The sequence below is a fragment of the Bacillus sp. FSL H8-0545 genome (genome assembly GCF_038006105.1).
GTDB lineage: Bacteria > Bacillota > Bacilli > Bacillales > Bacillaceae_G > Bacillus_A > Bacillus_A cereus_U.
Genome location: NZ_JBBOUO010000001.1, coordinates 347,672 through 463,014 on the forward strand (window position 1 = coordinate 347,672; position 115,343 = coordinate 463,014).

Sequence of the window (115,343 nt, forward strand, 5' to 3'; positions counted from 1 at the left end):
AAGGCACCGATCATCATTCCGTTTCCTTCTAGAATGTATTGAAATTCTTCTAGCGAGAGTGGTTGTAAACGACCTTTATCTTCTAGCGCTTCAACTACAACGTTTTGTAATGATAAAATTTGTTCCATATGTTCTAAAGATAGTAATGTAACGTGAAATGGATCGTTGTTTTGTTTTAATTTTCCTTCGTAAAGAATCGTCATGTGTTAGTCCTCCTTTAGCGTACAACGTCTTGAAAGACGGTTAGTTCTTGTAATGTACTTTCGTTTATTTCAATGCCGAGTCCCGGCTTTTCGTTTAAGCGAATAAATGGTACGTCGTAATGTAAGTTTCCGATGTCTTTCGTGAATTTTAATGGTCCTGTCAGCTCGACGCTAGTAATGATTTTTTTTGAGAAAGCGACATGGAATCCTGCGGAAGAGGCAACAGATGATTCGACCATGGATCCAACTTGGCATTCAATGCCTGCCATTTCAGCTTGATGAGCGAGTTTTACAGCTGGATATATGCCGCCGCATTTCATTAGTTTTATATTCACTTTATCAGCTGCGTCTAATTTAATAATTTGGCGCATTTCACGAGAGCCTTTTAATCCTTCATCAATCATAAGAGGAAGATCTGTTTTAGAACGAATGTGAGCCATTGCGTCAATATCATCGGCTACAACAGGCTGTTCAATCCAGTCGATGTTTAAATGTCCTAATGAACGAAGTGCTGTTAATGTGTTTGCGCTATTTTTCCAGCCTTGGTTTACATCAACGCGAATCGCGATATCATTTCCTACACGTTCACGTACAGCTTCAATTCGTTTTACATCTTCTTGTACATTCGTGCCGACTTTCATTTTGAAAGATTGGTAACCTTTCTTAATCATAGAGGCAGCTTCTTCAGCCATATTTTCGGGACCTGCAATACTTAAGACGTGAGTGACAGGAAATTCTTCATGGTAGCGTCCGCCAATTAATTGATATACAGGTTGATTTAATTTTTTACCCAGTATATCAAAACAAGCGATATCAATCGCAGCTTTCGCAGTAGGAATACCGTAAATTGTATTGTCCATCATATCGTGTATTTTCTCGATATTCATTGGGTTTTGTCCGATAAGAGCAGGAGCTAGTGTATGTTTTAAAACATGGAAAGTACTTTCCCATGATTCACCTGTAACGTGATCATCGGCAACGCCTTCGCCGTAACCGATAATACCTTCATCTGTTTCCATTTTGACGATAATAGAAGGCATATCAGAATAAGAACCATAACTAATAACAAACGGATCGCGAAGCGGTAAACGAATTGCGTAAAGGTGAATAGCTGTAATTTTCATTGAATAAAGACCCCTTCCTGTTTACAATGGTTTTGTACATTTGATATAGTTGACGTTAAATAGTCGTTAATTAATGATAAGGAGTTAGAGAAAATGATGATAAAAATTGCAGTTGTCGGTTCAAAAGAGTTTATGGAGAATCTTTTACCTATTGCTCATAAACTAGAAGAGATAGAGATTGATCCATATATTTACCTTCACCCGGCAGAATCTTCTGAAATATTAAAGCGTTTAAAACCTTGTGATGTTATCTTTTTCTCAGGTGCTTTACCTTATTATATGGCAAAAGAAATAAGAGAACAATTACGAATTCCAAGTACGTACTTACAGCAAGACGAGACAACTGTCGCATCTTCACTCCTTTCTATAATATATCATCAAAGTATCCAACCTCATAAAATTTCAATTGATTTAGTAGATTGTTCGTTTATTACAAATGTGTTCCATGATATCGGTCTGAAAGAAACGCCGCAAGTGATGGATTATGAAAATATGTTATGGAGTAATGATGAAATTAAGAGCATCATTGATTTTCATTTAGCTAAATATCAATCTGGAGAGGTCGATTTAGCTTTAACTAGTATTCACGCTGTCTACGACGAACTTCAAAAAATAGGTATTCCTTCAGAGCGTATGATAGACCCGACGCAATCAATTATACACGGGTTAAAAGATGCAAAAATAAAAGCTGAGTTAGCAAAAAGCCATTCAGCTACTGTTGGTGCTTGTATTATATCCTTTATAGAGTTACAAGAAAGCTCGCTTGAAAAATTAAATGTAATTTCAAAAGAATTACGTGGTTCATTTAAACAAGTTGATGAAATGACTTTTATTTTGTATACAACTCGTGGTGATATCGAATCGAGTACAAAAACAAATACAATAGATCGTTTATTTACGAATATAGAAGGAGCGGTATCTATTGGATTTGGTTACGGAAAAACAGTAAATGAAGCGGAACAAAATGCAAAAATCGCTCAAGGTTTCGCAAAAAACAATCCGATAGAGCGCCGCTTTTATATACTAACAAGTGATAAAGAATTATTTGGTCCGTTCCCGAAAGAACAGAGAGTACAAAGTTTAAAAAACGATAATCCTGAATTAATGAAAATAGCGAAGGAAACGAAGCTTAGTCCTGCAAACCTGTCAAAAATTATTCAATTTAGTCAGTCGCATCCATCATTGAAATTTACAGCGGCCGATCTTTCTGAATACTTACAAGTGACTCGGCGATCGACGGAAAGGCTGTTAAAGAAATTAGTTGATTACAGGTATGCCAATATTTGCGGCGAGGAAATGCCCTATCAACAAGGGCGCCCTCGTGCAATATATGAGCTGAATTTACCATTGTATTCGTTTCAAAAATTTTAAGCTTCTAGTTGCGCTTTTTGTTTTTTCAATAGGTCTGCTTTTTCAATATCCGATAGCTTCGTAATTGTGAAGCCAGTTATACCATAAATGATTGAAATAATAGGTACGATGAAATTCAATATAGCATAAGGAGCATATTCGAATGCGCCTACTCCAAGTGTTGCGAGTATAAATACACCACATGTATTCCAAGGTACGAAAACAGAAGTTAATGTTCCACCATCTTCTAATGCTCTGGATAAGTTTTTAGAATGTAGTCCTTTTTCTGTGTACGCATTTGCATACATTCTTGAAGGAACAACAATCGAAATATATTGTTCAGAGCAAGTAAGATTCGTTGCAAAGCAAGATGCGATAGTAGAAGCGATAAGTCCTTTTGATGATGTCGCTAATTTTAAAATTTGATTTACAATTGAGCGAAGAATGCCAGTATGTTCTAGTACTCCTCCGAAAGTCATAGCGACAATTGTCATAGAGACTGTATTCATCATCGAATCTAAGCCACCGCGGTTAAATAGTTCGTCTACTAGCTTGTTTCCAGTGTCTATGACAAATCCAGTTTGGAGTGCACCGACAGATGCTGAGACAGAACCACCTTGAATAAAGACTTGTGATAAAAATCCTAAAATAATACCTACGAGAATAGCTGGTATAGCTGGTACTTTTTTAGCGACCAATACCATAACGACTACGGGTATGATTAATAGGAAAGGCGAGATAACAAAGTTTTGTTGCAATACTTGTAACGTTTGATCGATGCTTTTTGCATCAATATTGTTATCACCGAAGCTTCTTCCTAATAAAGCATAGACGATAAGAGTAATAATTAAACCTGGAATTGTAGTAAATAACATATGACGAATATGTACGAATAAATCTGTATTTGTTAATCCTGCGGCTAAGTTTGTTGTGTCTGAAAGCGGTGACATTTTATCGCCAAAATAAGAGCCTGAAATAATGGCACCAGCAACCATTGGAGCTGGGATTCCCATACTTAGGCCAATTCCCATTCCAGCAACACCAATTGTTCCCATTGTAGACCAAGAGCTACCGATTGCTAATGCAACGATAGAACAAATAATTGTAATTGAAACTAAAAATAGTGATGGAGTTAAAAGTTTTAAGCCGTAATAAATCATAGTAGCGACGATTCCGCCGCCAATCCAAGCACCGATCGTTAAACCTACAAGAATAATGATAACGATAGCGGGTAATGCGAGACGAATTCCTTTATACATCGATTCTTCAATGTCATTCCATTTGTAACCGTATCGCCAAGCGACGATCGAAGCAACGGTTGTACCGATAATAAGTGGGACGTGAGGGCTTTGTTCTAATACAACAATTGTAACCATCATAACTGCAACTGTAATGATAATAGGGATTATTGCTATGCCAAAAGGTATTTCTCTTTTCATAAACTGCCTCCTCATTATGTATGTTTGTATTTTTAGAATTGTCGCAAAATAGACGTTATTAAGTTATAATAACTAAAAATAGATGTAAGCGTCAACATAAAAACAGAAAATATCGAATGTTCTATTTGTATGGATATCTTTATAAGATGAGTTGAAATCGGGTATTAACGGTATTAAAAAATAAATAATTGACTTTTTTCTTAAAATTCAATATGTTCATAAAAACATCTGTTTTTCATAAGTATAATTAATCTGAATGGTTTGTAATTAGGGGAAGGAGAATGAAGCTTTGAAAACATTAGAACTACAAGAGCGTTTAACTGAAATTTTTCAGCATTTACATGAAAACCCTGAAGTAAGCTGGAAGGAATATGAAACGACAGCTTATATTACTAACTTTCTAAAAGAAGAAGGAATTTCATATAAAATATTTGATGATTGCCCTGGCGTGATTGCTGAAATCGGAAGAGGGAATCCAGTTATCGCGATTCGTGCTGATATGGATGCACTATGGCAAGAAGTAGACGGAGAATTTAAAGCGAATCACTCATGCGGCCACGATGCTCATATGACGATTGTGATGGGCCTTATTTTACAATTGAAAAATATGAGATGGGATAGCGGTACTGTTAGATTTATTTTTCAGCCGGCAGAGGAAAAAGGAAATGGTTCCTTAAAGATGGTAGAGAAGGGCGCCGTGGATGATGCTGATTTCTTATTTGGTGTTCATTTAAGACCGATTGAAGAACTGCCTTTGAAACAAGCTGCACCATCTATTCGTCACGGAGCAGCAGGATTTTTAGAAGGTATGATTCATGGAGATGATGCACACGGGGCACGCCCGCATCAAGGTATAAATGCAATTGATGTCATTTCGATGATCAATATTGGATTGAAAAATATATGGTTACCGCCGCAGACGTCTTATTCTGTTAAGATGACGAGATGCCAAGCTGGTGGTGATAATCTAAATATTATTCCAGGTAACGGACATTTTAGTTTAGATGTAAGAGCAGAAAATAACATATTACTAGATGAATTGAAGCGAAAAATAGAGCAAGTAATTCAGTCAGCTGAATCAATGGGATCTAAACTTTCTTATGAGTGGATTGATCTCGCACCAGGAGCTGAAGTGTCAGAAGAAGCTGAGCGTTTCATGCGAAAAGGTATTCTTGAAGTATACGGGGAAGAGGGATGTACTGGACCACTGTATACGACAGGAAGCGATGATTTCCATTACTACACAGTGAAGAGACCGCATTTAAAAGCTGTCATGCTTGGACTAGGGGCGAACTTACAACCTGGATTACACCATCCGTATATGAAGTTTGATCATAGCTGTATAATGGATGGAGTAGAAATATTGAAACAGACTGTATTGAAAGTGCTGGAAGACAGGGGCTAGAAAGCTCCTGTTTTTTGTAGGAATTTGTCGTTAAGTCGATATATTCGATTTTGCGGCGGTATAATTTCACGTACCAATTAATTTGATGAAAAATTCTCCTCTAGTACATGGTGTATAATAATAAGTACCATTTGTTAATAGGAGAAAAAAATGAACGAACAATATTACGATGCTGTATTAAATATAAAAACCGTTGGTGAGCAAAAAGGGTTTAATAAATCTATGCACTATCACCGTTATGAACCGACACCGTATAGCGGGTTGGATGAGTTATTGAATCAATATGAAATAAAAAGTAGCGATCGAATTGTAGACTTTGGGTGTGGAAAAGGGAGATTGAATTTTTACATGCACCATAAGTGCGATGCATCAGCGGTTGGAATTGAAATGAATGAAGCGTTTTATAAAGAAGCAATGGAAAACCGTGAGCGTTATGCAAGGAAGGTAAGAAACAGTAAAGATAAAATTCAATTTGAATGTTGTTTAGCACAGGAATATGAGATTGATCCACGTGATAACCGGTTTTATTTCTTCAATCCATTTTCTGTCCAAGTGTTTATGAATGTAGTAAATAACATTTTGCTTTCGGTAGAGGAAATAGAGAGGAAAGTGGATATTATTTTATACTACCCTTCTGAAGATTATATTTTCTTCTTGGAGAATCAGACTGCTTTTGAATTGAAGAGAGAAGTTAGATTACCGGGTGCTTATGATAAGAATGGGAATGAGAGATTTTTAGTTTATACATTAGGATTATAAAAAAAGCAGGTGCCTTGGCACCTGCTTTTGTAAAACTCACGTCTATATAATTAGTTACGGATTAAGTAATCAAATGCACCTAAAGCTGCATTCGCACCTGAACCCATAGAGATGATGATTTGTTTGTACGGATTATTTGTACAGTCACCTGCACCAAACACTCCTGGTACGTTTGTAGCGCCGTGCTTGTCTGTTACGATTTCACCGCGAACGCGTTCAACTGTTTCGCCTAACCAGTCTGTGTTTGGCACAAGACCGATTTGAACGAACACACCTTGTAATTCAACGTGATGAACTTCTTCAGTTTCACGATCGATGTAAGAAATACCGTTTACTTTGTCAGTACCAGTGATTTCTTTCGTTTGAACGTTTTTCAGAACAGTTACGTTAGGTAAGCTGTTAAGACGTTCTTGTAATACAGCATCAGCTTTTAATTCTGGCATGAATTCAAGAACAGTTACGTGCTTAACAATACCTGCTAAGTCGATAGCTGCTTCAATACCAGAGTTACCACCGCCGATAACCGCTACGTCTTTTCCGATGAATAATGGACCGTCACAGTGTGGGCAGTATGCTACACCTTTGTTTTTGAACTCAGCTTCACCCGGTACGCCAACATTACGCCAGCGAGCACCTGTTGAAACGATTACGCTCTTACTTTTCAGAATAGCGCCGTTTTCAAGTTCCACTTCAATAAGTTCTTTTTTCTCTAAACGTTTCGCACGTTGTAGATTCATTACATCGATGTCGTATTCTTTTACGTGCTCTTCAAGGCTTGCTACTAGCTTAGGACCTTCAGTGCGTTTTACGCTGATGAAGTTCTCAATACCCATAGTATCCATTACTTGACCACCGAAGCGCTCAGCAACGATACCAGTGCGGATGCCTTTACGTGCTGCATAAATTGCTGCACTTGCACCAGCTGGGCCGCCACCAACAACAAGAACATCGTATGGATCTTTATCAGAAAGCTCTGATGCATCTGGACCGTTACCCATTTTAGCTAAAATTTCTTCAAGTGTCATACGACCACTTCCGAAAGATTCGCCGTTTAGGTAAACAGTTGGTACTGCCATGATGTCTTTGCTTTCTACTTCCTCTTTAAATGCAGCGCCATCAATCATAGTATGTGTAATACCAGAGTTTAGAACGCTCATTACGTTAAGAGCTTGTACAACATCAGGACAGTTATGACAACTTAGGCTGATATAAGATTCAAAATGATATTCGCCTTGAATGTTTTTGATTTGATCGATTAATTTTTGTTCAACTTTTGGAGCACGTCCACTAACTTGTAGTAAAGCTAACACTAATGAAGTAAATTCGTGTCCTAATGGAATACCAGCGAATACGACACCAGTGTCTTCGTCAGGGCGATTTACGCTAAAGCTTGGTGTTCTCTCTAGTTCAACTTTTTCTACTGTAATCTTAGATGACATAGTAGCTAATTCATCTACTAGAGCTAACATATCTTTAGATACGTTGTCTTCTCCTGCGCTTACTTTAAGTAAAATATCGTTCTCCATTAACTGAAGGTATTGGGATAGTTGTGTTTTTATATCTGCATCTAGTATCATTTTGATCGAACTCCTTAGATTTTGCCTACAAGGTCAAGGCTTGGTTTAAGTGTTGCAGAACCCTCTTGCCATTTAGCTGGACAAACTTCACCTGGGTTGTTACGTACGTATTGAGCTGCTTTAATTTTGTTAACAAGAATGCTTGCGTCACGACCGATACCGTCAGCATTGATTTCCATAGATTGGATAACGCCGTCTGGATCGATGATGAATGTACCACGAGCAGCAAGACCTTCTTCTTCAATTAAAACGTTGAAGTTGCTAGTGATTGTGCGAGTTGGGTCACCAATCATAATGTATTCGATTTTGCCGATAGTTTCTGAGCTATCATGCCAAGCTTTGTGAGTGAAGTGAGTGTCTGTAGATACAGAGTATACTTCAACACCTAAGTCTTTTAGAGTTGCATATTGGTTTTGTAAGTCTTCAAGTTCAGTTGGGCAAACGAATGTGAAGTCAGCTGGGTAGAAACAAACTACACTCCATTTTCCTTTTAAACTTTCGTCAGTAACTTGAATAAATTCTCCATTATGGTAAGCATTAGCTTTAAACGGTTTTACTTCTGTGCCGATTAATAACATATTAAAATTCCTCCTAAAGGTTGGTTATGAGCATCGGAAATTAGTTTGCTCATAAAATATATTTTTTAATTAACTATAATAATTCTAATTCGATATTAATTATCATATAGAAGTGGTTATTTTGTCAAGAGAATAAACCAACTTTATACCAATTTAATTAATATTTATTCTCAATTAAGGTTGTTAGGGAATTAAAAGGTAATTTTTAAGTCATAAATTTTCAATGAGTGTTTGAAAGAGTAGTGTGTATGTTAGAGACATGGTGTAAGTATAAATTCTTAGGAAGGAAATATTTCTTAGAAGTTGTGGATTTGAAAAGGAACTGCTTACTTCTATTTTACAAAGAATTGTGCAATAAATAAAACAAAATGTATCGGAATCTTTGTGAACAATTATTGTCATCTTAAATATATATAATAAGAAGTATATTGCAATGAGAAATAGAAACATTGACGCTCATTTCTAACAAGATATAATAAAAGCGAGATATGTATTGCAATAGAGAAGATATAGTATAGATTGAAAAAATTTCAGTCTATTATTTTTTACGGCTTTTAGAAAACGTTTACATTTAGTGTGGAGGGGAAACCATGTCTAAGTTCACGAAGTATTTTTTAATGGAAGCTAAAGATGTGATTGCATATGTGCAAGAGAAATTACCTAAGTTCGAACATGCAAAGGGGCTAAAGTGTAAAGAAATAGGTGATGGTAATTTAAATTATGTGTTCCGCGTTTGGGATGAACAGAAGAACATTTCTGTCATTGTAAAGCAAGCTGGGGATACAGCGCGTATTTCAGATGAGTTTAAGTTGTCGACGAATCGAATTCGTATAGAATCAGATGTTTTGCGATTAGAAGGAGAGTTAGCACCTGGACTCGTGCCAAATGTATATTTGTTCGATAGTGTGATGAATTGTTGCGTGATGGAAGATTTATCAGATCACACAATATTGCGCACAGCACTCATAAATCATCAAATGTTTCCGAAGCTTGCTGAGGATTTAACTACTTTTATGGTAAACACTCTTCTATTAACATCAGATGTTGTAATGAATCATAAAGAAAAGAAGGAACTCGTGAAGAATTATATAAATCCTGAGTTATGTGAGATTACAGAGGACCTCGTATATTCAGAGCCATTCACAAACCATAATAAACGAAACGAATTGTTTCAATTAAATGAAGGATGGATTAGGGAGCATATTTATAGTGATAAAGAGCTTCGTATGGAAGTAGCAAAACTTAAGTTTTCGTTTATGACGAATGCACAAGCGCTACTTCATGGTGATTTACATACTGGTTCTGTTTTTGTAAAAAGTGATTCTACAAAGGTTATTGATCCTGAATTTGCTTTTTATGGACCTATGGGATATGACGTTGGAAATATAATGGCAAATTTAATGTTTGCATGGGTGAATGCAGATGCAGTGATGCAATCTGGTATTGAGAAAGATACATATATGAACTGGATAGAATCTACCATGATAGATGTAATTGATTTATTTAAGAAGAAGTTTTTAGATGCTTGGGATATTCATGTGACAGAGATTATGGCGAAGGAAGAAGGCTTTAACCGAGTTTATTTACAATCTGTATTAGAGGATACAGCTGCAGTAACGGGTCTTGAGTTAATTCGTCGTATTGTTGGTCTAGCGAAGGTAAAGGATATTATTTGTATTGAGAATGACGCGGCGCGTGCTAGAGCGGAGCGAATTTGTCTTCAAGTAGCGAAGAAGTTTATTTTACAAGCGAATCAATATAAAACAGGTAGCAGTTTTGTAGAAACGTTAAAAAAACAGTCAATGCATAGTGCGAAATAAGGGGAGAAGATGATGGCAGAGCAATTAATACCAATTCAGTGGAAAGATGATGCTTTAGTGTTATTGGATCAAACGGTATTACCGAACGAAGTAGTCTATGAATCTTTTAAAACGGCTGAGGGTGTGTGGGATGCGATTCAAGTAATGAAAGTACGAGGAGCGCCGGCAATAGGTGTTTCAGCAGCCTACGGTGTATATTTAGGGATAAAGGAAGTTGCGAAAAGTTCGGCGGAAGAATTCATAGCGGAAGCAAAAAAGGTATGTGCATACTTAGCGACATCAAGACCGACGGCAGTAAATTTATTTTGGGCGCTTGAAAGAATGGAAAGTGTAGCGAAAGAGAATGCTCACTTATCAATTGCGCAGTTGAAAGATAGATTATTAGAAGAAGCAAAAGAGATTCATAGAGAGGATGAAGAAATTAACCGTCAAATTGGAGAACATGCATTAACATTATTTCATGATGGCATGGGGGTATTAACGCATTGTAATGCAGGTGCGTTAGCAACGACTAAGTATGGTACTGCGACAGCTCCAATGTACTTAGCGAAAGAAAAAGGATGGGACTTAAAAATCTATTCGGATGAAACACGCCCTAGATTACAAGGTTCAACGTTAACAGCATTAGAACTGCAGCGAGCGGGAATTGATGTAACGGTCATTACAGATAATATGGCAGCAATGGTCATGTCACAAGGGAAAATTGATGCAGTAATCGTTGGATGTGATCGTGTAGCAGCAAACGGGGATGTAGCAAATAAAATTGGAACATTAGGTGTTTCGATTTTGGCTAAATATTATAACATTCCGTTTTATGTAGCAGCACCAACGCCGACAATTGATTTGAAAACACTGACAGGAAAAGAAATTCCAATTGAAGAAAGGGATGCTTCTGAAGTGATCAATCGCTTCGGACAATACTCTGCTCCGCAAGAAAGTAAAGTATACAATCCGGCATTTGATGTCACGCCATCTGACAATGTAACAGCGATTATTACGGAAAAAGGAATTGTGAAAGCACCGTTTACGGAGAATTTAAAAAAGCTATTTTAGTAAGTAGATATATATAGTCAGTCATCATAAGCTTCATACTTAGGGGGATGTATATGTTATTACAAAAAGAAAGAGAAGAAATTGTAGCGTATGGAAAGAAAATGATCTCTAGTGGTTTAACAAAGGGGACGGGGGGAAATATTAGTATTTTCAATCGTGAACAAGGTCTTGTTGCAATTAGCCCAAGTGGTCTAGATTATTATGAAACGACGCCTGAAGATGTAGTTATATTGAATTTAGATGGTGAAGTGATAGAGGGAGAGAGAAAACCATCAAGTGAATTAGATATGCATCTTATCTATTATAGAAATCGTGAAGATATAAATGCGCTTGTACATACACATTCTCCTTATGCGAAGACAATCGCATCATTAGGATGGGAACTTCCTGCTGTGTCATATTTAATTGCTTTTGCAGGTCCGAATGTTCGCTGTGCACCGTATGAAACATTTGGTACGAAGCAATTAGCAGAGGCTGCTTTTGAAGGAATGATTGATCGTCGTGCAGTTTTACTTGCGAATCATGGTTTAATGGCCGGTGCGAATAATATAAAAATGGCGTTTACTATTGCAGAAGAAATAGAGTTTTGTGCTCAAATTTATTATCAAACGAAAAGTATCGGAGAACCGAAATTACTGCCAGAAGACGAGATGGAGAATTTGGCGAAGAAGTTTGAAGGGTATGGGCAGCAGTAGAATGAAATGAAAACCCCCTCAAGAAAAAATCTTGAGGGGGTTTTTCTATGCCTTCTTCAATAACAAATACATAAAGTAAGGTGCACCAATTAAAGCAACGACAATCCCTGCTGGAATACCGTTAGGTTCAACGATATTTCGTCCGATTGTGTCTGCAAATAGTAATAGCCATCCACCAATTAAAACAGCGATTGGCATGAAGATTTGATGCCTTGGACCTACTAAAGATTTGGCGATGTGAGGAGCCATAAGTCCGATAAAGCTAATGCCTCCTGTTACGGAAACAGCAGCGGCAGCAAGTGCAACGGCTGCGATTAATAAGTATCTTCGCTCTTTTTCAATTTCAATTCCAACACCGATTGCTACTGGCTCGTTTAATGCTAGTATATTTAATCGATTTGCTTTATAGAAGACAAATGGGATTAATACGATTAGCCATGGAAGCATCGCTAAAACAAATGTCCAGTCATCCCCCCAAATGTTTCCGGCAATCCATTTTGCGATAAAGTCTACTTTCATACGATCTGCAGATGAAATAAGGACAATCATCATTCCAGATAGTGCAAAGGAAAAACCGATACCAGTTAATGTTAATCGTATTGGCTGAAGTCCTGTTGATTTGCTATATGAAAATACGTAAATTAGAATAGCTGTTAGAAACGCACCGATAAATCCAACGAATGGTAGTAGGTAAAGAAATGAACCTACGTCTATCGGGAAGTATAGAAAGAAAACAGAAACTGCAACACCAGCACCAGCGTTAATGCCGAGAATACCAGGTTCAGCTAAATCGTTTCGGGTAATACCTTGTAATACAGCACCTGATAAAGCGAGTGCCATACCGGCTAATAATGTAATGACGATTCTAGGTAGCCTTAAAGAATATAAAACGAATTCTTCTTTAAATGTACCTTGTCCCATAAGTGTTGGAATTAATCTGTCATAGGAGAGAGCGGCAGAACCGAGTCCCATTCCAATTACAATTGTTGTGATGGTAAGTATAAGTAATGCAAGTATGATAAGGCGTTGTTTCTTTAGAATAGATTGCATCATGAGAAAGCTTTTCCTCCTTTACGTACAATAAATAGGAAGAATGGTAATCCTACAATTGCGACAATTGCAGCAACTGGTGTTTCATACGGAGCGTTAATTGTACGTCCGATTGTATCTGCGAGCAGCATAAAGGAAGCACCAGCGATCGCTGACATCGGTATAACAAAACGGTAATCTGGTCCAACGATTGGACGAACCATATGGGGTACCATAAGTCCGATAAATGCCATGTTTCCGACAAGTGCTACAGAAGCACCAGCAAGCAAGATAATAATGATAAATAAAATCGTTTTAATAACGATAATTTTTTGACCGAGTCCAACGGCAACTTCTTCACTGAAACTAAGAACTGTTAATTTCTTTGCAAGTAAGATAGCGATAAATATACTTATTGAAATAACCGGAATAATAATTTTTAATTGGCTCCAACTCGTTCCAATTACGCCCCCAGCCGTCCACATTGATACATCTTGTGAAATTTTAAAGTAAATGCCAACACCTTCTGAGATTGCAAGTAGAAATGCTGAAACAGCAGCACCAGCTAATACAATTCGAAGAGGGGAAAGTCCGCCCTTTTTCACCATGCCAATTCCAAATACCATAATAGCGCCAATTGCAGCACCGATAAAGCAAGCTAGTGTTAAGTAAAGGTAGCTTATAGAAGGATTGAAGGCAAGTGTTAGTGCAAGTGCAGCATTTGCGCCACCAGTTAAGCCTAGTAATCCCGGATCGGCAAGTGGATTTCGTGTTAATCCTTGCATAATCGCCCCAGAAACAGCAAGTCCAGCTCCTACAAAAATAGCAGCAACTTCACGTGGCAAACGTATTTCGCGAATAATAGATATTTTGTCTCCTTTAGCGGAGGAAGTGAGTGCTAACCATACGTCTTTTATAGAAGTATCTGCAGCACCTAATACCATTGCAAACATAAAAATAAGAAAGAATGCAATGATACTCAAAATTAATTTGTATGTAAAAGCGTTGGAACGTAGGTTGTCTTGCTCTTTTTTCATCAGTTTCACATCTTTTCTTTTCATAGAATAAAGGAAGAGGAATTCTTAAATTAAGAATTCCTCTTGTTTGTATTATTGACCAAGAAAGCTCTTCTTGAAGAAGTCTAGTTGGAAATCTAATGTAAGTGGATCATTGAAATAGAATTCCATCATGTTTGCTTCATATACACGATTATTTTTCACTGCTGGAATGTTTTTATATGATTCTGTCTCTTGGAATGAGTTATCAGTATCTTTGTTTTTACTTACGATTAAGTAATCACCAGCGAACTCAGGTAATACCTCAGTAGATAATGCGTAGTATCCTTCTTTTAAAGCTTTTTCTTTTACTTTTTCAGGCATTTTTAATTTCATTTCTTGGTAAAGAATTTCTGTTCCACGGCCCCAGTTTTCGCCATATACGTAAAGCTGTTTGTTGAAGTTTTCAACAACAGAAACTGTTGCATCTTCACCGATCTTCGCTTTAATGTCTTTTCCAGCTGTTTGTGCGCGTTTCTTGAAATCATCAACCCAAGTTTTTGCTTCTTTTTCTTTATTTAATAATTTACCGATTTCTAAGTGTTGTGTTAAGTAATCAACTTTTCCGTAAGTGTATGTTACAGTAGGAGCGATTTTCTTTAACTTATCAACATTTTTAACATTTGATAAACCAATGATTAAATCTGGATTTAATTCTGCAATCTTTTCAACATTCTCATCTGATACTTCAGCGACATTTTTCAGTTTGCTATCGAAACGTGGGTTTTGTTTAGACCATGAATCTACCCCAACAAGGTTTACACCTAATGACATTACGTTACCAGCGAATGATGATAGGACAACAACACGTTGTGGATTTGCTGGAACTTCTACTTTACCATTTTCTGATTGGTATGTAATTGTTTCTGATTTTTTACCTTTTGCGTCGTTCTTCTTGTCTGTTGAACCGTTGCTACAAGCACTCATAACAAGGACGAACAGAACTGTTAGTGAAATAAATAATTTTTTCATCGTCTTTCTCCTTTAAATAGATGATATGTGTATACAATAATTTGTTTAACTGCAATCTTTTTGAAAGAGTAGTGGTAATACAGAATACAAAATATTTATTAAAAATCTTGAATATGAGATTTCACAATATAGTATTGACCATATTAATGAAAGAAGATGTAATCCCAAATTTGCTAATTATTAACAAACTGATAATGATTATCACTATTGATTCTTTAAATAATATAATTTTATATAGGTGTATTGTCAATAGTAATTTTGATTGTAAATTTTGCGGAAACAGGTTATATTTTATTGAGAATGATAATCAATGACTAATAGCTGAGGAGTGGGCACGAATGAATCGAGAAGAATTGTTTGATGTAACTGTGATAGGCGGAGGACCTGCAGGGCTTTATTCAGCTTTTTATAGTGGACTCAGAGAGATGAAAACGAAAATAATAGAATTTCAACCACAGTTAGGTGGAAAAATACATGTTTATCCAGAAAAAATGATTTGGGATATTGGCGGATTGTTACCGGTTACTGGTGAGAAATTAATTGAGCAACTTGTACAACAAGGATTAACATTTCAACCTGAAGTTGTATTGAATACAAAAATAGAATCAATTATTCGTAATGAAGAGGGTATTTTTACGTTGAAAACAAGCTCTGGGGAAGAACATTTTTCAAAAACAGTGATCGTCGCAACTGGGAGTGGTATATTGAATCCACAAAAGTTATCAATTGAAGGTGCTGAGAGATTCGAAGTCTCAAATTTAAATTATACAGTTAAATCGTTAAAACGTTTCAAAGATAAAACGGTAATTATTTCAGGCGGAGGGAACTCTGCAATTGATTGGGCAAATGAATTAGAACCGATTGCGAAAAAAGTTTATTTAACATATAGAAAAGAAGAATTATCTGGTCATGAAGCACAAGTAAAACAACTTATGAACAGTTCGGCAGAATGTTTCTTTAATACATCGATTACAAAATTAATTGCCGGTGATAACCATGAAGCGATTGAACATGTAGAATTAACAAATCATGAAACTGGAGAGGTTTCTCATTTATCTGTTGAAGAAGTTATTATTAATCATGGATATGAACGTGACATTACATTATTGGAAAATAGTGAGCTAGATGTCGCTATTGTTGATAATTATTATATTGCAGGGAATGCAAATAGTGAGTCCTCGGTAGACGGGTTATATGCCGCTGGAGATATTTTAAAGCATGATGGAAAATTACATTTAATCGCAGGAGCGTTCCAAGATGCTGGAAATGCTGTGAATAAAGCGAAACAATTTATTCAACCAGATGCAAGTGAGTACGGAATGGTTTCTTCGCATAATGAAGTATTTAAGAAGAGAAATCGAGAATTGATAAAGCAGATGATGAATTAATAAAGAAACAAGTATACCCCCATTTACTTCTCTATTCGTATGGACGAGAGAGGTAAATGGGGGTTTTCCTGTTTATTATATCTTCAATCATTATCATGACACCGGTTTCATTAGTTCATGTGGCATGAACGTTTTATTTGTAATCTCTCTAGAAAACAATGAATCTAGGATTGGTTTATGCTGTCCCTTTTTCCTGTTCATTAGGAAATGGTATATTTAGTATAGACGCAATGTATTGTTTTCCGTGTTTTCGAGCTAATGATTCTAATATTTGGCGAACGCGTTTTGTAAGATGACCTTGTTTTTTTATAGCCTCACAATATACGTCATAGAAAACGTATTTAGCCCAAAGGAAATCATCTTGTTGGAATAAGAAATGATTTTTGTACCATTCGCCAATTGTACGATAGCAATTGTTTTCATGTACTGCTGCACTTTGTGAAAGAATACGATCGGATAAAGAATTAGATAGATGAGAAATTGTGTTTTCTGTTTCAACTTGTAATGTTTTTTCTAACATTGTAATGATGTGACGAGTAGCCATATGTTAACTCTCCTTTGTGTAAATGGGTAATACCATTCTATATTTAAAAAAATACTTACTATACTATTATACAATATATGGAATGCATCTACCTGCTTTTTAATTTGTATTTACAAAATCTTTTTTATTTGTTTACAAAAATAAAGTAAGATACAGTATATATATGAAAAAATAATAAAGGAATGAACACATTGTATATAACGATAGAAGAGGCTGCGGAGTATTTGAATTTACCAAAATCTTATGTTGAAGATTTGATTCAGCAAAAGAAAGTTCGTGCGTTGTTCGATGGAGAGCAATATTTATTAAATAAAGAACAATTTAATACACATTTAGAGCAAATGGAGAAATATAAACAGTTAGTGGAAGAAATATTAAACGAACCAATTCCGGAAGATATGGATGTTAAGGACGAAGATTAAATTTATGAAAAGATCCCGTAATAAGATATGCAGGAATGTATCTTATTACGGGATCTTTTTGTATTAAGATACAAAAAATTACCGGAAACCCTAGGATTCATTTAAGCGGAGGAAGGTTTCGTAGGTATTAGTACTACATGTTAAAAGCATATTTTTTCATAGCGGGGACAAACATAGAGAACGTAACCTGTACAGATACATATACTATCAGTGCAAAAGCTTATAAATTAATGGAAGGGGTTTTCTCGTGAGTTTATTTAATTGGGATTTTTTGGAAGGTTTAATTGGATCTTATGTAAGAGTAAACAGAGGTGGACCAGAATCTCAAAAAGGAGCAATAGTATCAGTATATGCGGACTACTTCGTATTACAGAATGAAAAAGGAGAGTACCATTACTACCAGCTTCGCCATCTGAAAAGCATTACAAAAAATACGAAAGATGGTGGGATAGGTGATTCTGTATGGCCGGAAGAAGACAGTGCAGAAGACTTTGAAACGCTACTTCAAGGCTTCAAATACCGCTGGGTAAAAATTAATCGTGGTGGTCCAGAGAAAATTGAAGGTATTTTACAAGATGTTTCTAGCGATTATGTAACGTTAATTATAAAAGAAGAAGTTGTATTAATTGCACTATCTCATATTAAAAGTGTTAATTATAATGCACCAGTAAGTGGAGAGAGCGATGAGAGTAGTGATGAGAGTAGCGATGAGAAAAGTAATGAAAACAGCAATAATTCAAGTCGAGCTCGCGCACAAAGACAATCAAGTAGAGGAAGATAATACAGAAAGGAGGATACGAATTTGAAGGGTGTAGTATGCTGTGATCAAATCAAAGGTTTAGTCGGTGAGAATGTAAAAGTAAATCTTCGCGGACCGGAAAGTCGAGTAGGTGTACTGTCATTGTTAGGAAAAGATTACCTTACACTACAATTACCTCCTGGAGAAGTGGTGTATTATCAACTGAAACATGTGAAGAGTCTAGTCAAGAAAGTGAAAGAAGCACAAGAAGACTATGGTTCATGTTTCTACGCTGATGAAGATACTTTTTTAGATGTATTAAATGACTTGAAGTATAAGTGGATAAAGATTAATCGTGGTGGACCAGAGTGTGTGGAAGGTTTATTAAGTGATATACATGATAATTGTATTACACTAGTAAACTGTGATGAAGTCATTTATGTAATTAATTCTCATATTAAGAGTGTGAGTCAAGTAGTTAAAAGTAAAAAGAATGAAAAAGAATAATGTTTAATAAATAAGAGGGGCATTATGATTGAAAGTGAAGAACGATTTCATATTTCGCTGCAATAATTTCGCGGTATATGAAAAAGAATTCTTACTATTAAAAGACAGAACATTGCCCCTGATTATTTTTTAGAAATGGAAGACAGAAAAGTGCAATTCCATAGAAAGGAGGATATAGATGAATGAGTTAAACAAAAATATTGGAGAAAATATATACGTTAAATTAATCGGTGAAAAAAGATTTAAAGGTGTATTAATTGATGTAGGGAATGATATTGTTGTTCTTTACAATGGACAAGACTATGTATATATATCTTTATATCATATTCAATATTATAGATTTTTAAGAGAGTATGATGAAGAAATATTAAAACCAGATGTGGATTCTGTAATTAAGAGGGAATCACCTTCAATTTCTTTGAGAAAAGTATTAAGTACATCTAAAGGGATTTTTACAGAAATTTATGTGGCAGGAAATGCTCCAATACACGGTTATGTTACAAGTGTAATGAACGATTATATTGTTTTTTATAGCCCAGTTTATAGAACGGTATATATATCTTTAAAGCATTTGAAATGGTTAATTCCTTATAAAGAGAACCAAGTACCTTATTCCCTCAATAAAAATGAACTCCCCGTAAATCCCTTAAATATTACTTTAGCTAGAACGTTTGAAGAACAGCTTATTAAAATGGCTGGGAGAATTATGGTGTTTGATTTAGGTGAGGAATCTAATAAAATTGGAAAAATGGTGAAAATTGATGAAGGACATATTGAAATATTAAAAGCACGTGACGCAAAAATGTACGTGAATATTCAACATGTGAAATCTGTCCATTGTCCGTAGGCTAGTTTAAAGGGCTGGCTTTTTCTTTTATATATGCGGAAGAAAAGGTCGAGCCTATTTGTTTACCGCTATTTGGGTATGAGGGGGAAAGCGAATTGAATATATAAGTATGTTACTATTTTTTACTTATGAAGAGGTAATCTTGTACGAAATTATAAAAAATCTGTACGAGCTATCTTTTATTGTATTCAATTCATTTTTTGAGGAAGTACTGCTCAACTAATCTATTAAAGGGGTTTTGTTTGTGGAGCAGTTTCCAAATGCGTTTTCGATTACATTACTTGGCAGTGCTGGTGGGGCAGCAAAAGCAGTGTTAGCAATTTTGAATCAAGCGGTAGTAAATGAAAAAGATCCAATTTATGAAGTTATAAAGAATGTGAACTTCCATTTGGTGGATATAAAACAAAAAGATAAAAGTTATTATGATGAGTTGTTTCCAAATCTGAAAGGGCAATTTTTTTTATATGAAATAAACCTTCAAGATGTAGTCAAATTTAAACAACATTTAAAAGAAAAAAGAACGAAGGTTGTTATTGATGTTTCAGGGGCAGATACGATTAGGGTACTGAGTTGTTGTAATGACCTTGGCATTTGTTACATTAATTCGGCTTTGGAAAATGAGGCAGTAGATCAAGACGATAGTTTACTTGGTTTTCAGCTTACTGAAAGGTATACGAGGTTTGAGAAGGAGAAAGAAACATTTACAAATACAAGAGCGATTATAGGCTCAGGTATGAATCCGGGTGTTGTTCAATGGATGGTTGTTGAACTTATGAAAGAACGTCCAAATGAAAAGCCGCGAGCATGCTATATTGTAGAACATGATAATTCATTTTTGGGTGATAAAGGGCTAATAAAACCTCATACACTTTATGCATCATGGGCAGTAGAGCGTTTTCTTGATGAAGCGATATGGAGTTATCCTATGTATATGAGCCATCATCGTCCACTTTACTTTTATGAGGATGTATATGCTTCAGAGTATAAAGTGAATTTAGGTGAAAAAGAATTTTATGGTTGCTTAATGCCGCATGAAGAAGTTTTAATCTTGGGAAAATCTTTTAATATGGAAGTGGGTTTTCTTTATCGGATTAATGAGTATACAACAAACTTAATTAGACAGAACTTAGATAAAGTGGAAGATTTATGGAATTGGAATCGTAAAGTATTTAATCCAGCAGAAGATGATATTATAGGAGAAGATTTAGTCGGTGTGTTACTCGTTTATGAAAATAATGAGACATACATGTATAATGTAATGAATAGTAGCCAAGTTTTTCAAAAATATAAAACAAATGCGACGTACTTTCAAGTAGGGTGTGGAATTTATGCTGGTTTATGTAGTTTACTGTTAGATACTTTTGGACAAGGTGCTTATTATGTAGAAGAATTATTATTAAATACTGAAAGTAAGTATGGGGAATATTTAAATTTATATATGAAGGATTTTGTAGTAGGACATAATAATTTTACAGATGGATTGCTAAATGATAGGGTAAGATGGATATAAATTGTGACTGAAAAGGAAGGAGCTGTATCTCCTTCCTTTTATAGTATGAGAAGGTTACATGTTGCCCTGAAAGCAATTTCATAATTATAATTTAAAGAGATAATAGTTGAAATGTTTTTTGGTATTGATCAAGAGGAGTTTTTATATGAACAAATACAAGAGCTTGATTTATGAAGAAAGAGAAGCTTTAAAAGTATTTATATTATTATTCTATATTATATTCTTTTTATATGATGTTATTTATTATTTCGTTTATCCTGCTATGAATATTAATGAAGCAAGGGTAGGGTGGCCAGAAGGTGGTATGGGAATAGGTGTATATATATTAGTAATATCTTTATTTCCTATTTCAATATATCTTCAAAAACAAGGTTATGTATATTTTGTAAAATATTTATTTTTAATTGGGTACATGCTTATTGATCTTATTAATAACTTAATGATTTATTTACACAGTGATCGTGTTTTTGAACAGGGAAATATGGTTGAAATATTTTTAATTTTATTTGCACCGATTTTCGTGAATAGAAAATATTTTTATTTCGTTTCTTGTAGTGTAATTGGAAAATATGTATTTTTCACGTTGATATTACAAGATATAAAAGTTGTGATTCCGCTTGTATTATGTATATTCTTTTTCATCATTTCGCATTCTTTATTAAAGAGATTTCAATCTTATGTAAGGACAGTTGTTGAGATGATGAACAATATGAAAGAGACAGAAAATTTAGCTGTTATTGGGACTATGTCTACAACAATCGCTCATGAAATTCGAAATCCATTAACAGCTTTAAAAGGATTTACACAAATTCAAAAAGAAAGAAATCTTGAAGATACGATGAGCTATGAGATTATGCTGCAAGAAATTGAGAGAATTAATGAGTTTGTTAGTGAATTGATGTTATTAGGAAAACCGAAACCAACAAATTATGAAGGGTGTAATATACGGGAAATCCTTTTATATGTTGTACAGTTAATGGAAAGCTATGCGACTCAATATAAAGTGAAATTTCATTTGCAAGTAGATGGAAATTTACCCGTTATAAATGGTGATGATAAGCAATTAAAACAAGTGTTGTTAAACATCATCAAAAATGGAATTGAATCGATGCCAGAAGGTGGGGATATTCAGATTCATGCATATGAAAAAGTTGGAGAGAACTTGTGTATTTCTGTTGAAGATCAAGGTTTTGGGATAGAAAATGAGGAAATAGAAAAGATCGGAAAAGCTTTTTATACAACAAAAGAGAATGGTACAGGACTTGGATTAATGATTACATATAAAATTATTGAAGAACATCAAGGGAGTATCGCGATTCAAAGTAGTATGGGGGTAGGAACGAAAGTAGAAATTTATTTACCAACAGTGTAGTACATTAGACGAAATTACTTTTCAGAAAAGTGTTCTTGTTGTGTAAATATAAACATTTTATAAAATGTTTAAAGAAGGGTTTTTTTTATAAAACACTTCGTTTATAATGGAGGAAAATATCGACATAGAGCTTTTAGCTCATGTAACGGTTCGGTAGTGTTATGAAAAGAAAAGTAGGGGTGCACGCGCATCCTTTTTTCTATGCAGATATGATGAAAGGGGTGGTATGATGGAATTAACATTGAATTCAACTGTATGTTTACACACAATTCAATTTCGAAAAGAGAGATTAAATTATATTGTAAAAGATACAATTACAGGAGAAACATATGAAATGCCGCCACTTTGGATTGATGCACTAGCAATGATGCGTGACGGTTTTTCATTAGGAGAAATTGAGGAGAAATTAAAAGAAGAGTATCCGGCAGAAGAAGTAAATATGCTAGCATTCACGAGGCAACTGTTAGAGCTAGAGCTTGTCGGAATGATAGATGGAGAAGAGATAGCTTGTACAAAGAAGAAAGATAAAGATTATTTAGCTTGGGTACGTCCAAGGGTGGAACAATTCTTTCTTAACTTAAATAAAAAATATAAAAGCAAAGGTCAAAAGTGATCTTTGCTTTTTTAGTGCAATACAAAATAGGTATTCACCCAAATAAAGATTTTCGCATATTGTAGCTTATGTAAGTAGAATGCTGCGAAGGAGTGAGTGCAGTGACAGGGAATGTATTGAATTATTATGCCGGTGGAAATACAGCTAGAGGATTTCACAGCTTATACGAAGAGAATTTGAAGGGGTTAGACAGGTTGTTTATTTTAAAGGGAGGCCCAGGAACGGGAAAATCTTCTTTAATAAAGGCAATAGGGCGTGAATGGGTCGATAAAGGGTATAATATTGAATTTTTACATTGTTCTTCTGACAATAAATCAGTTGATGGTGTGATTATTCCAAAATTAAAAGTAGGGATTGTTGACGGTACATCACCGCACGTTATTGAGCCGAAAATGCCTGGAGTTGTAGAAGAGTATATAAATTTAGGCGTTGCTTGGGATTCAGATAAATTAAGAAAGCAGAAAATAGAGATTGAACGATTTGTTTCAGAAGCAAGCAAAGCCTTTCAAGCAGCTTACGGGTGTTTTAAAGAGGCGCTAGTTATACATGATGAGTGGGAGAAAATATATATTAATAACATTGATTTTAATAAAGCAAACGAATTAACAGATCAGCTTATACAGAAATTATTTGCAGATAAAGGCGGGAAGAAATCAATTGTGAAACATCGTTTCTTAGGTGCTGCTACACCGAAGGGAGCAGTTGATTTCGTTCCTAATTTGACAGAAGGGCTTCCGCATCGCTATTTTATAAAAGGCCGCCCAGGTTCTGGGAAATCAACAATGCTTAAAAAATTAGCTAAGGAAGCAGAAGAAAAAGGTTTTGAAGTAGAAGTGTATCATTGTGGATTTGATCCAAATAGTCTCGATATGATTATCGTAAGGGAATTAGGATTTGCAATTTTTGATAGCACAGCACCGCATGAATACTTTCCGAGCCGTGAGGGGGATGAGATTATCGATATGTATGATCTCATTGTTGCACCAGGGACAGATGAAAAATATGCTAAGGAAATTCGCGACGTTTCAATTCAGTATAAAACAAAAATGAATGAGGCGATGTCTTTCTTAGCAAAGGCAAAATCAGTTCGTGATAAATTAGAACGAATTTATATTGCCGCTATGGATTTTTCAAAAGTCGATGCATATAGAGAAGAAATCCAAAAAGAGATTGAACGAATTGCAGTTACTGTAATTGAAAAGAAAAAATAGATGTTTTGTTAGGCTGTCGGGAATTTTCTGACAGCTATTTTAGTATCTGGTAAAATTAGTCTTATATTTGTCGGATTTCCAGGGAAATGATCAAAAAATGGGGAGGATATGAAATGAGAGAGAAAATTGAATTAGAACTAGAACGAATTGAAAAAGAGAATGATGTGAAAATTTTATTTGCTGTAGAATCAGGGAGCCGGGCGTGGGGATTTCCATCGAAAGATAGTGATTATGATGTTAGGTTTGTTTATATACGTCCTGTAGAGTGGTATTTATCAATTCATGATAAACGTGATGTGATTGAATACCCAATTAGTGATGATTTAGACATAAGTGGCTGGGATCTTAAAAAGGCATTGCAACTATTTGCAAAATCTAATCCAGCGTTACTCGAATGGATTAGATCACCGATTTTTTATTCGAAAAACTCTAACCTTCCAGAAGAACTTCAGCAAATGAGTGAAAAGGATTTTAATCCGAAATCAACGATATATCATTACTTACATATGGCTTCAAAAAACTATCGTGAATTTTTGCAAGGTGAGAATGTAAAGTTGAAAAAGTACTTTTATGTATTACGTCCTATTTTAGCTTGTAAATGGTTAGAGGAGAAATCGACTTTGCCTCCTGTAGAATTTGATCGATTGATTACAGAATTAATATTAGAACGTAGCGTGTTAGATGAAATTGAAAAGTTATTAATAAAGAAAAAAGCAGGTACTGAATTGGACGTTGGATTGAAAATTGAGGTGCTAAATCAATTTTTAGAAGAACAAATTGATTATTATCAGCAATACGTGAAAGGTATTGAAAAGAGATTAGGGATTGATATTGAGAGTTTGAATACATTATTTCGAAATATGTTGTTTGAAGTATATGAAAAAGAGCACAAGTGAGTTTGTGCTCTTTTTTGTGTTTTAGGAGTAAAGAAAACGGCGCTAGTTACGATTAGTCTTACGAAAGGGAGTAAATGAAAATTCACGCTGAATCTGTAATTATTCGTTATCAACTCGTTTTAATGGTTGATCTGCTGGACCTTCCATAACATCCCCATCAATTGAAAAACGGGAACCGTGACAAGGGCAATCCCACGTACAATCACCGTTATTCCATTCAACTTCACAGCCGAGGTGTGTGCAAGTTGTATCGACGATATGTAATTTTCCTTCTTTATCTTTATAAGCACCTGCTCGTTTACCGTTGACATGTACAACAGATCCTTCGCCAACTTCAAGATCTTCTGGCTTACGTAATGCGGTTTCAATTTTTCCTTCAATTAAGTGTTTAGCAACATCAATGTTCTGAGAGAGGAAAGTTTTTATATCTGGATTTGCATGAAAGCGTGATGGTGCAAACAGTTCTTTATATGGACTGTGGATTTTTAGAATGGAGTCCTTCAGTAAATGAGCTGCTGTAGTTCCAGTCGTCATTCCCCATTTACGATATCCAGTTGCCACAAATATATTTGGATTCCTTTCGTTAATATGTCCGATATAAGGAAGCTTATCTAGCGTGATTAAATCTTGTGCTGACCATCTATAGGGAACTTCATCTACTCCAAAAGTTGCTTCAGCAAAAGAATAGAGTGCTTCGTAATGAAGCATCGTATTAATTCCTTGGCCTGTTTTATGGCTCTCTCCGCCAATCAATATCAGCTTTTCTCCATTGCTTGTCGTATAACGTATGGAGCGTTTTGGATCATCGATACTTAAATACATGCCCCCTGGATAATCTGTTTTTGCTTTTATTGCGAGAGCATAGGAGCGTTCTGCGTACATTCGCGTAAAGAAAAAGCTATTAGCATCATAAAAAGGAAAATGTGAACAAGAGACAATATATTTACAAGTGATGCGATGGTCACCCTTTGTAATTACTTGTGGATAATCTCCTTTTTCCACATCAATAGCTGTTGTTTGCTCATAAACCATTCCGCCCATTTCCACAAACTTTTCTAAAAGTGTTTTTAAATAAAGGAGGGGATGGAATTGCGCTTGATTTTTCATCACAAGTGCAGATTGTACGGGAATAGGAATCGACAGAGATTGAACATAGTCACAAGGTATATTTAACTTTTGATAGGCTTCATATTCTTTCGTTAAATTTCGCAGGCCATTATTGGTAGTTGTATATAAATAAGAATCTTCATTTGTGAAATTACAGTCGATTTTATATGTTTGTACAGTCTCATTTATGAATTGTAGAGCTTTACTATTTGATTCGTAGTAAAGTTGAGCTTTTTCAACACCAAAATTGTTTATTAATTCATCATAAATGAGATCATGTTGGGCTGTTACTTTTGCGGTTGTATGCCCAGTTGTTCCATTTAAAACAGAACCAGAATCAATTAAAACGACTTTCATTCCTTCTTTAGCGAGTAAATAGGCGGTGGTAATGCCTGTAATACCAGCTCCGATAACGGCAACTTCGGTCTTTATATTTTCGGATAAATGAGGAAAAGTAGGAAATTGAGTAGATTCAATCCAATAGGATGATGGTAACTGCGGAAATGTGTCATCTGTCATTTTGAAAACCTCCTAAATTAGAACAATTTTCCTTTTAATATTTCCATATTATATGGAATTCATGTATGTTGTTTTCGTAGCGTTCTATTTTTATTAAACGAAAGATAAAATTATTTTAATATAATTATTTTATTGGGGCAGTATGAAGAAGTAGGATTTATATAAAGCTAAATTCAAGTGATTCCATTTGTTGATTACATAGAGAGTTCTTGAATGAGATAGAGTCTGTGTTGTTTAAGTGGATGTGTATATATAGCGGATAAAGCCTTATGAAATCTATGCTTTTTCTTTAGTGAAATAAAGTATAATTATAAAAATATAACCAACTTTTATTACTAGGTCATAAAAGTTGTTGACAATATAGAAATTCTATTGTTATGATTCATCATGTGGAAAGGTTGATAGAGAGTAAAAAGAGAAATGTTTTTCATTGATAATAAAAGCGGAAAAATAAGTGACGATAGAGTGAGTATATTTTCCTTATGATAAATGCTTTTTGGATCACGTAGTAAAATCAATCTGGAAGCAAGAATTAATATATGCAAGTTGCGCAGGGCGCGGCATAAGAAAGGGGCAAAAGGATGAAGGAGCTTCATACGTTTGGGTGGTATGCAGCGCGTGTATCACCACATTTGCCGAAAAAAGCATTTAAACCAGTTCCTAATCGTTTATTTGGTGGACTGGCTTATTTACTTGTGGCATTGGCTGGTTTAATAACGATCGGTGTATTTGAATTGAATGTGTGGGCAAATCTAGGAATTGCAATTGTTCTTGGATTATGTTTTGCTTCACTTGGGTTTTTAGGACATGAAATTTTACATGGAACAGTTGTAAGAAAGGCATGGCTTCGTGATTTTTTAGGTGCGATAGCATTTATGCCATTATCAACTGGCCCAAAACTTTGGAGAAAGTGGCATAATGCAACGCATCATGTTCACACACAGCATGAAGAGAATGATCCAGATGCATGGCCGACATTTGAGAAACTGAAAAAGAGTAAGTTTTTGAGTTGGGTATATCGCATGCCTCTTCATGTACGTTCATTCTTTAGTTTTCTGTCACTAACAATTCAATTTACGTTACATTCGACTCGAATGTTCTTTCATTTTATAAAAGAATTTAAGTCATCCAATCAAAAATCTGTATGGCTTCAACTTCTTTTGCCCTGGACAGTTTGGATTAGTTTATTGTTTATTATGGGACCTGCAAAGTGGTTCTTTGCATACGTGATTCCGTTGTTAATTGCTAACTTTATTGTAATGGCGTATATCGCAACAAATCACCGCTTAAATCCAATTGTTCCAGTAAATGATCCATTAGCAAACTGTTTATCAGTAACAGTGCCGCGCTGGGTAGACGTTTTACATTTCAATTTCTCATACCATACAGAACATCATCTGTTTCCTGCTATGAGTTCTAAATACTATCCATTAGTAAAAGATAAAATTAAAGAAATGTGGCCGGAACGCTATCACGAAATGCCGATGACAAAAGCATTGGCAGCACTTTGGAATACACCACGTGTGTATTATCACGGAAGTGAATTAGTTGATCCGCATAGGGAGCATTTCTATGGTTCTTTAGGAAATGGATTGGATCCTCATAATATTTCATATCGTGAGGAACATATAGAGGAAAAAGAGACTATAAAAAAAGCAAATCAATAATAGATATATTTTACGATGAAAAAGCAAGCTCTTTTAGAGCTTGCTTTTTGTTATAAAGAAACTTCTTTCTTGTTCTTTGTCTTGACTTGGACAGAGTTATTTTCTTTCCGTTGTAGTCGTTTTTCTAGAAGACTAACAAAATAAGTAAATAGAAGAACTAGTGCGAGATAGTATACACCAACAATGATATATGTATCTAATTGCTGGAAGTTACCTGCGGCAATTGATAAACCGGATCCCCATAATTCGGACATTCCTACATAAGCGACAAGTGAAGAATCTTTTAATCCAATAATAAATTGGTTCCCTAGAGGGGGAAGAGATAGACGAAATGCTTGTGGTAATATAATCCGGCGCATCGCTAAAGGGTAAGGCATCCCTAAAGAGCGAGCAGCTTCTAATTGTCCACGGTCAACGGATTGAATTGATCCGCGGAAAATTTCAGTAATATATGCACCGTTATGAATTGCTAAAGCAATTGCTCCTGCCCAAAAAGGGGTAAAAACAACAACGGATGTAATCCCAAAATAGAGAATGGCAATTTGAACAATTAAAGGTGTACCACGAATAATGGCGATGTATACATGAGCAATACTATTTAAAACCTTATTGTTAGAGATTCGAAAGAAAGCGACTAGTAATCCAATTAGTGAACCGAGTAATAGGGATGTTAATGTTAATTGTAATGTGACAATAGTAGCCTTTAAGAGTGTGGGATAGGTAGAGATAAAAATTTCAAACATATGTGTCACCTCATATTGTATGGATTTTAGTAGGGAATGAAATGCCCCACATACAAGGTGGGGCATAATTTATGAAATCTCTAAATGGCTAACTTACTTTGTTTTTGCCTCGTCTCCAAGAATATTACGCCCAAACCATTTCTTACTAATCTTTTCATACGTGCCGTCTTTAATGATTTCATCTAGCGCTTTATTTACCTTTTCAACCATGTCTTTATTGTCTTTATGAATAGCAATTCCCATTTCATCAAGGTTTAACGGTTTTCCAGCTTCTTTTATATTTGATTTACCTTCTTTAATCATACGAAGACCAACCATTTGATCAGTAATAACTGCGTCTACACGTCCTGGTTCTAAGTCCATAAGTGCAGTAATATCACTATCATATTCTGTAATTTGATCTGTATGTTTTGCAACAAGGGTTTTGAAAGTACTTGCTTTTACAACACCTATTTTTTTCCCTTTCAAGTCCTCTGGAGAAGAGATAGATGTATTCTTTTTAGCTACAAAAATTTGTGCACCAGAGCGATAATATGGATTTGAGAAATTCACGGCTTTTAATCGTTCTTCTGTAATTGCCATACTTCCTAATATCACATCATATTTTTTTGATTGTAGACCTTGAATCAATGTTTCCCAAGGATTTGTAACAGGAACAGGTTTCATTCCCATCTTTTTCGCGAGAGCTTCGCCTATTTCTACATCAAAACCGACAAGTTTCCCGTCATTTTCTTTATAGTTAAAAGGTTTGTATAAACCACTCATCGCATAACGAAATTCTTTTTGACCATTAGATGAAGTGGTAGAGCTTTCCTTACTACAGGCTCCTAGTATGAAGGATGTACATAATGTAATACTCGCAACAATGGTTAATAGTTTTCTTTTCATAAAACCCCTCCTATATATTGATCATACGGATTGTTTTCAATATGCTATGGAGATATTTTATTTGGACAATTAGTTGTGTCCCGTATGAATGAATTTCTTTATGTTTGAAACAGAAGTTACATTATAAAACGTTGCGTAAAAATTGCTTTGCCCGTTCATGCGATGGAGCGGAAAAAAATTGCGCTGGCGAAGCATCCTCTACAATTTTCCCGTCATCCATAAAGATAACGCGGTCAGCTACATCTCTTGCGAAATTCATTTCATGAGTAACAATAACCATTGTCATTCCTTCTTCAGCAAGTTCTTTCATAACTTGCAACACTTCTCCAACAAGTTCAGGGTCTAAAGCTGAGGTAGGTTCATCAAATAGCATAATTTTAGGATTCATGGCAAGAGCTCGTGCAATCGCAATTCGTTGTTTTTGACCACCGGAAAGGAGGTGGGGAGTTACATCTGCTTTATCTTGTAGGCCGACTTTTTGTAGGAGTTGATTTCCAATCTCCTTTGCATTTGCTGTCTCCAATTTTTTTACGTGAATAGGTGCTTCTATGATGTTTTCTAGTGAGGTCATATGAGGAAATAGGTTAAAGTGCTGAAAAACCATACCGACATTTTCACGGACTTTGTTTAAATTTGAATGCTTTGGATCAATTCGCTCACCTTGTAAGTGAATTTCACCTTCATCGTACATTTCTAAAAAGTTAAGACAGCGAAGTAATGTACTTTTGCCGGAACCACTGGCGCCGATTAAAACAACAACTTCTTTTTCTTTTACTTCTAAATCAATTCCTTTTAAAACATCAAGTGATCCGAATGATTTTACTAGATTTCGAACTTGAATCATACAAAACCCCCAGTCAAAAATATATTTACAAATGTTGCCCCGTATTTCTGTTATTAGTCATAAATTGTCAGAATCCTTTATTTTTTTCATATAGTTTGATATTCAAAGAAATAATGATTTTTAAAATCCCTATATCTTTCTATAACGAAAATATGGATAATAATATATATGTAGTACTTACAATAAGGGGGAAAGAAGAGATGGAAAAAGAAAGGAAGACATTTTCCTTTGGCTTACGTACACAACTTATGCTATTCACTACAGTTTTAGCTTTCATTACATATTCAACAAGCTTATTTTTTATTTACGTTATATATGATTATTTTCAAATTTATGTAAGTCGAACTGTTTATAATATTATCGTTATGTTATTAGGTGTAGTATGGTCTGGAATTTTAGCGTATGGAGCAGCAATATTTTTAATTAAACCACTTCGAAAGTTGGAGGAAGCTGCAAGGAAAGCGGCTGATGGTGATATTCGTGAAGATGTCCCGTTGCCAAAAGTAGATGATGAGATTAAATCTTTAAGTGTTGCATTTAATATGATGCTAGGGAACTTAAGGGGCATGGTAAAAAATATTGATACTACATTTTCGTATACAAATAATCAAGTTCAGCAAATTAGAAAACAAACAGGGGAAGCGACGAAGCAAGCACAAGGTGTATCTGAGACCCTTGCAGAGATTTCTTTCGGCGCGGAGCAATCAGCAGCATCGATTCAGGCGATTGTTTCTACTGTTGATACAACAACTTCTATTGCGAGTGAAGTAGAAGAAAAAGCAAAACAGTCTGACGGGTTGTCTTCAGAAATGGTTCAAGCTTTAGGACAAAGTACACGTGTCTTTAATTCTTTAATTCAAGGTATTCAAACATTGGCGAAAGAAAATGAAGATTCGATGCGAAATGTACAGCAGTTAGAAGAACGAATGAAACAAGTTGAACATATTGTTTCTGTTGTGAGTGAGATTGCTAGCCAAACCAATTTATTAGCACTCAACGCCTCTATTGAGGCAGCTCGTGCAGGAGAACATGGAAGAGGCTTTGCGGTTGTAGCAGAAGAAGTACGTAAACTTGCTGATGAAAGTGATCATTCTGCAAGAAACATATCGCAGTTATTACGGAATATGCAAGATGAAGTGCAACAAGTCGCGATGAAAATGACCGAGCAAGTGAAAAAAGCTAAAGAAGAGGCGAAACGCGGGGAAGCTACTGAATTAATTTTAAAAGAAATGTCATCAAGTATTATGGAAGTAGCCGATGCAACCAAGCAAATTAGTAGTTATATGAATGAACAAGTGAGTCACATTCATCAAACAGGAGCACAAACAAAGGCTGTAGCAGCAATTGCTGAGGAAACGTCAGCTGGTTCACAAGAAGTGACACGTGTAACGAGACAACAATCTAAAAACATGGTGATAATCGATCGATTATTAAAGGATTTAGAGAAGCAAGCAGCTGATTTGAAACAAACGATTGAACGATTTTCAATGTAAAAAGGAAGAACAGAATTCTGTTCTTCCTTTTTACGTATGGGAAGGAGGAATGCTTTGTTGAAAACGAAAAACATTACAAGGGTCATATGCTGTCTTCACTTTACGCAACCTTTGAAAATTAGAGCCATAATAACTAGTTTGCCAATTTTTTATGTCGATATCCGGCCAATTGACATAGTCTCCCAGTGTGTAAGGATCTAAGCTTTCCCGTAAATCTTTAACCCAGCGTATATTTCGGTTTTCTTCATCGTTGCATTTCCAAGAAGTAATATATTCTTGAGCAATAATTGCCTTGCGGTGGAAATAAGCTGTTTCATTAGGGGAAATGTTTTCTACAGCACCTACGAGTGATTGGTGCCAAATACTCGCATCTTTATTTGGTGCATGAGAAAGAAAATGTTGTAAGATTTGAATACCTTTAAGAGGGATAGGTTTATATACGTAGGAACCAGAGCGTTTAAATTTTTCAGGAATATTACCACCGTTAAAAAATTGAACAGCTTTTATATATGGAACCTCCTCAATAAAGCGAGAGGGATTACCGGTTTTAAGAAGAGGAGATAATAGATGATAGAGTTCAGAAGGAGAGCCGACAAATTCACCTTTCACCTCAATTTTATTTCGTTGTTTAGAGAATAATTCAATTGATGAAGTGAGACGTTCATCTATATAAGGTGCCCAGTTTTGCCAAGCTTGAAATGCAGCAACAAAGTCTTTCCATTCCCATGTAAGTGAGAAAATTGATACGTTTTTTATAGGGTGGACTCGAAATGTTAAGGAAGTAACAATCCCAAAATTCCCACCGCCACCACCACAGCATGCCCAAAACAGGCTAGAGTTTTCTCGTTCATTTGCGCGAATGATTTTTGCACCAAATTTTCCGCACGCTTGTACCATTTCGACTTCTACTAATTGATCACATGTTAGTCCAAATAAGCGTGAAAGCATGCCAATGCCACCGCCGAGTGTTAACCCCACAATTCCGACACTTGCACTTGTGCCAGCTGGTATTGTAACACTATATTTCCAAAGTTCTTTATAAACAGTTCCGAGATTTGCACCAGCTTCGATTGTTGCTGTTAATTTCCTTGTACTAACCGTAATTTGCTTCATTTCACTCACATCAATAATAAGCCCGCCATTTAAAAGAGAGAAGTTTTCGTAGCTATGACGTCCACTTCTTAAGCGAAATGGTATATGACGCTCACGTGCCCATTTTAAGGCGTTACACACATCATTTTTATTTTGACAAAAAACAATAATACAAGGGGATTTTGGAATGCTTAAATTTAAATTTATTCGGGCTATGTCATACTCAGGATCCGAGGGAACGACGATACGACCAGTTAATTTTGTTTGTTTCAATTTATATCTCCTTTCTGAAATAATATGAGCTTGTATTAGTATATGAAGAGTATATTTAACACGCATGGACGAGAAGAGGAGAAGGATTAGATTTATCCCGTTATTTGCCGAGCTGTAAGACAATCCGGCTGAAGCAAGAAGATAGGACTGCTCGTAAAAGTCCGATTGGTAAGGGCTAATAATCAGTGGGGGATGGACAGCCCACACTGATTAAAGTTCCACTTTATCTTTGTGAGAAATAAATAAAGCATAAGAATCAGGAATCTACATAGAGTTCAATGAAAACAGTTGCAAACTATTCATATTTTGTTATGATAGTGTTACGAAAACGTTTGCATAAAAAAATCCGATGGGATGCAAAAGGAGAGAATTAGTATGAATAAGACATGGTGGAAAGAAGCTGTCGCTTATCAAATTTATCCACGTAGCTTTATGGATTCAAATGGTGATGGTATTGGAGATTTACAAGGTATTATTGCAAAACTGGATTATTTAAAAGATTTAGGTATAGATGTAATTTGGATTTGTCCAATGTATAAATCACCTAATGACGATAATGGTTATGATATTAGTGACTATCAAGATATTATGGATGAATTTGGTACGATGGAAGACTTTGATGCATTACTAGATGAAGTTCATAAGCGTGATATGAAGCTTATTATTGATTTAGTTATTAATCATACAAGTGATGAACATCCGTGGTTTATTGAGTCACGTTCTTCTAAAGACAATCCGAAACGTGATTGGTATATTTGGCATGATGGTAAAGACGGCGCGGAACCAAACAATTGGGAAAGTATCTTTAATGGTTCTACATGGGAATATGATGAAGTGACAGAGCAATATTATTTACATTTATTCTCGCGTAAACAACCAGATTTAAACTGGGAGAATAAAGAAGTTCGTGAAGTTTTATATGATACTGTTAATTGGTGGCTTGATAAAGGTATTGATGGTTTCCGCGTTGATGCGATTAGCCACATAAAAAAAGAAGATGGTTTACAGGATATGCCAAACCCAAAAGGGTTAAAGTATGTGCCTTCTTTTGACAAACATATGAATGTAGATGGTATTCAGCCATTACTAGAAGAATTAAAAGAAAATACATTTGCTAAATACGATATTATGACTGTTGGAGAAGCAAATGGTGTGAAAATTGAAGATGCTGATCTTTGGGTTGGAGAAGAGAACGGTAAATTCAATATGGTATTCCAGTTTGAGCATTTAAGCTTATGGGATGCAGAAAAGAAGAAAGATCTTGACGTTGTTGAGTTGAAAAAAGTATTAACAAAGTGGCAAAAAGGTTTAGAAAATAAGGGATGGAATGCTTTATACATTGAAAATCATGATAAGCCACGTATTGTGTCTACTTGGGGAAATGATAAAGAATATTGGCGTGAAAGTGCAACGGCTTTAGGTGCGATGTATTTCTTTATGCACGGCACACCGTTTATTTATCAAGGACAAGAAATTGGTATGACAAATGTTCAGTTCCCAAATATTGAAGATTATGATGATGTAGCAGTTAAAAATTTATATCGTGAGAAAATTGCAGAAGGAGTATCGCATCAAGATATGATGGAAATTATATGGGCTTCTTGCCGCGATAATTCACGTACACCTATGCAGTGGAGTGCTGAAAGTAATGCTGGCTTTACAACGGGAACACCTTGGTTTGGCATGAATCCAAATTATGAAGAAATTAATGTTGAAAAGCAGAAAAATGAAGAGGGATCTATTTTCAATTTCTATAAAAAAATGATTGCCTTGAAAAAAGAGAACGATGTATTAAATTATGGTACGTATGATTTACTTTTAGAAGATAATCCGCAAATTTACGCATATACTCGTACATTAAACGATGAAAAAATCATTGTTATTAGTAATATCTCGAAAGAGGAAGCAGTGTATAATGAGGATAAATTCGCACTAAAACGCAAACGTTTGCTTTTAAATAACTATGAAGTTGCGGAACATGAACAAATAACTACAATCACGTTAAAACCTTATGAAACAAGGGTTTATCGCACTGCATAATAAAAAAGGATGCTCTTTGAGCATCTTTTTTTATTAAAAAAAAAAAATTTCTATTGCAATGTGAAAACGCTTTTATTAAAATAGATTTATGAAAACGGTTGCGTAACAAAAAAGAAGGAATCGTTTTCATAAGAGAAACAGAAATTATAATTTAAATCATTATGTTGTTATAAATAAAGGGGAGGAAGAACAGATGAAAATTACGTCTTTTGATTTTTGGCAAAAGTTCGGGAAGGCATTATTAGTTGTTGTAGCTGTAATGCCAGCAGCGGGCTTAATGATTTCGATCGGTAAGTTAATTGGGATGTCTGCTGGGGATATTAACGCAGTTCATACAATTGCTCGAGTAATGGAAGACATCGGTTGGGCAATTATTACAAATCTACACATTTTATTCGCAGTAGCAATTGGGGGATCTTGGGCGAAGGATCGCGCAGGTGGTGCATTTGCAGCACTATTAGCATTCGTCTTAACAAACAGAATTACAGGAGCTATCTTTGGCGTAAACGCTCAAATGTTAGCGGATTCAAAAACGACAGTTTCTTCAGTAGTAGCAGGAGATTTACTTGTAAAAGATTACTTTACTTCTGTACTTGGTGCACCAGCATTAAACATGGGAGTTTTCGTAGGGATTATCACAGGTTTCCTAGGAGCTACTTTATATAACAAATACTATAACTATAATAAACTGCCACAGGCATTAGCATTCTTTAATGGAAAACGATTCGTACCGTTCGTTGTAATTGTTTGGTCTACAGTTACTGCGATTGTATTATCACTTGTATGGCCATTTATCCAAAGTGGATTAAATGAGTTTGGTCGCTGGATTGCAGCATCTAAAGATAGTGCACCAGTTGTTGCGCCATTTGTATATGGAACGTTAGAACGTTTATTATTACCATTTGGATTACATCATATGTTAACGATTCCGATGAACTACACAGAGCTAGGCGGAACATATACGATGTTAACTGGCTCAAAGGTTGGACAAATTGTAGCAGGACAAGATCCATTATGGCTTGCATGGATTACAGATTTAAATAACTTATTAGCAAATGGAGATACGAAAGCATATAACGATTTATTAAATAACGTTGTACCAGCTCGTTTCAAAGCTGGACAAGTTATCGGCTCAACGGCAGCGTTAATGGGGATTGCGTTTGCGATGTTCCGTAATGTCGATAAAGAAAAACGTGCAAAATATAAACCAATGTTCTTATCAGCTGCATTAGCAGTATTCTTAACAGGTGTAACAGAACCAATTGAATTCATGTTCATGTTTATTGCGCCAGTATTATATGTTGTATATGCAATTACAACAGGACTTGCATTCGCATTAGCAGATTTAATTGATTTACGTGTTCATGCATTCGGATTTATTGAGTTAATTACACGTACACCAATGATGGTCAATGCAGGATTAACGAGAGACTTAATTAACTTTGTCATTGTTTCATTAGTGTTCTTCGGTCTTAACTTTACGTTATTCAATTTCTTAATTAAAAAATTCAATTTACCAACACCAGGGCGTGCAGGTAACTATATTGATAATGAAGATGAGTCATCAGAAGGAACAGGAAATGTACAAGACGGTTCATTAGCAACAAAAGTTATTGATTTATTGGGCGGAAAAGATAATATTGCTGACGTAGATGCTTGTATGACACGTTTACGTATAACAGTAAAAGATTTAGATGTTGTTGCACCAGAAGCACAATGGAAACAAAATGGTGCTTTAGGACTTATCGTTAAAGATAAAGGTGTACAAGCCGTATATGGCCCGAAAGCTGACGTATTAAAGTCAGACATTCAAGATATGTTAGGTGCGTAATAATATGAAATTGCTAACTTTAAATTGTCACTCTTGGCAAGAAGAGAATCAAATTGAAAAAATAAAGTATCTTGCTAAAGCAATTCAAGAAGAAGATTATGATGTGATCGCATTGCAAGAAGTAAGTCAGTCTATACAAGCTGAAAATGTATGCGGTAACAAGAAAAAAGATAATTTTGGACTTTTACTGCTAGAAGAGTTAAGAGCATTAAATGTAAAAGGATACAATATTATTTGGGATTTCTCTCATATTGGATATGATGTGTACGAAGAAGGATTAGCAATTATAACAAAGCATAACATTGTAAAGAAAGACACGTTCTTTGTCTCAGAAAATAAGGATACAACGTATTGGAAAACACGCAAAATTGTAAGTGCAACAATTGCTTATAATGATAAGAATATAACGTTTTATTCTTGCCATCTCGGTTGGTGGAATGATGAAGAAGAATCATTCAAAGACCAAGTTGATCGTTTAATGGGGCATGTAAATAGCAATGAACTTTCCTTCTTAATGGGTGATTTTAATAACAATGCTCGTTTGAAAGGAGAGGGTTATGAGTATACGATGCAAAAAGGTTTATATGACACATATGAACTAGCGATAGAGAAGGATGAAGGAACAACTGTCCAAGGAGAGATTGCTGGTTGGGATGAAAATAAACAAAAATTACGAATCGACCTAATATTAAGCAATCAAAGTAAAACAGTTAATTCTTCAAAAGTCATTTTTAATGGAACAAATCGAAATGTAATTTCTGATCATTTCGGTGTAGAAGTACAATTAGATATATAATAGAAGAAACCCTCACAGATAATGAAAAGCTGGGAGGGTTTTTTGATAAATACAAGTATTCCCAAGAGAAAATACTTGTATTTTTTATGACATTTCCTATATATTTGTTATTATTGAATGTAAAACTAATTTGGTCATTTTGTATGCATACTTTTTTAACTTCGTTATATAATGAAGTAAGTGAAATATTTAATGGGAAAAATAGTATATTTTCGTTTAATCCACGATGTAGAAAGTGATATAATTGCAAAATGTATGTATCATTTTCTAAAGAAAGAAAAATATATAATTAGGTGATTGCTTATATGAAACAGATTTGGCGTATTTATAAGACAGATTTACGGAATGTAGCCAAACATTGGGCTGCAATTGTTATTGTTTTAGGGTTAATGATTTTACCATCGTTATATGCATGGTTTAACATTAAAGCTTCTTGGGATCCTTACGGAAATACGAAAGGAATCCAGATTGCAGTTTCTAACCAAGATGTTGGATCAAATTTAAGAGGGAAAGATATTAACATCGGGGAAGAAATTGTAGATTCACTTAAGAAGGACAAAAATTTCGGGTGGAAGTTTGTTGATGAAAAGCAAGCAATTTATGGAGTAGAGCGTGGAGATTATTCCGCAAGTATTACTATTCCAAAAGATTTTTCTGAAAAGATTGCAACAGTCTTGAATGAAAATCCACAGAAACCGGAAATTGATTATTACGTAAATGAAAAAGTGAATGCCATTGCACCGAAGATTACAGCTAAAGGTGCATCGGGTCTTACAGAAGAGGTTAGTAAAAACTTTGTTAAAACAGCAAACGGTGAGATTTTTAAAATCTTTAATGATCTTGGAATCGATTTAGAAACAAACTTACCAAGTATCGAGAAGGTAAAAGATCTTGTATTTAAGTTAGAAGCGCAATTCCCAGAGATGAATACACTTATGGATAAGGCGTTAGATGATGCAACTCGAGCAGAAGATATTGTGAAAGTAGCGCAAAAAGATTTACCTGTTGTAGAGAGTGTAATAAATGATGGGCAGGAAGCATTGGCAAATTTAGATAAGTTCTTTGCAAACAACAATCAAACATTGCAAAATGCACCTGGGACGATACGAAATCATTTAACAACGGCTAAAGATGTAATGGACAAAGCAAATACGTTTACGAACTTTTTAATGAATCCAGGGATAGACCTTTCTGGTATGAAGGGATTACCTGAGTTTCCAGCACGTCCAGATCTTTCAAAGTTAAATGATGAAGGTTATAAAAATATTGCAAGAAATATTAATCAAACGGTGAATAATGTTTTAAACTCAGCACGTGCAGGAACAGCATATGGAAAAAGTGTTGTGAATGGATTGCAAAATGGACAGTTTGATCCAGAAAAGGCAAAGCAAGATCTTAATGCGGTTTCTGGAAATCTTCAAGGTCGTACAGATAGTGTTGCATACCTTATTAATGTATTTACTGAACTTCAAAAATCGGCTACGACTGATTTTGGTCAAAGCTTTTTCCAAGGGCGAGTGGATCGCTTAACTAAGCTTAAAAGCGGTATGGAAAATGCAAACAACGGTATTAAAGATATTGTAAATGTTATTGGTACAGGACAAGAAGTAAAGAAAGATGTAACAGATGTAGCAAATCAAAAACTAGATGCAGCAAATGGATTAATTGATCAAGCTGAAAAAGATTACAATGAAACATTTGTAGCAGATTATAAAAAAGCAGTTAGCACAGTTGATCAAGCTAAAGCTGATGCAAATGAAGCATACGATACTGTGAAAAATGAATATGATAAGGCAAAAAATAATTTTGAAGGTGTTATAGCAGACGTAAATAATAGAGGTGTTAATGGATTAGATAGCACAAAAGTAGCTTTAAACGATTTAAATGGTCAATTACAAGCTACTAAGAATCTAATTGGTGATGCAATTCCGGTTCTAGAAAGCACAAATAAGGTATTAGCAGATGTAAATAGTGGAAAAAACCTTAATAATGGAATTGCAAAATTGAATAAAGCACAAAATACTGTTCAAAAAGGTATAGATGCAACGAATAAGGCAACTACACTAATTAACAATGGACAGAAGCCTACAAAAGAGGTTGTAGAAAGTATTAATGAAGCAACTAAAAATGCTTCAGCTCAATTAGGAGATTTCTTAGCAACATATGATTCAGAAATTGTTCCAAACTTTAACACAGCAATTGCTCGTACAAAAGAGATGTCGAAAAATACAACTCAAATTTTAAATGATGCAGACAAAAAGCTTCCAGATGTTAAAAAATTACTAGAAGATTCATCAAAAGGCTTAGTAGACGGTAGAAAGAAATTAGCAGACATTAAAGCTGAAATGCCGGAGACTGAGAAAAAGATTAAAGAATTAGCAGATAAAATTCGTGATTTTGAATCAGAAGAGGATATAAAAGACATCATTCGTTTATTGAAAAACGATGTTGAAAAGCAAAGTGATTACTTTGCGAATCCAGTAAATTTAAAAGAGAATAAATTATTTGCGATGCCGAACTACGGTTCAGCAATGTCACCATTCTATACAGTGCTTGCATTATGGGTAGGCGCATTATTAATGGTTTCATTATTAACGGTGGAAGTACACGAAGAAGGCGCGAATTATAAGAGCCATGAAATATACTTCGGACGTTTATTAACATTCTTAACGATAGGTCTTTCACAAGCGTTTATCGTATCGATGGGGGATATATTCCTACTCGGTACGTACGTAGTCGATAAGTTTTGGTTTGTGTTATTTAGTTTATTTATTGGGGGAGTATTTGTTTGTATCGTGTACTCACTCGTTTCTATTTTCGGAAACGTTGGGAAATCGATGGCGATTATTTTACTTGTACTACAAGTAGCAGGATCGGGTGGTACGTTCCCAATTCAAATGACACCACCGTTCTTCCAAGCACTGTATCCGTTCTTACCGTTCACATATGCTATTAGTGCAATTCGTGAAACAGTAGGTGGAATGCTTTGGGATATAGTAACTAGAGATTTACTTGTGTTAAGTGCTTTCGTAGTAATCATGGTTGTGGCTGCATTATTACTGAAAAAACCAATTAACAAATCAAGTGAAAAGTTTGTTGAGAACGCAAAAGGAAGTAAAATTATTCATTAAAAATAAAAGGTTCCTACCGATAGTGGTAGGAACCTTTTTGTTTAATCAAATTTTAATTTCTTTAATGCTTCTGCGAATGGATTGTTTAATGGTTCTTCCTCTTTGTTCTGTTGTTTCATATATTTTTGGACGTCACGTTTATCAGCTTTGCTGCCGGATTCTTTTTTACGTCTTTCTTGGAATGTAGAAAGTTTCTCACGATAGCCACATTTACATGCGAAAATTTGGCCCGCTCCTTCACCACGAAGTTCTAGTTTCTTTTTACACTGAGGACAGCGTGCGTTTGTAGTGCGGGATACATTTTTACGGTGACCACATTCGCGGTCTTGGCATACAAGCATTTTACCTTTTTTACCGTTTACTTCTAACATTGGTTTACCACAGTCTGGACAAGACTTCGTTGAAATGTTGTCGTGCTTATATTTTTTATCGCTTGATTTAATTTCAGTAACAATTTCCTTCGTATAGTTCTTCATTTCTGAAATGAATACTTCTTTCTTTAACTTTCCTTTAGCGATAGCTTCTAACTTTTGCTCCCATTCACCAGTTAGTGTAGGAGATTTCAGTTCTTCTGGCACTAAATCAAGTAACTGACGGCCTTTTGAAGTAATATGAATATCTTTACCACGTTTTTCAAGTAAGAACGAATTGAATAACTTGTCGATAATATCAGCACGTGTAGCTACAGTACCTAATCCACCAGTTGATTTTAATGTATCAGCAAGTTGTTTGTTTTGCGTATCCATGTATTTTGTTGGGTTTTCCATCGCTGAAAGTAATGTTGCTTCATTAAAACGTGCAGGTGCTTTCGTTTGACCTGATGTTTGGACAATTAGTTTTACGTTTAATGTGTCGCCTTTTTCGATGCGAGGTAAGATTTGTTCTTTTACATCATCGATTGCATCATCATCTTCAAATCGATTTTCATAAACCTTTTTCCAACCAGCATGTAAAATCGTTTTTCCACGTGCGATGAACGTTTCGTCACCAATTTGCGTGCGCAATGTTAGTTGTTCATATTCAAAGGCCGGGAATAAAACAGCTAAGAAACGTTTTACAACTAAGTCATAAATTTTACGTTCTTTATCGGTGAAAGCTGAGAAGTTTACATAGCTCTCTGTTGGAATAATTGCGTGATGATCACTTACTTTACTATCATCAACAAATGATTTATTAGATTTTACAGGTTTCTGCAATACTTTATGTGCTAAAGGACGGTATTCTCCAACTCCACAAGCCTTCAGACGCTCTGGAAGTGTTCCGACAATATCAGATGAAATATAGCGTGAATCTGTACGAGGGTACGTTAAAACTTTATGCTGTTCATATAATTTTTGCATAATGTTTAATGTTTCTTTCGCAGAGTAACCAAATATTTTATTCGCATCACGTTGTAGCTCAGTTAAATCGTAAAGACCAGGAGCGAACGATTTCTTTTGTTTTTTATCAATGTCTACAACAGTAGCGTTTTGCTTACTAATTTTGTTCACGATTGCATCAGTTTTTTCTTTATTAAAGCTACGGCTATTTCCTTTTGTATCTTGCCAAGTTAGCTTTAATCTCTCAGCTGTTTGAGCTTCGATACCATAGTAAGTTTGAGCTTTGAAATGTTTGATTTCATCTTCACGGCTTGCAATCATGGCTACAGTAGGTGTTTGAACACGACCACAATTTAGTTGGGCATTAAAGCGAGTAGTTAATGCTCGAGTCGCATTAAGCCCGATATACCAGTCAGCCTCTGAACGTGCGACAGCCGAAGCATATAGATTTTCATATGCTTTTCCTGGTTTTAAATTTGCGAAGCCATCTTTAATTGCTTTATCGGTAACAGATGAAATCCATAGACGTTTAATCGGTTTCTGCATTTTAACTTTATCGATAATCCAGCGTGCGACCAACTCTCCCTCACGACCGGCGTCAGTAGCTATAATGATTTCATTTACATCTTTTCTAATAAGCTGACTTTTCACAGCGTTAAACTGTTTCCCTGTTTGTTTAATAACTGTTAATTTCAAACGCTCCGGTAGCATCGGTAAATCTTCTAAATTCCAATTTTTATATTTCACATCATAGCTTTCTGGATCAGCTAATGTAACGAGATGACCTAAAGCCCAAGTTACAATATATTTACTACCTTCAAGATAGCCGTTTCCTTTTTTATCACATTTCAGTACACGCGCGATATCACGTGCAACAGAAGGTTTTTCAGCAATTACAATACTTTTTGCCATTTAATCGAACTCCTTTATTAACTATATATCGTCTAATATACCACAGTTTTCAAGAGGGAATGTAAAGGAGCCCCCTACCTTATAGGAGGCCACTGAAAAACGTAAGTTTTTCAGTGGCCTCATTTATTGCGCTTATTGTTTTATCAGTTGCGTCTATTTTCATTGGTGTAAAAGATGTTAGTCTGAATGATATTTTGCATATGGAAAGGTAAAGAGCTTGTTATTTTACTAGAATAAGAGTAGACTCTGAAGTAAGTGAATAAGAAGCACATGGGGGTTTGTGGATGCAAACTGAGAGTATGACTAATAGTCCGTCATTGACCATTTGAACCTGTTGGATAATGCCAGCGTAGGGAGAGTGTAAAAGCACATGTTCAGGCACTTTGCGTACGCGCAAAGTGCCTTTTTGTGTATCTCCCATCACTATAGTTAGGAGATGAAAAGGATGAATATGAAAGAAATTAGTAAAGTAGTGGATTTGGTAAGAGAGTCTAATCCGCTCGTTCATAATATTACAAATGTTGTTGTAACGAATTTTACAGCAAACGGTTTATTAGCATTAGGGGCATCGCCTGTAATGGCGTATGCAAAAGAAGAAGTAGCAGAAATGGCTAGCATTGCAGGAGCCCTTGTATTAAATATGGGTACACTTCGTCCTGAAGAGGTAGAAGCGATGTTACTTGCTGGTAAATCAGCAAATACGAATGATGTACCAGTATTGTTTGATCCAGTTGGGGCAGGAGCAACTTCTTATCGAACAGAAGTTGCGAGATATATTCCAGCTGAAATCGATTTAACGATAATTCGTGGAAATGCAGCTGAAATTGCTAATGTTATTAATGAGAAATGGGAAATTAAAGGTGTAGACGCTGGTACTGGAAATGGTAATGTTGTAAATATTGCAAAACAGGCAGCGGATGAATTAAATACAGTTTCGGTGATTACTGGAGAAGAAGATGTTGTTACAGATGGAGAGCGAACTATTCTTATTCGAAATGGCCATCCTATTTTAACGAAAGTTACTGGAACAGGTTGTTTACTAACTTCTGTAATAGGAGCATTTGTAGCGGTAGAAAAGGATTATGTAAAGGCAGCAGTAGCCGCATTAATATTCTATGGGGTAGCAGCAGAAATAGCGGCTTCGAAAACAGTAGAGAATGGACCAGGAAGTTTCCAAATTGAGTTTTTAAATCAGTTAGCGAATACAACTTCAGATGATATTGAGAAGTATGGAAAGATTGAGGTTATCCAGTAAGGAGGGGAACTAGATGTCGCGTATTACAATGGATGAAATGTCTAGGTTATTACGAGTATATTTTATTATGGGAAGTAACAATTGTACGAAGGAGCCACTACAAGTATTGAGAAATGCACTAGAAGGTGGGATAACAATTTTTCAATTTCGTGAAAAGGGAGAAGGGGCTTTAGCGGGAGAGAAACGTATTGATTTTGCGAAGGAACTACAAGCGCTTTGCAAGGAGTACGGTGTACCATTCATCGTAAATGATGATGTGGAACTAGCCCTCGAGTTAGATGCAGATGGCGTGCATGTTGGACAAGATGATGAAGGAATTACATCTGTTCGTAAAAAAATGGGAGATAAAATTATTGGAGTATCTACACATACAATTGAAGAAGCACGCTGGGCGATTGAAAATGGAGCCGATTATTTAGGAGTTGGTCCAATTTTCCCGACGAGTACGAAAAAAGATACGAAAGCGGTTCAAGGAACGAAAGGTCTAAAGTATTTTAGGGAACAAGAGATTACAATACCGATCGTTGGGATTGGTGGGATTACAATTGAAAATACTGCTTCTGTTATAGAAGCGGGTGCGGATGGTGTTTCAGTTATTTCAGCGATTAGCTTAGCAGAATCTGCGTATGAAAGTACGAAGAAATTAGCTGAGGAAGTAAATAAGAGTTTGTAGAGTCGCAAAATGGGTTGTTTCGTTTATCCTGCTATTTGTGGGAGCCCTGCTGCCCGTAAAGGTCCGATTGGTGAGGGCTAATAATCAGTGAGGGATGAACAAAATCCCCACAGATTAAAGCTTCACTTTATTTAAACAAACGTTTGATTAAAAAAGCACAAACCCTTTAGAATTGTAGGTTTGTGCTTTAATTTAAAACATAATTGAAATTAAGAGCATTCCAATTCCGATAGAAGTGAATGTTGCAATTAGGCCCGGAATCATAAAGCTATGATTTAATACATATTTACCGATGCCTGTTGTACCAGTACGGTCAAAGTTAATGGCAGCAACGATTGTCCCGTAGTTTGGAATGAAGAAGTATCCATTTACCGCAGGGAACATTGCAATAAGTAATGCCGGCGGAATACCAAGTGATAGTCCAAGTGGCACTAAAGCACGAACTGTTGCTGCTTGGCTATACAGTAAAATAGATAGAATGAATAGTGCGATAGCAAATAGCCATGGTGCACTTGTTACTAAGTGTTGAATTGATCCTTGAATTATATTTAAGTTTCCGTTGAAGAACGTATCTCCCATCCAGGCGATACCAAAAATAGCAACAACTGCTGTTGCGCCTGCTTTAAAGACGTTACCAGTTACAATGCTTTCCACATTTGGTTTACAGAAAATAATAATAAGAGCAGCAATGGTTAACATGACCATTTCAATTGTGTTTGGCATTGACAGACGAACTAATTTCCCATCAACCATCCATCCTGGACGCAGTGTTTCAAATGAACCGAGAAGTACAACAAGGAAAGTTGCGACTAGGAAAAGAATAACTGATAATTTCGCGCCTTTTGAACCTACAAATTCTTTTTTCTCTTCAAGTTTAGGAATCATTCCCTCTTTTAATCGCTTCAAGTATTCAGGGTCTTCATTTAATTCTTTTCCCATTTTACTAGCAACGAATGCAGCTACCATACAAGCGATGAAAGTAGAAGGGATACTGACTTTTAAAATATCTAACAGGGTGATTTTATAGTCGGCTAACATTGCTAAAAGTGCAACTGTTGCAGCCGATATTGGACTAGCTGTAATTGCCTGCTGGGAAGCGATAACGGCAATTGACATTGGTCGTTCAGGTCTAATTCCTGATTCACGAGATACTTCGGCGATAACGGGAAGTACAGAATAAGCGACATGACCAGTTCCTGCGCATAGCGTGAATAAATAAGTAACAATAGGAGCAAAAAATGTAATGCGCTTTGGATTTTTTCGTAATGCTTTCTCAGCAAGGTAGACGAGATAATCCATTCCTCCAGCAGCTTGCAAAGCACCGGCAGCTGTAATTACTGCTAAAATCATAAGCATTACATCAATAGGAGGAGCTGTAGGTTGTAAGTGGAAGACGAAAACAAGTATTGCCATACCAACGCCACCCATTACTCCTAGACCAACTCCGCCTAAGCGTGCGCCAATAAAAATGCAGAGTAGTAAAGTAAGAAATTGTAGCCAAAACATGATAAACTACCTCCGAAATTCGTAAGTTAAGATATATCCAAATAGTTTAATTTGAATGAAAATTAAATGAATATCTGGAATAATCCTTGTGTTATATACGTTTTTTATTATATAACACAAGAAATGTAACATTCACGTATTTTGTTAAATTATTTCGAAAAAATAATACATTAAAACTTCATATTTAGATCTCTAAATAAGTGGACATTTTAATTTTTATGTTGTAATCTTTGAAAGAGAATATTTAAATTCTCATAGAACTCCCATATCGTTCAACTCGTTCAACGAGAAAGGCAAACTGATGGAAACATGAGGACGCAAAACTACAGGGGCTAAGGTCAAACGACTATGCTAGCCAGTTACCGGACGGATAGGGTTGGTTTTGACCAATGCTTTTTCATTGGTCTTTTTTTTTGGGTTTATATTTGAGAATGGTTATCAATTAAAGGGTGTGTTTTGAAATTATTATTTTGTATTAACTGAATTAAGGAAGGTAATGTGAATGAAAAAATATTGGCATAAGCTATCGTTTCTTCAAAAGAATGTATTGTTAACTGTACTCGTTATTTTAACGCTTGTTGGTAGTATGGGGGCGTTAAGTTTTAATATGTTTCAAAATAGTATGATGTCTATATTTGAAAGACAGTCTATTGAAACGGGAGATACGGTATTACATAAATTAGAGGCAGAAGTAGTAAGAGATGTCGCGAAAAACCCGACGGCACAAAAAGAAAAAAGAGCTAAATTAACAGAGCAGTTAGATGAAGTTACAAAAGAATTGAAAAGTGTTGGACAAACGTATGTTGTTGGAGCAAAAACAAATGCAAAAGGTGAGCTTCAAGTAGTTGGTTTGGCTACAGAATTAGCGAATGCTGTTCAAGTAAAACCAGGAGACTATTATGAACAACCAGTTCGTTGGATGAAGGCATACGATAAAGTAATGGCCACGAAAAAAGCACAAATGACGGAAATATATGAAGATGAACTGGGATCATGGGTAACAATATTAGAGCCAATTACAGATGGAGAAGAAAATATTGTTGCAATTGTTGCAGCTGATTTAGATGCGTCTATTGTTCCTAGTACAAAGAAGAAATTTATTATGCAAGGTTTAATGTTTATTTGTATTTCAGTTTTAATTGCGACTTTTATTCAATTCTTGATTGTACGTAATTCACTTGCTCCATTACAAGATTTACGTGAAGGATTACGTAAAGTGGGTGAAGGAGATTTAAGTATTGAATTAGTGGAAAGACAAGATGATATCGGTATTATTAATTCGTATTTTAATAACACAATTGAGAAGTTTAAAGGAATTATAGATAAAGTGAAGCAGACGGCAGAACAGGTTTCTTCATCTTCGCAAGAATTGTCAGCAAGTACAGAGGAGAATAGTATGGCAGTTCAAGAGATTGCGGGTTCTATTGTAGGATTAAGAGCTAGTGCTCAGTCGCAAGAAACTTCTGTACAACAATGTTTATGGATTGTACATGAAATGGAACATAAGATGGAAGAAATAACAGGGGCTGCGAAACAAGTTGCCACTACTTCAGAAGGTATGGAGCAACATTCGGTTGAGGGTAATGGAGTTATTGAACAAATTATTAATCAAATGAGTTCAATTCAAAAAGCAGTACAAGATTTATCTTCTATCATTTATTCGTTGGAAACAAGATCAAAACAAATAAGTGATATTGTAACTGTAATTACAGGTATTTCAAATCAAACGAATTTATTAGCTTTAAATGCTTCCATTGAAGCTTCACGTGCTGGGGCAGCTGGAAGAGGGTTTGCCGTTGTTGCTGATGAAGTGCGTAAATTAGCAGAACAAACAGAAGCATCAGCAAAAGATATAGCTAAATTAATAGGGGAAACACAGGCTGAAGCAGAAGATGCTGTAGTTTCAATGCAGAAAGGTTCAAAAGAGGTAGAGTCTGGAATTACACTTGTTCAAAGTAGCGGTTCATTCTTCGAGAAAATTTCAAAATCAGCACAATCTGTTACAAATCAAGTTAGAGCCGTTTCTAGCAATTCAAGTGATATTCTGCAAAATAGCCAAAATATTGTACAAGTTGTAAATGAGCTATCTCATATTGCAAATACATATGCAAACAGTAGTAGTAACGTTGAAGAGAGTATGAAGGAGCAAGAAATGTCTGTGCAAGATATAGCAGAATTAGCTAATTCTTTAAGTTGGCTTTCACAGGAGTTACAAGAGTTGATTGGAGAATTTAAAAGTTAATAAAAAATATAAGGTGTAGATATAATCTGCACCTTTCTTTCTTTAATTAATAGTCTAATATATAAATTTAAGGATGTTGGGAGTGAAACTTTAATCAGTGGGGGATGAACACCCCCACTGATTAAAGTTTCACTTTATTTTATGGAGAGCGAGAGGATTCAGTATGAGTATTTTCTTAAAACGTTCATATGTGGAGAGATATGAACAATTTTCGCAACAAAATTATGAACCACTTATGATACCGAAGGATTTTCAAGTAAACGAATATAAGCAGATGAAAATTAAGGATATACAAGCGATCGAACATAGTAAGTTAGATATAATAGTCGCTACTTTTGTATGGTTGCATCATGTTAGTAATGAAAAATGTATAGTGATTCCTCATTATATGGAACAGAGTAGTTATCCGTTATGTATTACGATTTCAGAGGAACTTTCTTATGAAGAGCTAAAAGTAGAAATTAATGATCAAATTGTGCAGTTAGAAAACATGGAAGAAGTACAAAAGGTATTATTACAATATGATGAGGGAAAATGGGGGAAACCTGCAGTTACAGTCGGAAAAGAGAATAGAAATAGTCAGTTGAACTTTATTGAAGTAAAGAATAATTGCTTTGAGGTTTCTTATAATAAAATGCAATTGGAAGAAAAAACAGCGACTCGTTATATAGAGCAAATTGAGTATGTATTACAGCAAGGAATTACAAACGAGAAGCAATGTATTGTAGCTATGGATATTATTCCAGAAGAAGAGTTAGCAATATATAAAGAGATAAATCATATAGAAGTACCATATCCGAATAAGAGTATTTCCGATATGTTTTATGAAACAGTAAGGAAGTTTTCAAATTGTATAGCTTTATCTTCGTTAGAAGGAACATTAACATATGAACAACTAAATAAAAAAAGTAACCAAATCGCTCATATGTTATTACATAATGGAGTGAAACAAGGCGATTCTGTCGGTATCTTTATGAAGCGAAGTATTGATACGGTAGTAAGTTTATTAGCAATTTTAAAAACAGGCGCTTCCTATATACCAATCGATCCAGAATATCCTGCAAACCGTGTGCAGGATATTATTGAAGATAGTCAATCTAAATTAGTTTTAACGAAGGAAACGAAAATTCCGTATGAAGGTATGCAAGAGTTGTCTCTTTACGATATTGAGAAATTTCCAAATACGGATGTATGCTCATCAATTCATCTTGATGATATTGCATATATGATTTACACATCAGGTTCTACAGGAAATCCGAAAGGAACAATGTTAACGCACCGCGGAGTAGTTAATTTATGTACATGGATGCAAAGACATTATGGATTAACTGAAGAAGATGTTTTTGCACAGTTTCCATCATTTAGTTTTGATGCGTCTATTTGGGAGTTATTTGCTTCATTATTCTGTGGTGGAAATGTATATGTTTTATTAGATGAGCAAAGACTTTCAGTCGATGCTTTTGCAAATGCAATTTATAAAGAAAAGGCAACATCTATTTTAGGATTAGCTACAATTTTCTTACAACAAGTAGCAACATACCTTCCAGATGAAAGTAAATATAAGTTGGATTCATTAAAGAGAATTGCAGTTGGTGGAGAAATGCTTACTGCTGAAGTAGTGAAATTATGGCGGGAGAGAATTGGTACTCATGTTCAATTGAATAATGCATATGGTCCGACAGAATGCACAATTACAACAACTACTTATCCAATTCCAGCGGAGTTAAATGATAAATTTGCTAGTATTCCAATTGGGAAGCCAGCGGATAATTATAAAGTTTGGATATTAAATGACAATATGAAAGTTTGTCCAATTGGTATTCCGATAGAATTAGCGATGGATCAATGGGATATATATGAAAAAACAGGTGATTTTAACTACGATGTAGTGTTGGAGAATGTGTATTCTAATAGTAAACTACAGGCAGAAAACCTTGTTCGTGAAGCGATAAAAGATGGTGTACGAGGAAATATTTATCGTGTGGGTAATTTAGCATGTCATTCAGAAACAGGAATGTTCCAACAAAATATTGAAGGAAATGCATTTTATCGTCTGATTAAAGCGATGTTACTTATTGGACAAGCTCCGAAAGTAAAGTGGAAAATTGATTTTACACCAATTGATTTTGCTAGTAAATCGATTGTAACATATGTACAAGATTCACAAATAGCTGGAGAAATGTTACACATCTGTCACCCGTATCAAATTGAATTTGAACATTTTATAAAGCTAATTGAGGAATGTGGATACAATCTTGAAATGGTTCCACTCTCGCAATATATAAATATGGGGCTTATGTTATCGAAGGAAGATGAAGTAATAGCAGAGCTAATTGCTTCTCAAGTTGCAGGAGATGGAGCACAGCAATCTGAAATTGTAATGGGTACTCGTAGAACGAATGAATGGATTAAGAAAAAAGAACTGGTAGTGCCAGCGATTAATAAAGAATTTATTCAGCAATTATTAGCTCATGGTGAAGAAGTTGGATATTTTCCAAAAATAATGAAATGATATGTACGCTTTTGTTTGTTCAATAAAATAAATCATGCTACAATGAAAACGAATTAAGAACCGGGGAGCCAATTGGCTGAGAGGATGTAAGTATACATCGACCCTCAACCTGATCTGGATAATGCCAGCGTAGGGAGTTACTTTAAAGTGATGTAGCATAAGTTATTATAGAATAACTTGTATACAAGGCTTTCCTACATGGTAGGAAAGCCTTTTCTTTTTTTGAAACCATATTTTGTAAGGGGGATTTTATTATGTCACAACAAGTTACAATTTCATTTTCAGTAGTACCACAAGCGAAGAACAAAGATGTGTATTCCGTTGTTGATAAAGCAATTGAAGTTGTACAACAGTCGGGAGTTCGTTATGAAGTAGGGGCAATGGAAACAACGTTGGAAGGAGAATTAGATGTACTTCTTGACGTCATAAAACGTGCGCAACAAGCTTGCGTCGATGCTGGAGCAGAAGAAGTGATTACTTCTATTAAAATTCACTATCGTCCAAGTACGGGCGTAACGATTGACGAAAAAGTTTGGAAGTACCGTGATGAATATGCAAAACCAGAAGCGATCTAAAATAATCACAACAATTTGGCTTATCCTTCTCATTGCTATATGGGAAGGATCTGTTTCATTATTTAAAATTGAGCCGTGGATTTTACCGAAGCCGTCTGCAATTGTGCAAGAGTTAATTGGAATGAAAGATTTACTATTACCGAATACAGTGCAAACGTTACAGGAAGTAATAATTGGGTTGTTTTTTGCAATTTTACTTGGGACGAGTATTGCTATCATTATGGATGTCATCCCTTTATTTCGGATTTTAATGAATCCGTTGCTCGTTATTTCGCAAACAATTCCAATCGTTGTGCTCGCACCATTATTTATTATTTGGTTTGGATACGGAATGTTGCCAAAAGTAATGGTTGTTATTCTTGTTTGTTTCTTCCCAATTGCGCTTAGCATTTTAGAAGGTTTCCAAACGGTAGATAAAAATATGCTGAAGTTGTTACAAACGATGAAGGCGACAAAGTGGCAAATTTATCAGAAAGTAAAATTTCCAGCAGTGCTCCCGTACTTTTTCTCAGGTTTAAAAATTGCTGTTACATATAGTGTGATGGGAGCGATTATTGGGGAATGGCTTGGAGCGAGTGAAGGATTAGGGGTTATGCTCACAAGAGCGACAAAATCCTTTTTAACAGCTCGAGTATTTGGTGTTGCAGCGATTATCGTCATGGTGACATTATTCCTGTACTTTATTGTTGAATTTATGGCAAGAATAACAGCACCATGGATATACAGAAAGGGCGGCAGAAAATGAAAAAAGGTTTAAAAATTATGTTAGCTGCATTACTAGCAGTTGGTGTTGCCGGATGTAATACGGCGAAGAAAGAAGAGAATACAAGCAAAGAAAAGAAAGTGAAAGTCGTTTTAGATTGGTTCCCGAATACAAACCATACTGGTTTATACGTAGCGAAGACGAAAGATTATTATAAAAAACAAGGATTAGATGTAGAAATTATTCAACCAGGTGATAATGTTACAGCGGAACAAATGATAGCTTCAGGAAAAGCTGATTTTGCAATAAGTGCACAAGAAAATGTAACGTTAGCTCGTGTTGAAGGTATTCCTGTTGTATCTGTAGGAGCGATTATTCAGCATAATACTTCAGCTTTTGCATCACTTAAAAAAGATAATATGACGTCACCAAAAGATTTTGAAGGTAAACGTTACGGCGGCTGGGGAGGACCAGCGGAAGAGGCGACGTTAAAGACAATTATGGATAAACATCAAGCTGATTTTAATAAAGTCGAAAAAATTATTCTTGGACAAACAGACTTCTTCAAATCAATTGGCCGCGATGCAGACTTTGAATGGATTTATTACGGATGGGATGGAATTGAAGCGAAGCGTCAAGGAAAAGAGTTAAATGCAATTATGGTGAAAGACTTAGATCCAGCGCTCGATTTCTATAGTCCTGTTATTATTACAAGTGAAAAACATACGAAGCAAGATAAAGATTTTGTGAAAAAGTTCATGACTGCAACGACAGAAGGTTATGATTTTGCAATTAAAGAACCGAAAGAAGCGGCGGATATTTTAATTAAAGCTGTTCCAGATGTGAATAAAGAATTAGTACAAGAGAGCCAAAAGTGGTTAAGTACAAAGTATCAAGATGATGCAAAAGCGTGGGGAGTACAGAAGGAAGAGATTTGGACAAATTACATGAATTTCTTATATGACAACAAAGTTATTAAAAAGAAAATTGATGTAAAAGATGCCTTTACAAATGAATTCCTTCCAAGTGAAAAATGAGTGGATTACAAATAAAAGATATTGTAAAAGCTTTCGATGGAAAGAATGTATTAGAAAATATTAGTGCTTCTATACAAGAGGGAGAGTTTGTCTCTTTTGTAGGTCCGAGTGGTTGTGGGAAAAGCACATTGTTAAATATGATTGCGAGTGTTGAAGAGCCAACGAGTGGAGAAGTGTTTTATAACGAGGAGTATGTAAAAAAACAAGATGTTGTTAGTTATATGCCGCAACAAGATTTATTACTACCGTGGCGATCGGCTTTACAAAATATTGTTCTTCCATTGGAAATCGAAGGAAAGCCTAAAAAACAAAGGCTGACAGAAGGAATGGAAGCATTAAAACAGTTTGAGCTAGATGAATATGCAGACCATTATCCAGATGAGTTATCAGGTGGAATGCGTCAAAGAATTAGTTTCCTTCGCACATATTTATGTGAAAAGCCAATTATGCTGCTTGATGAGCCTTTTGGAAAATTAGATGCATTTACAAAAATGGAAGTACATAGTTGGCTTTTAAATTCTTGGCATCAAGAAAAGCAGACAATTGTTATGGTTACACATGACTTAGATGAAGCAATTTTGCTTTCTGATCGCGTATTTATTTTATCTCAAAGACCAGCATCAATTGTTGGAGAGGTACAAGTGAAATTACTTAGGCCGCGAACGATGGATATGTTAACATCTCTTGAGTTAAAGAAGGATAAGGAAGAAATTTTAAGAGTATTAGCTCCTTATATGAAAAAATAGAAAAAGTCTTTTAACAGTTTTTGGTATAATTGCTGTTAAGAGGCTTTTTTATATAGGAGGAAAAAGATGAAATCTATAGGGGAAATAGTGGATTCATTAACATCAGATAAATTGGAAGAAGGAACAAAAGAAAAAGTAGAGAATAGAATATAACAGAGTGGTTTATACTCTTAATATAACAAATGTTAAAGGAGTGAAAGGATAAAATGACTTTATCAACTGTTCTTCAAATGGTTTTAGCTTGATACGGGAGAAGTCTGCCCATTTTTAAAGATTAAGCTAAATTGAAGACAGCAGGTAAAGAACCTTAATCCTTTCTTACGATAATATGTAATGGGTAAGGTGTATTCACCTTACCCATTTTTATATGTATAACTAAATAAGGCTTTATACTGTTGTTCTCTCTATTTAGCTTATGGATCATAAGAAAAGGAGAGAAAAAAATGAGTATATTAACAGTAGAAAATGTAAGTCATTCATATGGTGAGAAAACCATTTTATATAATGCGTGCTTTCGATTATTAAAGGGCGAACATGTTGGGCTAGTAGGGAAAAATGGAATTGGAAAATCCACATTATTACGCTTATTAACAGGAGAACTTATACATGATGAGGGAAACATTGAATGGTTTCCACATGTGAAGATTGGCTTTTTACAACAGCATATAGATTTACAAGAAGGCATAACAATTGAAGAATACATGCAAAGTGCGTTTTCTAACCTGTATGAGTTGGAACGTGACATGTTAAAACTTACAGAAGAGATGGCTGGAGCAGGAGAAGTAGGAAAATTGTTAGTAAGGTATGGAGAGTTACAAACTATATTGGAGAATTCTAATTTTTATCAAATTCATACAAAAATTGAGGAAGTAGCAACCGGCTTAGGCTTGTTTGAAATAGGATTGGAAAAGGATATTTCAAAGTTAAGTGGTGGTCAGCGGACAAAGTTGTTACTTGGGAAACTCCTTTTAGAAAAAGCGGATGTTTTATTATTAGATGAGCCAACTAACTATTTAGATACGGCACATATAGAATGGTTGCAATCATATTTACGAATGTATGAAAAAGCTTATATTATCATTTCGCATGATGAAATATTTTTGAACAATATTACGAATGTTATTTATCATCTAGAGGAGCGTACAATTAATCGCTATGTAGGTGATTATAAGAGTTTTCTGCGTAATTATGAACTGCAAAAGAAACAATTACAAGCAGCATATACGAAACAGCAAAAGGAAATTGCACATTTAGAGAGTTTTATTCAAAAAAATAAAATTCGTAAAGCGAAACAAGCGAAAAGTCGTGAAAAAGTATTAGAGAAAATGCAAAAGGTTGAAAAGGTTAACGATGTATCTCGTGCTCGTTTTGATTTTAATGTTTATACTGAGCCAGTGAGTCGTATATTACAGGTAGAGAAACTAAAAATTGGTTATGGTGAACCGTTATTTCCAGAATTGGATTTTCAAGTGAAAAAAGGGGAAAAGATTGCAATTATTGGTCATAATGGGATTGGAAAAACAACAATGTTAAAAACATTACTAGGACAAATAAAACCGTTAAGCGGTTCAGTTTCTGTTGGGGAAAGAGTAAAACCCGCTTATTTTGCACAAGAGGAATTTTCCTCAGAAATAACTGCACTAGAGAGAGTATGGGCAGGAAGACCAGACATGACAAGAAAAGAAATCCGACAAGTATTAGCAAAGTGCGGATTGAAAGAAGAACATGTATTAAAACCTATTCAGTTATTAAGTGGAGGAGAACAAACAAAAGTACGATTATGCGAACTTATCGTAACTAAAAGCAATGTTTTAATTTTAGATGAACCAACTAACCATTTGGATACAGAGACTAAGACGGCTTTACAGGAATCGTTAAAACAATATAAAGGTACGGTTTTAATTGTTTCACATGAGCCATCTTTCTATGAAGCATGGATAACGAAAATATGGAATATCGAAGAATGGAACGTTTAACAGCATGAATCAAGAAAAAGCATTAGCTCTTATGAGCTAATGCTTTTTCTTTGGTTATATTTATAATAATACTAGATGCCTTTCCCTAATAGGCTACTATCTTTCTTTATATATATAGATAGTTTGAAATGGAATGGAAATGATTCCTATATGTAAAGGATAATGTGATTAGTATGGGAAGACAATAGAACTTAAAGGGAATTCATGTGAAATTCAGATGAACTTCACATAAACTTCATATTGGAAACTGAATAATATTATAATAGGTTATTATAATATTTATTTTCGATTTTTCGCAAAATTAAAAGTGTGGCGGGGGTTTTTGTGCCTTCGTCATCGATTTAGGAGAAGGGATATCGCCGTTTTTTTATGCATTAGTAATTTCATAATGATTATTTGTTTTACTACAAATTTTAACGTGCAAAATTTGTGTTCGATTATCGTTTAAATAAAGTGAAACTTGGAAAAATTGTATGAAGTCAATCTTGAATGACGTAGCAGGATGATGAAATTTTATGTAAAATAATAGTAAAAATATGTAAAGTAGTGGATAGTGTGGATGTGTTTTTGAACATTGCTGAGGAAAAAATTCGTCAAGCAATATGGAATGGTGATCTTGATAGTATTCAGGGAAAAGAAAAACCACTACAATTAGAAGATTTTTCAATGGTACCTCCAGAATTAAGAATGAGTTATAAAATCTTGAAAAATGCAGGAAGGATGCCACTAGAAATGGAAATACAAAAAGATATATTGAAAATAGAGGATTTAATCGCTTGCTGTTATGATGAGGCAGAGAGAAAAAAATTACAAGAAGAGTTAACGGTAAAAACGCTGCGCTTTCAGCAGGTAATGGAAAAGAGAAAGGTTAAAGATAGTTCAGCATTTCGTATGTATCAAGATAAGTATTTCGTAAATTACGTGAAGAGGGATAAGATGAGTAAATTTGAAACGATAGAAGAATTAGCGACATATATTGAAGAACAACAATTAGTACTCCTGTTTATTAAAACGGAAAATTGTGGTGTTTGTGATGTCATGTTAAGGAAAGTAAATTACGTATTAGAGAATTATGATCACGTAGAGAAAGTAGAGATATTACTACAAGACATGCAAGAGATTGCAGGGCGGTATTCAGTACTTACAGGGCCGACAGTTTTATTATTTTATAATGGGAAAGAAATTCTTCGTGAATCGCGCTTTATTTCACTTGAAAATATTGAGAGAGTACTTCAGTTGTTAGAAAAATAAGGGAGGTTTTTATATGGGGTTTGTTATAGCGGCATTACTATTTTGTGTTTTAATTTGGATGATTGCAGCATCAGTTAGATCAAATAAACGAAGAGTAAATCTTACTAAAAAGAGTAATACACATAGTACGTCTAACAGCTCATCACCATTATTTTTCTTTGCTGGATCTGATAGTGATAGTTCACATGATGGTGGCTCGCATGATTGCGGAGGATCTTTTGGCGGAGATAGTGGAGGTAGCTGCGGTGGTGGCGGGGATTGATGAGAATACGCCTTATATGGGCGTATTTCTTTTTAAACAAACGTTTGATTAGTTGGCTTACATGTGCTTAAAAACAGTTAAACAAACGTTTGATTAAATATCGTTGTCGGTACGCTTATGATTCAACTTGTACCAGAAAATATGATTGGCAGAGTAAATGGAACAATTTTATCACTGTTATGGGCGCCATGTTAATAGGAACTTCACTAGCTAGAGGATTGAAGGAAATGACGTCAGTAGTTATTGTATTTTGTATAGCGATGTCACTTGTTTTATTAGCAATAGGTCCGGTTTTACGTATGCAAATAAAGAAAGTAGATGTTGTTAATCGGGAGGAAATGACGAATTCATTGGTTTCGAAATAGCTATTGTAAGGGGGCAGAACTGCTCCCTTTTTCTAGGGAAATCTTTTGACAATGAAATGTACCAACTATATACTGATGTTGTAAAAATAATTTTACAGGTTAGGAGAAACGGTGTGAAAAATCAAATCTATGAATTACGCACTGAAAATAATATTTCACAAGGTGCATTAGCTGATAAGTGTAACGTATCAAGACAGACGATAAATGCAATTGAGAATAATAAGTATGATCCAAGCTTAGCGCTAGCATTCCGGTTAGCGGAAGTATTAGGAACAACTGTCGATAAACTATTTTTGTACAAGCTGTAGAGTCTTTAATCGTACAACGTTATCGTTAAAAATAAAGGGAAAGATCCTCTTCGCGTTTGAAGAGGATCTTTTTCTTATATTGTTTTAGTTTTCGGATTAGGTGGTGTAACAGACGTATCATTTTCAGGTACTCTAGTTAATAAGAATCCACCGATAATAAATAGGACAATAATACTAAGGACACCAGCGTTCGTTTTTCCTGTTAATTGTGTTGTGACACCTACTAATACTGGACCCATAATTGCCGCGAATTTACCAAAGATATTATAAAATCCGAAGAATTCATTTGCAGATTCTTTCGGCACTAGTTTTGCGAAATAAGAACGGCTAAGTGCTTGAATCCCGCCCTGAGAAGTAGCAACCAGCATTGCTAAAATCCAGAAATCTAGTGTCGTTTTTAAGAAATAAGCATATATGCAAATAATGATATAAATAATAATACCGACATATAGCATTTTTTTACCGGCAAATGTTTCTGATAGTTTTCCATATAATAAAGCGAATGGACAAGCGACAATTTGTGTTACAAATAAGATGATTAATAGATTGGTTGCACTAATACCGAGATCTGTTCCGTAAGCAGTAGACATAGTAATAATTGTATCTACCCCGTCAATGTAGAAAAAGTAAGCTATTAGGAACATAAATACAGTTTTATATTCTTTAATATTTTTAAAAGTATTAGCAAGGCGCTTGAAGCTCATTGCAATTGGTCTTGGATGACGTTCAATATAGTGTGTTTGCTCTACATTTTTTAGCATTGGTATCGTAAATAGTCCCCACCAAAGAGCTGTTATTGCAAAGGAAATTTGACTAGCAATTCCGACCGATAGGGGGATAGTTCCTTTTTGAGCAAGAATGATAAGAGCAATACAACCGATAAAAGGAATTGTGCTCCCAATATAACCTAATGCAAAGCCTCTTGTAGAAATTCGGTCCATTCTATCTTTAGATGTAACATCTATTAAAAATGCATCATAAAAAATATTTGCTCCAGCAAAGCCGACTAATGCGAGCATATAGCATCCTAGTAATAAGTACCACTGAGATGTTGGAACAACTGCTAGCATACTTGTAAATACGATACCGAGTCCAAAGAAGAATGTGAAAAATCGTTTTTTAAATCCCTTATAATCAGCAACTGTGCCGAGAATAGGAGCGAGTATAGAAATTAAAAGTGTAGCGAACGAGTTTGCATATCCCCAATAGGCTGTTGAAGTTGCACCAGATAGTCCAGCTTCTTTTGCAGCTGCTTTAAAGTAAATTGGAAATAATGCAGTTGTAATGACGAGCGAATATACCGAGTTAGCCCAATCATATAATATCCAGCTTTTTTCTTGTCTGGACATTTTTTTCATATAATGTTCCCCCTTAAATTTGTTCTACTAACAGTGTACAAAAATAAAAATTGTAAAAAGAGAAACAAGGATGATTTTTACATAACTTTTACATATATACACAGTTCTTTACAATTGAAGCAAATCCTCTACAATTGCTCCGTCTGTTTCACCTAAGTGCAAACCGAGTAATCTAGCAATAGTCGGGCCTTCATCAATAAGTCTCATATACGGGACTGTAACACCACTTTGAATGCCTTTCCCAGCAGCTATAAAAATTGTTTCATAGTTAGGTTTTGTTGGAGAATATCCGTGTGTTCCAAATGTATATTTCTTACTAGAAGTAACATCTTTTTTAGTAATTTCTTTTATGAAATCCCCTGTATAATTTTCAATGAAGTAATAACCTTCCATGGCTTCTAGCATAAATAAGCAATTACCATCAGCACCACGTTCTTTTGCATCTTCATCGTGCAGAATAAATTCAATTCCATTTTGTTTATCCTGAAGAAGCTCTTCAAGAAGAAGTTGAATCTCTTTAATCGTTTCAGTATCATTTTTATCTTTTACATGTACGTAGGCAGATCCATCACAGCTTTGGCAATAGGCTTTCCAATCTAGTAACTTTCCACTTTTATTTACGGATATAAGTCCTTTTTGACGAAATAGGACATTTAATTGGATTGCTTTATTTTCACTTAAAGCGCTATGGTCACCAAGTGCAATAATTGTACTCTCTTCGTATAGCCCGCTTTCTTTTAATGCATGAATAATTTTTCCAAGGCGTTCGTCGTGTCTATGGATTGCAGCTACTGTTTCCTCGGACTCGAAGCCATGGTAATGTCTTTGAGTGTCTAAATCAGTAAAATGTACAAACATAACATTAGGCTTTTTCGTATGGATTGTATGTACGGCAGAAGCAAGGACGAAATCATCAAGCTCAGGCTGTGATAATCCATTTCGTATATGGCCGAAACGACGATTTAAATCTAATTGATATAGCGGGCTACCGCTAAATAATGAAACTAAAATTTGATTTTGCCACGGTCTATTTGGAAAAATTTCTGGTAAATTGTAATTGATATTTGCTCTTCCAGTAACAGGCCATAGAAGGGCTGCTGTCGTTAAATTTGCTTTGCGTGCTTCATCATATAAAGTTGTTCCTTTAATGGACTTTCGATACCAATGCCAATCTGGTGACTCACGTCCTGGTTGAAGTAATGTATTGCTGACAACGCCATGCTTATTAGGATAATTACCGGTTACGATTGTTGAGTGGCTTGGATATGTTACAGAAGGATAAATTGGCTCCACTTTTTTCGCAATCGCGCCCTTTTTTATTAAAGTTTGGAAATTAGGTAGTTTTTGTAATATAGGAAAATCTAAAGCTGATAAGCAGTCGAAAGATAAAATAATGACGTGATTTGTTAATGCTTTATCCATAAAGTTTCCCTCCTGATTATATAAAACCTATTCTTATATATTACTATTAATACCTGGTAATAAAAATATATTTTTGAATAAAATTCTATTGTTTATTTTCAGAAAAATTAAACATATAATAAGTATAAGGGAATGAATGGAAGGAGGGAATACTGTGGATTGGTTAGATGGATTTGGTATCTTTTACATCATTGGTGGAGTCACGATTTTCCTTGTATTTTTTATGTCATATTTACTAAAGAAACGTTTTCCAGACAAACAGTTTGATATTATATTTGCACTTAGTTTAGTACTTCTTTGTTTAGCTTTCTTTCCTGTAACAATGATTGCTATTGGTGGATGGGAAGGAATGGGATATGGATTTATTTGTTTCTTCGTTTTAATTGGTACACTTATTGGTATGGTTGCTCATCAACTTGTAAAAATAGTTCGGAAAAGTTATGTATAAAACAGTAAGAATTGAAAAGAATGTATAAAAAAAAAGAAAATTCACTCTTGTTTTGGAGTGGAATTTATATTATGATATTCAACAAATTTATTTCGTTATAACGATGAAAAAGGAATAGTACATGTCTTACCTTTTTGCAGAGAGAGAATCCTTTTGGCTGGAAGATTCTTAAAAGACGATATGGAACCTACCTTTGAGTTCTGCATATGCAGCGGGAAATTCCCGTTATCAAAAAGAGAGCATACTCAATTTTTTTGTGTATGAATCAGGGTGGTAACGCCGACAAAGCTCGGTCCCTATTTGGGGACGCGGGCTTTTTCTATTTTCTAAAGGAGGAAGAATGACTATGGTAAAAGAACAAGTACAAGCCATTACGAAGATGGAAGAAGACTTTGCTCAGTGGTATACCGATATTGTAAAAAAAGCGGAGCTTGTTGATTATTCAAGTGTGAAAGGTTGTATGATTTTACGTCCATACGGTTATGCATTATGGGAAAATATGCAGAAAGTGATGGATGAAAAATTAAAAGAATCTGGTCATGAAAATGTGTACATGCCAATGTTTATTCCAGAGAGTTTATTACAAAAAGAGAAAGATCATGTTGAAGGATTTGCTCCTGAAGTAGCATGGGTTACTCATGGTGGGGATGAAAAGTTAGCGGAAAGGCTTTGTGTACGCCCTACATCTGAAACTTTGTTCTGTGAGCATTTTTCAAAAATTGTTCAATCATATAATGATTTACCAAAGTTATATAATCAGTGGTGTTCAGTAGTTCGTTGGGAGAAGACGACGAGACCATTCCTTCGTACAACTGAATTTTTATGGCAAGAAGGTCATACGATTCATGAAACGGCAGAAGAATCTCAAATTGAAACATTAAATATTTTAAATCTATATGCTGCTTTTTGTGAAGAGTATTTAGCGATTCCGGTTATTAAAGGGCAAAAAACAGAAAAAGAAAAGTTTGCAGGAGCGAAGGCAACTTATACGATTGAAAGTTTAATGCATGATGGAAAAGCACTTCAAACAGGAACATCTCATAACTTTGGAACGAATTTCTCTGAAGCATTTGATATTAAGTTTTTAGATCGTAACGGTAAGTGGCAATATGTACACCAAACTTCGTGGGGTGTATCAACGAGAATGATAGGTGGACTTATTATGGTCCATAGCGATAATAACGGACTTGTAATGCCGCCAAAAGTCGCTCCAGTACAAGTTGTTATTGTACCTATTGCTCAGCATAAAGAAGGTGTGTTAGAAAAAGCAACAGAGTTACAAGGACGTATTCAGAAGGTTGCGCGTGTAAAAATAGATGCTAGCAATAAAACACCGGGCTGGAAATTTAATGAGTATGAAATGAAGGGAATTCCAATTCGATTAGAAGTTGGTCCAAAGGATATTGAAAAGAATCAAGTTGTACTTGTAAGGCGAGATACGAAAGAAAAAGAATTTATAGCAATGGATCAATTAGAAGAACGTATTCCATCATTACTTGAGGAAATTCATCATTCTTTATTTAATAAAGCAAAAGTATTTCGCGATGAGAATACGTGTAGTGTGACGAATTTCGAAGAGATGAAAAAAGCAGCTGATGAAAAGCAAGGGTTTATTAAGGCGATGTGGTGTGGAGAACTAGCTTGTGAAGAGAAACTAAAAGAAGAAGTTGGAGTATCTTCACGCTGTATGCCTTTTGAACAAGAACATTTAGCTGACGAATGTATTTGCTGTAGTAAAGAAGCAAAGCACATGGTCTATTGGGGAAAAGCATATTAATACTCTTTCTGATAGATGCCAAAAGGACTTTGGGTTGCATAATAAACTGCAATCCAAAGTCCTTTTTAGTTTTATATTGGTTTCATGTATTTTTTAGATGGAAGGATGTTGGTCTTTATTTTGCATTTTTACGGCGAATAAACAATAACATACCAATTAGGAATGTTGAAAGTCCCATTAAAATAGATGCAGGATAATGCGCTGCAGTAGTAGGTAACTTATCACCTTGTTTTGTCGCATTATCTTTTACGTTACCACCTTGTGAACTGCTATCACCTTTAACTCGATTGCCCTCTTGAGAGCCTTTGCCATCTTGCGAACTGCTATCGCCCTTAACTCGATTGCCACCAGAACCACTGCCATCAGAACCGTTGCCACCAGAACCGTTGCCACCAGAACCGTTGCCACCAGAACCACTGCCATCAGAACCGTTGCCACCAGAACCGTTACCACCGGAACCGTTACCACCGGAACCGTTGCCACCAGAACCGTTACCACCGGAACCGTTGCCACCAGAACCACCGGAACCGTTGCCACCAGAACCACTGCCATCACCGTTTACCACCAGAACATTGCCACCGAACCGTTGCCACCAGAACCGTTGCCACCAGAACCGTTGCCACCAGAACCGTTTGCCACCAGAACCGTTGCCACCAGCGTTGCCACCAGAACCGTTGCCACCAGAACCACTGCCATCAGAGCCGCTACCGCCAGAATCAGAACCGTTGCCACCAGAACCACTGCCAGAGCCGCTACCGCCAGAACCGTTGCCACCAACCGTTGCCACCAGAACCGTTGCCACCAGACCAGCCACCAGAACCGTTGCCACCGTTGAACCGTTACCACCAGAACCGTTGCCATCAGAACCGTTGCCACCAGAACCACTGCCATCAGAACCGTTGCCACCAGAACCGTTGCCACCAGAACCGTTGCCACCAGAACCGTTGCCACCAGAACCACTGCCATCAGAGCCGCTACCGCCAGAACCGTTGCCACCAGAACCGTTGCCACCAGAACCACTGCCATCAGAGCCGCTACCGCCAGAACCGTTGCCACCAGAGCCGTTGCCACCAGAGCCGCTACCGCCAGAACCGTTGCCACCAGAGCCGCTACCGCCAGAACCGTTGCCACCAGAACCGTTGCCACCAGAGCCGTTGCCGTCAGAACCGTTGCCACCAGAACCACTGCCATCAGAGCCGCTACCGCCAGAACCGTTGCCACCAGAGCCATTGCCGCCAGAACCACTATCGTCCTGAGAACCGTTGCTTCCTGGAGGTTTATTATTATCTTTTGAGTTTCCTTCTGCTAAATGATCACTGTTTTGTACAATAGCGTTTGTTATTGGATTGAAATTTTCAGTTGCAGCACTACCAATATTTAAGCCGCTAAAAAAGGATAAAGAAAGTGTTGATGCTAAAATGAAGATTTTTGTCATTGTTTTCCTCCTGAAGAAAAAATTATTGTTCCATCTAAAATACACCCCTTCGTAATATTTCATAGGAAAAAGAGTTTTATGCAAAAAAAACTATATATAGAAAAAGGTGGTGTATTTCTAAAGGGAGAAAAGAGTTAATGTAAATTTTTTGCAAATAGTAGAGTGATGGAGAATTTATACTCATAACAGTAGAGGAAGTGGCAACGGATGAAAGAATATATTGCATTTGATATTGGTGGTACGCAAATTAAATATGGAATTGTTTCAGAAATAGGGGTAGTACTAATGCATAAAAAGGTCCCAACAGAAATTCACTTGGGCGGGGAACAAATTGTTCAAAAGCTTATATATTTATCAAAAAAGTTAATGACTGAACATACTATTTCCGGAATTGGTATTAGTACAGCGGGAATTGTTGATATTGATAAAGGAGTGATAACGGGAGGTGTGGATCATATTCCGCGTTATGCTAATATTTCTATTGTTGAGAGATTACAAGAAGCATTAAAAGTTCCTGTATCTATTGAAAAAGATGTTAATTGTGCAGCCTTAGGCGAGAAATGGAAAGGTACAGGGAGGGGAGAAAGCGATTTTATTATGCTTACGCTTGGAACGGGCATTGGTGGAGCAATTGTTATAAATGGGGAGTTATACCGTGGACATTCGTTTGGCGCTGGGGAATGGGGGAACATGTTAATAGAAGGGAATACTTTTGAGGAGGTTGCCTCAATTTCGGGATTAATTCATCTTGTACGAAGATATAAAGGTGAAAAGGAGTGGGATGGTAAAACAATTTTCGAATTATATGATAAGGGTGATAGCGGTGTTACTCAAGCCGTGAAGATTTTCTTTAAACATTTGACGATTGGAATTAGTAACCTTGCTTATATTTTTAATCCGAAAATAATTATTATTGGTGGGGGAATTACTGAAAGAGGAGATGATTTCTTAAATGAAGTGAAGAAAGAGATAGGAACATACTTAAATCAAGAGATTTATAGTAATTGTGAGATTAAACTTGCACAAAGCGGCAATTGTGCAGGAATGATTGGTTCTATTTACCACTTATTACATCAGTATAAATAAATATAGTATCTGTTTTCATATAATTGAGAATTTATCCTTTTTCTCATTAGATAAATAATGCTACAATATAAGAGGAGAATACAATGTTTTCCGATTTGGAAAATGCTTTGTAGAAAGGAAGAAACTTCATGCCTATTATTTTAGAAAAAGGACAAAAGATTGATTTAACGAAAGGACAACCGAGAGTAGCGAAACTGCAGGTTGGCTTAGGCTGGGATCCAATTGGGCAATCAGGTGGGTTTCTGTCTTCTTTATTTGGAAGTAAACCAAGTGTAGATTGTGATGCATCTGTTGTTATGTTAGAAGGGGATCGTTTTTTAAACAAAAATGATCTAGTTTACTTCGGCAACAAACTTTCTACTTGTGGTAGTATCATTCATTCAGGAGATAATTTAACAGGCGAAGGCGCTGGTGACGACGAAACAATTTTCGTAGAATTACATAAAGTTCCGAGCCGTATTAATCGTTTAGTATTCGTTGTAAATATTTACGACTGTGTAAATCGTCGTCAAGATTTTGGGATGATTCGCAATGCATATATTCGTATTCAAAACCCACAAACAGGTGAAGAATTAGCACGTTATAACTTGTCAGATAATTACGCTGGCAAAATGACTTTAATTGCAGGGGAAATGTATCGAGACGGAAACGAATGGAAGTTTTCAGCAGTTGGAGAAGGAACACAAGATAAAAACTTAAGTGAGATTGTATCACGTTACCAATAAAATAAACCAAGGAGGAATCGTATATGGCATCAATTTCATTGAAAAAAGGACAAAAGGTAGACTTAACAAAAACAAATCCAGGTCTTTCGAAAGTTCTTGTAGGACTTGGTTGGGATACGAATCGTTATGACGGACAAAACGATTTCGATTTAGATGTTAGTATCTTCTTAGTAGGTGCTAACGGTAAAGTTTCAGGAGCAGAGGATTTCGTCTTCTATAATAATCCAAAAGGTGCGAATGGTGCTGTAGAGCATTTAGGAGATAACCGTACAGGTGAAGGTGAAGGCGACGATGAAACAATTAAAATAGACTTAAAAAATGTTCCTGCACATATCGAACGTATTTGCTTCGCAATCACAATTTATGATGGAGAAGGCCGTAGCCAAAACTTCGGACAAGTTTCTAACTCTTTCGTACGCATTCTGGATGAAGAAAAGAATGCAGAATTAATTCGTTACGATTTAGGAGAAGATTTCTCTATTGAAACAGCTGTAGTAGTAAGCGAATTATACCGTCACGCAGGTGAATGGAAATTCAATGCAATCGGAAGTGGATTCCAAGGTGGATTAGGTTCTCTATGTAATAACTTTGGTTTAGATGTAGAGTAATAGATTTATATATCCATCAGTGAAACGCGTATTTACTGATGGATATATTTTTTGAAATTAAAATATAGAGGTGAATATATATGGTTATTCAATTGCAAAAAGGACAGAAAATTGATTTAGCTAAAACAAGCCCAGGTTTATCAAGAGCAGTAATTGGTCTTGGATGGGATATTAAATCTTATGATGGTGGATCTGATTTCGATTTAGATGCATCTGCCTTTTTATTAGATGCGAACGGGAAATGTACGAAGGAAACTGATTTTATTTTCTATAATAATTTACAGTCTCCTTGTGAATCAGTTTTACATACAGGAGATAACCGTACAGGTGCAGGTGACGGCGATGATGAGCAACTTGTTGTCGATTTGAAAAAGGTTCCAGCAGATGTTCATAAAATTGCTATTACAGTTACAATTTATGATGGTGAAGGCCGTAATCAAAACTTTGGACAGGTTGCAAATGCATTCGTTCGTTTAGCAAATGAAGAAACAAACGAAGAAGTTCTTCGTTTTGATTTAGGGGAAGATTTCTCCATTGAAACAGCAGTTGTCTTTTGTGAATTATATCGTCATAATGGACAGTGGAAGTTTAGTGCAGTAGGAAGCGGATTCCAAGGTGGATTAGGTGCGCTTGTAAAAGCGTATGGCTTGGATGCATAAGAAGGGAAACGGCATTCGTTTCCTTTTTTTGACCTTTCTATAAATCTAGCAAAGAATAGGGGATAAAGGTAAGATGAGTATTTTGCAAGGAATCCTTGATACGTATGCTCAGTTTTTCGACTTGGACATGTGGATTAAAGTGTTACAAGATCCAGTATCTTGGGGGTTAATAGGTACACTTGTTGTACTTGAAGGTTTATTATCTGCTGACAATGCACTTGTGTTAGCGGTAATGGTAAAACATCTTCCAGAAGAAAAACGAAAAAAAGCATTATTCTATGGACTGATTGGAGCTTATGTATTCCGTTTTATTGCAATTGGAATCGGAATGTTCTTAATTAAATTGGCCTGGGTAAAAGTGTTAGGTGCGCTTTACTTAGCTTGGTTGTCAATTAAATATTTCATTGATAAAAGAAAAGGCACTTCAGAAGAAGAGGAAGCCCATGGTATGAACCAAAATAGTATTCTCTTCAGAATGTTCGGTGTTTTCTGGGGAACGGTTGCGATGGTTGAATTAATGGATATCGCATTCTCTGTAGATAGTGTACTTGCTGCATTTGGTGTATCGAATGAAGTTTGGATTTTACTATTAGGTGGAATGCTCGGTATTTTAATGATGCGTGGTATCGCTGGCGTATTCTTAAAATTGTTAGAGCGTATTCCAGAACTTGAAACGACAGCATATATTTTAATCTTAATTATTGCGGCAAAAATGCTGTTATCTGTCATTCATATTGAAGTAAGTCATACAGTGTTCTTTATTGTTTTAGTTGTAGCGTTTGGAATAACATTTATAATTCACTACATGAAGAATAGTGGACAAGCACGAGAAGAAGTTGCAGCTACTAAAAATGGACATAAATAATTGAAATGGGTTTGCTCGTTATGCGAGCGCCCATTTTTTATAACTAAAAATAGTTTATAATAGAAGAGAGACTTTAGAAAAAACGTAAATGTTTTTGGAGGTGAACTGTTGTGTTTTCACGTTTTACACTTCAACCATGTGCATTAAAAGATGAATCAGATTTAAAGCAATTTGAAGCACTTTTAGAAAAACGCCCACAATATGAACTGACAGAGAATGAGATGAAATTTAGTTACATAGCAAGTCGCATTCTTGGTGTTCCGAATGATGTAGATGAATATTTCAATGGGCTATTTGATTATAGTGAAGCAAAAGGGATCGAGGTTTTGCATGAACAAAATTTAAATAAGGTGATTGATCCCGAAAAATTGCGCCATATTCAAGAAGTTTTTGCATTACATCAAGAAGCGCCGAATGGACTTACAGTAAATAGGCTTGTAGCACATTTGTCTGGAAAACAACTATTACCGCAAGTAGACAATCCTGATTTACAGCATTATATATATACGACGTTTATTGCTGTATTGAAATTGTATGAGAAACAACATAATCAATCTTTAAAAACAGAAGGATTCCGGCGTTTCTTAATCGATATGATTAAATTAAGCGAAAATTACGTAGCGAAGTGGTTCTCTACGATTAATTATAAGAAACAAATGCCGCGTATCGTTTGGTACGGTGATGCGACGGAGAGTCGTATATATTTCTTATACTTTCTTATTATGCTCGGCTGCGATGTGCTTTATTATCACCCAGAAGGAAAAGATGGATTTGAGAGTGTAGATGAGGAAGGAAAGACCTTTGTCATATCTCATTCGGGTCGTATTTCATTAGAACCATTTCCTGATCGGCGTCGTGAACGCGTCGCAACAGTAGCTTATCAAGCTTCAAAAGAAATCGAGCAAGTACTTCACCACGATAATTCATTATTATACAAACCGTGGCAATTCCGTTCGTATACACCTGTAGCCCGTACGCTCAAAACGACGTACGATGAACTCTTTTTAATTACGAAAGAAAAGGCATTTGTACGTCCAACATTCTTTGTTGAAAATAAGCATATTTATATTCCTTCTTTATTTGCAAAAATATCAGGCGTTTCAAAGAATGATAAAGAATATTTTCAGCGATTAAAGGCTGTTACATCATTTGATAACAGTTTCTTAATTAATACATTCCCGTTTACGAAAGAACAAAAAGCGAATTTCCAATATCATTATCGAGATGCATTGGACCGCGGGGGGAAGTTACATCCGGATTTAATTATGAACAGCCATTGGTGGCCACATAAGCGTTTACCAGAAGGATTACAACATGGTATTGCAGAAGCAATCATCCATACGTGTGAAAGTGAAATGTGTAAACCAATTGCGAAAGAGACGAAACAAGATGTAGCACTGTATGTTTTCGCACAACTCTCTCAAATACCACCGAATATTTTAGAGCAGCTTGAGAAATTTGATTATTCGCAAGAAGTACCGAAAATTGTTATATTTAATAATGAGAAGAGCGGAGAATTAAGTCGTTCTGATGCTGTTTTATTACTATTTTTAAATCAAATTGGAGTAGATGTATTCCACTTTAATCCGACGGGGAGAAACGATATTGAACCGTATATTGAATCAGGAGCATTTGATTCACATTGGCTTGAAGAAGTTAATTTCGATCTTGAATTTCATGGTTCATCAGCCTATAAAAATTTATCACAAACAATAAAAGGACTATTTCGTCCATTTTTATAAGGAAAGGGAGAATATCATATGAATAACCCAGTCGTACTAGATTCGAAAACAGAATTGAATGAGCAAACCGCACAAGACGTTCGCTTGCAACTTAGACAAGATGCTGAAGTACAACGTATTTATAATGCAGTAGACATTAAAGACCAACTAGAATTAATCGAGCTTGGAAAAGAGCCTTCTATGGAGATTTCACGTTTCGCTGATCAAATTTTACATACAATGTCTTTATCGAAAATAGAAGACTCTGGTGAATTATTAAAACAGCTTGGTAAAATTATGGACAGATTTGATAGTAAAGACTTTGCGGAAGAGAAAAGTGGTTTCTTCTCACGTATGTTCAAAAAAGCAGATAAAATGATTGAACAAATCTTTAGTAAGTATCAGACGATGGGTCGTGAAATGGATAAAGTATACGTAGAAATTACGAAGTATCAAGATGAAATGAAAAAATCAATTGGTACGTTAGATGGTTTATATGAGCAAAACTTAAAGTATTATTTAGACTTAGAAAAATACGTAGTAGCAGGGGAAATGTTATTAGAGCGTTTAAATACAGAGTTAGTTCCGATGTACGAAGAGCGCATACGTAATAATGATCAGTTAGCAGGTATTGAATTAGAATCGCTTAAAAACTCTGTTGAAATTTTAGAACAACGTATTGATGATTTAGAAAAAGCACGTATGGTTGCTCTATTAACAGCGCCACAAATTCGTATGATTCAACGCGGTAACAATAAATTAATCGGTAAAATCAATACAGCATTTATTACAACGATTCCTATTTTTAAAAATGGTATCATTCAAGCGGTAAATGCGAAACGTCAAAAACTTGTTGCGGACTCTATGGCTGAACTTGATCGCCGTACAAATGAATTACTTAAGAAAAATGCACAAAATATCGCAACTCAAAGTGTGGAAGTAGCGAGAATATCAGGTTCTTCTAGTATTAAGATGGAAACACTTGAGGAAACTTGGAACATTATTTCAAGAGGTATGCAAGAAACACAACAAATTGAAGAGCAAAATAAACGTGAGCGTGAAGAAAGTCGTAAGCGTATGGCTACATTAACAGAAAACATTAAAAAAGAATTACAAGGATAAACAAAAAGGCAATGAGGAATATTCCTCATTGCCTTTTATTCGCTATTTGCACTTTATTTTCTCTTAAATAATTTAATGATTTCATTCACAACAAGCGGAATGATACTTAACAAGAGAACAAATCCCCAATCTCGCATTGTTAATGCATGCACACCAAATATATTGGCAAGAGGTGGGATGGAGATGATACACACTTGCATAAGAACACCGATTAGAAGTGAGAAGACTAAATATTTATTTGTAAATATCCCAATTGAAAAAATTGATTTCGTTCTTGAACGTAAGTTAAATGAATGAACGAGTTGAGAAAAACTAAGAACGACAAATGCCATCGTTTGAGCGTGTAATAGAGCGTCTTCATCAATTTGATCTGGGAAGAGAGGAAATAAATTTGTATCTCCTGTATAGAGCTTTGCCCCGACGATAAAGGCTGTTAAAGTAAGAAGTCCAATTACAACCCCATTGAAAATAAGAAAAGGAACGCTGCCGCTAAATAAGCTTTCTTTCGCATGTCGTGGTTTGTCCTTCATCACATCTGGATCTTCAGGATCAACACCGAGTGATAATGCAGGCAGTGTATCTGTAATTAAATTTACCCACAAAATGTGAATAGGTCGTAGTGGTGTTGCCCAGCCGAGTAAAATAGCTAAAAAGAGAGCTATAATTTCGCCGAAGTTACAAGAGAGTAGGAAGAGAATAGACTTTTTAATATTACGATAAATATTTCTTCCTTCTTCAACAGCTTTCACAATAGATGAGAAGTTATCATCTGTTAAAACTACATCTGCTGCGCCTTTTGCGACATCTGTTCCTGTAATTCCCATCGCTACTCCAACATCAGCTTGTTTTAAAGAGGGAGCATCATTTACACCGTCACCAGTCATGGAAACGATATTTCCTTCATCACGTAATGCTTTTACAATCTTCACTTTATGTTCTGGAGAAACCCTAGCAAAGACATTTAAGTGATTAATTTTACTTGCTAGTTCTGTATCTGAAATGTTATCTAATTCAGTTCCAATCATAATTTCAGATTTTTCTTCAGCGATACCAAGTTCTTTGGCAATTGCAAAGGCGGTATCCTTATGATCACCAGTAATCATAACTGTGCGAATACCAGCTTTTTTACATTCTATAATTGAATCTTTTACTTCTGTGCGTGGTGGATCAATCATACCGACAAGACCGATAAAGATGAGATTTTCTTCGAGGTGATTAATATCCACATCGTTTGAATCGTATCGTTTATATGCGAATGAAAGTACTCTTAAGGCTTCTTGCGACATTGACCCGGCAGCTTCTAATATTTGATTTTTATCAGAATCTGTTAGGACCTCCAGTTTATTATTTATAAAAATATGGGTACAGTGAGGTAAAAGTTTATCAATAGCACCTTTCGTCATGCTATAGTAGCCTTCATCGTACGTATGTACAGTTGACATCATTTTACGATCAGAATCGAAAGGCAATTCGTTAACACGTTCATGTTTATTTTCTAAATAATCTTTTTGAATGTTAAAAGAGCTTCCGGCAACAAGAAGGGCAATTTCTGTAGGATCCCCCGTTTGTGAGTCGGCACCGTAAGAAGCATCGTTGCATAAAACCATATTTTCTAATAATAGACGGTGTGCAGCATTATTTACATTCAAATTTTCTAGCTGATCGTATGCACGATCACTATAAAAGTGAGTAACAGTCATTTTATTTTGAGTTAATGTACCTGTTTTATCTGAACAAATAATCGTGACAGAACCGAGAGCTTCAACAGCTGGTAGTTTACGAATGATAACGTTTTGTTTAATCATACGCTGAACACCAATTGCAAGAACGATGGAAACGATAGCTGGTAAGCCTTCTGGAATGGCTGCAACAGCTAAACTAATTGCGGTCATAAACATTTCCAAAGTATCTCTTCCTTGTAAAAAACCGATGAGAAACATAATAACGCAAATAGCTACAGCGACAAAACCTAAATATTTTCCTACTTGTGCTAAGCTTTTTTGAAGCGGTGTCATATCATCTTCAGCTTCATGCAAAAGAGTTGCGATTTTTCCGATTTGTGATTTCATTCCAGTTTCGACAGCAACACCGACGCCACGTCCGTATGTTACTAACGTCGACATAAAGGCCATGTTTTTTTGATCGCCTAATGGTACTTGCTCATCACTTTGCATGGAGGGGTGGTAGACGGCATCTTTATCGACAGGGACAGATTCACCAGTTAGAGCAGATTCTTCAATTTTTAAATTCGCAGTTTCGATAAGTCGTAAATCGCAGGGGATATACCGCCCAGCATCAAGCATAACGATATCACCTGGAACGACGTGCTCAGATGGAATCTCTTTAAGTTCACCATCTCGCTTTACGATAGCTTTAGGTGTTGCCATCTTTTTCAATGCTTCTAAAGCCTGTTCTGCTTTCGATTCTTGGATTACACCGATAACAGCATTTAAAACTACAACGAGCGCGATAATACTTGCATCGGCCCATTCACCTACAAAGGCGGAAATAAGGGCAGCGATAATAAGGACATATACGAGGACGTCATTAATTTGGGCGAAAACGCGCTGCCATAAAGTACGTTTTTGTTTTGAAGTCAATTCGTTTGGACCATACTGTTTTAAACGTTCATTTACGTTTTCATCTGTTAAACCGTGCTGTTCATTTGTTCCTAGGTCGATTAATGTTTGATTTTTCGTCTTACTGTACCAATTGCTCATAAGTAAGCACCCCCAGTAAAAACAGTTAGCAATGGTAGTGTGGCAATTTTTTTAGATTAGTATGTATGGAGAAAAAATCTAAGGTGAGGTTCTACTTTCATTGTACAGTATTTTAGAATGTGATGAGGAAAAGAGAAGAGTTGTCATGAATTTGTTGAAATTAAAAGAGCCTCGAATACGTGAGGCTCTTTGTTATTTTTTAATTAATGTACCTAATTCCTCAGTAATAGCTTGCATTTCACTAATACTGAATGTTTCACGTTTCATAACATGCTCATAAATGTCACGTAAGTCCTCGTACATTTCTGCGTTAAAACTAGCAGCTCTCATTGCTCCAGCATTAACCATGCGTAATTTTTCTTTAATAGCTTCTACCATATATTCAACGTTTGCTTCTGATTTTACGGATAAATCCACCGAAGTGTCCCCCTTTAAAATAACATAAGGTTATCTTAACATTTTTTTATCATTTTCGTTAATGAAACTTTTCAATCCTATTAAATTAGTAGGGATTTCCTTTATATTTAATAATTGGTTGTTTATACTATATAAGTATATAGTAAGAAATGCACCAAGAAGGGAAGAAACAAAAATATGGTCCGGGTATTGTTTGTTTGTCTTGGGAACATTTGTCGTTCTCCAATGGCAGAAGCAATTTTTCGAGATCTTGTCGTAAAAGAGGGACTCGAAGAGAAAATTGTCATTGATTCTGCAGGAACTGGAGATTGGCATATTGGTCATCCACCACATAAAGGAACACAAAAAATTTTAAAAGAAAATGAAGTCTCTTTTGAAGGAATTAAAGCACGGCAAGTAGAAAAAGAAGACTTAACAAAGTTTGATTATATTATTGCCATGGACAACAAGAATATAGCGGATTTAAAAAGTTTTGATAAAACTGGAGGCTATATTGGTAGACTGTCCGATTTTGTTCCAGACGGTGGCTGGACAGACGTTCCTGACCCTTACTTTACAGGGAACTTCCAAGAAGTGTATGACCTTGTAACAGAAGGGTGTGTAAAGCTATTAGCTTTCATTCGAAATGAACAAGGAATATGAGGAAGCTTAGAAAGTAATACTTTCTAATATAAGAAATGAAAGGGTGAAGGAATATGGCAAAGAAAAATAATATTGCTCGAAACATTGCGATTGGTGTAGCTGCAGGTGTAGCTGTATCTATGTTAAAGAAAGAAAACCGTGAAAAAGTAAAAAATACGGCAGAAAAAGCAAAAACAAAGATGATTGAAATTGGTGAAAATGCGAAGATAAAAGAAAAAGTGCAAACTGTTACAGATAAAGGACGCGAACTTGCTGATTTCAATGTAGTGAAAGCGAAAGTAGCAGAAATTAAAAAATTGACGCCGTCTGTTGTAGAAACGTTAAAAGAAACGAAAGAAATTTTTAGTAAGAAAAAAATTGTTCCAGTAGAAAAGCCGGAAACGATTGAAATTCAAGCTGTATCTCCAAAGGTAGATGAGCTTAAAGCAGAAGAAGAGCCAGTGGTAGCTGCAGATGGTGGTATGAAAGAAGCGCGTGAATTATTTATGAAGGACTCAAATGCAGAGGAAAAAAAAACTGAAGCATACATTGAGCTAAAGCAAAATAAAGAAGAGAAGAAAAGCGTCTAAAACATATGAAAAAATTTCTAGAAAAAGCAAAAAGAAATCGCACTTTTTCGTTTGGGAAAGATTTATATGACCGGACGATGCGCGATGATGTAGCGGGCTTAGCAGCACAGCTCGCTTATTTCTTCTTGCTTGCGATTTTCCCTGGGCTTGTTTTCTTAATTACGCTTCTTGGCTTTATTGACCTTCAAACAGAAAGTGTGCTCAATTTATTAGAACCGTACGTACCAGAAGATGCGATGAACTTAATTGAAGTAAACGTAGATAAAGTTGTAAACGAACAAAATGGTGGTTTATTATCATTCGGTTTACTATCGATGTTATGGTTTGCTTCTAATGGAGTAAATGCGATTATGAATGCTTTTAACCGTGCTTATGATGTAACAGAAACACGCTCCTTTATTAAAACAAGAGCTTTATCAATTGTGTTTACATTAGCTATTATTTTTATGATTGTGTTTGCGCTAATTGTTCCAGTATTCGGACAAGTAATTGGTGCAGCAGTGTTTAAAGCAATTGGTTTATCGGATAGTTTTGCTTATGTGTGGAGTATTGCACGTTTAGTAGCGAGTTTCTTCGTTTTGGTCGCTTTGTTTAGCTTTTTATATACGTTTGCACCTGATCGGAAATTAAAGCGAAGAGAAGTCATATCGGGGGCTTTATTTGCTACTGTAGGGTGGATTGTGGTATCGTACTCATTTGCCTATTATGTAGATAAATTTGCAAATTACGCTAATACATATGGTGGTCTCGGTGGTATCATTATTTTAATGTTATGGTTTTACTTAACTGCGTGGGTAATTTTACTTGGCGGTGAAATTAATGGTTTACTCCATCATTATAGAACGGGTGACAATAATTCCCGTAATGAAAAATGAGCTCTTGTTCCATAATAAAAGGGAACAGGGGGGATATTTCATGAGTAATAATAAAAAGAACCACAATAATAAAAGCAACAATAAACAAAAGAGCAGTTCGCATCCAAAGCATAAAACAAGCAGCAGTGCGAACGGTCATAATAGCTACCATTAAAAAAAACGGGTCCTTCATCAGGGACCCGTTATTTATTTCCTTTTAATAATCGTAAACCATTCAAAATGACAAGGATGGTACTTCCTTCATGTCCAATAACACCGAAGGGAAGAGCTAAAAACTGTAAAAAATTTGAACAAATCAGCATTGCAATGACAGCTAAAGAGAAGATAACGTTTTGCTTCACAATACGGTTCATTCGTTTTGATAAACGGATTGCTTGAGAGAGACGAGATAATTCGTTTTTCATAAGAACAACGTCTGCAGTCTCTAATGCTACGTCTGTTCCTTCACCCATTGCAACACCAATACTAGCAGTAGCGAGGGCAGGTGCATCGTTTATACCATCTCCAACCATGGCGACTATGCCATACTTTTCTTTTAACTGCTTTATCGTTTCAACTTTTGTTTCCGGTAAACATGATGCGTAATATTCTTTTATATTACTTTCATTGGCAATTGCTTTTGCTGTTTCTTCATTATCACCAGTAATCATGATTGCTTCGACACCAATGCTTTGCAAATCACGAATAGCCGCTATCGTTTCTTGGCGAAGGGTATCTTTTAAAGCGATCAGTCCAAGAATACCATCTTCATCACTAATATAAACGACAGTTTTCCCCTCTTTTTCAAGTGAAGCAGAAATGCCATTATGGAATGTTTTTATTTCTTCCCCGATAAAATCAGCTTTACCAATTTTATAAGCTTTGTTTTCTAATATTCCTTTTAATCCAAAACCAGTTACATCTTCAACGTTTTCTGGTTTTTTTATCGTAATGTCGTAAGCATGTTTTGCATATTTAACAATCGCTTCTGCTAAAGGATGTGTAGAGTGACTTTCAATCGCTGCTGTAATAGAAAGTACTTCACTTTCTGCTATGCCTTCTCGAACATATACATCTGTTACAGTAGGTTTTCCTTGTGTTAATGTTCCTGTTTTATCAAAGGCAATCGCCTTTACTGAAGCTAGACGTTCTAAATGAATACCACCTTTAAAGAGAATACCGTTTCTCGCTCCGTTTGAAATCGCTGATAAAGTTGCCGGTGTAATGGCTGCAACTAGTGCGCAAGGAGAAGCGACTACAAGTAAGATCATAGCGCGATAAAACGTTTCATTCCAACTCCAATCAAGTAAGAAATGAGGAACGAACATCATAAGCGCAACAACAAGTAGTACACCTTTTACGTATGTTCCTTCAAATTTTTCGATGAATAGTTGTGATGGTGATTTTTCGCTTTGTGCACTTTGAACGAGACGAATAATCTTTTGGAATAATGTTTGATCGCTCGGCTTCGTAATTTTAACTTCAATAGCTCCACGTAAATTTACAGTGCCAGCAAATACTTCATCACCGAATTTTTTCTCATTTGGAATAGGTTCTCCTGTAATAGCAGCTTCATCAATATTTGTTTCACCAGTATGAATTGTGCCATCAGCAGGAACACGCTCACCTGGCTTAATTAAAATAATATCGTTAATTTGTAATTGTCCAACTGGAATACGTTCCTCAATTCCGTTTGAAATACGTAATGCTTCTTCAGGTTGTAAGTCAAGAAGCGCTGAAATTTCTTTTTGGCTTTTACTTAATGTATAAGATTCCATTGCTCCGCTTAATGCAAAGATGAAGATTAAAATAGCACCTTCTGCCCAGTAACCGATAACTGCGGCGCCGATAGCTGCAAAAATCATGAGCATTTCAACATTTAGCTCTTTCTCTTCAATTGAGTCTGCAATACCTTCTTTCGCTTTTGCAAATCCTCCAATTACATAAGCAAGGATATAGAAAGTAATACCTGCACTTATTGCATCATTTTTTGTGAATAACCAGCCAGCTAAAATAAAAATACCAGATGCGATTGCAAATATAAGTTCATAATGTTTCTTTAATGTATCCCATAAAGAGGGATGAGAAATATCTTTTTGTGCTTGTAATGTTTTTACTTCTGCGTTCATGAATACTCGCTCCTTCCAAATTCTTATTGAGAAAAAGAATCAAAATCGAAACCCCTATAAAACGACGAAAGCTGCCATCCATAATGGATAGCAGCATTTCTGTTGAATCTGATTTTAATAGTTATTATATTGTAATTATTCTATAGTATAGCATATGTTTTTCTTAGATGATATGTTTTTGTTTTAGTATAAAGTGAAACTTTAATTAGTGGGGGTTTTGTTCATCCCCCACTGATTATTAGCCTTCACCAATCGGGCTTTTACGGGCAGCAGGGCTCCCACCTAACTTCTTTGCCCCAGCCGAATTTGGAGGTGGGAGTTTTACTGCCCGGTGAATAGCGGGATAAACTGAAAACTTGTGTTTTCGCATTTCCTTTGGTATATATGAATATTGTTCATAAAAAGGTCGGAAAGGAAGACATCAAGTTGAAGACAGAGAAATTTTTTACCCATCCGATTGGCGTGTTTATTGCTGCAATAGTAGCAACATTTTTATGGGGAAGCGCATTTCCCTTTATTAAATTAAGCTATGTTGAACTTGGAATTCAGCCACAAGAAGTCGGGGAACAAATATTATTTGCTGGCTATCGCTTTTTCTTATCTGGTGTAATGCTCTTATTATTTTTTAAAGCGTTAGGAAAAGATATGAAGTTCAAAAAAGGAACAGGAAAGCAGTTAGTTCAAATTGGCTTGTTTCAAACTTTTCTTCAATATATATGTTTTTATATTGGAATGAGTTACAGCTCAGGAATTGAAGGAGCGATTATTTCAGGAACATCATCATTCTTTCAAATTTTACTCGCACACTTTTTATATAAAGATGATGCTCTAAATAGGAGAAAAGTAATTGGAGTAGCTATCGGTTTTTGCGGTGTGATTTTAGTGAATGTACCGAGTGATGGAAGTTTATCATTCCATTTTGGAATAGGTAGCTTATTACTTCTTGGAGCAGCGATGATGTATTCGTATGGAAACATATTAGCGAAAGAAGGTAGTAAAACGTTAGATATTGGGTATATGACAGCATATCAGATGATTTTCGGATCAATTGGTTTGATATGTATAGGTGCATTTCAAGTTGGAATGATGCCATTCGTATTTAATCTACATGCAATACTTATGCTCATATATTTATCGTTCTTATCAGCAGCGGGATTCTGTATATGGAATACAATTATGAAGTATAACAAAGTAGGGAAAGTCTCGATGTATATGTTCTTTATACCAGTGTTTGGTGTGCTACTATCAAGTCTGATTTTAGGGGAAGCAATTCATTCCTTTGTACTATTTGGTTTAGCATGTGTTGCAGCGGGAATTATTGTAGTAAATCGTAACCCGGTTAAAAAGAAAGTTGAGCAAGAAAAACAACTAGCATAGAGAACAGAAAAACGATTAAAATGGAAGAACAGTATTGTTCTTCTTTTTTTACATAGAAAAAGGAGAACGTGCTATATGTAACGAAAAAAAGATAGAAAAAGCATTTATTGAGGAGAACATATTATGAATGTACTTTACATTGTGTTAGTCGGGCAAGTTATTCTTTTTTTAATGGGAGCAATTTATGCAATAGGACAGACGAAAAGAACGAGAAATAATATGCCGTTACCTTTAGCGGTTCGTCTTATTCTTAGTTTTTCTTTAACAGGAAGTGCAATTTGGATATGGTTACAAGATCCATCGGTTGAGTACAGTACGTGGGTTGCACTCGGTATGACATTGTCAACTGTAGGGGATTTATTTATGGCAGGATTAATTCCAATTGGTCATCGATTAATTGGAGGAATGGTTACTTTCGCTCTTGCACATTGTTTCTATGTGAAAGCATTTTTACAAACAGGTATTTCATGGAATGGTTTTTGGATTGGTTTACTCGTATACGGACTCTTTCTAATTATAGGATGGTTCTTTTTTATCCGAAATGAAAAACAGGATAAATTGTTTACGATTGGGGCTCTAATTTACGGTTTGTGGGTTGGAGGAATGGCATGTTTTGCATTCGCCTTATATTACGAGAATACAGGAATATGGTGGGCGCCAGCACTTGGTGGCTTATTGTTTGTGATTTCTGATTTTATTATCGGTGTGACAGATATCGGGGGGCGCAAACTGAAGTATGAACCACTTTGGATTTGGTTTACATATGTCGCAGCGCAGATGTGTATCGTATATGTAGGATTATAAAAAGATACTCTCAAAAATAGTTGATAGACTATTTTGAGAGTATCTTTTTTATTGCTATGCTACTATATTTGTTTTTTAACTTATGCAGTATTCTATATTTTCTAAGCATGAATGTCATAGAAAAAGTCCTGTTTAGTAGATGAAAAATATAGTATATAAGGATAGTAAATTTATGGGGGTTATTATTTTTATATTTGTAATATTCCAATGTTATAATTCAGAATTTTATGGAAATTCACCAGTCGGAGTACTTATAATAAAAATAAAAAGATGATGAGATGGTGGAATGATGCAAAAGAAAAAACGTTTGCGTGAATTCTTTGAAATAATTGCGATTGCATGCTTAGTGGTGTTTTTGGCAAAAATCTTTTTGTTTTTTCCTACGACTGTAAAAGGCGCATCGATGAGGCCGACGTTACAAGATGGAGATAAAGTAATTATTAATAAACTTGCAAAGAGATTGGAAAGTTATGAGAGAGAGGATGTTATTGTCGTGAAGACAGATAATTTCTACGTGAAGAGAGTTATTGGATTGCCAGGAGATGTAATTGAGATGAAGAATGATCAATTATATGTTAATCATCAAGTGAAAAACGAAGAGTATTTAAAGAATAATAAAAAACAGGCAGAAAAATTACTTATCAATTTAACTGAAGATTTTGGACCGATTACAATTCCTAAAAACAAAATTTTTGTGATGGGAGATAATCGTTTAGTTAGTAGGGATAGTAGGAACGGCTTAGGGCTCATTGATAGAACAGAAGTATTAGGAAAGCTCATGGCGATATATTATCCATTTGAACATGTGAAAATGGATAATTAGAAATAAGAAAAACCAAGCGAATTAGTTGCTTGGTTTTTCTTATTTAAACAGTTGGTGTTTTATTTATTGTTTCTTGTGAAGCAATGATTTCATTGTTTCGGTCGATATTTAACATGAATTTTCGTTGTAACAATTGCAATTTAAAGAGTGTTAAAGGATCATGATAAGTTTCTGGGTTCGTTCTTAGCTTTGTTAATGTTTGCTCATCTTCTTGTATTTCAAGTTGGGCCGCTTCTACGGTTTGTTTCAATATGCTAAGAGGGTCTTTAAAGAACATCATGATATCACGTTCTAGCGCACCTTCAAATACTTCAAATTGAAGGAAAAATTGTTTTGAAATCATCTGAGCAACTTCTGTATAATCTTCTGTTTCAATATATTGTTTATATTTATTTGATAGCATAGATTGATTTTTTTGCATATTACCGAATAATTTCCCTGCACTCTTTAAGAAAAATTGTGTCGGTGTAAAGCGTAATAAAATATTGATGTTAGCTACTGTAATTCTATTCGTCATTCTTGCAACATCTCTATCCCAGTCATCTAGTAATTTGAAATCACAAGGAAGTTTAATACGCTCTTCCTCATAGAGCTTATTAAAGGTATCGCCCATTTCATCTAAATAAGCCTGAGCTTGAATGAATTCATTATGAGCAGTTTCAATCCATTCTTGAATAGATTGAGTAAATTTAGGGAGAAGCACTTGCTGTACATGTTTTTGAATTCTTTCATTCATTGCTACATTTAGTTCTTCATGGACCAATTTGAAATCACTATCTTCTTGAACAAGATCAGAGCAACTCTGCAACAATTCAGGAATTTGAGAATGTATATCCTGCGTAATCTCTTCTTTCGTTAAGAGATAAGATTCTGTAATGGAACGAATTTTATCTTTTTGGATGGCAGTAAGATTATTAATAAAACCATCAAGTTTTACTAAAATATGTTTATTCCAGCGGACGGATTTCACTAACGTATTTTCTAATTCCACACGTTCATTGACAAGGTATGCGATTGTTTTTTGGATAAACCATAATAATTTTTCAATGCGTTCTTTTTCAACGTTACGCTGAGTAAGGTTAGAAAGAATAGAGTCTGTTACGTTACCTAGCTGTTCACTACTCTCTTGTGAAGGAGAGTAAGGGAAAAATTGTGCTTCTGGGAAATGTACGAGTATTTTCTTTTTAATGTTGTTCGTGATGTTTTCACTAGTATTCGTATCAATTGTTTGTAAGACGAATTGAATTTGTAAATTTGGTACTTGCCCACGAATATATAATAATGTATCGAGCTCTTCATCATGTAATGGTGAAGCTGAATTTAGTACATAGATGAGACTGTCTGCTGCCTGTAAGTATTCAAAGTGAGAGCTGTTTTTGTCAAGTTGTCCATGCACAGTAGGTGTGACAAGGAATGAAAACTTATTTTTTCGTAAAAATCTACTTGGTAATTTAACTTCAATACATTTTTTTTCTAGTTCTGACTGAGAAGGTGCCGCTAGTATGTTATGAAGTTCGTCAAAGTTTGGTATATTTCGTATATCTAGCTCTGTAAGCTCAGTTATTTCAGTTTGACTATCATCTTTAAATGTAATTGAAGTTGTTATAGCCCCATTTAATATATTTTCTCCTAGTATAGAGTTAATAAAGGCTGATTTATCATAATCGCTAGCGCCTGCTACTAGAAGTTGTGTAACAGTTAAATCGTATAACTCACGAACAAGTAGTGTGAATTGATGACCTAAATCTACATCATTCTTCTCAGCCCATACAGCAATCGTTTCAAATAATGCTGATACGTCTGCCATATCAACATTTGCATGAGCTGATGCATTTGAAAGTAAGGCACCTGCGCTTTTTACGAGTAATGATTCTAGAGTTGTCGGTGAAACTTCATTCCATGCTAATACTGCTGCGGAGACAAGTAAAGAATCCTCGGTTTTCGTTAAACTAAACCAATTTGTTAATAAATCTGGTACAAGTCCTTGTAATTCGTGCATGAAATATTGTCCAGTAATCAATTCAAAATACGTCTCTTGATAGCGAGTAGAAATTTCATTCCAATCATCATTAGCGTCTACTTCAATATGTAAGAATAAGTGATTTATTGTTTGAATCCAAGGTAGATGTAATGATTCATTTTGATAACTGTTCCAAAGTGAAATAACAAGCTCTTTAAATTGAACTTGATCAATTGTATATAAGGCTTTTAAAGATTCATAGAAATACTCAGGTTTAATTTTTTTAGTAAAGCCTCTGTTCACATAATTTATTAAAGTATCGAACCAGTGTAATGATTTTGTTCGAATTCCTTCTTGAACAGCGAGTTCAATAGCATTATTCCAATCTTCTTGTTTTTCATAGAACGATCGAGCAATCGCAGTAATATTCGGATAGTCTGGTTGAAATGCAACAGCTTCACTAATCGTCTTAAATGCCAGTCCTAGACGGTCTTGCTCGATATAAAGAGAAAGAAGTTGTAGGGAAACTTCCATCGTAAGAGTTGTATCTTCTGATTGAATAGATTTATAAAGTTCCTCTGCTTTTGGTAAGAAACCTAATTCGAAATAAGCATCTGCAATATTCTTCATGGCCCAGAGAGCAAGTTCATTATTTACTTTCTCCCATTTAAATATTGCAGCTTCAAAGTCGTTATTTTGAAAGTAAACTTCACCTTGTGCGAAGCGAATATTAGATATATTGGAGAATTCATTTTTTGATTCATTTATATATGCTTCACCGAGTACTTCCGTTACCGGAATGGAAGTTTCTTCTGTTAAAAATGTTTTATAGTAAATCTTTTGGATAAATTGTTTTTCAATGGTCATGTTCGTTCCCCCTGTATAATTTAGAAAAATGATGTTGTATGTAAAAGGGTGCATGTTACTTTATTAGGTAGAAGTTGCATTATATAGACCAAACTACGTTTTTGCTAGATATATCATTTTTCCTGAGAGTTAAACCGTTGCGAAAAGTAACTTTCCTTTATTGTAACAAAAAAACAAGCCTATGAATTTTTATTTTTTAATCCCGATTGGTGCAGGCTAATAATCAGTGGGGATGGATAAAAAACCCACTGATTAAATCTCTGTTTAAGGAATGGAATAGAAGTAGAGTTCATTATAAAAACAATGTATAGTGAATATGTATACCATGTTTGTCTTAAAGATAGAATGGGCACAATATGGAATAACGATCGTGTATAGGATGTGTCTTCCGAATGGAACAACATATTGGCGAGTTAATCGCACATTATGGTTATTTTGGAATTATTATAGCTCTAGCTGGCGGGATTGTTGGATTACCTATACCGGATGAGTTTTTATTGACTTTTATTGGATATAACATTTCAAAAGGAGTTATGTCAGGAACAGCTGCTTTTTTAAGTGGAATGGCAGGGGCAATGCTTGGCATTACATTAAGTTACATGTTAGGTTTAAAACTTGGGCTCCCTGTTTTAAAAAAATATGGTCCGAAAGTTAGAATTAAGGAACATCATATTGAAAAAACACATATTTTATTTGAAAAATACGGTCCATTTCTTTTAATGATTGGATATTTTATACCAGGAGTACGTCATTTAACAGCATATTTTGCTGGAGTTTCAAATTTAACATGGTGGCGTTTTTGTTTGTATGCTTACGGTGGTGCACTAATTTGGATAAGTGTTTTTATTGGCCTAGGTTGGAAACTGGGAGAGAAGTGGCGCTTTGTTGAATATAGTTTACATCATTATGGAATATGGATTTTATTAGTTTCGGCAATTGTAACATTGATTGTGTGGATTTACATAAGGAAAAGAAAAAACCGCTAATAATAGCGGTTTTTTAGCTGAAAGCAATAAATAATACACCAGCTGTAATAAAGGCTACACCAATACCAGTCATAAAGTTTAACTTTTCACCTAATATAATCATCGCGAGAATAATGGAAAATACTACACTTAATTTATCGATAGGTGCTACTTGTGAAACTTTTCCTGTTTTTAATGCAAGAAAATAAAATAGCCATGACGAAGCACCAGCGATTCCACTTAATGTGATAAATAGCAGTGCTTTTTTATTTAAGAGAACATCACCGATATTTTGAAATTTACCTTGTATAATAATAACCCCTACCATAAATAATGCCATAATAATAGAGCGAACCGTTGTTGCGACGTTGGCATCGATTCCATCTAAGCCAATCTTTCCAAAAATAGATACGAGGGCAGCGGCAACTGCTGATAATAGTGCGAATAATAGCCATGAACTCATAGGGAAATTCCTCCAATCTTACATTATTATACATGAAAATCATTCTCATGTATAAATAACGAAATAAACCCCCGCCCTATATTTTTAATAAGGTGGGGGTTTATTATGCTACTCTGCTATTTCTTCATATAAAAAGTACGTTACATTATAAATATGTTCTACTTCATCATCCGTCATAAATAATAATTCGTCACGTTCAATCCCTTTTTTCTTTTCAATAAACTCAATCATGTTTTTTCGTTCTTCTCTTTTCATCAATTTTTATTTCTCCCCTCAATCTGTTTTAATACAGTTTATTTAAGTTACTGCTATTATATAACAGAATCTTTGGAAAGTTCCACCTATTTTATTATTTTTTTTAGAAGAACCTTTCGACAAAACAAGCCCGCTTAAAGGGCTTGTTTTCATTTTAAAGTCGTAAAAACTCGGGCTCGGTCGTACCAGCCCCATCGATGTAATAAATTGTATCGGGATTGATTTTTATTAGTACGTAATTAGGGTCTTCCGCACCGAGTAACCAGCGTTTTAAGCTATTAGTCCAAAATTTGTTTTTTAATGTTTGATCTTCTTCGATGGAAGCTATACCTTCAACTTCAATGTAATCTTCATCTAATTTCTTTCCTTCACGTCCAAGTAGTACATGTACATTGGGATTTTTTTCGATATCTGTTATCTTTTTTGAATTTCGATCTGTTGCAACATATAGTACAAAATCTTCGTGGAAAAACATCATAAAGGCGCTATGTGGCTTATCGTTACGTACAGTAGATAATACACCAGTACGTTGACCTTGAATAATAGTTGCGATTTTTTCTTTTAAGTGCATATTTTTAGCCTCTTTTCATAATTCGTAATTTTTTCTGTCTGAACAAGATAATTTAAATATCTTTCATACTGTTTTCTTCAATCCGATTTTTTAAACGTAATTGTGATGAAATCGGACAAGTTAGGAGATGAATAATAATAATATCGAGGAGAAATACATACGATGGAAGGATGAAAAGCATGTTTAATAAAATATTTCTTACAGTAGCGCTTATAGGTGTACCACTTTCTGTAATCGGAAAAACACTTCATTGGCCACAAACCATTATGTTTGCTGTATACTGCATTACTATTATTGCATTAGCTGGTTTTATGGGGAGGGCGACAGAAAGTTTAGCAATCGTTTCTGGGCCTCGGATAGGTGGTTTATTAAATGCCACTTTCGGTAATGCCGTTGAACTTATCATTTCAATTTTTGCACTTCAGGCAGGATTAACAGAAGTTGTTTTAGCTTCCTTAACTGGTTCTGTACTTGGAAACTTATTACTGGTAGGAGGGCTATCCTTCTTTATAGGTGGCCTTAAGTATAAAAGGCAAAGTTTCAATGTTTATGATGCAAGACATAATTCAGCTTTATTAATATTTGCTGTTGTCGTAGCCTTTGTTATTCCGGAGATTTTTTCAATGAAGATGGATGCTGGAAAGACGTATCAATTAAGTATTGGTGTTTCTATTATCATGATTATTATGTACCTTGCTGCATTGCTATTTAAGTTAGTTACGCACCGTGGTGTATATCAACATAAAAGTGATGAAGTAGCACATGAGGAAGAGCCAGAGTGGTCCAAAGGTAAAGCGCTACTCGTTTTAGCGATAGCAACACTTGCAGTTGCTTATGTGTCAGAGGCACTCGTACATACTTTTGAAACGGTCGCAAAGTCGTTTGGCTGGTCAGAGTTATTTATAGGGGTTATTATCGTTGCAATTGTTGGTAATGCAGCAGAACATGCATCTGCGATTATTATGGCATATAAAAATAAAGTGAATATCGCAGTAGAAATTGCAGTAGGTTCTACATTACAAATCGCCATGTTTGTTGCTCCTGTGTTAGTACTTCTTTCGATGCTTTTTGCACAAAAGATGCCTTTAGTATTTACAATACCAGAACTTGTTTCTATGATTACAGCTGTTTTCTTAACCATTGCGATTTCAAATGATGGGGATACAAACTGGTTTGAAGGAGGCACTTTATTAGCGGCGTATGTCATTATGGGAATTGGTTTTTATTTATTATGAAAAATAGGGATAACAATGCGTATGAGAGAAAACAATAAAGTGAAACTTTAATTAGTGGGGGATTTCCATCTCCCGCTAATTATTAGCTGAACCAATCGGGCTTTTACGGGCAGTTGATTTCCAAACTAATTTCTTTGTTTAATTGGAATATTAAGGTGGAAATCTTACTGCCCGTTAATGCGGGATAAATACAGTAAATTATATACCTTTATGTAGGAAGGAGCCAGACAGGTGAAACGAGTATACAGCATATGTCTTTCAACCATGGTCTCGTTTATCTTATTATTTCCTAACAGTAGTTTTGCAAAGACAACGGTAGAAGTAAAAATGCCTTCATCTGTTTTAAATATTTCAAAAGATAATACATTTCCGAATGATGCACAAGATTTACCGCGTTTACAGCCAAGTAAGTTTGCGCAAGAACTATTGAAAACAGCAAATATCAAAATTGAAAATCCAGATTTAATTCGAATGTTTAATGAAACAACAATTTCGAATGCACCGCTTGCGGTAGGATACCGGGCGAAAATTTATTTAGGTCAATGGGCATTAAATTATGAGTCAATAGATACATCGATTAATTGGGAATATAAGCAAGTGAATCGCAACGTGTACGATAATCGCGGAGGTGATCGCTTATACCCACTTCGCTATAAGCAAGAAACCCAAAAGACAATCGAAGGTGATTTAACAGCAGATATGAAAGATGCCACAGATGTGAAAAAAATGATGCTTCTAAAAGCGCTTGAAAAAGTACAATTGCCACTTTCATTTAAAACAACCATTGGTTATGGTACCGGACATGAGCGTGTTTATAATATTAGTCCAAGTCAAATTGGATATTTATATGCGTATACACCAGCAGTAAATGAAAAAGGAAAAGTAACATTTGGAGAAGTCTACCTTGTGTTAAAAGGGAATCAAAAAAGACTTGTCGTGAAAAATATTACATCTCAAGGAATCGGAGCTGCTATTCCAATTCATGATCATTTATTTTTTAAATTTGTTTCTTCATCACATTCACAATGAAATAAAAAACGTCAGCCTATAAGCTGACGTTTTTTATTTATCCCGCTATTTGCCGGACAGTAAAACTCCCACCTCAAAATTCGGCTGGAGCAAAGAAGTTAGGTGGGAGCCCTGCTGCCCGTAAACGCCCGAATGGTGAAGGCTAATAATCGGTGGGGGATGAATAAAACCCCACTGATTAAAGTTTCACTTTATAACATAATGTTTGATGTTTTTGATAAGAAATCTTCTTTTGGATAGTAGCTATTTTTTACAAGAACATTTGGTCCAAGGCATTTCACGGCAGGACAATGGCAACTTAATGATTTTGCTGTTTTTGAGTCACACCATTTGTCGTAAGCTTCTTGTAGTGTATTTGTTTGTACATTACCTAGAAGCGGGACATCACCGAAATCGGTCACGATAATATTTCCATCGAAAATATTTACGTTCAAACGAGAACGACCATCTGGATCATTGCGGACAGTTACATTTTTACTTTCATGTAATCTCTTCAATGTGTATAAATCACGTTCATCATCACTACATGCATAGAAAGGTAATGTTCCAAATAACATCCATACATTTTCATCACGGATCTCTAATAAATGTTCAATTGCATTTCGAATTTCTTCTTTTGTTAAAATTTCAAGTGTGCTAGCGAAGTCACTCGGATACATTGGGTGCACTTCATGACGTTTACAGCCCATTTCTTCAACGATTTGACGGTGAATATGTTCAATATGTGGTAGAGTTCGTTTGTTTAACATAGTTTCGGCTGATACGAGTACACCTGCCTCTGATAGAGCTTTACTATTTGTAATCATTCTTTCAAATAATTTAGCGCGCTGTTCATAAGTAGGTTTACGCTCCATCATTGCAAATCCGCCTTCAACGAAGTCATCGATTGTTCCCCAGTTATGTGAAATGTGCAATACATCTAAGTAGGGAATAATTTGTTCGTAACGTGCTAAATCTATAGTTAAGTTTGAGTTGATTTGAGTGCGAACGCCTCGTTCATGGGCGTATTTTAAGAGTGGTGTTACATAGTTGTCGACGGATTTTTTTGAAAGCATAGGTTCTCCGCCTGTAATACTTAAAGAACGCAGATAAGGAATCTCATCTAATCGTTTTAATAAAAGCTCCATCGGAAGCGGATTTGGATCTTTCGGCTGTAATGTGTAACCAACAGCGCAATGCTCGCAACGCATATTGCATAACGTCGTCGTTGTAAACTCAACGTTTGTTAATAGTAGTTTGCCGTACTCTTCAAGGTCCATATACGCTTCCCATGGATCGTAAGAAGGAGTAATCGGCTTCATTATTTGTGATATCGTCATATGAAATACTCCTTTGACTATTGAAATAACAATTTGTCCATTCTCTATAATAGAAGAATATGTGCTTTTTATAAAGTGAAACTTTTTTGTGAAAAAAGAGAGAGGGCTTACATTATAATGAATTACTGCGACAAATTTGATGAAATTACATGCCCATATCCATCATTTTTGCGGTATAATAAAAGCAACTCGAATTAAAAGGAGAGTGCCTTCATGGGAAAAGCAATTCAAGATAAAGATTCACAACTAGTATATTTGAAAAAACGTTTAAATATGTTCATTGAAGTAATTGATACGATTGAACCAGAAGAGGTAGAATTAGAAGATGTAGATCGTCTTCTTGCAATGTTAGATGAATTAGAACTGAAATGTGAGCAATTTAAAAAAGACGAATAATATATTAAAAAGGCTGCCACTACAAAATTGGCAGCCTTTTTCTGTACGGATAATAGAAGGAATATAGAAAAAAAGGTATAATCAAGTTGTGAAAAATTTCATTTAACCTTTAATGGCGTGAAATAAAGTGAAACTTTACTCAGTGGGGGTCATTCCCCACTGAGTATTAGTTGAACCAATCGGGCGTTTACGGGCAGTTGATCTCCCACCTAACTTCTTTGCTCCACCTGAATTTTGAGGTGGGAGTCTTACTGCCCGTTAATGCGGGATAAATAAACAGCTGAAGAGTATAACAATGGAATTTTCATTTCATAACGTTTTGGTAGCGTTCACAATTGAGGGGGAAGTAACAATGGAAAAGCTTCAAGAAAGCATGTATCAACTAATTGTTGAAACGTCAACGAACTTACCGAAAGATGTTCGTCGCGCAATTCAACAAGCGAAAGAACGAGAAAATGCAGGAACTCGTTCGGCGATGGCACTTGGCACAATTACGAATAATATTAAAATGGCAGATGATAATATCTCGCCAATTTGCCAAGATACAGGGATGCCAACGTTTAAAATTTATACACCAGTTGGTGTGAATCAATTAAAACTGAAGGAAGCTATCTATAGTGCGCTTGAGCGGGCGACAAAAGATGGTAAACTTCGTCCAAACTCTGTTGATTCTCTTTTTGGAGACAATAGCGGAAATAATTTAGGACCAGGTACACCTGTTATTAAGTTTGAACAATGGGAAAAAGATTACATTGATGCACGTTTAATTTTAAAGGGCGGGGGCTGTGAGAACAAAAATATTCAATATAGCTTGCCTTGTGAAATAGAAGGACTTGGACGAGCTGGGCGTGATTTAGAAGGAATTCGTAAATGCCTTCTTCATGCAGTATATCAAGCGCAAGGGCAAGGGTGTAGCGCTGGGGTAATCGGCGTCGGTATCGGGGGAGACCGCACATCAGGTTACGAATTAGCAAAAAATCAATTATTCCGTACATTAGATGATGTAAATTCAGTTCCAGAATTACAAAAGCTTGAAGAGTACGTATTAGAGAATGCAAATAAGCTTGGCATTGGTACGATGGGATTTGGCGGAGAAACAACTTTATTAGGTTGCAAAGTTGGAGTATATAATCGTTTGCCAGCGAGCTTCTACGTATCTGTTGCATATAATTGTTGGGCATATCGTCGTCTTGGTGTAACAATTCATCCTGAAACAGGTGAAATTATGGATTGGTTGTACCAGGAAGGTGAAGATACACTTCAGCAAGATGCTGCGCAAGAACAAACAGAGCAGCGTGAAATCGTATTACAAGCTCCAATTACAGAAGAGCAAATTCGTGAACTTCGTGTTGGTGATGTTGTTACAATTAACGGCATGATGTATACAGGACGTGATGCGATTCATAAACATTTAATGGATAACGATTGTCCAGTAGATTTAAAGGGACAAATTATTTATCACTGCGGTCCAGTTGTAGTGAAAGATGAGAATGACAATTGGCAAATTAAAGCGGCAGGTCCAACGACAAGCATTCGTGAAGAGCCATATCAAGGCGATATTATGAAAAAGTTCGGTATTCGTGCTGTGATTGGTAAAGGCGGTATGGGTGCTAAAACATTAGCAGCTTTAGAGGAACACGGTGGTGTGTACTTAAATGCAATTGGTGGTGCAGCACAATATTATGCTGAATGTATTAAAGAAGTGAAAGATGTTGATTTCTTACAATTCGGTATCCCAGAGGCAATGTGGCATTTACGTATCGATGGTTTTAAAGCAGTTGTAACGATGGATTCTCATGGTAAAAGTCTACATGCTGATGTTGATAAAACATCACTTGAAAAATTGGCGAGCTTTAAAGAACCTGTATTTAAGTAAAGAGAAATGCATCTCGAATTATTCGAGGTGCATTTTTTTGGTATATATAGAAAATCATGTTCAGCATGAAAGAAAGCAGGGAAACAGAAACTACAGGTACGATTATATATGGAAAGGAGACTATTTATGAAATATAAATGGTTATATATAGGTCTCATTTTTTCAATTATGATGGCACTTGTTCCAGTTTCAACATTTGCTTATACGAATACACCACATAACTGGGGAATCCCACGTCCTAAAAATGAAACGGTGCCAGATGCAGGGAAACTATATACAGAATTAATACAAAAAAATGGTGGGTTTTATTTAGGAGATACGAAGAAAAAAGATATTTATTTAACATTTGATAATGGATACGAAAATGGATACACAGGAAAGATTTTAGATGTATTAAAGGAGAAAAAAGTACCAGCAACTTTCTTTGTGACGGGACATTATATAAAAACACAAAAAGATTTATTATTAAGAATGAAAAATGAAGGACATATTATTGGTAATCATTCTTGGAGTCATCCAGATTTTACAACAGTAAATGATGCAAAACTTCGTGAAGAATTAACGAGCGTAACGGAAGAGATTAAAAAAGTAACAGGGCAAAAAGAAGTGAAATATGTACGCCCTCCGCGAGGTGTATTTAGCGAAAGAACGTTAGCTCTTACGAAAGAAATGGGATATTATAACGTGTTTTGGTCGCTTGCATTTCTTGATTGGAAAGTAGATCAGCAAAGAGGATGGCAATACGCTCATAATAATGTAATGACTATGATTCATCCAGGATCTGTTTTGTTACTTCATGCAATATCAAAAGATAATGCAGAAGCACTTGCGAAAATCATTGATGATTTGCGCGAGAAAGGGTATCATTTTAAAAGCCTAGATGATTTAGTAAAAAGCAATCAACCGTAAGCATGTATGCTTGCGGTTTTCTCATGCTATAATGATGTGTAAAAAGGATGGGGAAACGTATGTGGAGCGAACATGTTACGTTAGAATATCCGTACCATTTTGAAGAAGTGCTAAAGCGTTTAGCTTTCGACCCGTTAAACGTCATTCAATTAGACGAGAAAGTAATTTATGTCCCGCTTTTTATAGACGAAGAACAAATTGTTGTTCGTTTGCAAGGGATTGGTACTGTTCAAAATCCACAGTTTTGGATTTCTAGTCAGGCAGGAGATCAAGAGAAAGTAATGAAACGAATGAGATCCATTTTTCACTGGAATGAACCGTTTCAAAATATACAAGATCATTTTTTAAACACATCATTACGTCCACTGTTTGAAACATATGCTTATACTCCAATTATATTAGAATTTGATTATTTCGCTTGTCTTCTTCGTTGTATTATTCATCAACAAATAAATTTGAAATTTGCTACGGTGCTAACAGATCAATTTGTAAAACGATATGGGACAGAGAAGAACGGCGTTTTCTTTTTCCCAACACCAGAAAGAGTAGCGAATATTTCAATAGAGGAATTGAGAGAGCAGAAGTTTAGTCAGCGAAAAGCCGAATATATAGTAGGATTAGCAAAACATATTGCAGACGGTAAATTAGATTTAGCAAGGATAGAAAACGAAACAGAAGAAGAAGTATCGGCACAATTGTTACCAATAAGGGGTATTGGAGCATGGACAGTGCAAAACTTTTTAATGTTTGGGCTTGGCCGGAAAAACATGTTTCCAGAAGCAGATATCGGGATTAGGCGTGCACTTCAAGGTGTATTTCAATTAGATAATAAGCCTGATGATGCATTTTTAGAAAAAGTGAAACAAGAGTGTGAACCATATTGCAGTTATGCAGCGTTATATTTATGGAAAAGTATAGAGTAGAGGTGTAATAATGATACAAGAGCAACAAGAGAGTAAGTTGGAAGTTGGTCAAACGTTTCCTGTGACAATTAAACGTCTTGGGATTAACGGAGAAGGCGTTGGTTATTTTAAGAGACAAGTTGTTTTCATTCCAGGGGCATTACCAGGAGAAGAAGTTGTTGCTGAAGCAACGAAAATTCAGCGTGGCTTCGCTGAAGCGAAAGTGAAAAAAGTTCGTAAATCATCACCACACCGTGTGAAAGCACCATGTTCAGTATATGAGGAGTGTGGTGGCTGTCAATTGCAGCACTTAGATTATAAAGAACAATTAAATCAAAAGCGTGATATCGTTGTACAGGCATTCGAGAAGTATATGAATGACAGTCTAGAAGAGAAAATTCGTCCGACGCTTGGTATGGAAAATCCATGGCATTATCGTAATAAAAGTCAATTGCAAGTGGGGCGTAAAGACGAAAAGGTTATTACAGGGTTATATAAGCAAAACTCACATCAGTTAATTGATATTTCTCATTGTATGATTCAACATAAAGCAACGAATGAAGCGACAAAAGTTGTAAGACGTATATTAGAAAAATTAAATGTTTCTATTTACAATGAGAAAAAACAAAAAGGTTTAGTACGCACAATTGTGACACGTACTGCAGTTCAAACAGGGGAAGTGCAAGTCACACTTATTACAACAAAAGAAGAATTACCAAATAAAGATCAATTTATCGCAGAAGTACAAAAACAAATGCCAAGTGTTAAATCAATTATGCAAAACGTAAACTGGCGTAAAACATCTGTTATTTTTGGTGATAAAACATTTAAATTAGCTGGAAAAGAAGTAATTCAAGAAACACTAGGTGATTTATCATTTGAATTATCAGCACGCGCATTCTTCCAATTAAATCCAGAACAAACGGTTGTTTTATACGATGAAGCGAAAAAAGCAGCTGCTTTAACAGGAAACGAGAAGATTGTGGATGCGTATTGCGGTGTCGGTACAATTGGACTTTGGCTTGCGAATGATGCAGCGGAAGTACGTGGTATGGATGTAATTCCAGAAGCGATTGAAGATGCAAAGAAAAATGCAAAACGCCACGGATTCACAAATGCAAAGTATGAAGCTGGTAAAGCGGAACAATGGTTACCAAAGTGGGTAAAAGAAGGATGGCGTCCAGATGTCATTGTTGTCGATCCACCGCGTACAGGTTGCGATGATAAATTACTGGAAACGATTTTAAAAGTAAAGCCGAAAAGAGTTGTTTACGTATCTTGTAATCCATCCTCATTAGCACGTGATGTGAACGCATTAATGAAGAGTTATGAAGTGGAATATGTACAACCAGTTGATATGTTCCCACATACAGCTCATGTGGAGAATGTAGTTAGATTAAAGTTGAAATAAGAAGGATTAAAAATGTTGATGTAGTTAACTGCATCAACATTTTTTGTTATATTAGCAGCTAGATTCAAGGTAATTACTTATCACGTTACATAATCAATATACATATTTTCTGTAGAGAGTATATGAGTTTTTCTTTCTAAATTCGAAATGAGTTTGTAAAAATATACAGTATTAAGATTGTATAGACCACTACGCTTTAATAAATTACAATATGTATGTATTATAGCGATTTTGCTATAGAAAATAAGCTAAAAGGGAGAAGATTTATGAAAAAATGGTTGGCGTTATTTGTCTTTGGAATCGTTTCTTTATTCGCAACTTCTGCATATGCGGAATCGTATGAAACAACAAAAACATTAAAAGTATATGAAAGCCGCAGTTTTAATTCACCTGTGAAAAAAGAACTGCAGCCAGGAGAAATGGTTTATGTTACAAATCGACATCCTAATGGATGGTGGAAGATTAGTGGCGGATTTATTGCGCCTGAGGGTGCTCAAGTAGAAATTAATCGGACTTTTGAAGCTTTTGATTGGATTAATATGGACAGTGCGAAGTACGTATTTGGTCCTCAAACTGTTATTGCACGTGATGGTACACTGAGAGGTGAAATTTTAATTGATACATATTTGGGGCAGAAGTGGACAAGTGTAAATGGAATGCCGCAAATAATGAAGCAGAATTTCGCTGCATACAGTAGCCCTGAAGCTAAAAATCCAGATGCTTGGTTCGCTCCACAAACGGTTAATATTTTGCAGACAAAAGAAAACGGTTGGTCTTTAATTAATACGTATTTAGGACCGAAGTGGATTGTTCGTTACCCACACGTGGAACATATTAATCGTGATTTTTATGCATACAATGAACCGAAGTACATGCATCACGGTGTGAAATTTTCAGCTCAATCTGTAAGAGTACTTCAACAAGGAGAAAATGGTTGGAAGAAAATTAAGGCTGATGTTGGAGAAAAATGGATTGCGCCACAAGGGTCTTATTACTACGTCCCAAATGCGTTTACAGCATTTGACCAACCTTTAGGTAGAGCAATCGGCAGTTTTGCACCACAAACAGTATTTGTAGTTGAAGAATCTACAACATCATTTGGTTGGTTAAAAATTAAAACATATTTAGGAGATTCTTGGATTCAAACGAATCGTAATTAGTAAATAGATTACTGTATTCCTTTTGGAATGAAGTAACAATATGTTATAGTTCCCTCATATGGCAAAGTTGTATGAGGGATTATATTTTTAGCCTATTAAAGGCAAGGAGAATACAATGAACAATTATAAATTAACAATTCAGTATGACGGTGCACGATATAAAGGGTGGCAACGTCTTGGTAACAATGACAATACGATTCAAGGAAAAATCGAAAGCATAATATCTGAAATGGTCGGAAAAGAAACTGAAATTATCGGCTGTAGTAGAACGGATGCTGGTGTACACGCTTTGAATCAAGTAGCTAACTTTCAAAGTGATGAGAAGTTAGTAGAACATAAAGTGAAAAAGTATTTAAATCAATATTTACCAAATGATATTAGTATTACGAGTGTAGAAGAAGTACCAGATCGTTTCCACGCTCGTTACAATTCTAAAGCAAAAACATATCTGTATAAAATTTGGAATGAAGAGCATACGAACCCATTTATGCGTAAATACAGCATGCACGTGAATAAACAATTAAATGTGAAAAGCATGAAAGAAGCTGCGAAACATTTAATTGGTTCACATGACTTCACTGCTTTTTCAAATGCAAAGTCTAAGAAAAAATCTATGGTTCGAGAAGTGTATACACTTGATGTTTTCGAAGAATCAGGATTTGTACAAATTAGAGTAAGTGGTAACGGATTCCTTCATAACATGGTGCGAAAAATTGTTGGAGCATTAATTGAAGTTGGATTAGGACAATTAGAGGCGGACGCAATTCCAAACATTTTAGAGGAAAAACAACGTAATCAAATTAATTGTCTTGCTGAGGCGAGCGGGTTGTACTTGGAGAATGTTAAATTTTAATAATAAGTAAAAAAATCGAGCTGATAAGGCTCGATTTTTTTGCACTTTGAAATTAAGAAGATTTTTCTTTCTTCATAAGTAGCTTCAAATTCCAAAAAGCAGCAAGCATAATAGCTGCAAAGGAGCCACTAATTATGCCTAATAGCTTTGCATAAGGAAAGCTGCTCATATCAGCATTAATGAATAACATCATACATAGAACGGCAGGGAGAAGGTATAAGTATTGTAATAACTTTAATTTTTTATCATTACTCATATATAGCCCCTTTCTAGCATGTTATATGTATATTATAACATGTTTTTCCAAATTATTACTTGTACTTGGAGAGAGTCATTTTATATGTGTAAATGCAATTTTTTAATTCGATATTGTAAGTTTTGTCTGCTCAATCCTAAAAACTTTGCGGCTTGTGAGATATTACCTTTATTTTCTTTAAGAATTTGATGGATATATTTCTTTTCCATTTCTTCGATTATACGTTTTAAATTTTGTGGCGTATCAGTATTGTGACTAGTTAGCGGAGTCTGCATATTGAGTTCCTTTTTTGCTAGTTCGCGAAAGTGCGTTGGCATATGGAACGCTGTAATGATATCTTCATCTTCTATTAAGTTCATGGAGCCTTCAATTATATGTTCTAGTTCTCTCACATTACCAGGCCAATCGTATTTATAGAAGAAGTTATTTACGTTTAAATCTACATCTTTTACGCTAAGATCAAATTGGATATTGTATTTTTCAATAAAGTGTTGAACAAGATATGCAATATCTTCTTTTCGTTCCCGTAAAGGCGGAAGACATAAAGTAACAACGCTTAATCGGTAATATAAGTCTTGTCTTAATCGATTGTGTGCTATGGCTTCAAGAGGATCTTCATTAATAGTTGCTATAATACGAACATCAATTTCTTTTTCTTGTGTGCCTCCGATTCTTCGTATTGTTTTTTCTTGTATAGCCCGCAGCAATTTAGCTTGAAGTGTTGGACTTAATGAGTTGATCTCATCTAATAACAAAGTCCCGCCGTTTGCTTCTTCAAATAAACCAGGTTTATCTATTGCTCCTGTAAAAGCACCTCGATTTGTACCAAATAGTAGACTTTCCATTAAGGTTTCTGGTATAGCGGCACAGTTTTGCGAAATAAATGGTTTTGTTGAACGCTGGCTTTCATTATGGATGCTCTGCGCAAATAGCTCTTTACCAGTCCCTGTTTCTCCGATGATAAGTATAGAGGAGGATGTACGTATTACTCTCTTTGCCTCTGCAATGACCGATTGAATAGCTCTAGAATCACCAATTATGTGATCAAAGGTAAACTTAGTATTTTGTTTGCGAGAAAGGTTCGTTTTCATTGTTTGCTTTAAATGACTAATCTCTTTTGAAATTTCAATAGCGCCTTTAATTTTTCCATTTTCTATTATAGGAAAAGTATCGTTAATCGTCGTAATCTCTTGTCCTTTATTGTTAAAATACGTTTGTTTTATATTTTTGTTTGTTTTTCCAAGTTTTAATGCTTCTATAAGAGTACTATTTTTATTTTCTTCAAATGCAAATACTTCTAAAGGATTTTTGTCTAGCACATCAGAACGATCCATTGATTCAATGTCCATCATTTTGCGGTTATAGATAATCGTTTTACTTTCCTCATTAATAATATGAATCCCAATATCTAGTTCATTTAGTAAAGTTTCATATAGCATATTCATTTCAATAATCTTTTTAAAATTGATTTCTTCTGTATGCATGTATTATCTTCTCCTCGTTATACCCTATGAAGACTGACTTTTTATAATTTTATTAAAATTCTCATAAAATCGCAAAATTTTTTTGCTATTTTCTCTTAAAACTTTTCAAATGATAGAAAAATTTTGCGGTTATGCAGATTTTTTTCGTAAGAAATCCCAATTTTACATAGGTGTTGAGGTTGGTACGTATTTTGCATGAATAGTAGTTGAGATCTCTAAATTTAAAGAGTAGGGGGATTAGGAATCTTTATAGGTTATGCAACGTTTCAGTGCCAATTAATAAGAGGGAGGAATTTATAAAGTGAAGACGGTTATAGAAGGCGTGTATAGTCCTTGTTACGGGAAAGTAGAGAAATTATTTGTTACTGAAAGTTCTTACGTATATGAGTGGGAGAAATTAGCGTTAATTGAAACAATAGATAAGCAGCAAGTGGAAATTAAAGTGGGAATCAGTGGTTATATCGAATCCTTAGAAGTGGTAGAAGGACAAGCTATCGCTGATCAAAAACTATTAATAACAGTGAGAGATGACCTTTTAATAACGGGTAGTGATTAATAGTAGTAATATGTATTTTGCACTTTTTAATAATAATTTTTACTATGAAGGGTTTTAAAAACGCTTACATTAAAAGGGTTTGCTAAGTGAAAAGGGGGGATTTATATGATGGATCAAAACCAGGGATTAAAAAGGGAATTGAAAAGTCGGCACATATTTATGATTGCACTCGGGGGAGTTATTGGTACAGGACTTTTTTTAGGATCGGGTTATACAATTCATGAAGCTGGACCTGGAGGGGCAATTGTAGCGTATCTTGTCGGTGGGTTTGTTATGTATTTAACGATGCTCTGTCTAGGAGAGTTAGCGGTTGCGATGCCTGACGCAGGATCTTATCAAACGTATGCTACAAAGCACATTTCCCCTGCAGCGGGTTATGTAGTGGGATGGATGTCGTGGCTAAACTGGTCTGCTACGATAGGTATTGAATTAATTGCAGTTAGTATTTTGATGAAACGATGGTTTCCTGATGTACCGTCATGGATTTGGTGTGTAGCGTTTGCAGTGTTGCTCTTTGCTATTAATGCATTATCTTCAAGAAGTTTTGCGGAAGTTGAATTTTGGTTTGCAAGTATTAAAGTAATTACAATCATTGCATTTATTATTTTGGGCGGGGCGGCAATGTTTGGTTTTCTAGATATGAAAGGAAATGAAGCAGCACCAATGTTTTCTAGCTTTACTGATTATGGTGGATTATTCCCAAATGGATTATCGGCTATTTTAATTACGATGATTGCAGTTAATTTTTCCTTCCAAGGAACAGAACTAGTTGGTATTGCAGCTGGTGAGAGTGAAAATCCAGAGAAAACGATCCCGAAGGCAATTAATAATACAGTTTGGCGCATACTTATTTTCTTTGTACTATCTATTTTTATTCTTGCGGGACTATTTCCTTGGCAGCAAGCAGGCGTGATAGAAAGTCCATTCGTAGTTGTATTTGATAAAATTGGTATTCCTTATGCGGCTGATATTATAAATTTCGTTATTATTACAGCTGTACTATCAGTTGCGAATTCAGGATTATATGCAACTTCCCGTATGCTATGGTCGATGTCGAATCAAGGAATGATTAGCCCGATTTTTGGTAAATTATCTAAAAACGGTGTTCCTATTTATGCATTGATTGTAAGTACGTTTGTAGGGTGTCTCTCATTACTATCAGGTATTTATGCGGAAGATACAGTTTATTTATGGCTTCTTTCAATTGCAGGGTTCGGAGCGATATTAGTTTGGGCATCTATTGCTTTATCTAACCTATTAGCTAGAAGGACATACTTAAAGCAGGGCGGAGATATTAAGGATTTGAAATTTAAAACACCACTGTATCCATTTGTTCCAATTCTTGCGTTAGTATTAAATTTAACTGTAATTGTTGGCATGGCTTTTATTCCGGAACAAAGAATGGCATTGTATTGTGGTATTCCATTTATGATTATTTGCTTACTGTTTTACCGTGCTACAAGAAATAAGGGAAGTAAAGTAGAACATATTGAAAAGACAAATACAACAGAAGTAGAAAGTTTACCCCGAATTAACGGGCAGTAAAACTCTCACCTCAAAATTCGGCTGGAGCAAAGAAGTTAGGTGGGAGATCAACTGCCCGTAAACGCCCGATTGGTGAAGGCTAATAATTAGTGGGGGATGAACACCCCCCACTAATTATAGTTTCACTTTATAATATTGATTAATTTGGAGACTGTAAGATTGTAAACAGTCTCTTTTTTTGTGAAAATAAAGCTGGAAACATACTACGTATGCAAAGGGGAATTAGCAATGAATCAAGAAGTTTCACAGCTATTAAAACAAATTGATTTACGAAAAGACGAGCTACTAGAACTTACAAAAGCTTTAATTCGCTTTGAAACACCAGCACCACCAGCAAGAAATACAAATGAGGCGCAAGAATTTGTGGCAGAGTTTCTAAAAAAACGAAATTTTAGTATTGATAAATGGGATGTATATCCGAATGATCCGAATGTTGTTGGAGTGAAAAAAGGGACAGCAAGTGAGTCACATAAAACTCTCATTATTAATGGGCATATAGATGTTGCAGAAGTATCAAAGGACGAGCCGTGGGAAACAAATCCGTTTGAGCCGTTTATAACAGATGGTTGGTTAGTTGGGAGAGGCGCGGCAGATATGAAAGGCGGACTAGCTGGAGCCTTATTTGCTATTCAGCTTTTAGAAGAAGCGGGGATTGAATTACCTGGGGATTTAATTTTTCAATCGGTAATTGGCGAAGAAGTAGGAGAAGCAGGGACACTTCAATGTTGTAAGCGTGGTTATGATGCTGATTTTGCAGTAGTAGTGGATACGAGTGATTTACATATGCAAGGACAGGGCGGCGTAATTACTGGATGGATTACTGTGAAAAGCCCGCAAACGTTTCATGATGCAACACGTAGACAAATGATCCATGCTGGAGGACGTCTATTTGGAGCGAGTGCGATTGAGAAAATGATGAAAATTGTGCAAAGCTTACAAGAATTAGAGCGTCATTGGGCAGTCATGAAAACATATGAAGGCTATCCATCTGGAACAACTACAATTAATCCAGCTGTTATTGAAGGAGGACGTCATGCGGCATTTATTGCGGATGAGTGCCGATTGTGGATAACCGTACATTTTTATCCAAATGAAACGCATGAAAAAATAATAGAAGAAATAGAAGAGTATTTAGGAAAAGTGGCAGCAGCAGATCCATGGTTAAGCGAGAACCCACCACAATTTAAGTGGGGCGGAGAATCAATGATTGTGGATCGTGGCGAAATTTTTCCTTCTTTAGAAGTAGATAGCGGACATGTTGCTGTAAAAACTCTAAGTTCAGTACATGAATCTATTTTATCTAAAAATGCAATTTTAGATATGTCAGCAACGGTAACTGATGGCGGTTGGTTTAGTGAGTTCCACATTCCAGCGATTATTTATGGACCAGGCACACTAGAAGAAGCACACTCTGTAAATGAGAAAGTTGAAGTGGAGCAGTTAATTGAATTTACAAAAGTAATTACTGCTTTTATATATGAATGGTGTCATACGAGAAAATAAGAAAATAGTTTGATTTTTGAATCGTGCGAGTGAGTATGCTTGTACGATTTTTTTGTAACTATTTCAGAGGTGGATAAATTCAATATCTGAAATAGCTTGTTATGCTGTTTATGTTCTTCGTTTGACTTCAATTAATTTCTCTTTAGCTAATTCAACGGCAATGGCATCATCTAAATAGCCAATTGGAAAAAGATAATCGGGGATAATGTCTGTTGATAAAATGAAATATAGTAAGGCACCCCCAATAATTGCACGTTCTTCGTTTGAAATGGTTTCTGTACAAAATTGTTGGTACATACTTGTTAATTGTTCAATGAAAGGGCCGGCACTATCAATTTGTTCTAGTTTACTTTTGAAACTCTCGTGAATACGTTTTTCGCCTTCAGTAGTTTGAGCATAGCGCTCGTAATTTTCAAGTTCTTGTTTCACACGAGTTGTTGTGTACTCGAAGTCGAATAGGTTAGAGGATTGTAATGTTTGCTGAATTGTATCGAGAGATGTGTACATATCTGCTTTTTCCTTATTTATGTGTGGAGAGTCAGGATACATTTCATCAAGTAATAATTGCGGTGGAACTTGTAGACATTTTGCGAATTTTTGTAAATGATTTTGCTTCGGTTGTTGTTTGCCATTAATTATTCTTGAAATTGTTGCAGGATCAATATTTGTCAGTGTTCCTAGTTGGCGCATAGATAGAGCACGCTCCTTTAACAGTTTCTTTATTAATTTACCGAGCCGCTCATTTGGATTTTCCTTGGGCATAATGTAGGCACTCCTTTTCTAGTGTTTATCGTTGAAAAAATGTTGAGCATTTATTACAAGTATATGAAACAGACAGGCACAGTTGCTCAACATTTTCATAATATGCATTGAAAAGTGAGAAAGGGGTGACTGTACGATGAGTACAGCGGGTTTATTTTCAATTTTTTTAATCGGGATTGCGTCTAATTTAGATAATGCAGGTGTTGGGATTGCATATGGCATTCGTAAAATTCGAATTTCGTGGTTCAACAATTTTATCATCGCATTTTTTGGATTTTCATTTACTTTACTAGCTGGATTTTTTGGGAATTGGATCGCATTATTTATTTCAGAGTTCACAGCAAACCTTATTGGAGCAATTGTTTTAGGAATAATTGGGTTGTTTATTTTATGTCAGCCTTTCTTGAGTCAACAAGATACCCTAGGATCTAAAGATGGTAGTGTACTTATGGGGATTTTACGTGATCCAGAAAAAGCAGATTTTGATGGTTCTAAAACAATTAGTTTTTCTGAAGCAATTGTTTTAGGGGTTGCATTATCCATAAATAATATTGCAGGTGGATTTGATGCTGGAGTAATAAATTTAAATCTTTGGCTTACGGCATGTATTTCTGGGATTTTTAGTTTTATTTGTATTAGCGGTTTTACGTATGTGGGTAAAAGATTTTTAGCTGAATACTTAGGGAAATGGGCAACTATAATTGCAGGTGTGTTATTAATTCTTATTGGAATTGATCAATTGTTGTAAGAAGGATAGAGAAAACAGTATTCGAGTATTTCCTTGGAAATACACTAAGAAATTGCATATATCGACGTGAAATCTTTTCACGGTAATGAAAATTTGTAAGTATTATCCAATGTTTGTGCAAAAGGTTTAAAAAAATAAAAGCACCTGTATAGGTGCTTTTTAGCGTATATCTTCAATTAGTTGTGCACATTCATCATCATGCATACTGTACTCACTTAAAACTTGAATACAAAGCCATTTCAGCTCTTCAATACTATGCTCAAGTTCTTCGGGAAGTACATGGTAAATGTCTTCAAGTCCCATTCCGAAATGAATAAGTTCTAGTACTTGATCATCGATGTTCCGATCCATTAATAGTTCAAGCACTTCTAAATTGAATATGTATCGGTGAGCTTCATCGAGTGAAACAACTTTTAGTTTCAAACTTTCTACAATACTCAATATGAAAAGAAGAATTGTTTTTTCGAGAACAGGTTGTTTCTCCATTTGAAATATGAGTTTCATCTTTTACACCTCCACATACAGCGCTAGGTTGTACTATATTATTCAGGAGGGGGGAGCAAATATGCATAATAAAGAGAACTTTTATTACTGTTTTTTTGAATTGTGTTGAAGCCTAGTAGAACGGGTTTTTTTGTGAAATAAAAAATCCTGCCAATATAGCAGGATAACTTCTAAATTAAAACATACTCCAACCTTCTTGGGCAGAAAGTAATTCAAGAATTTTAAAACCAGCGATACTATTTCCGTTTGCATCTAAAGCCGGTCCGAAAATACCGATTCCCATTTCGCCTTTTACGCAGCCGAAAATGCCGCCCGCGACACCACTTTTTGCAGGGATTCCAACACGAATTGCAAATTCACCAGATTCATTATACATCCCGCAAGTAACCATAAATGTTTTACAAATTTTCGTAATATGTTTAGGGATGATCTGTTTCTTTTTATATGGATCATATCCATCCATTGCAAAAATTAAGCCAATACGTGCTAAATCGATACAGTTTACTTCAACTGCACATTGACGAGTGTATAAATCCATAAGTTCTTCAATATCACAATCGATAATTCCGTTTTGTTTCATATAGTAACAAAGTGAACGGTTTAAGTAAGCAGTCTCTAATTCTGAATTAGCAACTGTAGAAGAATAATTAATAGTAGGATTATCTGTTATTTCACGTACAAAATGAAGAATATGCTCCATTTTCTCTTCGTTATCTTTTCCTGCTAACATGCTTGTAATAGCTAGTGCTCCTGCATTAATCATTGGATTAAGAGGTTTGGAAGGACTTGTCGTTTCTAACTTAATAATAGAATTGAAAGGGTCACCGGTTGGCTCCATTCCAACTTTAGAAAATACATATTCTTCACCACGATCTAAAAGGGCAAGTGCAAGTGTAATTACTTTGGAAATACTTTGAAGAGTAAATAGTGTTTGTGAGTTGCCAGCATGGACATATTCTTTCTCTTTATGGAAAATGGCAATACCTAAATCATCTGGATTTGCATTGCCTAGTTCGGGGATATAAGTAGCAAGCTTTCCTTTTTTCGTATATGGTGTTACTTGTTCTAACAACTGTTGTAAGTTGTTTGTTTTAATGCACTGCATAGTACCAACGCTCCTATTTCGAATTAACTTAGTTTACTTTTCCCGATATGCTCGGAAATAAATAATAACATGAAAAAGTGGAATGATAAAACGAAAGTTATCTGTGCTATAATTAGTTTTTTTGCCTGTATATTTTGTATTCAATAAGGAGAATTTTCCTTTTATATAACAGTTTGGAAATAGAAAACTTATCCATAAAAAGTTCGGAAATAAAAACTACACATCTATACAACTATATGTTATTATGGTTATGTAATAGAAAGCGTTTTCTAAAGCGTACTTATAATGATAACGATTTCATAAATTTGATAGGGGGAATTAAAATGTTGCAGTTTTTACAACGTATTGGTAAAGCGTTAATGCTTCCAATCGCAGTATTACCAGCAGCAGGATTATTGCTTCGTTTAGGGCAACCAGATGTATTTAATATTCCTGTTATGGCACAGGCCGGCGCAGCGGTTTTTGATAATTTAGCACTTATTTTTGCAATTGGTATTGCAATAGGTCTTTCAGTTGATGGTAGTGGTGCAGCAGGTCTTGCAGGTGCAATTGGTTATCTTGTTATGAAAAACAGTATTGATGCACTTAGTAAGGGATATTCTACTGCAGAATTACAAGATAAATTAGGTAAAGTCCAAGATTTAATAGGCAATAGCGCGAATGTAGATCCATCTAAGCTTGCAGATACAATGACACAAGTATCTAAGGCAGCCGAATTATCGACTAAAGTGGATATGAAAGTTTTAGGTGGTATTATTGTCGGTGTTATAGCAGGGTTCCTTTATAATAAATTCCATAAAATTAAACTTCCAGAATGGTTAGGTTTCTTTGCTGGAAAACGTTTCGTTCCGATTGTTACATCGGTTGTGATGCTAATATTAGGAATTCTATTCGCACAAATTTGGCCGGCAATTCAAAATGGTATTGATGCACTGGCTCATGGAATTGTTAATTTAGGTGCAGTTGGTTCAGGTCTATTTGGTTTATTAAACCGTCTATTAATCCCAATTGGTTTACACCATGTAATGAACACATACTTCTGGTTCGTATTTGGTGACTTTACAAATGCAGCAGGTAATGTTGTAAATGGTGATATCGCTCGCTTCCTTGCAGGGGATAAAACAGCAGGTATGTTTATGACTGGTTTCTTCCCAGTTATGATGTTCGGTTTACCAGCAGCTTGTTTCGCAATGATTGCAGCTGCTAAACCAGAAAAACGTAAAATGGTTACAGGGATGTTAGGTGGTCTAGCATTAACTTCATTCTTAACTGGTATTACAGAACCTATTGAATTCTCATTCATGTTCTTATCACCATTATTATATGGTATTCATGCCGTGTTAACAGGTATTTCTTTATTCGTAACAACATCACTTGGCATTCACGATGGTTTCACATTTAGTGCCGGTGCAATTGATTACTTCTTAAACTTTGGTATTGCAACAAAACCAGTGTTACTAGCTGGAATCGGTTTAATTTACGCAGCAATTTACTTTGTAGTATTCTACTTCTTAATTAAGAAGTTCGACTTAAAAACTCCTGGTCGTGAAGATGATGATGATGAGTTAGTTGAAGATGGAGACGCACCAGTTGCAGGTTCAATTGGTGAAACTTATGTAGCTGCTTTAGGTGGAAAAGACAATTTAACAGTTATTGATAACTGTGCAACGCGTCTACGCTTACAAGTGAAAGATGCAGGTTTAGTAAATGAGCCGGCATTAAAACGCGCAGGTGCAAAAGGTGTTATGAAATTAAGTAATACAAGTGTACAAGTTATCGTAGGCACAAACGTTGAATCTGTTGCCGATGATATGAAAAAACACGTGTAAATAGTTAGATAAGAGGATATCCAAAAAGATTGATAACAACAGTCTTTTACAGGATATCCTCTTTTTTTGTTAATTTTTTAAAGGGAATCTTACTTTTATAAATTTTCTTTTTCTTTTTTGAACATATAGGTTGGTAATATGTTCGGTGCGTGATACAGTAGTGATGACATAAAATGGAGTGTCCATAATCTGCGAAAATGATTTGAAATAAGTCTTGTGTAGATGAATTAAATTATCGGTAAATAAGGGGAAAAAGGTAATCATGGATCAGGAAAAAAATACTGTTAATGGGAAAGCAAATCGGTCGATTGTATACATAAAAAGAACAATCATTCTAGCCCTACTACTGTCACTTGTATATTTCATGTATACAAAAATTGTTGCGCATAATAAAAAAGAGGAAACTTTAAAAGCAGCAGCAGAAATGAAGAAGCAAGAAGAGATAAAAAAGAAAGAAGAAATGAAAAGGCAAGAAGCTGAAAAACAAAGAAAACAAAAAGAACAGGAAGAACAGGAAGAACAGATAAAACAGGCGCAAGTTATAGAGAAACCTGCTGAAGGACCGCCTCAAGAAATTAATGAAAACGCTCAATTGGATCAATATTTACAAAACGCAGGATTTAGTGGAACAGCTGTTATTGTGAAGAACGGAAAAGTTCTTTTGAATAAAGGATACGGTATGGCGAACAAAGAGAAGCAAGTACCGAATAATTCAGAAACGACCTTTTATATTGGCTCTATTTCAAAGGCATTTGTAGCGACTGCTATTATGCAATTAAAAGATCAAAATAAATTACAAGTAGAGGACACGGTTGCAAAATATATTCCAGATTTTCCTCAAGGTAATAGCATTCAGCTAAAACATTTATTAACACATACATCAGGGATTCCAGAATATGAGCAGGGAACAGAAGATATCTCTCATGAAGAGTTGATAAAACGGATAGGAAAGCAAAAGCGTGTTGGAAGTCCAGGAGAAAAATGGAAATATTCCGATTCGAACTATTCGATACTTGCCTACATCGCTGAGAAGGTAAGTGGACAACCGTTAGAAGAATACATTAAACAACATATTTTTGCGACAGCTGGTATGAAACATTCTGGTTTCGGTAAAGCGTTAGAGCAAACAAGGTTTCCGTCGACAGGTTATAAAATAGTAAATAACAATATGACAACACCTAATATTCCAAGTATGTCACAACTATATGGTTGTGGTGATATATATACGAGTGCACATGATTTATATTTATTTAATGAAGCACTCTTCTCTGGAAAGTTAATTTCAAAAGAGAGCTATGATCAAATGTTTACGGCCGTGAAAAAGGATTACGGATTTGGTTGGTATGTAGACCCAGGAAGTTATTCAAATCATGGTGTAATGCCAGGATGGAATTGCTTAAATGGATTTAGTAAAAACGGAAGTGTGTATGTCGTTTTATTATCTAACATTCAAAACAACATTAAATCGTTTGGTAAAGTGAATAACGACATTTATACAATGTTACGAAATATAGAAGTGTAAAAGACTGTCCTTTTGGATAGTCTTTTTTGCATTGAGGAAATATATGTGCGGTGCGATAATGAAATAAATGGAAAAGGGGGAGGTTTATGGGTATACATAAGCATCATGCACGCAATGCGAAACGAACTTTGTTTATAGCTATCATTGTATGGATTATCGTTGTAATTGGATTAGTTATGGAATATAAAAAAGGAACAATATTCACTTCAGATAAAAAAATCCTGAAATTAATAGGTATTTTGCTACCAGCGTTTGGATTACTAATATATAGTTTTATAGAAAAACGAAGAGCAAAAATGCTTAAACAGGACAATTGTAATATAGGGAGCTCTAGATTATTTGAACAACAAAAGTTCGTTGTTCGTAGAGAGGTAGGGGTATTTCAAGTAATAACGTACTTTGGATTAGATGGCAAGGCAGTAGGGTTTTTAAAAGAAGAGTATAATTCCGTTATTCAAAGTATATGGAAAGGTGCACTTTCTTTTCTTTTTAAGGGACTACATAAGCAACAATTTTATTTATATAATCAATCGGGAGAAAGATTGCTGCGTGTTCAAAAGAAGATGGGCGTGCGTAACTTCTATATATTTTATAGTATAAATGGAAAGAAAATTGGAGAGTTGAAACAAGTACTAAGTTTAACAAAATGGGAATGGATATTTTTAGAGATGAATGGTAAGGAAATTGGTAAAGTGACTGGGGACTTTTCAGCAACAATGCAGAAAATAGACTGGCAAGATGGAACACATATTGATGTGAAAGAAGATGGTATTCCGTTAGAAGCTGCAAAATATTTTTCGGCAAGTGGTGGATCCCTTGTTACAGCTTCTATATCCGAACAAGCAGAATTATCAAGAGCGGTATATTACGGCGTAGCTGCCATTGTGACAATTAAAAATTAAAGATTAAAGATTAGCAAAGAGATAGATGGGAAACCATCTATCTTTTTTATGCTCTGAAACAATTATTTCTTTTAGAAAATGTATGCCTTACCTATCACAAAAAAAGCCTGCTTTGTATAAATTAAGATGTATGGATGTAAAATTTTATACTTTAAAAATAATAGGAGGAGAAGCATATGTGTCTTTTCAGAAAATATTGGCATAAATTATCCCGACTGTTTAATAGACAATTAGGCTATTTTTTAGATGACAAGTTACTGCCTGCTGTGGAACGACTTTTATTTTCGCAAAACTTCGCGAGATTTATTCAAAGAAATTCTAAGCAAGCTACGGAAGAGTTTATAGAATCAAGTCAATTTCAATCTATTATTTGTAACATTTTAAAAGAATGCAATACATCACCTTTTAAAGAAATTGCAAAGCAATATTTAGGTAAAAATGTAGAAATTACTGTGACAGTTGGACAGTTAACAGGTGTTATTGTAGCAGTTGGTAACGATTTCTTAACGCTGCAAGAAGGAATAGGAACTGAAGTTTTATTACCATTTACAAGTATTATATCAATGAAAGAAGTGTAAGAAAGGAGACTTATATATGTTATTTACTGATGAATTGCGTAACCATGTTGGTGAATTAGTGCAAGTTGTGACAGCTGTTGAAATTGTTGCAGGTATTCTTTTATCTGTGACGGATGGGGCAGTAAGTGTTCGTACATCTCCTTCTTATGGACCACCTGAAGATGTACTTGTGCGTATTCCTATTATTGCTTATGTTCGCTTGGAAGGGTAAGAGTGATACAAGTATGAGAATATCAGTTGTTATTCCAGCGCATAATGAAGCAAGTACTTTATCACAAGTTTTAGTAGAAGTGGAAAAGTTGAAGCCGTATGAAATTATTGTAGTAGATAATGGATCGACAGATGGAACGAAGGAAGTCGCATTACAGCATAGTTGCCATGTAATTTATTATAAACATTCTTTTGGCAATGATGTAGGAAGGGCAATTGGAGCTAGGGAAGCAAAAGGCGAAATTGTATTGTTTTTAGATGGTGACATCGTTATTGAGAGTAAAGAGCTACAACGTTTCGTGAAAGGAATTCAGCAGGGGCATCAAATTGTTGTGAATAATTTAACATGGTCTGTTTATTTAAAGATGAGACCACACTATACGACAGTTGGGAAATTCATGTTGAATCGTTATTTGAATAAAAAAGAGCTTGTTGTTGGTTCTTTAATCGCAATTCCACATGCGATGAATCGGGATGTTATTGAGAATCTTGGGTGGTGGAATTTAGCAGATCCCGCATTATTTCAAGCGATGGTGATGTCTAGAGGAGTAGATATTGCCGATATGGCTTCGGTCGATGTAATTCACACGAATAAGGTTCGTCCTGTGCATACGGGTACATCACCTGGTTCTCCTTATCCGAAAGCGACTAGTCGTATTATGGGTGATCATTTGCGTGCTTTGCAATACGTAATCGAAACATATGGTAAACGCGGCGGTTTTTCGGAGGGAAACAGGGATAGAGAGTTTATAGGGAAGTATAAACCAGTTTTATTACAAAAGGAAAAAGCGAAATACAGTGCGATTATACCAGTATCAGAAGAAAAAATGACTATAAGATCTGTTATACAAGAAGTGAAAAAAGCAGGTATAGATGAAATTATAGTTGTTGCGAATGGAGCGGATGCGGAGACAATTAAACAAGCAAAACTAGAGAATGTTATTGTAGTTGAATTCGCGAAGGCACTTGGACATAATGTAGCTCGAGCGATAGGGGCTATGCATGCTACGGCAGATATTTGTTTATTTGTTGATGGTGATTTTGCTATTCCGGCAAAAAAGCTAATTCCATTTTTGCATGCTATTGAAGACGGAAATGATGTGGCGTTAAATGATTTGCAATGTTTGTTAGATATGTTTCACCCGGCAGATCCAATTAGTATGGGGAAATATTTCGTGAATTTGGTAGCGAAACGACCAGATTTATGGAACAACTCATTAACGGCAGTGCCACATGCTATGCATAAAAAAGTAATAGAGAAGATTGGATACGAGGCCCTCGTTATTCCACCGTTAGCTCAAATGAAAGCTATTTTAGCTGATTTTTCTATAAGCGCAATAGATTTTGTTGATGTTATAAAACCGAACCGTATACGTCCAGAACAACACGGGTTTGTAAACGGACGAATTCCTGCATTTGATCGTATTTTCGGAGATCAGCTTGAGGCGATTGCTTATTTATTACAGCATACGAATGAGCGCGGGAGTTTTACGGATGGAGAAAGGGATAGAGATATAATACTACAATTGAGAAGGGAAGAAGAGAATATAGATGAATGCTAGTAGTAAAGTAACCATTATTGGATTAGGATATGTTGGCCTTCCTTTAGCGGTCCTTTTTGCAGAAAGAGGACATGCTGTACTTGGATTAGATAAGGATACTAGGAAAATAGAATCAATTATAAAAGGAGAAAGTTATATTCCTGATGTGTCTTCTAAAGTATTACAAGGCTTAATAAACGAAAGAAAATTAATAGTGAATACACCAGATAAGGGTGTTGCGGATTTTAAGCATAGCGATTATGTCATTGTGACCGTGCCAACCCCAATTAATGAGCAGAAAGAACCAGATTTAAGTGCCCTCATTTCAGCCTCTTATTATATACAACAAAACCTTCAAAAAGGACAAACCTTCATTTTTGAAAGCTCCACATATCCAGGTACACTGGAGGAAGTTATCATTCCGATTATTTCTCAAACAGGTAAAAAGGTAGGAGAAGATTATTATATTGGCTATTCACCAGAGCGAATTGACCCAGCAAATAGTCAGTATTCAGTCGAAACAATTCCAAAAGTTATTAGTGGACAAACCGAGCAGTGTAAACAAAAAGTACAGGATTTGTATAGCACTATATTTGATGTAGTTGTTCCCGTTAGCTCCCCGAAAGTAGCAGAGATGTGTAAGCTATTTGAAAATATTCAGCGCTTAGTTAATATTTCATTAGTAAATGAGTTAAATATACTTTGTGAAAGTTTGAATATTAATTTTTATGAGGCACTTGAAGCAGCATCTACAAAACCGTTTGGATTTACTCCGTATTGGCCAGGACCAGGAATAGGGGGACATTGTATTCCGGTAGACCCTTTATATTTCCAATGGAGAATAAAAAAGAGTGGAGCAATTAGTCAATTAATTGAGGCGGCACATGTAATTAATGAAGAAATGCCAGAGAAAATAATTGGGAAAGTAAAAGGTACGGTGCAATCACCCGCAACGGTTTTAATTGTAGGGATTGCGTATAAGAAAGATGTAAATGATTTGAGAGAATCACCAGCGTTGCCAATTGTTCAATTATTAATAAAAGAAGGATACAAGATAGAATATCATGATCCGTATATTTCTACAGCGGAAATTGGAGATACACTATATCAATCTGTTCCATTAGATGAACAAAGAATTAAACAAGCAGATTGTATTTTAATTGTAACGGATCACTCTAGTATCGATTGGAATCTTTTTAAAGGGATTGAGCGATTAATAGATACACGTGGAATCGTAAAGAAGGTGAGTGTATGAGTAAAAAATGTTTAATTACAGGTGGAGCAGGATTTATTGGTTCGCATTTAGCTGAAGAGTTGGTGAAAAGAGGTTATGAAGTTACTATTGTTGATAACTTCTATAAAGGAAAAAATAAATATCATAATGAGTTAATG

101 protein-coding genes, 6 pseudogenes, 3 riboswitches and 1 other annotated feature (2 of these 111 running past the window's edge) are annotated in these 115,343 nt (G+C 35.4%); of the genes and pseudogenes, 74 read left to right on the plus strand and 33 right to left on the minus strand.

The features are described 5' to 3' along the window. Nucleotides 1-203: the start of a GNAT family N-acetyltransferase gene (locus MHI07_RS01890; protein ID WP_340821632.1), read on the minus strand. 493 nt of this gene lie to the left of the window's left edge; 203 of the gene's 696 nt are visible here — the first part of the coding sequence; the start codon lies at nt 201-203; its stop codon lies beyond the left edge, outside the window. Nucleotides 204-217: 14 nt separating this feature from the next. Then, nucleotides 218-1,327 (minus strand): mandelate racemase/muconate lactonizing enzyme family protein, encoded by a 1,110-nt coding sequence (locus MHI07_RS01895; RefSeq protein ID WP_215580445.1) that lies wholly within the window; start codon nt 1,325-1,327, stop codon nt 218-220. Nucleotides 1,328-1,420: 93 nt separating this feature from the next. Here MHI07_RS01895 and MHI07_RS01900 point away from each other — a divergent pair, with 93 nt between their 5' ends. Beyond that, entirely contained in the window at nt 1,421-2,698 is a 1,278-nt protein-coding gene (locus tag MHI07_RS01900; RefSeq protein WP_340821636.1) for a transcriptional regulator, read from the plus strand. On the opposite strand, the gene nhaC is transcribed toward MHI07_RS01900, so the two are convergent. Beyond that, the gene (nhaC, locus tag MHI07_RS01905; protein WP_002063594.1) at nt 2,695-4,116 is read right to left on the minus strand and encodes a Na+/H+ antiporter NhaC; all 1,422 of its coding nucleotides are present in this window, start codon (nt 4,114-4,116) and stop codon (nt 2,695-2,697) included. The two genes, MHI07_RS01900 and nhaC, sit on opposite strands and share 4 nt — an antisense overlap. A 289-nt stretch (nt 4,117-4,405) precedes the next feature. Here nhaC and MHI07_RS01910 point away from each other — a divergent pair, with 289 nt between their 5' ends. Then, nucleotides 4,406-5,521: a M20 peptidase aminoacylase family protein gene (locus tag MHI07_RS01910; RefSeq protein WP_002159466.1), complete on the plus strand. Its 1,116-nt coding sequence runs from the start codon at nt 4,406-4,408 to the stop codon at nt 5,519-5,521. Between the two features lie 150 nt (nt 5,522-5,671). Beyond that, nucleotides 5,672-6,280, plus strand: coding sequence for an SAM-dependent methyltransferase (locus MHI07_RS01915; protein ID WP_002159465.1), 609 nt, complete (start codon nt 5,672-5,674; stop codon nt 6,278-6,280). A 50-nt stretch (nt 6,281-6,330) separates the two neighbouring features. Here MHI07_RS01915 and ahpF read toward each other — a convergent pair whose 3' ends face one another. Further along, nucleotides 6,331-7,857 carry an alkyl hydroperoxide reductase subunit F gene (ahpF, locus tag MHI07_RS01920; protein WP_340821640.1) on the minus strand — a complete coding sequence of 509 codons (1,527 nt, stop codon included), beginning with the start codon at nt 7,855-7,857 and terminating at the stop codon, nt 6,331-6,333. 14 nt (nt 7,858-7,871) lie between these two features. After that, a complete protein-coding gene (ahpC, locus tag MHI07_RS01925) occupies nt 7,872-8,435 on the minus strand; it encodes an alkyl hydroperoxide reductase subunit C (RefSeq protein ID WP_002115711.1) in 564 nt (187 codons plus the stop codon). Between the two features lie 590 nt (nt 8,436-9,025). Here ahpC and mtnK point away from each other — a divergent pair. From mtnK to MHI07_RS01940, 3 genes are read left to right on the plus strand one after another with little or no spacing between them, the layout of a single operon-like run. Further along, entirely contained in the window at nt 9,026-10,255 is a 1,230-nt protein-coding gene (gene mtnK / locus MHI07_RS01930; RefSeq protein ID WP_002159463.1) for an S-methyl-5-thioribose kinase, read from the plus strand. Nucleotides 10,256-10,267: 12 nt separating this feature from the next. Next, nucleotides 10,268-11,308 carry an S-methyl-5-thioribose-1-phosphate isomerase gene (gene mtnA, locus MHI07_RS01935; protein ID WP_002159462.1) on the plus strand — a complete coding sequence of 347 codons (1,041 nt, stop codon included), beginning with the start codon at nt 10,268-10,270 and terminating at the stop codon, nt 11,306-11,308. A gap of 53 nt (nt 11,309-11,361) precedes the next feature. After that, nucleotides 11,362-12,003: an L-fuculose-phosphate aldolase gene (locus MHI07_RS01940; protein WP_002159461.1), complete on the plus strand. Its 642-nt coding sequence runs from the start codon at nt 11,362-11,364 to the stop codon at nt 12,001-12,003. 45 nt (nt 12,004-12,048) lie between these two features. Here MHI07_RS01940 and MHI07_RS01945 read toward each other — a convergent pair whose 3' ends face one another. Genes MHI07_RS01945 through MHI07_RS01955 form a run of 3 tightly spaced genes read right to left on the minus strand, consistent with a single transcriptional unit; the run spans nt 12,049 to nt 15,059 of the window. Continuing rightward, a complete protein-coding gene (locus tag MHI07_RS01945; protein ID WP_340821648.1) occupies nt 12,049-13,056 on the minus strand; it encodes a FecCD family ABC transporter permease in 1,008 nt (335 codons plus the stop codon). Next, nucleotides 13,053-14,093, minus strand: a complete 1,041-nt coding sequence (locus tag MHI07_RS01950) for a FecCD family ABC transporter permease (protein ID WP_340821650.1) — start codon at nt 14,091-14,093, stop codon at nt 13,053-13,055. The genes MHI07_RS01945 and MHI07_RS01950 overlap by 4 nt, the downstream gene beginning before the upstream one ends. Before the next feature lie 48 nt (nt 14,094-14,141). Continuing rightward, the gene (locus MHI07_RS01955; protein WP_002159458.1) at nt 14,142-15,059 is read right to left on the minus strand and encodes an iron-hydroxamate ABC transporter substrate-binding protein; all 918 of its coding nucleotides are present in this window, start codon (nt 15,057-15,059) and stop codon (nt 14,142-14,144) included. Nucleotides 15,060-15,397: 338 nt separating this feature from the next. Between MHI07_RS01955 and MHI07_RS01960 the strand changes: the two genes are divergently transcribed. Further along, entirely contained in the window at nt 15,398-16,447 is a 1,050-nt protein-coding gene (locus MHI07_RS01960) for an NAD(P)/FAD-dependent oxidoreductase (RefSeq protein WP_340821654.1), read from the plus strand. Between the two features lie 175 nt (nt 16,448-16,622). Here MHI07_RS01960 and MHI07_RS01965 read toward each other — a convergent pair whose 3' ends face one another. Further along, nucleotides 16,623-16,991, minus strand: a complete 369-nt coding sequence (locus MHI07_RS01965) for a hypothetical protein (protein WP_340821655.1) — start codon at nt 16,989-16,991, stop codon at nt 16,623-16,625. 182 nt (nt 16,992-17,173) lie between these two features. On the opposite strand from MHI07_RS01965, the gene MHI07_RS01970 reads away from it, so the two are divergent. The 9 genes from MHI07_RS01970 (at nt 17,174) to MHI07_RS02010 (ending at nt 25,108) form a co-directional block, all read left to right on the plus strand. Further along, nucleotides 17,174-17,413 (plus strand): helix-turn-helix domain-containing protein, encoded by a 240-nt coding sequence (locus MHI07_RS01970; RefSeq protein ID WP_080018159.1) that lies wholly within the window; start codon nt 17,174-17,176, stop codon nt 17,411-17,413. 247 nt (nt 17,414-17,660) lie between these two features. Continuing rightward, nucleotides 17,661-18,194 (plus strand): spore coat protein, encoded by a 534-nt coding sequence (locus tag MHI07_RS01975; protein ID WP_340821657.1) that lies wholly within the window; start codon nt 17,661-17,663, stop codon nt 18,192-18,194. Between the two features lie 21 nt (nt 18,195-18,215). After that, nucleotides 18,216-18,659, plus strand: coding sequence for a spore coat protein (locus tag MHI07_RS01980; RefSeq protein WP_340821659.1), 444 nt, complete (start codon nt 18,216-18,218; stop codon nt 18,657-18,659). 178 nt (nt 18,660-18,837) lie between these two features. Further along, nucleotides 18,838-19,506 (plus strand): DUF2642 domain-containing protein, encoded by a 669-nt coding sequence (locus MHI07_RS01985; protein WP_340821661.1) that lies wholly within the window; start codon nt 18,838-18,840, stop codon nt 19,504-19,506. Nucleotides 19,507-19,750: 244 nt separating this feature from the next. After that, the gene (locus MHI07_RS01990; RefSeq protein ID WP_016103415.1) at nt 19,751-21,016 is read left to right on the plus strand and encodes a hypothetical protein; all 1,266 of its coding nucleotides are present in this window, start codon (nt 19,751-19,753) and stop codon (nt 21,014-21,016) included. 145 nt (nt 21,017-21,161) lie between these two features. After that, the gene (locus MHI07_RS01995) at nt 21,162-22,388 is read left to right on the plus strand and encodes an ATP-binding protein (RefSeq protein ID WP_340821665.1); all 1,227 of its coding nucleotides are present in this window, start codon (nt 21,162-21,164) and stop codon (nt 22,386-22,388) included. A gap of 229 nt (nt 22,389-22,617) precedes the next feature. Continuing rightward, nucleotides 22,618-23,001: a hypothetical protein gene (locus MHI07_RS02000; RefSeq protein WP_033710503.1), complete on the plus strand. Its 384-nt coding sequence runs from the start codon at nt 22,618-22,620 to the stop codon at nt 22,999-23,001. A gap of 92 nt (nt 23,002-23,093) precedes the next feature. Continuing rightward, a complete protein-coding gene (locus MHI07_RS02005) occupies nt 23,094-24,212 on the plus strand; it encodes a PRK06851 family protein (RefSeq protein ID WP_078173530.1) in 1,119 nt (372 codons plus the stop codon). Between the two features lie 113 nt (nt 24,213-24,325). Next, nucleotides 24,326-25,108 carry a nucleotidyltransferase domain-containing protein gene (locus MHI07_RS02010; RefSeq protein ID WP_002159448.1) on the plus strand — a complete coding sequence of 261 codons (783 nt, stop codon included), beginning with the start codon at nt 24,326-24,328 and terminating at the stop codon, nt 25,106-25,108. 99 nt (nt 25,109-25,207) lie between these two features. Here the strand turns inward: MHI07_RS02010 and MHI07_RS02015 are convergent, their stop codons facing one another. Further along, on the minus strand, nt 25,208-26,734 hold the full coding sequence (locus tag MHI07_RS02015) for an FAD-dependent oxidoreductase (protein ID WP_340821670.1): 1,527 nt from the start codon (nt 26,732-26,734) through the stop codon (nt 25,208-25,210). Nucleotides 26,735-27,315: 581 nt separating this feature from the next. Here MHI07_RS02015 and MHI07_RS02020 point away from each other — a divergent pair. Then, complete coding sequence (locus tag MHI07_RS02020; protein ID WP_002159446.1) at nt 27,316-28,401, plus strand: fatty acid desaturase family protein; 1,086 nt, start codon at nt 27,316-27,318, stop codon at nt 28,399-28,401. A 50-nt stretch (nt 28,402-28,451) separates the two neighbouring features. Here the strand turns inward: MHI07_RS02020 and MHI07_RS02025 are convergent, their stop codons facing one another. From MHI07_RS02025 to MHI07_RS02035, 3 genes are all read right to left on the minus strand, one after another. Further along, the gene (locus MHI07_RS02025; protein ID WP_002159445.1) at nt 28,452-29,144 is read right to left on the minus strand and encodes an amino acid ABC transporter permease; all 693 of its coding nucleotides are present in this window, start codon (nt 29,142-29,144) and stop codon (nt 28,452-28,454) included. Between the two features lie 93 nt (nt 29,145-29,237). After that, complete coding sequence (locus tag MHI07_RS02030; RefSeq protein WP_002159444.1) at nt 29,238-30,032, minus strand: ABC transporter substrate-binding protein; 795 nt, start codon at nt 30,030-30,032, stop codon at nt 29,238-29,240. A gap of 121 nt (nt 30,033-30,153) precedes the next feature. Continuing rightward, a complete protein-coding gene (locus tag MHI07_RS02035; RefSeq protein ID WP_002113623.1) occupies nt 30,154-30,876 on the minus strand; it encodes an amino acid ABC transporter ATP-binding protein in 723 nt (240 codons plus the stop codon). Nucleotides 30,877-31,241: 365 nt separating this feature from the next. On the opposite strand from MHI07_RS02035, the pseudogene MHI07_RS29330 reads away from it, so the two are divergent. Further along, nucleotides 31,242-31,427 (plus strand): annotated as a pseudogene (locus tag MHI07_RS29330) (HAMP domain-containing protein); the annotation flags it as partial. A gap of 360 nt (nt 31,428-31,787) precedes the next feature. Then, a pseudogene (locus MHI07_RS29335) lies at nt 31,788-32,369 on the plus strand (methyl-accepting chemotaxis protein); the annotation flags it as partial. Nucleotides 32,370-32,399: 30 nt separating this feature from the next. Here MHI07_RS29335 and MHI07_RS02045 read toward each other — a convergent pair. Further along, on the minus strand, nt 32,400-33,734 hold the full coding sequence (locus MHI07_RS02045) for an FAD-dependent oxidoreductase (RefSeq protein ID WP_340821678.1): 1,335 nt from the start codon (nt 33,732-33,734) through the stop codon (nt 32,400-32,402). A 375-nt stretch (nt 33,735-34,109) separates the two neighbouring features. Between MHI07_RS02045 and MHI07_RS02050 the strand changes: the two genes are divergently transcribed. The 4 genes from MHI07_RS02050 (at nt 34,110) to MHI07_RS02065 (ending at nt 41,532) form a co-directional block, all read left to right on the plus strand. Next, a complete protein-coding gene (locus MHI07_RS02050) occupies nt 34,110-35,774 on the plus strand; it encodes a glycoside hydrolase family 13 protein (protein ID WP_340821680.1) in 1,665 nt (554 codons plus the stop codon). A gap of 193 nt (nt 35,775-35,967) precedes the next feature. Continuing rightward, nucleotides 35,968-37,605, plus strand: coding sequence for a PTS transporter subunit IIBC (locus MHI07_RS02055; RefSeq protein WP_340821682.1), 1,638 nt, complete (start codon nt 35,968-35,970; stop codon nt 37,603-37,605). Between the two features lie 4 nt (nt 37,606-37,609). Further along, a complete protein-coding gene (locus MHI07_RS02060; RefSeq protein WP_340821684.1) occupies nt 37,610-38,401 on the plus strand; it encodes an endonuclease/exonuclease/phosphatase family protein in 792 nt (263 codons plus the stop codon). A gap of 305 nt (nt 38,402-38,706) precedes the next feature. After that, nucleotides 38,707-41,532, plus strand: a complete 2,826-nt coding sequence (locus MHI07_RS02065; protein ID WP_340821686.1) for a YhgE/Pip domain-containing protein — start codon at nt 38,707-38,709, stop codon at nt 41,530-41,532. A gap of 41 nt (nt 41,533-41,573) precedes the next feature. Here the strand turns inward: MHI07_RS02065 and topB are convergent, their stop codons facing one another. Then, on the minus strand, nt 41,574-43,763 hold the full coding sequence (gene topB / locus MHI07_RS02070; RefSeq protein WP_340821688.1) for a DNA topoisomerase III: 2,190 nt from the start codon (nt 43,761-43,763) through the stop codon (nt 41,574-41,576). Nucleotides 43,764-44,023: 260 nt separating this feature from the next. Beyond that, nucleotides 44,024-44,136, plus strand: a riboswitch (TPP riboswitch). Nucleotides 44,137-44,208: 72 nt separating this feature from the next. Between topB and thiM the strand changes: the two genes are divergently transcribed. Beyond that, on the plus strand, nt 44,209-45,018 hold the full coding sequence (gene thiM, locus MHI07_RS02075; RefSeq protein WP_070138684.1) for a hydroxyethylthiazole kinase: 810 nt from the start codon (nt 44,209-44,211) through the stop codon (nt 45,016-45,018). A gap of 13 nt (nt 45,019-45,031) precedes the next feature. Continuing rightward, nucleotides 45,032-45,691: a thiamine phosphate synthase gene (thiE, locus tag MHI07_RS02080; protein WP_078173521.1), complete on the plus strand. Its 660-nt coding sequence runs from the start codon at nt 45,032-45,034 to the stop codon at nt 45,689-45,691. Between the two features lie 192 nt (nt 45,692-45,883). On the opposite strand, the gene MHI07_RS02085 is transcribed toward thiE, so the two are convergent. Continuing rightward, nucleotides 45,884-47,197, minus strand: coding sequence for an anaerobic C4-dicarboxylate transporter family protein (locus tag MHI07_RS02085; protein WP_016103429.1), 1,314 nt, complete (start codon nt 47,195-47,197; stop codon nt 45,884-45,886). Between the two features lie 282 nt (nt 47,198-47,479). Next, nucleotides 47,480-47,564: riboswitch (cyclic di-GMP riboswitch) on the plus strand. A 135-nt stretch (nt 47,565-47,699) separates the two neighbouring features. Between MHI07_RS02085 and MHI07_RS02090 the strand changes: the two genes are divergently transcribed. The 12 genes and pseudogenes from MHI07_RS02090 to MHI07_RS02145 all read left to right on the plus strand — a co-directional run bounded on the left by MHI07_RS02090 (nt 47,700) and on the right by MHI07_RS02145 (nt 59,174). Further along, nucleotides 47,700-49,439 carry a methyl-accepting chemotaxis protein gene (locus tag MHI07_RS02090; RefSeq protein WP_340821694.1) on the plus strand — a complete coding sequence of 580 codons (1,740 nt, stop codon included), beginning with the start codon at nt 47,700-47,702 and terminating at the stop codon, nt 49,437-49,439. Between the two features lie 163 nt (nt 49,440-49,602). After that, nucleotides 49,603-51,951: an AMP-binding protein gene (locus tag MHI07_RS02095; RefSeq protein ID WP_340821696.1), complete on the plus strand. Its 2,349-nt coding sequence runs from the start codon at nt 49,603-49,605 to the stop codon at nt 51,949-51,951. A gap of 51 nt (nt 51,952-52,002) precedes the next feature. Then, nucleotides 52,003-52,104, plus strand: a riboswitch (TPP riboswitch). A 101-nt stretch (nt 52,105-52,205) separates the two neighbouring features. After that, nucleotides 52,206-52,526 (plus strand): MTH1187 family thiamine-binding protein, encoded by a 321-nt coding sequence (locus MHI07_RS02100; protein WP_000082898.1) that lies wholly within the window; start codon nt 52,206-52,208, stop codon nt 52,524-52,526. Continuing rightward, nucleotides 52,498-53,271, plus strand: a complete 774-nt coding sequence (locus tag MHI07_RS02105; protein WP_002113653.1) for an ABC transporter permease — start codon at nt 52,498-52,500, stop codon at nt 53,269-53,271. The genes MHI07_RS02100 and MHI07_RS02105 overlap by 29 nt, the downstream gene beginning before the upstream one ends. Next, the gene (locus tag MHI07_RS02110; protein WP_002159432.1) at nt 53,268-54,266 is read left to right on the plus strand and encodes an ABC transporter substrate-binding protein; all 999 of its coding nucleotides are present in this window, start codon (nt 53,268-53,270) and stop codon (nt 54,264-54,266) included. The genes MHI07_RS02105 and MHI07_RS02110 overlap by 4 nt, the downstream gene beginning before the upstream one ends. Beyond that, nucleotides 54,263-55,012 carry an ABC transporter ATP-binding protein gene (locus MHI07_RS02115; protein ID WP_002159430.1) on the plus strand — a complete coding sequence of 250 codons (750 nt, stop codon included), beginning with the start codon at nt 54,263-54,265 and terminating at the stop codon, nt 55,010-55,012. Before MHI07_RS02110 ends, MHI07_RS02115 begins: the two co-directional genes overlap by 4 nt. 443 nt (nt 55,013-55,455) lie before the next feature. Then, nucleotides 55,456-56,988, plus strand: a complete 1,533-nt coding sequence (locus tag MHI07_RS02120; protein ID WP_002159429.1) for an ABC-F family ATP-binding cassette domain-containing protein — start codon at nt 55,456-55,458, stop codon at nt 56,986-56,988. 555 nt (nt 56,989-57,543) lie between these two features. Then, nucleotides 57,544-57,923 (plus strand): annotated as a pseudogene (locus tag MHI07_RS02125) (DnaJ family domain-containing protein). A gap of 1 nt (nt 57,924) precedes the next feature. Next, nucleotides 57,925-58,239 (plus strand): thioredoxin family protein, encoded by a 315-nt coding sequence (locus MHI07_RS02130; protein ID WP_002113668.1) that lies wholly within the window; start codon nt 57,925-57,927, stop codon nt 58,237-58,239. A gap of 13 nt (nt 58,240-58,252) precedes the next feature. Further along, the gene (locus MHI07_RS02135; protein ID WP_002113671.1) at nt 58,253-58,501 is read left to right on the plus strand and encodes a hypothetical protein; all 249 of its coding nucleotides are present in this window, start codon (nt 58,253-58,255) and stop codon (nt 58,499-58,501) included. A gap of 93 nt (nt 58,502-58,594) precedes the next feature. After that, nucleotides 58,595-58,866, plus strand: a pseudogene (locus MHI07_RS02140) (MFS transporter); the annotation flags it as partial. A 56-nt stretch (nt 58,867-58,922) separates the two neighbouring features. Continuing rightward, the gene (locus MHI07_RS02145; protein WP_078173516.1) at nt 58,923-59,174 is read left to right on the plus strand and encodes a helix-turn-helix transcriptional regulator; all 252 of its coding nucleotides are present in this window, start codon (nt 58,923-58,925) and stop codon (nt 59,172-59,174) included. A gap of 74 nt (nt 59,175-59,248) precedes the next feature. Here MHI07_RS02145 and MHI07_RS02150 read toward each other — a convergent pair whose 3' ends face one another. Further along, nucleotides 59,249-60,532 (minus strand): MFS transporter, encoded by a 1,284-nt coding sequence (locus tag MHI07_RS02150; protein WP_002159426.1) that lies wholly within the window; start codon nt 60,530-60,532, stop codon nt 59,249-59,251. 108 nt (nt 60,533-60,640) lie between these two features. Continuing rightward, nucleotides 60,641-61,954 carry an alkaline phosphatase family protein gene (locus MHI07_RS02155; protein ID WP_340821703.1) on the minus strand — a complete coding sequence of 438 codons (1,314 nt, stop codon included), beginning with the start codon at nt 61,952-61,954 and terminating at the stop codon, nt 60,641-60,643. A 154-nt stretch (nt 61,955-62,108) separates the two neighbouring features. Here MHI07_RS02155 and MHI07_RS02160 point away from each other — a divergent pair, with 154 nt between their 5' ends. Together MHI07_RS02160 and proS are read left to right on the plus strand one after the other, a co-directional pair. Next, the gene (locus tag MHI07_RS02160) at nt 62,109-62,402 is read left to right on the plus strand and encodes a YesK-like family protein (protein ID WP_033710499.1); all 294 of its coding nucleotides are present in this window, start codon (nt 62,109-62,111) and stop codon (nt 62,400-62,402) included. 94 nt (nt 62,403-62,496) lie between these two features. After that, nucleotides 62,497-62,703, plus strand: a binding site (T-box leader). A gap of 45 nt (nt 62,704-62,748) precedes the next feature. After that, nucleotides 62,749-64,179: a proline--tRNA ligase gene (gene proS, locus MHI07_RS02165; RefSeq protein WP_215572913.1), complete on the plus strand. Its 1,431-nt coding sequence runs from the start codon at nt 62,749-62,751 to the stop codon at nt 64,177-64,179. A gap of 115 nt (nt 64,180-64,294) precedes the next feature. Here proS and MHI07_RS29340 read toward each other — a convergent pair. Beyond that, nucleotides 64,295-64,759, minus strand: a pseudogene (locus tag MHI07_RS29340) (LPXTG cell wall anchor domain-containing protein); the annotation flags it as partial. A gap of 78 nt (nt 64,760-64,837) precedes the next feature. Further along, nucleotides 64,838-65,614, minus strand: a pseudogene (locus tag MHI07_RS29345) (cell wall anchor protein); the annotation flags it as partial. Nucleotides 65,615-65,821: 207 nt separating this feature from the next. Between MHI07_RS29345 and MHI07_RS02175 the strand changes: the two are divergent. The 7 genes from MHI07_RS02175 (at nt 65,822) to MHI07_RS02205 (ending at nt 72,400) form a co-directional block, all read left to right on the plus strand. Beyond that, nucleotides 65,822-66,700 (plus strand): ROK family protein, encoded by an 879-nt coding sequence (locus MHI07_RS02175; RefSeq protein WP_340821708.1) that lies wholly within the window; start codon nt 65,822-65,824, stop codon nt 66,698-66,700. A 128-nt stretch (nt 66,701-66,828) separates the two neighbouring features. After that, complete coding sequence (locus tag MHI07_RS02180) at nt 66,829-67,425, plus strand: TerD family protein (RefSeq protein WP_002029589.1); 597 nt, start codon at nt 66,829-66,831, stop codon at nt 67,423-67,425. 23 nt (nt 67,426-67,448) lie between these two features. After that, nucleotides 67,449-68,033, plus strand: coding sequence for a TerD family protein (locus tag MHI07_RS02185; RefSeq protein ID WP_002113699.1), 585 nt, complete (start codon nt 67,449-67,451; stop codon nt 68,031-68,033). Nucleotides 68,034-68,113: 80 nt separating this feature from the next. Beyond that, the gene (locus MHI07_RS02190; RefSeq protein ID WP_002091197.1) at nt 68,114-68,692 is read left to right on the plus strand and encodes a TerD family protein; all 579 of its coding nucleotides are present in this window, start codon (nt 68,114-68,116) and stop codon (nt 68,690-68,692) included. 73 nt (nt 68,693-68,765) lie between these two features. Then, complete coding sequence (locus MHI07_RS02195) at nt 68,766-69,557, plus strand: TerC family protein (protein ID WP_340821713.1); 792 nt, start codon at nt 68,766-68,768, stop codon at nt 69,555-69,557. Nucleotides 69,558-69,667: 110 nt separating this feature from the next. Continuing rightward, on the plus strand, nt 69,668-71,299 hold the full coding sequence (locus tag MHI07_RS02200; RefSeq protein ID WP_340821716.1) for a YceG family protein: 1,632 nt from the start codon (nt 69,668-69,670) through the stop codon (nt 71,297-71,299). Nucleotides 71,300-71,317: 18 nt separating this feature from the next. Then, nucleotides 71,318-72,400, plus strand: coding sequence for a toxic anion resistance protein (locus tag MHI07_RS02205; RefSeq protein ID WP_002115838.1), 1,083 nt, complete (start codon nt 71,318-71,320; stop codon nt 72,398-72,400). A gap of 53 nt (nt 72,401-72,453) precedes the next feature. On the opposite strand, the gene MHI07_RS02210 is transcribed toward MHI07_RS02205, so the two are convergent. After that, nucleotides 72,454-75,120, minus strand: a complete 2,667-nt coding sequence (locus MHI07_RS02210; RefSeq protein ID WP_340821719.1) for a cation-translocating P-type ATPase — start codon at nt 75,118-75,120, stop codon at nt 72,454-72,456. Between the two features lie 192 nt (nt 75,121-75,312). Next, the gene (locus tag MHI07_RS02215) at nt 75,313-75,537 is read right to left on the minus strand and encodes a DUF1128 domain-containing protein (protein ID WP_002113714.1); all 225 of its coding nucleotides are present in this window, start codon (nt 75,535-75,537) and stop codon (nt 75,313-75,315) included. A 177-nt stretch (nt 75,538-75,714) separates the two neighbouring features. Between MHI07_RS02215 and MHI07_RS02220 the strand changes: the two genes are divergently transcribed. Genes MHI07_RS02220 through MHI07_RS02230 form a run of 3 tightly spaced genes read left to right on the plus strand, consistent with a single transcriptional unit; the run spans nt 75,715 to nt 77,623 of the window. Beyond that, a complete protein-coding gene (locus MHI07_RS02220) occupies nt 75,715-76,179 on the plus strand; it encodes a low molecular weight protein-tyrosine-phosphatase (protein ID WP_002159414.1) in 465 nt (154 codons plus the stop codon). Nucleotides 76,180-76,232: 53 nt separating this feature from the next. Beyond that, the gene (locus MHI07_RS02225) at nt 76,233-76,748 is read left to right on the plus strand and encodes a DUF4075 domain-containing protein (protein WP_078173510.1); all 516 of its coding nucleotides are present in this window, start codon (nt 76,233-76,235) and stop codon (nt 76,746-76,748) included. Between the two features lie 5 nt (nt 76,749-76,753). Beyond that, nucleotides 76,754-77,623, plus strand: a complete 870-nt coding sequence (locus tag MHI07_RS02230; protein WP_002113728.1) for a YihY/virulence factor BrkB family protein — start codon at nt 76,754-76,756, stop codon at nt 77,621-77,623. 182 nt (nt 77,624-77,805) lie between these two features. Here MHI07_RS02230 and MHI07_RS02235 read toward each other — a convergent pair whose 3' ends face one another. After that, nucleotides 77,806-79,731 (minus strand): heavy metal translocating P-type ATPase, encoded by a 1,926-nt coding sequence (locus MHI07_RS02235; protein ID WP_340821723.1) that lies wholly within the window; start codon nt 79,729-79,731, stop codon nt 77,806-77,808. A 426-nt stretch (nt 79,732-80,157) separates the two neighbouring features. Here MHI07_RS02235 and MHI07_RS02240 point away from each other — a divergent pair, with 426 nt between their 5' ends. The 3 genes from MHI07_RS02240 to lepB all read left to right on the plus strand — a co-directional run bounded on the left by MHI07_RS02240 (nt 80,158) and on the right by lepB (nt 82,735). Continuing rightward, nucleotides 80,158-81,108, plus strand: coding sequence for a DMT family transporter (locus MHI07_RS02240; RefSeq protein WP_340821725.1), 951 nt, complete (start codon nt 80,158-80,160; stop codon nt 81,106-81,108). A gap of 123 nt (nt 81,109-81,231) precedes the next feature. Continuing rightward, nucleotides 81,232-81,912 (plus strand): lysoplasmalogenase, encoded by a 681-nt coding sequence (locus MHI07_RS02245; protein WP_340821727.1) that lies wholly within the window; start codon nt 81,232-81,234, stop codon nt 81,910-81,912. A gap of 286 nt (nt 81,913-82,198) precedes the next feature. Then, nucleotides 82,199-82,735, plus strand: a complete 537-nt coding sequence (gene lepB, locus MHI07_RS02250) for a signal peptidase I (protein WP_340821729.1) — start codon at nt 82,199-82,201, stop codon at nt 82,733-82,735. 43 nt (nt 82,736-82,778) lie between these two features. On the opposite strand, the gene MHI07_RS02255 is transcribed toward lepB, so the two are convergent. Then, a complete protein-coding gene (locus MHI07_RS02255) occupies nt 82,779-85,562 on the minus strand; it encodes a tetratricopeptide repeat protein (protein WP_340821731.1) in 2,784 nt (927 codons plus the stop codon). Nucleotides 85,563-85,954: 392 nt separating this feature from the next. On the opposite strand from MHI07_RS02255, the gene MHI07_RS02260 reads away from it, so the two are divergent. Next, entirely contained in the window at nt 85,955-86,548 is a 594-nt protein-coding gene (locus MHI07_RS02260; RefSeq protein ID WP_078180151.1) for a DedA family protein, read from the plus strand. 13 nt (nt 86,549-86,561) lie between these two features. On the opposite strand, the gene MHI07_RS02265 is transcribed toward MHI07_RS02260, so the two are convergent. The 3 genes from MHI07_RS02265 to MHI07_RS02275 form a co-directional block, all read right to left on the minus strand. Further along, a complete protein-coding gene (locus MHI07_RS02265; protein WP_340821733.1) occupies nt 86,562-86,990 on the minus strand; it encodes an EamA family transporter in 429 nt (142 codons plus the stop codon). A 108-nt stretch (nt 86,991-87,098) separates the two neighbouring features. Continuing rightward, complete coding sequence (locus tag MHI07_RS02270) at nt 87,099-87,245, minus strand: BH0509 family protein (RefSeq protein WP_000817786.1); 147 nt, start codon at nt 87,243-87,245, stop codon at nt 87,099-87,101. 154 nt (nt 87,246-87,399) lie between these two features. Then, nucleotides 87,400-87,816, minus strand: a complete 417-nt coding sequence (locus tag MHI07_RS02275) for a pyridoxamine 5'-phosphate oxidase family protein (protein ID WP_002125015.1) — start codon at nt 87,814-87,816, stop codon at nt 87,400-87,402. Between the two features lie 179 nt (nt 87,817-87,995). On the opposite strand from MHI07_RS02275, the gene cax reads away from it, so the two are divergent. Together cax and MHI07_RS02285 are read left to right on the plus strand one after the other, a co-directional pair. After that, nucleotides 87,996-89,051, plus strand: a complete 1,056-nt coding sequence (gene cax, locus MHI07_RS02280; RefSeq protein WP_002159406.1) for a calcium/proton exchanger — start codon at nt 87,996-87,998, stop codon at nt 89,049-89,051. Between the two features lie 231 nt (nt 89,052-89,282). Then, on the plus strand, nt 89,283-90,080 hold the full coding sequence (locus MHI07_RS02285) for a YfkD famly protein (RefSeq protein ID WP_002159405.1): 798 nt from the start codon (nt 89,283-89,285) through the stop codon (nt 90,078-90,080). 191 nt (nt 90,081-90,271) lie between these two features. Here MHI07_RS02285 and yfkAB read toward each other — a convergent pair whose 3' ends face one another. After that, on the minus strand, nt 90,272-91,399 hold the full coding sequence (gene yfkAB, locus MHI07_RS02290; protein WP_002113768.1) for a radical SAM/CxCxxxxC motif protein YfkAB: 1,128 nt from the start codon (nt 91,397-91,399) through the stop codon (nt 90,272-90,274). A 213-nt stretch (nt 91,400-91,612) separates the two neighbouring features. On the opposite strand from yfkAB, the gene MHI07_RS02295 reads away from it, so the two are divergent. The 7 genes from MHI07_RS02295 to truA all read left to right on the plus strand — a co-directional run bounded on the left by MHI07_RS02295 (nt 91,613) and on the right by truA (nt 98,906). Beyond that, on the plus strand, nt 91,613-91,795 hold the full coding sequence (locus MHI07_RS02295; protein ID WP_002091170.1) for an SE1561 family protein: 183 nt from the start codon (nt 91,613-91,615) through the stop codon (nt 91,793-91,795). A gap of 352 nt (nt 91,796-92,147) precedes the next feature. Continuing rightward, nucleotides 92,148-93,671 carry a class I fumarate hydratase gene (fumA, locus tag MHI07_RS02300; protein WP_087945984.1) on the plus strand — a complete coding sequence of 508 codons (1,524 nt, stop codon included), beginning with the start codon at nt 92,148-92,150 and terminating at the stop codon, nt 93,669-93,671. Nucleotides 93,672-93,797: 126 nt separating this feature from the next. Next, on the plus strand, nt 93,798-94,580 hold the full coding sequence (gene pdaA / locus MHI07_RS02305) for a delta-lactam-biosynthetic de-N-acetylase (RefSeq protein ID WP_016097025.1): 783 nt from the start codon (nt 93,798-93,800) through the stop codon (nt 94,578-94,580). 59 nt (nt 94,581-94,639) lie between these two features. Continuing rightward, nucleotides 94,640-95,503, plus strand: a complete 864-nt coding sequence (locus MHI07_RS02310; RefSeq protein ID WP_002113774.1) for a DNA-3-methyladenine glycosylase family protein — start codon at nt 94,640-94,642, stop codon at nt 95,501-95,503. Nucleotides 95,504-95,513: 10 nt separating this feature from the next. After that, on the plus strand, nt 95,514-96,893 hold the full coding sequence (gene rlmD, locus MHI07_RS02315) for a 23S rRNA (uracil(1939)-C(5))-methyltransferase RlmD (RefSeq protein WP_340821741.1): 1,380 nt from the start codon (nt 95,514-95,516) through the stop codon (nt 96,891-96,893). Between the two features lie 266 nt (nt 96,894-97,159). After that, nucleotides 97,160-98,053, plus strand: coding sequence for an S-layer protein (locus MHI07_RS02320; RefSeq protein WP_340821743.1), 894 nt, complete (start codon nt 97,160-97,162; stop codon nt 98,051-98,053). A gap of 115 nt (nt 98,054-98,168) precedes the next feature. Next, on the plus strand, nt 98,169-98,906 hold the full coding sequence (truA, locus tag MHI07_RS02325) for a tRNA pseudouridine(38-40) synthase TruA (protein ID WP_002113777.1): 738 nt from the start codon (nt 98,169-98,171) through the stop codon (nt 98,904-98,906). Nucleotides 98,907-98,958: 52 nt separating this feature from the next. Here truA and MHI07_RS02330 read toward each other — a convergent pair whose 3' ends face one another. Next, nucleotides 98,959-99,162, minus strand: a complete 204-nt coding sequence (locus MHI07_RS02330) for a hypothetical protein (protein ID WP_078180145.1) — start codon at nt 99,160-99,162, stop codon at nt 98,959-98,961. Between the two features lie 80 nt (nt 99,163-99,242). Further along, on the minus strand, nt 99,243-100,646 hold the full coding sequence (locus MHI07_RS02335) for a sigma-54 interaction domain-containing protein (protein ID WP_002159400.1): 1,404 nt from the start codon (nt 100,644-100,646) through the stop codon (nt 99,243-99,245). A 301-nt stretch (nt 100,647-100,947) separates the two neighbouring features. Between MHI07_RS02335 and MHI07_RS02340 the strand changes: the two genes are divergently transcribed. The 3 genes from MHI07_RS02340 to MHI07_RS02350 all read left to right on the plus strand — a co-directional run bounded on the left by MHI07_RS02340 (nt 100,948) and on the right by MHI07_RS02350 (nt 104,250). Next, complete coding sequence (locus MHI07_RS02340; protein ID WP_002010281.1) at nt 100,948-101,202, plus strand: biotin/lipoyl-containing protein; 255 nt, start codon at nt 100,948-100,950, stop codon at nt 101,200-101,202. Between the two features lie 105 nt (nt 101,203-101,307). Then, the gene (locus MHI07_RS02345; RefSeq protein ID WP_340821745.1) at nt 101,308-102,747 is read left to right on the plus strand and encodes an amino acid permease; all 1,440 of its coding nucleotides are present in this window, start codon (nt 101,308-101,310) and stop codon (nt 102,745-102,747) included. A gap of 180 nt (nt 102,748-102,927) precedes the next feature. Beyond that, a complete protein-coding gene (locus MHI07_RS02350) occupies nt 102,928-104,250 on the plus strand; it encodes an acetylornithine deacetylase (RefSeq protein WP_340821748.1) in 1,323 nt (440 codons plus the stop codon). Between the two features lie 108 nt (nt 104,251-104,358). Here the strand turns inward: MHI07_RS02350 and MHI07_RS02355 are convergent, their stop codons facing one another. Then, the gene (locus tag MHI07_RS02355) at nt 104,359-105,012 is read right to left on the minus strand and encodes a helix-turn-helix domain-containing protein (protein ID WP_002159397.1); all 654 of its coding nucleotides are present in this window, start codon (nt 105,010-105,012) and stop codon (nt 104,359-104,361) included. A 136-nt stretch (nt 105,013-105,148) separates the two neighbouring features. On the opposite strand from MHI07_RS02355, the gene MHI07_RS02360 reads away from it, so the two are divergent. Then, nucleotides 105,149-105,760, plus strand: a complete 612-nt coding sequence (locus tag MHI07_RS02360) for a manganese efflux pump (protein WP_340821751.1) — start codon at nt 105,149-105,151, stop codon at nt 105,758-105,760. Nucleotides 105,761-105,919: 159 nt separating this feature from the next. On the opposite strand, the gene MHI07_RS02365 is transcribed toward MHI07_RS02360, so the two are convergent. Next, nucleotides 105,920-106,264, minus strand: coding sequence for a DUF3969 family protein (locus tag MHI07_RS02365; protein WP_002091149.1), 345 nt, complete (start codon nt 106,262-106,264; stop codon nt 105,920-105,922). 175 nt (nt 106,265-106,439) lie between these two features. Beyond that, on the minus strand, nt 106,440-107,369 hold the full coding sequence (glsA, locus tag MHI07_RS02370) for a glutaminase A (RefSeq protein WP_002159394.1): 930 nt from the start codon (nt 107,367-107,369) through the stop codon (nt 106,440-106,442). A gap of 323 nt (nt 107,370-107,692) precedes the next feature. On the opposite strand from glsA, the gene nagE reads away from it, so the two are divergent. From nagE to MHI07_RS02410, 8 genes are all read left to right on the plus strand, one after another. Then, nucleotides 107,693-109,198, plus strand: a complete 1,506-nt coding sequence (gene nagE, locus MHI07_RS02375) for an N-acetylglucosamine-specific PTS transporter subunit IIBC (RefSeq protein ID WP_002159393.1) — start codon at nt 107,693-107,695, stop codon at nt 109,196-109,198. 262 nt (nt 109,199-109,460) lie between these two features. After that, entirely contained in the window at nt 109,461-110,720 is a 1,260-nt protein-coding gene (locus MHI07_RS02380; RefSeq protein ID WP_340821754.1) for a serine hydrolase domain-containing protein, read from the plus strand. An 86-nt stretch (nt 110,721-110,806) separates the two neighbouring features. Next, a complete protein-coding gene (locus MHI07_RS02385; protein WP_340821757.1) occupies nt 110,807-111,622 on the plus strand; it encodes a sugar ABC transporter ATP-binding protein in 816 nt (271 codons plus the stop codon). A 176-nt stretch (nt 111,623-111,798) separates the two neighbouring features. Then, a complete protein-coding gene (locus MHI07_RS02390) occupies nt 111,799-112,200 on the plus strand; it encodes a DUF2642 domain-containing protein (protein ID WP_088077384.1) in 402 nt (133 codons plus the stop codon). 16 nt (nt 112,201-112,216) lie between these two features. Beyond that, complete coding sequence (locus tag MHI07_RS02395) at nt 112,217-112,411, plus strand: hypothetical protein (protein WP_002029614.1); 195 nt, start codon at nt 112,217-112,219, stop codon at nt 112,409-112,411. Between the two features lie 13 nt (nt 112,412-112,424). Continuing rightward, entirely contained in the window at nt 112,425-113,972 is a 1,548-nt protein-coding gene (locus tag MHI07_RS02400; protein ID WP_340821761.1) for a glycosyltransferase family 2 protein, read from the plus strand. After that, on the plus strand, nt 113,962-115,206 hold the full coding sequence (locus tag MHI07_RS02405; protein WP_340821762.1) for a nucleotide sugar dehydrogenase: 1,245 nt from the start codon (nt 113,962-113,964) through the stop codon (nt 115,204-115,206). The genes MHI07_RS02400 and MHI07_RS02405 overlap by 11 nt, the downstream gene beginning before the upstream one ends. Then, nucleotides 115,203-115,343, plus strand: partial view of an NAD-dependent epimerase/dehydratase family protein gene (locus tag MHI07_RS02410; RefSeq protein ID WP_340821764.1) — the start only. It continues 825 nt past the right edge of the window; 141 of the gene's 966 nt are visible here — the first part of the coding sequence; the start codon lies at nt 115,203-115,205; its stop codon lies off the right edge, out of view. The genes MHI07_RS02405 and MHI07_RS02410 overlap by 4 nt, the downstream gene beginning before the upstream one ends.

Bases quoted from the DNA above. Each gene is read 5' to 3' on its own strand.
- MHI07_RS01895 (WP_215580445.1), bottom strand. From the start codon at position 1,327: ATGAAAATTACAGCTATTCACCTTTACGCAATTCGTTTACCGCTTCGC.
- MHI07_RS01900 (WP_340821636.1), top strand. From the start codon at position 1,421: ATGATGATAAAAATTGCAGTTGTCGGTTCAAAAGAGTTTATGGAGAAT.
- nhaC (WP_002063594.1), bottom strand. From the start codon at position 4,116: ATGAAAAGAGAAATACCTTTTGGCATAGCAATAATCCCTATTATCATT.
- MHI07_RS01915 (WP_002159465.1), top strand. From the start codon at position 5,672: ATGAACGAACAATATTACGATGCTGTATTAAATATAAAAACCGTTGGT.
- ahpF (WP_340821640.1), bottom strand. From the start codon at position 7,857: ATGATACTAGATGCAGATATAAAAACACAACTATCCCAATACCTTCAG.
- ahpC (WP_002115711.1), bottom strand. From the start codon at position 8,435: ATGTTATTAATCGGCACAGAAGTAAAACCGTTTAAAGCTAATGCTTAC.
- mtnK (WP_002159463.1), top strand. From the start codon at position 9,026: ATGTCTAAGTTCACGAAGTATTTTTTAATGGAAGCTAAAGATGTGATT.
- mtnA (WP_002159462.1), top strand. From the start codon at position 10,268: ATGGCAGAGCAATTAATACCAATTCAGTGGAAAGATGATGCTTTAGTG.
- MHI07_RS01940 (WP_002159461.1), top strand. From the start codon at position 11,362: ATGTTATTACAAAAAGAAAGAGAAGAAATTGTAGCGTATGGAAAGAAA.
- MHI07_RS01945 (WP_340821648.1), bottom strand. From the start codon at position 13,056: ATGATGCAATCTATTCTAAAGAAACAACGCCTTATCATACTTGCATTA.
- MHI07_RS01950 (WP_340821650.1), bottom strand. From the start codon at position 14,093: ATGAAAAGAAAAGATGTGAAACTGATGAAAAAAGAGCAAGACAACCTA.
- MHI07_RS01955 (WP_002159458.1), bottom strand. From the start codon at position 15,059: ATGAAAAAATTATTTATTTCACTAACAGTTCTGTTCGTCCTTGTTATG.
- MHI07_RS01960 (WP_340821654.1), top strand. From the start codon at position 15,398: ATGAATCGAGAAGAATTGTTTGATGTAACTGTGATAGGCGGAGGACCT.
- MHI07_RS01965 (WP_340821655.1), bottom strand. From the start codon at position 16,991: ATGGCTACTCGTCACATCATTACAATGTTAGAAAAAACATTACAAGTT.
- MHI07_RS01970 (WP_080018159.1), top strand. From the start codon at position 17,174: ATGAACACATTGTATATAACGATAGAAGAGGCTGCGGAGTATTTGAAT.
- MHI07_RS01985 (WP_340821661.1), top strand. From the start codon at position 18,838: ATGAATGAGTTAAACAAAAATATTGGAGAAAATATATACGTTAAATTA.
- MHI07_RS01995 (WP_340821665.1), top strand. From the start codon at position 21,162: ATGAACAAATACAAGAGCTTGATTTATGAAGAAAGAGAAGCTTTAAAA.
- MHI07_RS02000 (WP_033710503.1), top strand. From the start codon at position 22,618: ATGGAATTAACATTGAATTCAACTGTATGTTTACACACAATTCAATTT.
- MHI07_RS02010 (WP_002159448.1), top strand. From the start codon at position 24,326: ATGAGAGAGAAAATTGAATTAGAACTAGAACGAATTGAAAAAGAGAAT.
- MHI07_RS02015 (WP_340821670.1), bottom strand. From the start codon at position 26,734: ATGACAGATGACACATTTCCGCAGTTACCATCATCCTATTGGATTGAA.
- MHI07_RS02020 (WP_002159446.1), top strand. From the start codon at position 27,316: ATGAAGGAGCTTCATACGTTTGGGTGGTATGCAGCGCGTGTATCACCA.
- MHI07_RS02025 (WP_002159445.1), bottom strand. From the start codon at position 29,144: ATGTTTGAAATTTTTATCTCTACCTATCCCACACTCTTAAAGGCTACT.
- MHI07_RS02030 (WP_002159444.1), bottom strand. From the start codon at position 30,032: ATGAAAAGAAAACTATTAACCATTGTTGCGAGTATTACATTATGTACA.
- MHI07_RS02035 (WP_002113623.1), bottom strand. From the start codon at position 30,876: ATGATTCAAGTTCGAAATCTAGTAAAATCATTCGGATCACTTGATGTT.
- MHI07_RS02050 (WP_340821680.1), top strand. From the start codon at position 34,110: ATGAATAAGACATGGTGGAAAGAAGCTGTCGCTTATCAAATTTATCCA.
- MHI07_RS02055 (WP_340821682.1), top strand. From the start codon at position 35,968: ATGAAAATTACGTCTTTTGATTTTTGGCAAAAGTTCGGGAAGGCATTA.
- MHI07_RS02060 (WP_340821684.1), top strand. From the start codon at position 37,610: ATGAAATTGCTAACTTTAAATTGTCACTCTTGGCAAGAAGAGAATCAA.
- MHI07_RS02065 (WP_340821686.1), top strand. From the start codon at position 38,707: ATGAAACAGATTTGGCGTATTTATAAGACAGATTTACGGAATGTAGCC.
- topB (WP_340821688.1), bottom strand. From the start codon at position 43,763: ATGGCAAAAAGTATTGTAATTGCTGAAAAACCTTCTGTTGCACGTGAT.
- thiM (WP_070138684.1), top strand. From the start codon at position 44,209: ATGAATATGAAAGAAATTAGTAAAGTAGTGGATTTGGTAAGAGAGTCT.
- thiE (WP_078173521.1), top strand. From the start codon at position 45,032: ATGTCGCGTATTACAATGGATGAAATGTCTAGGTTATTACGAGTATAT.
- MHI07_RS02085 (WP_016103429.1), bottom strand. From the start codon at position 47,197: ATGTTTTGGCTACAATTTCTTACTTTACTACTCTGCATTTTTATTGGC.
- MHI07_RS02090 (WP_340821694.1), top strand. From the start codon at position 47,700: ATGAAAAAATATTGGCATAAGCTATCGTTTCTTCAAAAGAATGTATTG.
- MHI07_RS02095 (WP_340821696.1), top strand. From the start codon at position 49,603: ATGAGTATTTTCTTAAAACGTTCATATGTGGAGAGATATGAACAATTT.
- MHI07_RS02100 (WP_000082898.1), top strand. From the start codon at position 52,206: ATGTCACAACAAGTTACAATTTCATTTTCAGTAGTACCACAAGCGAAG.
- MHI07_RS02105 (WP_002113653.1), top strand. From the start codon at position 52,498: ATGAATATGCAAAACCAGAAGCGATCTAAAATAATCACAACAATTTGG.
- MHI07_RS02110 (WP_002159432.1), top strand. From the start codon at position 53,268: ATGAAAAAAGGTTTAAAAATTATGTTAGCTGCATTACTAGCAGTTGGT.
- MHI07_RS02115 (WP_002159430.1), top strand. From the start codon at position 54,263: ATGAGTGGATTACAAATAAAAGATATTGTAAAAGCTTTCGATGGAAAG.
- MHI07_RS02120 (WP_002159429.1), top strand. From the start codon at position 55,456: ATGAGTATATTAACAGTAGAAAATGTAAGTCATTCATATGGTGAGAAA.
- MHI07_RS02130 (WP_002113668.1), top strand. From the start codon at position 57,925: ATGAGTAAATTTGAAACGATAGAAGAATTAGCGACATATATTGAAGAA.
- MHI07_RS02135 (WP_002113671.1), top strand. From the start codon at position 58,253: ATGGGGTTTGTTATAGCGGCATTACTATTTTGTGTTTTAATTTGGATG.
- MHI07_RS02145 (WP_078173516.1), top strand. From the start codon at position 58,923: ATGTACCAACTATATACTGATGTTGTAAAAATAATTTTACAGGTTAGG.
- MHI07_RS02150 (WP_002159426.1), bottom strand. From the start codon at position 60,532: ATGAAAAAAATGTCCAGACAAGAAAAAAGCTGGATATTATATGATTGG.
- MHI07_RS02155 (WP_340821703.1), bottom strand. From the start codon at position 61,954: ATGGATAAAGCATTAACAAATCACGTCATTATTTTATCTTTCGACTGC.
- proS (WP_215572913.1), top strand. From the start codon at position 62,749: ATGGTAAAAGAACAAGTACAAGCCATTACGAAGATGGAAGAAGACTTT.
- MHI07_RS02175 (WP_340821708.1), top strand. From the start codon at position 65,822: ATGAAAGAATATATTGCATTTGATATTGGTGGTACGCAAATTAAATAT.
- MHI07_RS02180 (WP_002029589.1), top strand. From the start codon at position 66,829: ATGCCTATTATTTTAGAAAAAGGACAAAAGATTGATTTAACGAAAGGA.
- MHI07_RS02185 (WP_002113699.1), top strand. From the start codon at position 67,449: ATGGCATCAATTTCATTGAAAAAAGGACAAAAGGTAGACTTAACAAAA.
- MHI07_RS02190 (WP_002091197.1), top strand. From the start codon at position 68,114: ATGGTTATTCAATTGCAAAAAGGACAGAAAATTGATTTAGCTAAAACA.
- MHI07_RS02195 (WP_340821713.1), top strand. From the start codon at position 68,766: ATGAGTATTTTGCAAGGAATCCTTGATACGTATGCTCAGTTTTTCGAC.
- MHI07_RS02205 (WP_002115838.1), top strand. From the start codon at position 71,318: ATGAATAACCCAGTCGTACTAGATTCGAAAACAGAATTGAATGAGCAA.
- MHI07_RS02210 (WP_340821719.1), bottom strand. From the start codon at position 75,120: ATGAGCAATTGGTACAGTAAGACGAAAAATCAAACATTAATCGACCTA.
- MHI07_RS02220 (WP_002159414.1), top strand. From the start codon at position 75,715: ATGGTCCGGGTATTGTTTGTTTGTCTTGGGAACATTTGTCGTTCTCCA.
- MHI07_RS02225 (WP_078173510.1), top strand. From the start codon at position 76,233: ATGGCAAAGAAAAATAATATTGCTCGAAACATTGCGATTGGTGTAGCT.
- MHI07_RS02230 (WP_002113728.1), top strand. From the start codon at position 76,754: ATGAAAAAATTTCTAGAAAAAGCAAAAAGAAATCGCACTTTTTCGTTT.
- MHI07_RS02235 (WP_340821723.1), bottom strand. From the start codon at position 79,731: ATGAACGCAGAAGTAAAAACATTACAAGCACAAAAAGATATTTCTCAT.
- MHI07_RS02245 (WP_340821727.1), top strand. From the start codon at position 81,232: ATGAATGTACTTTACATTGTGTTAGTCGGGCAAGTTATTCTTTTTTTA.
- lepB (WP_340821729.1), top strand. From the start codon at position 82,199: ATGATGCAAAAGAAAAAACGTTTGCGTGAATTCTTTGAAATAATTGCG.
- MHI07_RS02255 (WP_340821731.1), bottom strand. From the start codon at position 85,562: ATGACCATTGAAAAACAATTTATCCAAAAGATTTACTATAAAACATTT.
- MHI07_RS02260 (WP_078180151.1), top strand. From the start codon at position 85,955: ATGGAACAACATATTGGCGAGTTAATCGCACATTATGGTTATTTTGGA.
- MHI07_RS02265 (WP_340821733.1), bottom strand. From the start codon at position 86,990: ATGAGTTCATGGCTATTATTCGCACTATTATCAGCAGTTGCCGCTGCC.
- MHI07_RS02270 (WP_000817786.1), bottom strand. From the start codon at position 87,245: ATGAAAAGAGAAGAACGAAAAAACATGATTGAGTTTATTGAAAAGAAA.
- MHI07_RS02275 (WP_002125015.1), bottom strand. From the start codon at position 87,816: ATGCACTTAAAAGAAAAAATCGCAACTATTATTCAAGGTCAACGTACT.
- cax (WP_002159406.1), top strand. From the start codon at position 87,996: ATGTTTAATAAAATATTTCTTACAGTAGCGCTTATAGGTGTACCACTT.
- yfkAB (WP_002113768.1), bottom strand. From the start codon at position 91,399: ATGACGATATCACAAATAATGAAGCCGATTACTCCTTCTTACGATCCA.
- MHI07_RS02295 (WP_002091170.1), top strand. From the start codon at position 91,613: ATGGGAAAAGCAATTCAAGATAAAGATTCACAACTAGTATATTTGAAA.
- fumA (WP_087945984.1), top strand. From the start codon at position 92,148: ATGGAAAAGCTTCAAGAAAGCATGTATCAACTAATTGTTGAAACGTCA.
- pdaA (WP_016097025.1), top strand. From the start codon at position 93,798: ATGAAATATAAATGGTTATATATAGGTCTCATTTTTTCAATTATGATG.
- MHI07_RS02310 (WP_002113774.1), top strand. From the start codon at position 94,640: ATGTGGAGCGAACATGTTACGTTAGAATATCCGTACCATTTTGAAGAA.
- rlmD (WP_340821741.1), top strand. From the start codon at position 95,514: ATGATACAAGAGCAACAAGAGAGTAAGTTGGAAGTTGGTCAAACGTTT.
- MHI07_RS02320 (WP_340821743.1), top strand. From the start codon at position 97,160: ATGAAAAAATGGTTGGCGTTATTTGTCTTTGGAATCGTTTCTTTATTC.
- truA (WP_002113777.1), top strand. From the start codon at position 98,169: ATGAACAATTATAAATTAACAATTCAGTATGACGGTGCACGATATAAA.
- MHI07_RS02330 (WP_078180145.1), bottom strand. From the start codon at position 99,162: ATGAGTAATGATAAAAAATTAAAGTTATTACAATACTTATACCTTCTC.
- MHI07_RS02335 (WP_002159400.1), bottom strand. From the start codon at position 100,646: ATGCATACAGAAGAAATCAATTTTAAAAAGATTATTGAAATGAATATG.
- MHI07_RS02345 (WP_340821745.1), top strand. From the start codon at position 101,308: ATGATGGATCAAAACCAGGGATTAAAAAGGGAATTGAAAAGTCGGCAC.
- MHI07_RS02355 (WP_002159397.1), bottom strand. From the start codon at position 105,012: ATGCCCAAGGAAAATCCAAATGAGCGGCTCGGTAAATTAATAAAGAAA.
- MHI07_RS02360 (WP_340821751.1), top strand. From the start codon at position 105,149: ATGAGTACAGCGGGTTTATTTTCAATTTTTTTAATCGGGATTGCGTCT.
- MHI07_RS02365 (WP_002091149.1), bottom strand. From the start codon at position 106,264: ATGAAACTCATATTTCAAATGGAGAAACAACCTGTTCTCGAAAAAACA.
- glsA (WP_002159394.1), bottom strand. From the start codon at position 107,369: ATGCAGTGCATTAAAACAAACAACTTACAACAGTTGTTAGAACAAGTA.
- nagE (WP_002159393.1), top strand. From the start codon at position 107,693: ATGTTGCAGTTTTTACAACGTATTGGTAAAGCGTTAATGCTTCCAATC.
- MHI07_RS02380 (WP_340821754.1), top strand. From the start codon at position 109,461: ATGGATCAGGAAAAAAATACTGTTAATGGGAAAGCAAATCGGTCGATT.
- MHI07_RS02385 (WP_340821757.1), top strand. From the start codon at position 110,807: ATGGGTATACATAAGCATCATGCACGCAATGCGAAACGAACTTTGTTT.
- MHI07_RS02390 (WP_088077384.1), top strand. From the start codon at position 111,799: ATGTGTCTTTTCAGAAAATATTGGCATAAATTATCCCGACTGTTTAAT.
- MHI07_RS02395 (WP_002029614.1), top strand. From the start codon at position 112,217: ATGTTATTTACTGATGAATTGCGTAACCATGTTGGTGAATTAGTGCAA.
- MHI07_RS02400 (WP_340821761.1), top strand. From the start codon at position 112,425: ATGAGAATATCAGTTGTTATTCCAGCGCATAATGAAGCAAGTACTTTA.
- MHI07_RS02405 (WP_340821762.1), top strand. From the start codon at position 113,962: ATGAATGCTAGTAGTAAAGTAACCATTATTGGATTAGGATATGTTGGC.